The organism is Acinetobacter sp. MD2(2019) (genome assembly GCF_035615615.1).
Taxonomy (GTDB): Bacteria; Pseudomonadota; Gammaproteobacteria; order Pseudomonadales; family Moraxellaceae; genus Acinetobacter.
On sequence record NZ_VTDU01000012.1, the window covers coordinates 1 to 93,260 of the forward strand.

Sequence of the window (93,260 nt, forward strand, 5' to 3'; positions counted from 1 at the left end):
ACAGTACGTTATGAGTGTTTAAATCAGCAGTTATTTCGAGATATTGAAGACGTTCAGAACTATACAACAGCATGGCAATACTTCTATAATCATGAACGACCACATATGTCAGTTGATGGTAGACCACCTAATTTTAAACAATAATAAAGGCTTAGGATATTCTACTTATAGATTCGATTAATAATGGGGGTATTACCATTTCATCATCAACAAATGATTACCCGTTATCCTATGCGGCTCGGTTTTAATCCGATTGGACACAAAGTTCAAGAAGGTGATGGCAAAACGCCTGAAGGACGTTATGACATTGATTGGCGCAATCCTAAAAGTGCATTTTATAAATCGATGCATATTTCGTATCCGAACACAGCCGACACCTTAGCAGCACAGGCGCTTAAGCGTTCGCCCGGTGGAAATATCATGATTCATGGTTCTGCCACAAAGCAACAATTAGCACGCTGGTCTGCACTTTATAGCTATTTGCCCCGTGCAGATTGGACATGGGGCTGCATTGCCGTTTCAAATCGGGATATTGATGAAATTTGGCAATTGCTGCGCGATGGCACGGTGATTGAAATTTATCCCTAAAAAGAGAACATATATGCATGCTGTAGACATTCAAGCTTTAGCGATAAAAATCGCACTGATGCGACCTGAAAGCCATGTATCACAACCTTTTGGCCCACAATGTGATGTGGTTAAAGTGTTTGATAAAATGTTTTTGCTCACCGGCGAAGTGCAGCAACAGAAATTTATCAATTTGAAAATAAACCCAGATCAAATGGATGAGCTTAAAGCACTCTACCCTTCAATTAAAGCCGGTTATCATATGAATAAAAAACACTGGATCTCAATTTTTGAAGGGCCAAAGATAGATGCGGCTCTGATTGAAGATTTGGTCACAGCATCTTATCAGTTAGTGGTTGATAAGTTAAATAAAACACAAAAAATGCGTTTGCAGCTCTTGGCAAGCATTCGCTGCAATGCACAGAAATTGCATGAGGAATAGTGAATAAATTAGCCTTTATTCTTCAGGATATTCAAAACGATAACCCACGCCATACACCGCTTGAATCCATTCATGATGTGAAGAACCTTCCACCGTTTCAATAATTTTACGGCGCAAATTTTTAATGTGGCTGTCAATCACCCGATCGGCAACATCAAAACTGTCAGGATTAATATGGTCTAATAATTGCGTGCGAGAATAGACCTGTCCCAAATGTTCTAAAAATAACTCAAGCAATCGAAACTCGGTTGGGGTTAAGTTTAAGGCTTTTTGCTTATACCAAATGCGTTGCTGGGCTTTATCGATACGAAACGCACCGGTTTCTTGTTCTGGGTCAGCTTTACGTTCTAATCGGCGTAACACTGCTTGCACGCGCGCCACCAATTCTTTTGGGCTAAATGGCTTACAAACATAATCATCAGCCCCCATATTTAAGCCCAAAACACGGTCGATTTCTTCGGTACGTGCGGTAACCATAATAATTGGGACATCCGACTGTTCACGGACTTTGCGGCAAATGGTTAAACCATCCATACGCGGCACCATTAAGTCTAAAATCATTAAACTGGGTTTGCGTTGTAAAAAATAATTATAGGCTTCTTGACCATCATGAAACATACTGACTTCATAGCCGGCTGCATCTAAATAGTCTTTGACCAAGCCTGCCAATTCAACTTCATCTTCCACTAAAATAATATGTTTCATGTGTTATTTCCTGAGCGTTTTGGAAAAGTTAATACAGCACGTAAGCCACCAAGCGGTGAATGCTCAAAACTTAATGTTCCACCTAATATTTTGGCAATTTTCACTGAAAGTGCCAAGCCTAATCCTGTACCACCAGTACTGCGTGTTCTAGAATCATCAACTCGATAAAACCGTTCACCCAAATGTGCGAGCTGCTCATCGCTTAAAGCGAATGGGCTGTCATCGACATATACTGTCCAATGCTGGTCATCCTGTACGGTATGAATATGCACTTTGCCATTGGGTTCGGTATAACGAATGCTATTACCAATCAGATTCACCATAATTTGTTTAAACCGATCGATATCGAGCGATAAAAGCGTACTTTCACCCGATAAACTAACGCTTAAAGGGGCTTGTGCAAATTTCTCCTGAAAGTTTTCGACTTCTTGCACAATCACCAACCACGGATCAATTTCAGTAAAATAACAACTGAGTTGCTCTGCTTCAACCTGTGCTAAATCGGCTAAATCTTGAGTGAGTTTTTTCAAACTACTAATTTGTCGCATCATTGCGCTTAAATGCTCAGGTGTTGGCTTACGAATGCCATCTTGCATCGCTTCAATTTGCGCCTGCAATACGGCAAGTGGAGTTTTTAATTCATGCGATGTATCGGCCACCCACTGACGGCGTGATTGCTCATGCTGATACAAAATTCTTGCCAATTGGTTAATTTGTTTGGCTAAATCGCCCAACTCATCGTTCCGCTTATCTTTCACCTGATACTGATAATTACCTTGAGTCAGCTCTAAACTGGCTTGAACTAAGCGATGAATCGGCTTTTTAAAATAATGCGCCAACAATAAAGCCAAAATTAAACTGGCCAAAATGGTTACGGCATAAATCAAAATTAAGGCGCGTTGTTGATTACTAAAAAAATTAATACTGAGCACATCTTGTTCATCGACCACCGGTTTTAGCCCCAAATAGCCCACAATTTGATGATTCACTTCAATTGGACGAAACGAAAGCCCACTGACGGGTGCCGAACCAACAATAAAATGTTTTTGTGCATCATAAAGTGATAAGCGATCACTCAAACCCAATTTGTCCGGAAGTGGGATAAATCTTTTTTTATGCTGCGAGTTCGGGTCTTGCTCTTTATTGTTTTTATTTGAACCGCCAAACAGGCCTTCACGATTACTGCTTAATGGAAACGACAGCCCTTCAAATGGTTGATATTCAGAAGGTAAGTTTTGTTGTACTAATTCAATTTCTCGTTCGCTTAAGCCTTCTTTTTTAATTCTGCTCTGTTTTTCAACCCCAGTGGGCACATTCACAAGGGTATTTTCTTTAAAATATCGTTGCTGCAAAGCAATATCGTATTGACGGCGCAACCACATATGCGACAAATGATCAAAATCGTTCGGGTCTGGCGTGCCTTCAATTTGCAACATTTGCGCTTGAATGGCATTGCCCCAATCATGATAAATACTATACACCCCAGCCAAATTTTCACTTAAATGGTCGAGCTTTTGCATTTCTACATCTGCGACATATTTTGAAAAATTCTCTTTCATGACCCATTGGAACACGCCGAGACTAATAGTAATAATCACGATACCAGTAAACAGTACCGTTAAAAATAAGCGTAAGGCAATCGGAAAGCGATGTCGGTTCAAAATAAAATCTCAAAGATGGATTTTCATCCCTATTGTAATCAACATCTGCTCAAAAAACTCTTCATTGTTCCTCCATGTTGGTTAGTTAAAGTTAACCAACAGATGATTCATAATGTAAAAATAAGGAAAAATGATGAAAAAACTCAATACACTGGCGCTCGCGACAGCAACTTTAATTGGTTTAGGGGCACTCACTGGATGTCAATCTGGACCAATTCATCCTAAACCACCCAAACCTAATTTGCATAGCCAGCCTGCCCCACCACTAAGCGCACAGCAACAAGAACAACGCCGTGCCAATCTTGAAAAAATCAAACAAGCGTGTGTGGGTAAAAATGCAGGAGATACCACTCAAGTAACTATTCAAGATCAGCGCATCGCTGGAACATGTGAAATTCATTTTCATCCGCTTCCACCAGCAGGAAAACCAGTGCTAGCAGGCAATGCCGCAATGCCAGCAGCACCACAAGATGGACAACTTCCACCACCGCCACCACAAAATGCAACGGACGCAACTGCAAATAATCCACAGCCGATGCCAATGCCGCCAAAACATCGCCCCATGAAAAAACATCACGAGAAAATTTTCAAAAATGCATGTAATGGACAACCCATTGGGCAAGAAATTAAAGTCAGCGTAAAAAATCAAAGTGTAGTGGGTATGTGTGAATTGCATTTTCACCCAGACCGCCCATTTATGCCAAGTCACCAATTACCACCACAGGCTGCTGCCAATGCACCTGCAGCACCATAATTGCTTTAAGTTCATCAACCATCATGGCCGACATGGTCATGGTGGTTTACTTGGGTGTGTTTCACTAAAAAATAGGCGCATTGGCCTAAATATTTTTATTAGTTAACAAAAACACCATATCTATTAAATATTTAAAAAACAGTTCTTTATCTTCTTTGACTTTGCAGTCACACACAAAGCAGCACTTCACTCTTGTTCATGACCCATTCTTGTAGCACGATGTTTATATAAAGTTGTGTATAAAGATAAATACACACGCTGAATTTTTAGGATATTTAACTGGTAAAAAAACCAGAGCAAGAGGAAGTGAACATGCCACAATATAAAGCACCCTTACGCGATATGCAGTTTGTTCTCCACGAATTATTAAATGCAGAGCAACATTATTCTCAGCTGCCCGCATTTCAAGACAGCGTAAGTCGTGAATTAATTGACCAATATTTAGAAGCGGCCGCTGACTTTTGTGAAAATGAATTATCGCCATTAAATGCCATTGGCGACCGTGAAGGCTGTAAATGGGACAATGGTGTTGTAACCACCCCTACGGGTTTTAAAGAAGCGTATCAAAAATATATTGAACTCGGTTTCCCTTCTTTAGCGGCAGAAGAACAATATGGTGGTCAAGCCTTGCCGAATTCTTTAGCGACTGTTATTTCTGAAATGGTCGGCAGTGCCAACTGGGCATGGGGCATGTATCCGGGTTTGTCTCACGGTGCAGTACGTACTATTGAGCATCATGGCTCAGATCAGCAAAAAGACGTTTATTTACCTAAATTGGTTTCGGGTGAATGGACAGGCACAATGTGTTTAACCGAGTCTCATGCAGGTTCAGACTTAGGCATTATTCGCTCTAAAGCCGAGCCGAATGCCGATGGTAGCTATGCCATTTCGGGCGAGAAAATTTTTATCTCGGCGGGCGAACACGATATGGCAGAGAATATTATCCATATTGTATTGGCTCGTTTACCGGGTGCGCCTAAAGGCACCAAAGGAATTTCACTGTTTATTGTGCCAAAATTTTTAGTCAATGCCGATGGTTCTTTAGGCGAGCGTAATGCGGTTCACTGTGGATCTATTGAGCATAAAATGGGCATTCATGGTAATGCCACTTGCGTACTCAATTTTGATCGAGCACAAGGTTATTTAATTGGGCCTGAAAACCGCGGCTTAAACTGTATGTTTACCTTTATGAACACGGCGCGTATTGGCACGGCCGTACAAGGTTTGGCTGCATCTGAATCATCCTTCCAAGGTGCGCTTAGCTATGCCAAAGATCGTTTAGCGATGCGTTCACTATCTGGCGTGAAAAATCCAGAAAAAGATGCCGATCCAATTATTGTGCATCCTGCGGTTCGTAATTTATTACTCACCCAAAAAGCCTTTGCTGAAGGTGGGCGTGCATTGGTGTATTGGTTGTCTTTTTATGCCGACAGCGTTGAACGTGCAGCAACCGAAGCGGAACAACATAGTGCCGATAACATGCTGTCACTGCTTACGCCAATTGCCAAAGCCTTCTTAACTGAAACAGGTTATGAAGCGGCCAATAAAGGCGTGCAAGTGTTTGGTGGACATGGCTTTATTTCAGAGCATGGCATGGAGCAAATTGTTCGCGATACCCGTATTGCTTGTTTATATGAAGGCACCACAGAAATTCAAGCACTGGATTTACTTGGCCGTAAGATTTTGCAAAGCAAGGGCGAGCTGCTTAAAGATTTTAGCAAAGTCATGATGGCATTTATTCAAGAAAATGCAACGCATCCTGAATTGAGTTTCTACAGCAACACATTGGGGCAATACCTCAAACAATGGGGCGACTTAACCCAAAAAATTGCCGAACGTGCACAAAGTAATCCAGATGAAGTCGGTGCCGCTGCCGTCGATTATTTATTCGTTGCAGGTTACGTTACTTTGGCTTATTTATGGGCGCGGATGGCCGAAGTTGCTACACAAAAATTGGCTGAAGGCACAACCGAAACTGCGTTCTACCAAGCGAAACTTAAAACTGCCGAGTTTTATTTCAAAAAAATCTTGCCAAGAACTCATTCACATGCAGAAGTCATTGCGGGTGGTTTAGCACCATTAATGCAACTTGATGCCGAAGATTTTGTATTCTAAAACAAACTTCCTTTAAGTTTGCCACTAGAGCAAGCTTAAGGGCGTTATAGCCAACAATAGACGTCAGTCACAACAGTACTTTAAAGCTTCACGGACAGATAATAAAAGGTGACCTTCCATGCCAATCTACAATGCCCCACTCAAAGATATGCGCTTCATTTTAAATGAAGTTTTTAACGCAGAACCCTTTTGGCAAAGCCATCCACAATTGCAGCATATTGATGCAGCAACGGCTGAGGCAATTTTAGAGGAAATGGCAAAATTTGCGAAGAATGTCACCCTTCCAATTAATCGTTCAGGCGATGAAGAAGGCGCACGTTTTGCCGATGGCAAGGTCACAACACCCGCAGGTTATAAACAAGCATTTAATCAATATGCAGAAGGCGGTTGGATTGGTTTAGGTGCAGATGAGCGTTGGGGTGGACAAAATATGCCGAAAATGCTCACGGTTCTGGCCGATGAAATGATTTTTGCAACCAGTCCTGCTTTTATGCTGTATCCCCTGCTTTCGGTGGGTGCAGGTATGGCACTTAACAGCTATGCCTCTGAAGAACAAAAACAAACCTATTTACCTAAAATTTATTCGGGTGAATGGACTGGCACCATGTGTTTAACTGAACCACATGCAGGAACTGACTTAGGCATTATTAAAACCAAAGCAGAACCGAATGATGATGGCAGTTACAACATTACAGGGACTAAAATCTTTATTACTGGTGGCGAACACGATTTATCGGAAAACATCATCCATTTAGTCCTTGCCAAAACCCCAAATGCGCCCGCAGGCTCGCGTGGTATTTCACTGTTTATTGTGCCTAAATTTTTAGTGAATGCAGATGGTTCATTGGGCGAGCGCAATCCTGTCAGCGCAGGCTCAATTGAACACAAAATGGGCATTAAAGCCTCTGCAACCTGTGTACTTAACTTTGATGGTGCAAAAGGTTTCTTGGTAGGGAAAGAAAATGAAGGCCTTGCTGCAATGTTTGTAATGATGAATTACGAGCGTTTATCTATGGGTATTCAAGGATTAGGTGCGTCTGAATTTGCCTACCAAAATGCTGCACAATATGCCACAGACCGTTTGCAAGGTCGCAGTGCAGCAGGCGTACAACAGCCCGAAAAACCTGCCGACAGCATTTTAGTACATGGCGATGTGCGCCGTATGTTACTCAATGCCCGTGCCAACAATGAAGCTTCACGTGCATTTGCGGTTTATGTTGGACAACAGCTCGACATCACCAAATTTGTAGATGATGCCGAAATGGTGAAAAAAGCCAATCATCGTGTCGCGCTCCTCACTCCCGTTGCCAAAGCCTTTTTAACCGATACCGCTTTTAATGCGGTAATTGATGCACAAATGTGCTTTGGTGGACATGGTTATATTGCCGAATGGGGCATGGAACAATGTGTGCGTGATTTACGCATTGCACAAATTTACGAAGGCACCAACGGCGTACAATCGCAAGACTTAATTGGCCGTAAAGTCATTAAAGATAAAGGCGTCGCGTTATTTGAATATACTGCCGAAATTCGTGAATTTGCGCAAAACCTCGGGGTTGAACTGGAATATCTCAAAGATTGCACTTTAGATGCCTGTACTGAAGTTGAAGCCATCACACAATTTATTTTAGAACAAGCACAAGACGATCCTGACTTTGCCAATGGCGTAGCGGTGGATTACTTACATGCGGTTGGCCTACTCAGCTTTGCCTATATGTTTAGCCGCATTGCCAAAGCCGCACACGAGCAAAGTGGTGAATTTTATGAAAATAAAATTCATTTGGCTCACTATTATTGCGAGAAAGTTTTGCCAGAATTAATGCTGCGCTTTACCCGCATCCGTGCCGGTTCAGACACCATTATGCAATTTAGCGCCGATTACTTCACCACACAAAACTAACGCGCTGACTTCAAATCAAGGCTGAATCGTCTAGAGTGATTCGGCCTTTTTTTATTTTTGCTTTTATTCTGCTCTAACTTTACATTGTCGTAATTTTTCAGGCATGATAACAACTTAACCATTGCCACACGAGCTTATAGCAAATGTCTGGTTCTAAAGATAAAACGCAAAAAATACAGCAAAACTTAGACCGTTTCGGGAATTTGGCCGTAGAGGCTTTTCATTATCTGGCCTTATTTATTATCGGTTGTATGATTGCATGGTCTGCCGTGCATACCACCTTTGATATTTTTACCGAAAAAAACTATGCCAGCATTGACGATATTTTGCTGCTGTTCATTTACTTAGAACTCGGTGCAATGGTGGGTATTTATTTTAAAACCAACCACATGCCTGTACGTTTTTTAATTTATGTTGCCATTACCGCACTGACACGCCTGCTTATTTCTGTTATTCAACACGACCATAAAGCTTCGCTGGATTTATTAATTGTGACCGGTTCAATCTTAATTTTAGCACTGGCGATTTTTATTGTGCGCTATGCTTCTTGGCATTATCCATCCGCCATTAAAGAAAAGAACGAAGCATCCAATAAAAAACTACAACCTCAAGATGATGAACTGGCCTAATTAAAAGCGGAACAAAGACGGCGCCGAGTTTTCCAAATTCAGCAAATTTGCATTAGACTATGCTCAGATCAATGATGCAATTTGCAAGGAAAACTGGATGTCTGAACTGAGCTTTGAACGCCTATCTGCATTTTTTAGCAACGTTCCAAGCGTTCAATCGCAGGGTATTGTGGCACATGGCAGCGATAGTAAACATGCGTGGTGGTTTAAATTTCATATCAATACCGAACACGCTTTGGCATGGCAAACGGTGCAAGAACTCGGGCATGTACTGAATTACTTATCGACCAATGAACGCTTACCGACGCAATTTTTTCCGGTATCTCCCCCACCGTATATGAACGGCGGCCCACAAGAATTTTTAGCATGGGTCATTCAATGTAATCATGCCGATTTTTCACCCGATGTGGTCTGCGATTGGTTAGAGGCACGTTTGCCGAATCCTGTTTCCGATGAAGCACAGTGGAAAATTCAAACCGATTTAACCGAATTAGATCAGTTAGATGATAAAGCCTTGGATCAACTGATTTCGCCTGATCGTTAAACACGAATAGCTCAAACCCGTGCTTGTCATTCACAAGGTTTGAGCTTTTTATCTGCTTCAACGTTTGCCTGATTATTTTAAACAACGCTGCAGGCACCATCACTTTTTAGAATAAGAATAAAATTAATCACGCCATAGCATGGCAATCTTGTGCTTACATACAGCGCATATGTGTATTAAAACCACGCGGCCTTTTTTCTTCGTACTATCTGTTTTAACGGCATGAACAGAATGTAAGACACATCTTGCAACACCGAATCCAAACATGATTAATCATAAAGATTGGCATACTCTTGTGGCGATTCCGAATAAGGCAACAACAGGTAATCTTGTGAGCAGATGAGTTGTTTAAATGCTGCGTACTCGGCTGTATTAAAGGGATAAATGCTGCTTAAGCCTTGCATGACCGCCTCACAATTGTTGGCATCTAAATGACATTTGTCCGTTTTTATAAACCCAAGCAGCGCCGCACCTAAACCGATAAAATCAAAACCAAAACTGTGCATGAATTGAATAATGGTAAAATTTTCAAAAGGATCGAAATCGCAACTAAAATAACCATTTGGCAACATGGCCAATTTTAATGGCTCACTCGGAACATCGGCAATTTTCACATCAAGGTCTGTGTCCAAACACGGCAAAGGATTTTTATTGATCAACATTAAGGTTTCAAAATCTGCACGATCATAATGTTGCATTTTTTGGCCAAAATCGGACAAATGCTGTTGATGTTCAGCCGCTAAAAACTGCTGAATATAATAATGCAAGGCGAGTGCCGAGTACTCTTGTTCATTTTCATCATCTGAAAGCTGCTCCGAGATGTGTTCTGGGATATACAGCCGATCGTCGTGACACGCATGCATCGAGGTATATTCGGCCTGTGCTAAATCATCGAGAACCAAAAAGATTTTTTTCGGAAACAGCTGCTGTTTAAGTGTTTTATACAACGCCAAAACATCCACCCAATTTTTAATATCGGTGATGCAGCCATAATCTTCAACACAATTGAATTGGGTTGGATTTAAATTGATTGCATCATTGATGCGTATTTTTGCCATAGGATTCACCTGTTATTTTTAGTTCTACCTGTTAAAAAGTCGAAATCCCCGACCATTCCATCACACGATAGGTCCAATATTTAAATGTGGATTCATCGGCATATTTGGCATAATCCACACTCATTTGGCGACCATTTAAGTTCGACCATGCGGTATTAAAATATTGCGCTGCATCCCTAAAAACCGCGTCTGTGGATGCCCCCAGTACATGCACATCGGTTTCTAAATTATAATTTTTTAAATTACGCGCGGTAAAATTGGCAGAACCCAACAATAATTCACTGTTGGTTTTACCAATTTTAAGCAACATTTTACTGTGGCACTGCTCGCCTTGCGTGTCACACCAACGTAGATTCACCCCTGCTTTATGTAACTCCGATGCGACTTGGCGATTTGGAATACCATTTTTTTGCCGACCAAATGCATCTTTATTCGGGTCAAGCAGCACTTGAACCACAACACCGCGTTGTTTCGCCTGTTTTAGCGCATGAATAATGTTGCGTTCAGACAAATAAAACATGGCTAAATTGAGCTGATCGGACGGCTGCGCTTGTTCAATCATCTGTAAAGCTGTACGATAAATGGCTTGTTCTGTCAGCACTTGCGCTTGTGGCAGCGTTGGATTTGCAGGCGTATCGCCAACAATCACCGTTGGGAAATTATCGGCTTTAGACATGTTTGCCACAGGCTGTTCACTATTTAAAACATCCACTGCGGTTTGCCCTGAAATTAATAACGCCACGTTGTCATGTCGTGAGCTTCCATCGTGCGGATTCATCGATGAAACCAAGGCTTTCCAACCGTCATCGGTATCGACCACCAAGGTTTTACGATGATTGGCCTTAAAATTAAGCAGCGCCAAATAGCTGCGCAAGGTGACTTTGCCTTGCCCAACCGGATTCGGTAACCATCCTGCAGCCGAATTATTTTTAATGTCCTGACAACACAAGTACCAAAGCCCCGACCAAACAGGATTCGATGCGCGTAACGGCAATAAATTGGTTTCAATGATATTCACGCCAGCCTGACGCAATTGCCGATAGTGTTCTGGTGCCATGCCACCATAAGCTGAGTTAATTGGATCGGTAATAAAATCGATTTGGATATTTGGGTTTTGCAGACGTTTTTGCACTAAGGCATCGACCAATTGCTGCATTAAGGCACGGTGCTGTTGTTTAGAATCGCCCACTTCGGCATTAAATAAAAATTGATCTAATACAATGGTTTGTTTGGCTTGCTGAATTAACGATAACATGGCATCAAAAATATGATGATCTAACTGCTGTTTGCCCTGTGCATCTACATAGGTTTGATCACTGATCAATTGCACCTGCGTTGGGCGCAATTTCCCTGCAAAATCTAAGCCGTGTGGCAAAGGTTTCACTGTTTGATACACCGCCGAGCACAGATAACCCACCATCAACGCACCGACAATCAATCCGATATAACGGCGTTTTGACCAATTTAATTTTTGATGTAATCGTTGAAACATAGAAAATAAAAAACCTAACCGAATCAACTCAGGCTAGGTTTTCTATCACATTTTTGCAAGCTGAATTTGGTGAATACGCGCTTGCGTCTATCTAAAGCAATGCGATTAAAATTTAAAATCGACACCTACAGTAAAGTTACGTCCGATTTGTGGCACGTTGGCTAAGAACGATTCATGTTGATAAACTTTGGCATCGAGCAAGTTATTAGCCTTTAAATAAAGGTTATATCCCGTTTTTGCATTAATCGTTCCGTTGTATCCAAAACCTAAATTAAGCATGTTATAGCCTTGAGTCACCGTTTCATAATCGGCAATATCTGCCTGATTAAACACATGCGAATATTCAGCATTTAGATTATAACCATCGGCAAAGTTGGCATTAATGCGTGTTCCAACACGACCACCCGGCACACGCGGTGCATTGCCGTTACCCTCTAATTTTCCACGAACATAATCGCCAAACACACCGACATTCCACACTGGCGTAAATTGGTAACTCACATCGGCATCTGCACCATAAAAACGCGCCGCAGTTTGTTGATAATACACCGAACGGAAATCACCTTTTTGATCGATTGTGTTGGCGTAAATAAAGTTATCAAACCAATTATGGTAAATGCTTAGGTTATAATGCAGCGCATCTTGATCGCCATGAACCCCTAAACTGACGTTATTCGATTTTTCTGCGCTAAGCGAATCGTTACCAAATTCGAAACTTTTGGTCGGGCCATGTAAACCACCATTAGAGTAGAGTTCTTGCGCCAAAGGTAAGCGTTCTTGATGCGATACATCAAAGGTCAGTTTATGATTCGGCACAAATTCCCAAGCCAATTCACCCGCAGCAGAATACGCTGTACCGTTAAAGTTCTTCTGGTCTGAATCGACAGTGATTTCTTGATGATCGATACGTGTCGAAACTTTTGCCGTGACATCGCCAAATTGTTTTTGCTGTAAGCCAAACAGACTATAACGCTTGCTATGGGTTGCTGCCATTAAGGCTTCTTCACCGTCAATGCTTAATGCCTGACTGGTATATTGCAATCCGAACTGCCCATTCCAGCCTGCCCACGGATTATTGTCGAGGACAATACGGGCATCTGTGCCAGTACTATGAAAGAGTGTTGCAGGTGTATCGCCATCCATTTCTGCATGTTGATAGATTGTGCGATTGGCCTGTGCGGTTATGCGGCTAAACCCTGCAAATGGATTATCCAATTGGGTTTTAAAATCATAACGTTTTTGCTTTAAATTAATCCAAGATGAACTTTCAGCTTCATCGTCATCCAGTTGCACAGGAAGACTTAACTTCATCTGATCATCCGGTTCCCAAGCAGAATCGACATCCCCCGGAATACCGTATTGATCGTGGCGTTGGCTAAACGAAATCCCCGTAAAACCACGGTCGTAAATCCATGACAGCCCCGCATGATAATCTTTAGAGTCGGCAAAGGTACTGTTTTCACGACGTGAGTCTGTTTGTTGTAAATCGCGCGGCAAAATGTAGTCGTTTGCATCTCGTTTTAAACCACCTACATTTAATGCAACTTGGCTACCTAAACCAATGGTGGTGTCGCCTGAATAAATCAAACCATCATCGCCCGTGTTATAACGCACGCCAACACGCCCTTCATAACCGTTATCTGGCATTTTGGTCGGGATTTTATGATCATCCACATTCACCAAGCCACCCACAGAACCTGCACCATACATTAAGGTTTCAGGGCCAGTCAGCACTTCAATTTTGTCTGCAGAATTTGGATCGACCGTGACTGCATGATCTGGCGAAACCGATGAAACATCGAGTGCATCGCCGCCGTTTTGGGTGATTTTAACGCGCGCACCATCTTGCCCACGCATGACAGGACGGCTGACACCGCCAGTATATTGTGCAGAGTAAATGCCGGCTAAACCATTTAATGCATTTCCAATCGTACTGCCACCTTGAAGCAATTGTTGCTGTGTCAAAATCTGTGTCGACTCAGGCTTTGCTGCAACCACATGAAAAGATAAAGTCGGCAAGTTCACCGTATCAGTAGAATCTACTTGCGCAGCCATAACTTGCTGAACCGAACATGCCAGTAAGGAAAGAACCCAATATTGCTTCAAATTTGCCATCGGCATATACTCAAGAAAACCAATAGTAATAATATAACATAACAATACAAATACAAGAACTTTCGTCATGACTCCAACATGAATCATGCAATTAAAATCCGTTTTAACCGTCCCATTTCATTGCAAGCAAAGGCAACCTTCAAAAGTACAATTACTAATGAAAGCGAACGGTCGGCTTTTATTGAGTTTTTTGAACTAATCCTTGAGCCAGTAGTCTGAAAAAGGCATAATCTGCGATTCACTTGCGGTACGCTGTTTACGTATACGCCCTTACAGCCAATATAGTTTGGATTTTAAAATTATGATGCGAACTCATTACTGCGGCTCTTTAACAGAAGCCCAAATTGACCAAACCGTAACACTTTGCGGATGGGTACACCGTCGCCGTGACCACGGCGGTGTGATTTTCTTGGATATGCGCGACCGTGATGGTCTCGTCCAAGTCGTGATCGACCCAGATACTCCAGAAGCATTTGCAACTGCTGATAAAGCCCGTTCAGAATTTGTTTTAAAAATTACTGGTCGTGTTCGTCGTCGCTATGAAGGCACCGAAAATGCCAATATGGTCAGTGGTCAAATTGAGGTTTTAGGCAAAGAAATTGAAGTTCTCGCACAATCTGAAACGCCGCCATTCCCATTAAATGACGACAACATTAATGTTTCTGAAGAACACCGTTTAAAATTCCGTTTCTTGGATATTCGCCGTCCAGAAATGTTAGAGCGTTTACGTTTACGTTCTAAAGCGACCACGTTAATCCGCAACTATTTAGACGATAACGGCTTCTTAGACGTTGAAACACCAATTTTGACCCGTGCAACACCTGAAGGTGCGCGTGACTATTTAGTCCCAAGCCGTGTTCAAAATGGTAGTTTTTACGCACTTCCACAATCACCACAATTATTCAAACAATTGTTGATGGTGGGTGGTATTGACCGTTATTACCAAATTGCAAAATGTTTCCGTGACGAAGACTTACGTGCAGATCGTCAACCTGAATTTACCCAAATCGACATTGAAACATCATTCTTAAACGATGATGACATTATGGATTTGATGGAAGGCATGACCGTTAAGTTATTTAATGACTTATTAGGCGTTAAATTCGATAAATTCGAACGTATGACCTATAACGATGCGATGCGCGACTATGCGTCTGATAAACCAGACATGCGTATTCCATTAAAATTGGTTGATGTTGCAGACTTGATGCAAGACGTTGAATTTAAAGTCTTCGCTGGACCTGCAAAAGACCCTAAAGGTCGTATTGTGGCACTTCGTGTACCGGGCGCAGGTTCATTACCACGTTCTGCAATTGACGAATATACCAAATTTGTTGGCATCTATGGTGCAAAAGGCTTGGCGTACATTAAAGTCAACGAGCTTGAAAAAGGCATTGAAGGCTTACAGTCTCCAATCGTAAAATTCATCGAACCAATCGTGCTTGATTTGTTAAAACGTGTTGGTGCTGAAAATGGCGATATCGTGTTCTTTGGTGCAGATAAAGCCAAAGTGGTTAACGATGCGATGGGTGCGCTACGTGTTAAAATCGGTCACGATTTAAACCTTGCAACCTGTGAATGGGCGCCGCTTTGGGTGGTTGACTTCCCAATGTTTGAAGAAACTGACGATGGTAAATGGACATCGGTTCATCATCCATTCACTTTACCAAAGTCTTCAGTTGAAGAAGTCAAATCAAATCCAGGGGAAGCACTTTCTGTCGCTTACGACATGGTCTTAAATGGTACTGAAATTGGTGGTGGTTCATTACGTATTTATACTTTAGAAATGCAAAAAGCTATTTTTGAAGCTTTGGGTATTTCTGAAGAAGAAGCAGAAGAAAAATTCAGCTTCTTACTCAATGCTTTACGTTATGGTGCTCCTCCGCACGGTGGTTTGGCCTTTGGTTTAGACCGTTTAGTGATGTTAATGACAGGTGCTGCATCTATTCGTGATGTGATTGCATTCCCGAAAACTAAGACTGCTGAATGTCCTCTGACTCAAGCCCCTGCACCGGTTGAAGCCAATCAACTGCGTGATTTAGGTATTCGTGTGCGTGAACAAGCGAAAAAAGAAGCTGAATAAGTTTATACTTTGCTAAGCACTTAGCTCGACTTCGGTCGGGCTATTTTTTTGTTCATTGAGATTAAATTTTAAAAATGGCATAATAATTGGCTTGTTTGATAATAGGTAAATGATGATGGCAATGCGCCCTGAAGTCCGCCGACGCTCTTTAGTTGTAATTGTATTTTCATTGGTGCAATGGGGCATTATGAACTACATTATTCATAATGAACTGCTTAACATTACCACTTATCAACGTATTTTGTATTTCTGTGTGAGTAGTTTATCTGCTGCACTCTTTATTTTCTGTGCCTTAATTTATATGGTGACTAAGGGTAATCCGGATAACTCATAGTTTAGCCATGCATTTTTGCGATCATCTAACTTTGGCCAGAATAAATCATATGAATACAAAATTACTCGAAAAAACAGAATTCCACTCATTCCACTGGGATAATTTTAGTCCAGAAATACTGCAAGCACATAAAAAAGTGATGTCGTACTTCGGATTAAATGTCAAATATACGCAAAAAAATATTCCACATGGCCAATGGCTTGATGAAATAATGGCATCTGCATCTGCTGATGTCATCGCAATTATCGAGCCAGATTTAATTCCGCTGAATCTTGAGATTGTATTAAATGCAATTGAATATGTGACTAAAAATGATACCTTTTTAGGATGCGCTCAAGTATCTAATCATATTGGAACAGGTGCACATATTTTTGCATCGCCGTCATTTTTCTTTATTACTAAAAACTGTTACGAAAAGCTAGGGCGACCATCTTTTATGCCAAACAAACAAGGTGATGTAGCAGAAATACTTTCTTATACGGCTGAATCTAAAGGTATAACTTATCGAACCCTTTTCCCAACCCGCTTTGAAAAAGCACCAAGCGAAGGCTGTTGGGCTTTGGGCAGTTATGGGTATTACGGCATAGGAACTGTATTTGCAGACCAAGTTTATCATTTGTTTCAAAGTCGCCACGCGAAAAACATAGAATTATTCGTGAAACGTTGTAATGAATTGCTAAATAATCAACTTGATATTTCGTCATTTACTCTCTGTACAGATTTTCAAACTCCAGAAAATATCTATAAGTCAGAGAAAAAATCTAATTGGTACACAAAACTATTAAAGAAAATAAAGGCATTTTAGATAGAAGTATGTATTAGATCATTTTATTTAGTCATACTCTCTACACATTTAATCTTCTCTCAGGTAATAGCTACACTTAGGTTAATATATGCTGAATCCTTACTCAGAACAAAAAGACTCTCTTATTTATTTTATATCTTATGTTTTGTTAAATATTATTTTTTTCTATTTACTCTATAGAGCTGTGTTAGAAAAAAATACTATTGATGGATTAGCTATTTTATTAACAAGCAGTTTATTCACAATTATTTTATATATTAAAACAAAAAAACCAATTATATTTAAATATAGTCTATTTTTAATCATTACGCCCTTAATTATTATACCACTACAATACTATATTCATTCAATCCCTCAAGAGGTTCTTGTACCAAACAATGTTATTACTATAAAACAAATTTTCTACATGTATGTCTTTAACTACAGTTACGGTATACCATTTTTGTTCGTACCATACCTAATCCACAATACAAAATATGATTATAAATCATTTTTTAATACAATCACAGCTTTCGTTATAATATATATATTGTACAACATATATATTGGAGAAAAGATCTCTTTTAATAGAGATAATCTAGCCACTTATTTTAAAACACTTCTAACATATGACAGTATTGGTATAACATTAATAGGAGTTGTTTATTTTTATAGTTTATACTTTTATACAACGAATAAAAATAAGTGGTTAGGTTCTCTTTTATTTATTATATTTTTGATCTCTTTACTTCTAAACATTACTCATGGAACACGTGGTACATGGTTAGTTATTCCTATATTTATTATTCTAACTATAATCAACTATAGAAATTTCTTAAAAAAAATTTCTTTTTCACATATCGCCATCTTTATTTCTCTGATTGCTTTTGCCTTACTATCAAAAATCGACCAGATTACAACGAGATTTACTGCAGCATATAGTGACATCGTTTTACTCCAATCCCACTCTAACCAAGCAACTAGTATTGGTTCCAGAATAATTATGTGGGAACATGCTATAAAAGATTTTCAAAGCTCACCATTGATAGGAATTAGCACATTTAATGTTGCTGAACAGGTGTATCAATTAAATCAACAAGGCTTGTTAGCAGGCAGGGCCTTGACACATATGCACAGCATTTACTTTCAAGAACTTGCTAGCCATGGCATGATTGGGTTGTTTGCTTTACTTTTTTCATTTTTATCGCCTCTTTATTTCTTTTTCAAATTTAAAACAAAAAACTCACGAGAAGTTTTAATCAAAACTACAGGTATTTATGTTGTCATTTGTACTATGATTTGTGGAGCCACTGATTTTTATTTTATTACGGCTGTCTCTGCTGCTGTTTACTATGCTTTAACCGTAACGCTATTAGCTTTGCTCTATAAAAAAAATTAATACCATTTATCCAATAAAAAGCATTTTATTTTTTTTATAAATTTAGAATGCTTTTTAATTATCTGCGTATTATTTAGTAAGAGTCTATCTTGTTCTAAATGACTATGCTGTTCCAAATTTCCTGCATTCAAAATAGGATGTTCAAATAAAAAAGTCGCATAAAAATTCACATTATCACTAATATTAAAACTTCCCCAGTGATCATATATTCTCGGAGGCTGATGATAGGATAACAATTTATCTGCCATTTTTCTATCAACAACATAGGCATAAGCATAAGCCAACCTATCTAAAAAATATGAATCAACTTTTAATATTTTTTGCTGAAATAACACTTGAGACAAAAGCTCACCTCGTACTCGATTACAAATTTTCATTTGAATTCCACCGAGACTTAAAAAGAAACTTTCGTCTAAATTAAGTGTTTCGATGTGCTGAGCTAATTCATTAAGATCAATTTCAAAGCGTTCAATAACATCATCTTCAAAAATCATTGCGTATTTTTCATTGGATGCAAGAAAATCTTTAAGCGCGTCTAAATGAGATAGCGTACAACCCAATTCACCAGGCGTCATAGGTTTATTTTTACCAGCAACCCCCAACTGAAAATACTCAGCAGCACTTAAGTGTTTACCAATAATACCAAATTGCTTAAAATCGCTTTTATATTTATTAAACGTTGGGTAAGCGAAGAATCCCTGTAGTCTTTGACTATCCTCAGATTCAATACTAATTAAATATTTTTTCATCTTAACCCAATGCTAATATAGAACGTATATAGTCTAGCGAATTAAGGCCATTCTGAGTATAAAATTTAATGTTAAAACGTGAAATCCTGAAAAAATGGTACAAATACCACCAAAAAAAACAGCAAAAAAGTTTTAATTCACATTGGTATATGCGTTTTGGCTGGTTAGATCAACCTTTTTCCAGTTTAGATCAGTTAAATGATTTATTTGAAATCCACTCACCGCAAAAATTCACTTTTGCCGATAGCTTTTATGCAGAAGAAAGTGGTCGACACTTTATTTTTTTCGAAGAAGTGGATGATCAGCATCCCGTTGGATTTTTATCTGTCCTTGAAGTCTTTAAAGACGGGACTTACACCCAGCCTCAAACTATTTTAAAACTGAATTATCATTTGTCTTATCCATGTGTATTTAAAATCGAAAAAGATTGGTATCTGATTCCAGAAACTTCGGCGAATAAGACCATAGAACTTTGGAAATGTATCGATTTCCCTCTCAAATGGGAAAAACACTCCAATTTGATAGAAAATATCGAAGCGGTAGATAGCACACCCTTTTATCATGAAGGAATGTGGTACTTATTTACCTCAACCCGGCGCAACTGCAAAAAATTTGGTGATCGTTTAGATCTATTCTTTACCGAAGATATTTTAAATCCTGATTGGAAAGAACATCCGCAAAATCCAGTATGTAAAGGTAGCCAACAATTTCGCATGGCAGGGAAACCATTCTTTTATAAAGGACAGCTGGTTCGACCAAGTCAGGATTCACTCAAACGCTATGGTGGAAATATTGAGTTAAAAGCAATAATAGAGTTGAGCCCGACCAGTTATCAGGAACAATGCTTAGAGGTGATTTTGCCAGACTGGAATTCTATGGATGATGGTTGTCATACCATAAATTATGAAGATGGCTTTGTGGTCTTGGATTCCATTCGTCTAACCCCCAAAAAACCTTAATTTTCTAGCAGATGTTGGTAAACTGACAACGTCTGCTGTGCCATTGCAGTCACCGTTAATTCGGCCTTCGCTTTTTTGAAAAGCAGCTCAAATTCAGCTTTTGCCTGCGGCTGTAAAGCATGCTTAATAGCAATAGTTAATGCTTGATGGTCGCCAATATCCGCCAAATAATTGTCTTCTAACCATTCCACCACACCATTCACTTTGGTTGAAGCCATAACCTTATCAGCTTGTAAGGCCTCAACCATCACCAATGGGAAACCTTCTCTGTCTGATGACAACGCCACAACATCTGCTAGTTGAATCAGGTCTCTAGCATCCGTTCTAAATCCTAGAAAAGCCACTTTATTTTGCAGCCCTAGTATTTCCACCTGTTTTTCTAAAGTTGCTTTAAGCGATCCATCCCCGACAATCCATAAATTCGCATCAATGTTTTGTATCGATTGAATGAGCAAGCTAATATTCTTAACGGGTTCTAATCGTCCAATACACATGACTATTTTTTTTGTTGGGTCAAGTCTAGGAAAATTTGCTTGAATGGTATTAATTAACGTATGTTTCTGCTCTACCTTTAATGCAGGCTGAGGATAAACTCCATTATAAATCACATGCACTTTATCTTTTGGAATGTTCTGAGCCAAAGCCTGACTCACCGCAATTACTGCATCTCCAGCTAAATAAGCCGATTTATTTTTTTTAGTCCCGTGAATCGTAGTAACCAGTTTTATACTTGGCAACAAAGAGCGAATACGTGCGATTAATCCCGCGGCTTTACCTGCCTGCGCGTGAACAATGTCGGGCTGAATCCGTTGAATCAGCGATTTTAATTGCCACAGTAAAAAAATATTCCAACGACTACGGGCAAAATTTAAACCATGAAAAATTACGTTTGCGCTAAATTTTTCAGCATAGCAAGGATGTGCAATCACATGCACTTCTTGGCTTAATGCCAATTCATTACTCAAATTAAAAGTATGTTGCTCTAACCCACCTAAGCCACCACTGGTTGCTAAAACTTGAACAATTCTCATACCTGACCTATTAATTACTTGTTATCTCTATTCATGTGTTGCTCAAACAATTTAGCTTCTTTTAAAAAGGCATAAAAAGCATTGATCATACTGTTTACAAAGCCGCGCCAACCATTGAAACAACTACGACGGATAAAATAAGATTTAACAAACGTCATTGGCATCACCAACACCAATTTTGCCACACTAGGCGATTTGCCTTTTTGGAACTTTTCAGCCGCTTTTAGGTTTGAATACTGATTATTTTTTTCAACTTTGACAAAGATGCTCGATTCACCATAGTGGTAAATGTCATGTTCGGCACGGCGTGATTCACCCGTAACCACAACATTTTCATGCACTTTATTAGCAAGGTCATATTGCCCTTTCGACTTGCGAAAGAAACGCACTTTGGCATGTTTTTTCGTATGCTTACTGTTCGGCACCCCCAAAAATACATCATTAATTGGGGTAATTAATGCATCCAATTGATCTTGTTGAATAACCTGCACAATCTCTTGTTGCAGCTCTTCAGACAACACCTCATCACCATCTAAATTCAGCACCCAGTCGTTGCGACACTGTGCCAATGCTAAACTCTTTTGTGCCGCATACCCGAGCCAATCTTGATGAGCAATTTTTACATTTTCAAATTGATGCGCGATTTCATAGGTATGGTCTGTACTACCAGAGTCGAGAATAATCACTTCATCAAACTGCTGAACACTTTGCAATGTTTTTTGCAACCAAGCCTCGCAGTTGAGCGTCACAATATAAACGCTACATGCAATTTTACTCATAGTTTATAACGTCCTTTGGCAAGGGCGATACGCATTTGCACCGCATTCATTGCCCCGTGTGTACTTACTCTTGGAATATTAAATGGCTGATCAAGATTGTATGCTTCAATTTTTTTGCGCGTCGAAACCGCATTTTTAAAGCCAATTTCACGTGCCATCTGTTGGTGCTTTTCATTAAAACGTCCAAATGGATAAGCAAAACTTGGGCATTTCCCCACCATTTCTTCAACATCTAATTTCGATTGCTGCATTTCTTGAAAAGCAGTCTGATCATCTAGTTTGAGTAAATTGACATGATGCTGAGTATGCGCCCCAAATTCAATCCATCCAGATTGTGCCATTTCATGAATTTGCTCAATATCGAGCTTTTCAATACCTTCAATTTGCGTGGCTAAATAAATAGTGGCTTTGGCGTGGTATTTTTTTAATAACGGATAAGCATATAAATAGTTATCCATAAAGCCATCATCGAAACTCAGTGCAACCACATTTTTTTGACCTTGATAATCTTCAAGCTCTGACACAAAACAAAAAATCGATTTTTTTCGCACCAACAATTGAAGCAGTTGCTCAAATTTTTCAGGAGGCATATTCATCCCTGAAGCATCGCTATGCGGTGTCACCTGATGCAGCATGACGATACGTGGCAATTTTGCTGAACGGAATGGCAACCAAAAGGTATAATTACCCAACAAATACAACAGTCCTGCAAAAATCAGCAAGCCTATGACGGTGTACAACATCCACATCATAAGTAGACCTCATGTGACCATTCATAGTTTTCAGAAAGTGGCTGTTTAAAGCTGACTTCTAACATATATTGAGTAATCCGCTTGGCGTTAAATGATTGACGTGTTTTTTGCCATCCTGCTTGTGCAATATCTTTGGCTTGCTCGGGATGCTGATCATAAAATTGAATTTTTCGAGCCAAATCAAATTGATCATCGAAATAAACCACTTCTTGCTCATTATAAAGTTTTTCAAATCCAGGAATCCTTGGGCTAAAAGTTAATAAACCATTACCTGTCAGCTGTACGATTCGATCTGAACTATATAAACAGACATCGTTACGGCGCGAATAATTCAAGCCCATTTTCGACTCAGCAAGCACTTTATAATAGGCTTTACCATAAACGCCTGCCTGCTCAAAACAACCATAATAGCGATAATTTACCTGTGATTGCGTTAAAGCATTGGCTAAATCTTTTAAGAAGGTTTCACGTTCAGGTTCTTTGTAAACGACACCACAAAAAACAAAGGTTTTGTCGGTATTATTATTCTCAAATTGGATTAAAGTTTCCACATTGCGATGCCCAATATTTGGCATATAGCCAACACTTAAATGTGGTTGTTTGAGCTTGGATAAGTATTCACCTGCGGTGGTACAAAAGATCGCATCTAAATATGGCGAAAAGGCTTTGATAAAACCCAGTTTATGTTCTAAGTAGAGTGGATCGACATACCAAAAAGCAATTTTTGTTTTCGGAAAAGATTGTTTAATGTGTTTAAGTACATCTGGACTCATTAAATCACTGTGTCCAATTAGCACCAAATCAGGTTCAATATTCGCAACAATTTTGAGAATTTCTTTATTAGCCCAGTTCGCACCCAGTTTTTTGGTTTTGAAAACAGTACCCATACGTGCCATATCACGAAAACTGAAGTCATAAACAAAATGACCATTTTCAATCAATCCCGCCGAAATTTTACGGTCAGTACAATAAAAATGAGCGCCTTGTTTATTAAATCCGAAGTTTGCAATATGTAAAATTTTCATTCTAAACCCAATATCTTGTCACCGCTATTTAAGGTGAATTGCTACATCATAACATGACTGTTTTTCAGTAGACACTTTTGTCAAAATATAGCATGATCTTTCCATTTTTAAATGCAGTACTATGGGTATGGTTTCTTCCTCTAAAGTAGGCAAACTCTGGTTTTTCGCCTACTGTTTTATGCTCCTTATCCCTTCACTGATCATTTCAGGTGATGGTTTTTTTAAGGCCTTATATCCATTAATCTTTTTCGTTTTTTTGGTTTATCATTATCGACGTTTTTTTTGGTTAAGCCTCCCCATTTACGCCCTCGCTCCCTTCGCGCTGTACTATGAAATCACCTATAATGCCCCCACAGAAATTTCTGTTTGGTTGACCATTTTAGGCAGTTCAAGCACCGAAGCAAAAGTCTATCTTTCAACAATTGACTTCAAATTAGCCGCTGCGTTACTTATTGCATACATTATTCCTTTGTTCTTTTTTTACCGCTTTATTCCAAAACAAAAACTGCAAACACCTTTTTGGTTACGTTTAATCGCGCTTTGTCTAATTATTTCCCCGATCCAACGCTACGTCAAAGCACCCGATCATAGCCAAGGCTTTTTGAATGTTTATCGACATTTCAAACAATCCTATCCTTTAAACTTATTGCTTGGTTTGCCTGCGGCAAGTTTAGAAGTCAGTCGTGTAAAAAGTTTTATTGCAACACAAAATCAAATCGAATGTACCAAAATCAAAGAAACGCCACCAAATGTCACCGTACTTGTGATTGGTGAAAGTGCTCGTCGTGATCGTTTAAGCTTGTTTGGTTATAGCAAAAACAATACCACGCCTTATTTAAGTCAATTTAAACAAGATTTATGGCTATTTAATAACGCCATTTCTGGTTCATATATGACCAGCAAATCTGTTCCAAGCTTACTCACAGGTCGACTCAACAGTACCGATCACTTAAGCCCTTCTGTCGTGAATGCATTTAATTCTGCAGGCTATAAAACCTATTGGTTTAGTGCACAATCACAGTATGGTGAATATGATTCGTTAGTTTCGGCTTATGCTTCTTCTGCACAGGAAAAAAGTTTCCTCACCCAGCACTCATATTCAGCCTCACTTGAAACACATTACGATGGTGAATTATTAAGCTCATTTGACCGTGCGCTGGCAGAAAAAACACCACATAAGTTTATTGTTTTACATTTATATGGTTCTCATGCGGACTTTACTAAACGCTACCCAGCAGAATTTAATAAGTTTCAGGATAAGTATGACAATACCGTTTTGTATACCGACTATTTACTCAATGAAGTCATCCAAAAGTTAAAAGCTAAACATGTCGATGCTAATTTAATTTATACCTCTGACCATGGTCTCAATCTTGGACAATGCCCACAAAACTCTTCACTACATCTAGATATGAAAAGTGATTTTAATGTACCACTGATCATGTGGGCATCGGATTCATGGAAACAGCACCATGCTCAATTGGCAGATACGTTAACGAAGGAACAAAATAGCGCTGTCAGTTCAGTGAATATCTTGCCAACTTTATTAGATATGACGAGCATTCAATGTAAAGCCATCCCTATGGAAAAATCTTTATTTAATTCAAAATATCAGAGTTATCCACGCGAAGTACTGACGTCATCAGATATGATCAATTACGATACTGGCCATGATGACGATCAATGTCATTTGGTTAATTGATCAACAACCAACTTAGCTTCCTGCAAGGTCTTTGCCTCAGGAAGCTGCGTAATCTGAACAGCGGTTGCAATCCATTGTTGCAATAACCGATCTACCGACTGAGTAATTCGATCTTCTCTTAAACGATCAATCAAAATTACTCCGACCCGACATCCAGCGGTTAACGCTTCATAAATCATAGAAACACTGTCTTCTGTGACCCACACCGCTTCGGCCAATTGCATTTGCTCATAAATCCAGCCTCGCGGTGTTTCCTCTACAGGAAAGAGCTCTAGCTTTGCGGCAACATCCTGCTTCATTAAAGCTGCTAAAAAGTTCGCAGGTGTTCTTCGTGAAGTTGTTAAAATAATCTGATAATCGGGATGATTCGCAGCAATCTGTTGAATGCTGGTTAATACTTTTTCATCATTCCATTGATGACGCTTAGATGAGCCGCCCAGAGTAATTAAAATCCGTTTTGGCTGATGCCGATGCTCATTCCGCATTGGATTTAAAGCACCTTTGGTTACAATGACCCGATCAGAAACTGCAACCCCATCATGCTCAGGAATAATCGAATAATTAAACCAATGTATGGGCAAGCTTGGTTTCATTAAAATAATAGTTTTGGCTTGAGGGTAAATTTTCCCCAGTAACCAAACCCGTAAATGTGTCTGCTGGCCCACTCCGACAATCCAATCGGGAATATTCTCGACTATCGATAATTCTTTAGTGAAAACCGCTTTAAATATAGAAGCGAAAGGTAAATCTTGAACTAAAATTTCTTGTACATTGGTCTGTGGCTTTTTTGCTTGAATGGCATGAAACAATCCTAATGCTTGTGAACGATGCCCTGCTTTGCCATCACTAATATAGACCATCTGCATTCAGTATTCTCCATAAAAAAAGCGCAACCTAAGTTGCGCCTTCATATTAACTGATTTTGCTTACTTCACGTAAGTCAACCAGTGTGCATATTTGTCATTACGACCTTGCACAATATCAAAATAAGTTTTTTGAATTAAAGTGGTAATTGGGCCACGGCAACCTTCGCCAATTTGACGATCGTCATATTCACGAATTGGCGTCACTTCTGCGGCTGTACCGGTAAAGAAGGCTTCATCGGCAATGTAAAATTCATCACGGGTGATACGGCGTTCAACCACGTCGTAGCCTAAATCTTTAGCAATAGTGATAATGGTTTGACGAGTAATACCGTCTAATGCACCACCTGAAATATCAGGAGTATGTAACACGCCATCTTTAATTAAGAAAACGTTTTCGCCTGAACCTTGACACACATAACCTTGAGGGTCCATTAACATCGCTTCATCATAGCCTGAATGTGCCACTTCCTGATGTGCCAAAATAGACAAGGTATAGTTACCTGAAGCTTTTGCCTTACACATAGTCACGTTTGGATGATGATGAGTAAATGATGAAGTTTTCACGCGAATGCCTTTCGCCATCGCTTCATCACCTAAGTAAGCACCCCAACCCCAAGCTGCAACCGCAGCATGAATAGTGTTTGATGTTGCAGCAATACCCAGTTTTTCAGAACCAATCCAGATCAGTGGACGCAAATAGCAAGACGCGAGTTTATTTGCACGCACCACATCAATTTGTGCTTGTTCAAGTGTTGCTTGATCATAAGGGACATTCATTTGATAAATTTTGGCAGAATTTAGCAAACGTTTTGTATGTTCTTTCAAACGGAAAATTGCGGTGCCATTCGGTGTTTCGTAAGCACGAACCCCTTCAAACACGCCCATACTATAATGTAGTGTATGGGTTAAGACGTGGATTTTTGCATCACGCCAGTCAACTAATTGTCTATCTTGCCAAATAAAACCATCACGATCAGCCAAGTTCATGGCGCACACTCCAAATTTTCACATTATTATTACTGTCCAAGCACCATTGCACTTGGATCAATTAGCTTTTGCCATAACTTGCAAACGATCTCGCGGGTGTCTTGCCACTTTGCAGCTTGAACTTGCATATTGTGGTTTGCAAGTGCTAAACGGTGGCTCTCGGCTCGTTCACTGAGATAAGCTTGAATCAATGCTTGCGCATCGGTGCTGGATAAGCAACCGAGGCGCGCCGCATCCTCGAGGATACGAACATTGTCAGAGAAATGGGCGAGATCAGGCTTCGCGCCACTCCATGCGAGTACGATATACTGTGCCATAAATTCGATGTCAACGATACCACCTGCATCCTGTTTTAAATGAAAAATTCCATCTTTTTGCTGCTGTTTATTCGAGCCAAGATGGTCTTTCATCTTCTGACGCATGTCGATCACCTCGGTTCGAACCACTTGTTCATCTCGAGGTTGACTCACCACTTGGCAACGGATATGTTCAAATTGCTCACGTAACTGGGCATCACCTGCAACCGAACGCGCCCGCACAAGGGCTTGATGCTCCCAAAGCCATGCGCTTTTCATTTGATATAACTCGTATGCTTTTAAGCTCGTGACTAATACCCCTGCCTCGCCCGATGGTCGTAAGCGGGTATCAATTTCATAAGCACGACCATCTAAAGTTTGCGTGGTCATTAACGACATAAATTTTTGGGCGACGCGTAGCGCAAACTCAAACCCACTAATGATTTTGCCACCATCGGTATCGGCCTGTTCATCAAGGCTATGGATAAAGACTAAATCGAGGTCGGAACTATAGCCCAGTTCAATACCACCTAATTTGCCATAGCCAATCACGGCAAAACCTTGTGCATCAATTGAACAGCGCTTGCCGTCTAAACGCAGAGGATAGCCATGCCGTTTGGCCACCATTTGATAGGCCAAATTCAGCGTGGCTTGTACACAAACTTCGGCAATGTCGGTTAAGGCATCAGAGACTTTCATTAATGGACTTTCTGCCAACACATCACTGGCTGCGGCGGCCAAAACATGGCTTTTTTTGAATAACCTTAATACACGCATTAAATCTTCAACTTGATCTAATTCAATACGCAACAGTTGATGGCGCATACTGGCTTCTAAATCTGCCCGATTCGGCAATTCAAAATCCATCGATAAAAATTCATCCAGTAACACCGGATACTGCGTCAACTCTTCGCAAATCCACGGGCTAACATCCGCCATTTTTACCAAACGTTGCAATGCACCTTTGCTTTCCACCAGCATGACCAAATATACGCTACGGCGCATAATTGACTCAATCAGTGGCATTAACCGCAACAACGCCACTTGCGGATGTTCAGCCAATAAAATGGCTTCAATCAGTGGTGGCCACAACGTTTTTAAGCGCTCCACCGCTTTGGCTGGCAATTTTTTAATTGCTTGCCCCGACCAAAAAGCATCTACCGTTTTTTGCGCATCTTCATCTAGCACTTGCTGTAGTCGTGGTTCTAAATCAGAAAAATTATCTAGGGCCGTCTGAATATCTTTTTCTTTAATCACATTTTTAAATTGCTGACTGACTTTGTCGCGTTTTTGGTTTAATTCGATTAAAAAATCATCCCATGAATTAAAACCTAAAGTGCTTGTCATGCGCTGACGCAGTTCAGGATCGTGTGGTAAAGCTTGGGTTTGTTGATCATTTAAGGCCTGAATGGCATGCTCCACACGGCGCAAAAATAAATAGGCATCTTTTAAGTCTGCAACGGCTTGGGTATCTAATAAACCGACATCACCAATATGTTGCAGGCTCACTAAACACTGGCGATCTTGCAATTCTCGTTTTGAACCACCATAAATTAACTGAAAAACTTGCACAATAAATTCAATTTCACGAATACCACCTGCGCCGAGTTTGATATCCTCATAAATATTGCGCCGAGCAACCTCGCGTTCAATCATCACCTTCATTTCACGCATGGCTTCAAAAGCGGAATAGTCGACATAACGGCGAAACACAAATGGCCGTGTCATCTCCATTAAGCTCTCACCTTTATCGCCGGTAATCATGCGGGCTTTAATCCACGCGTAGCGTTCCCATTCACGCCCGTGCTGCATTAAATATTTTTCTAAGGCGACATGGCTAATTGCTAAAGCCGAACCATCTCCCCACGGACGCAGGCGCATATCCACGCGAAATACAAAGCCTTCAGCGGTGATATGATCGAGCAAATAAATTAGTTTTTGCCCCCACAAAATACAGAATTTCTGCACATCAATCGACTTACGACCATTGGTTTCGCCTTGTTCGTCAAAGGCAAAAATAAGGTCGATATCACTGGATAAATTCAGTTCTTGTGCACCCAGTTTGCCCATGCCAATCACCATTAAATCTTGTGGTTGACCATCGTAGCCAATCGGCTCTCCATGTTTGGCAAGCAACGCCTCTTTGGCATACGCTTTGGCGGCAATAATACAAAGATCGGCAAAGTCGGACAGTTCTCGGGTTAAGCTCACCACATCGGTAAGTTGATTGGCATCTTGCCAAATCCAACGGAACATTAAACGCGCACGTAAAATGCGTAAAGCCCGCATCCATTGTGACTCATCGCGAATATCTAACAGGCTTTGTTCAACATATGCCTGAATATCTTCTCGGCTAAGGTGCTCTGAAAATGGCCGATTCTGAGCATCCTGCTCCAGTTCTGTGGGATAAAGTGCCAAAATTTGTTCTGCATATTGGCTGGCACCTAAGGTGATTTGAAGCTGCTCTGAATCCATGACTACACATGTGTATTTGCTATTTGCTTATTGTTATATCAGTTGCTTTCGCGCTTTAAAATGACTTTTTAGCAGTCGATACATTTTTTCTCGGCTACTGTGCTTTTTAAATGCACATGCGTATCATGCGCAAGCGGAATTTTAACCACAAAGGTGGTGCCTTGACCTTCTTTAGAATGTACGGAAATTTCACCTTGGTTTAAATCGACAAAGCGTTTACACAAAACCAAGCCCAAGCCTGTGCCTTTTTCACCCGCGGTGCCTTTCAGCGAAAGTTTCAAGCGGGGTTCAAATACTTGTTCGAGCTGTGCCTGCGTCATACCTAAACCGGTATCCACAATTGAAATAGCAACAAAGCCTGCATCTAAGCGTGCAGAAATACTGACTTTTCCCGAACCATCCACAGTAGTAAATTTTAAGGCATTCGAAGTTAAATTTTGTAAGATCGAAGTAAGCATATTCATATCGGCATAGACATAAATGTCGTCATCAACATCTTCAATTAATTCAATATTTTTTTGTTTTGCCAAACTAGTTAATACATTTTTAACAATTTGGGTGACTTGTTTTAGTTTAAAATTAATCGGGTGATAAACAAAACGCCCACCTTCTGCCATCGCCCAATTGAGTAAATTTTCTAATAATTGATAAGTCGATTTGGCTGTGTCATTTAAATAGCCCGCCATATGCTCAACTTCAGTTGAACTTAAAGTATCATGTTCTTCTGCCAAAACCTCAGAAAAACCGAGCAGACCATGAAATGGTGCACGTAAATCATGTGCAATCACTTGGAAAAATTTAGTTCGGCTAAAATTGAGTGCCGAAAGCTCTTCATAGGTTTCTTTGAGTTCTTGAAAATCAAATTTCAATTCGGCATAGAGCAGCATGCTTGTCAAAAGCTCTGCAACTAAGTCGAGATCTTCTTGTGCAAAAGGTGTTTCAATCTCGTCAAAAAAAATCACTTGCCCAATTTTCTGCTCATTCACAATTAAATAAAATACCGCCACCCGCTGGTGATCACAGCCCAATTGGGTTAAAGCGCTTGAAAAAAGTGGATAATCTGGATGGGTAGCATCTGCATAAGTGAAAGCATCGCACGAAAATAAAAAATCCGCCTGCGCGATCATGGGAATAACACAAGGTTCAAACTGATTTTTATCTGCAAACCACGCATAAGGTTCATGAAAAAACCTCCAAATACATTGCTTGACCGCCAAAATTTTTCGTGCAAATTTCAAGCAATTGCCAATTTGATTACGCGGACCTTTCACGCCCAAAGCCAATGAGAATCGGCATTCACTTAAACGTTCTGTCTGACTAAACGTCAGTCGTTGTAATCTTTCCATACCCGCCTCACGATTCATTATAGTTATGTTATGTTACGGACAGAAAACATTTTTTACATTACCTCTTTATAAATAACAACATCTCAAAACAAAAGCAACTGAATATTTTTTAATTCAAAATACGCACCTATTTTGAATCAAAAAAAATCCTCTACATCTATGTTTAAATATGCAGAAGCCCCTCAAAGATTTCATGCAATATTTTCATGACAATTCAGAATGATGCGATATCAATGCACGCATATTCAAAAATTTAACGCAATGACGGCCAATTTCAATGTGAAAAAACAAATTGGCGACTATGAAAAATAAGAACACTTATTTTAGCACAGCTTCAGCTTGGTCTACCGTATTATAAAAATTGTAGAAACAATGACATATCTTTTTTATTGGATTGCTTTACTCGTTTTCAGACAATTTTGTAAGCTTTAGCGTACAAAAGTCGAGGATATTGTCAGCTATTCGACAAGGTCAGATTTTTATATGATGCAGATATAGGAACAGGAAGTCCCTTGGAAATAAAAAAGCGGGAAGCAAATCGGAAATAGGACATTTCCACTCGGTGAAGAATTCAAAAAACCCTTAACAGGACGTTAAGGGTTTTTTGTTATCTAAAATATTAGTATTTAGCTGATGGCAATCGCATCACTGATTGCTTCAACCAATTGCTGCGCAATTTCATTTTTAGACGCTTTATCTAAATCGCGTTTTGGTAAATGATATTGCTGTGCAAAAAATACTGTCATGGCATTTTGATCTGAAGCAAAACCAATATCGGCCCGAGAGACATCATTACAAGCAATCATATCCAGTTTTTTAGCCACTAATTTGCCTGTGGCATAACTTTCTACATTTTGCGTTTCAGCAGCAAAACCGACCATAAATGGACGTTTTTCTTGTTCGGCAATGGTTGCAACAATGTCTGGATTTTTAATTAGTGCAACCTGCAATTCATCGCCAGCTTTTTTAATTTTATGCTCGGCCACTTGCGCCACGCGATAATCGGCAACGGCTGCGGTGGCAATAAAAATGTCGCAGCCGTGCTCTAGCGCAGCTAAACTGTGTTCGAGCATTTGCACCGCAGAAGCCACGTTTTGACGCTTCACGCCATTGGGCGTATTTAGGCTGACAGGACCTGCAATTAAAGTTACCTCGGCACCGGCAGCATAACAGGCACTGGCCAAAGCAAAGCCCATTTTACCGGTGCTGTGATTAGAAATATAACGAACAGGGTCAATGGCTTCTCGGGTTGGGCCTGCCGTAATAACCACGCGTTTACCTGCAAGCAAACCAAATTTTTCCGCCAACGCGCGCTGTGCTTGTAAAAAGAACAAACTGACCTGTTCGGCTAAAATTTCAGGTTCAGGCATACGGCCTAACCCAACATCACCACAGGCTTGCTCACCCGATGCCGGCATAATTACATGTACGCCATCGTCAACTAAAATTTTTAAATTACGTTGTGTGGCTTTGGCCGCCCACATTTGTTGATTCATGGCCGGTGCAACCCAAACAGGCGCTTTGCTGGCTAACAATAACGTGCTCAGTAAATCATCAGCCAAACCATGCGCAAATTTGGCTAGGCTGTCGCAGCTTGCAGGAGCCACCAAAATTAAATCGGCCCAACGCGCCAATTCGATATGTCCCATGCCGGCTTCGGCTTCGGGGTCAAGTAAGGCGGTATGCACGGGATTGCCAGATAAAGCCTGAAATGTGAGTGGCGTAACGAACGCTTGTGCGCCTGCCGTCATGACCACGCGTACATTGAAACCATAATCTTTTAAACGGCGTACTAAAATTGCACTTTTATAGGCGGCAATGCCACCTGTAACCGCGACGATAATATTTTTATTTGAACAAACACTTACATCAAAGCTCACAGATGGCTACCTTTGTATTGCAGTGAGGCTCACAATAGCATTAAATAACATAATCCCCAAGCGGGAGAAAATAAAAACAACTTTAGAAAGAATGAATTAGACTATGCAGCAATCTATTAAATTTTGGCCAGAACAAGAACGCCCTCGTGAACGCTTGCTTCAACAAGGCGCAGCCAGTTTATCGGATGCCGAACTATTGGCAATTTTCTTACGTTCGGGGTCACAGCAGCATTCTGCGGTTGAATTAGCACGACTGTTAATTCAACATTTTGGCGGGCTCAATCCAATTTTTGATGCATCCTTGGCCGATATATCGATGTTTCATGGCATTGGTCCAAATAAGTACGCGCAACTGATGGCCGTCAAAGAATTGGGACGGCGTTATATTCAACAGCAATATGCTCAAGTCACCCAGTCCTTTCAACACTCCGAAAATGTGCTTAATTATTTGCGCTTTGAGTTGTTGGGTGAAAAACAAGAAGTGTTCGCGGTGCTCTGTTTAGATACCGAATTACGCAAACTGCATTTTAAAAAACTGTTTTTTGGATCCATCCAGCATTGCAGTGTTTCAATCAACCAAGTCATGCGTTATGCCATTGCTCAACACGCCACCCATATTGTGATTGCGCATAATCATCCTTTTGGCGAAGCCACACCATCCTCCGCCGACTTAACACTGACCGAACAAATCTTCCACGCGTGTCAGTTGCTTGAAATCAAACTGGTCGATCATTGCATTATTGCCCCAACAGGTTCATGCTCTTTGGCTGAATTAGGGCATCTCCCTATTGGTTAATCGTCGATTCCTTGTGGTTCTTGCATATGATTATTCGCGAAAAAAGTAATATTTTTAAACTGCTCTTTGCATGGAAAGGCACGATATTACCCAAAGTTATGCCATCACTTGCGGTACTTACGTTAATTTCAACAGTGATTGCAATCCTGACTTATCATAATTTGGTGCATGTGCCGACCGTTCCTGTCATCGGCTTTACTATTTTCGGGGTGATTCTGTCTATTTTTTTAGGCTTTCGAAACAATGCCTGTTATGACCGTTGGTGGGAAGGTCGCAAACTTTGGGGAACCTTAATTGCAACCGCGCGGCATCTTGACCGAGATTCTCAGATTTTAAGTCCAGCTCGGCGTGAACGCGTTATTCATCATGTGATTGTCTTTGCCAATATGCTGCGCGATCGACTGCGTCATCAAACTGCACATCCTGAGCAATTGATCGCCATGACCCAGCTCGATTCCGCTGCAATTCAGCAACTCAATCAGCATTTAAATGCACCGCAATACACCTTAAGCCAACTGCAAATGGAACTGATGCAAGCACTTAAAAGTGCTGAAATTAGCGATATTTTATATAGCCAATTAAATCAACATATTATTGAAATGGGCAAAGTACAAGCCGGATGCGACCGCATTGCCAGCACGCCATTACCATTTGCATATTCCGTTTTACTGAACCGCACCGTGTATTGCTTTTGCTTTATTTTGCCTTTTAGTTTGGGTTCAATTTTAGGCTTATGGACGCCGGTTTTAATGGGTTTAATCGCTTATTTATTTTTAGGTTTAGACAGTTTAAGTGCAGAATTAGAAGAACCGTTTGGCACGCAAGACAATGACTTGCCGCTCGATTCAATCGTGCGCCTGATTGAGCGAGAATTACTAGATTCTTTAGGAAAATCCACCCCAGCACCCATCCAAGCGGAAGCCTACAAATTGCTGTAATATTGCTTGAATCGACATTGCATATTTAGCAGTAAAATAAGGACAATAAGATGCTAAAAATACTCGGCCGCCCCGATTCCATTAACGTGCGCAAATTGCTTTGGCTGTGCGATGAACTGAACTTAGCATACGCACGTGAAGATTGGGGACGCGGTTTTCGCTCGCCCAAAGACGCCGAATTTGTCAGCATGAATCCCAATTCAACCATTCCCATTTTAATCGATGGCGAGTTTACGCTTTGGCAATCCAATTCAATTATTCGATATTTAGCAAACGCATATCATGGTGAAGCGCTTTATCCAACTCAGCCCAAACAACGCGCAATCATAGACCAATGGATTGATTGGCAAGGCATCGAACTAAATAACAGTTGGTCGTATGCGCTGATGCACATTATTCGACAATCACCTGAGCATCAAGATTTAAACCAAGTCAGCGCCAGTATTGCCTCTTGGAATGAAATGATGCAAATATTAGATCGGCAACTGGCAAAAACACAGGCCTATGTTGCAGGTAACGAGTTTTCTCTTGCCGATATTGCGATGGGACTTTCGGTACAACGCTGGTATTTGACCCCATTTGAAAAGCCTGAGTGCGCTCAGGTCAAACGCTATTACAATTTACTTAGCCAACGTCCTGCCTTTTTACGCTGGGGCAATAATGGACAAAACTAAAAAATCTAAATAAAACGCTCCCAAATGCCCGATTGTTCAGCTTTGGGCTGTGGCGTTTTACCCAGTTTTAGCCATGGCATATGTTCGCCATGAAAATCGCTGCCAATCGAAACGGATAAATCATGCTCGGCAATCATACGATTGACCATTTGCCGTGTCGCCGGTGGATCATTTTCGGGGGCAAGCTCGACTGCATCGCCACCTAACTGTGCAAATAATTCAATTAAATAACGAATATTTGTGGCAGATAAATCGTATCGGGTCGGATGTGCCAATACCGCAAAGCCTTGTGCTTGGTGAATAATCTGAATGGTGTCTTGTAAAGATAAACCATCAAAAGCCACATAAGCCGGTTTGCCTTCTTTTAAAAAACGGTCAAACGCTTGCTGTAAGCGTGTCACCACATTCCGAGCTTGCAGGGCTTGAGCAATATGGCTGCGTGTCACACGGTCTAAATGACCACCGGCCAATGCCAATGCGTCAGGTAAAAAATCATGTTTTAAAATTTTGGCTAACTTTTCACAAATCAGCACGGCGCGCTCGGCACGAATATTTTTTTGTTGCTCTAAGGCCCAAAGTAACGGTTCAGGGTGCTGCATATTCAGTGCAACCACATGCACGCCATAGCTTTTTTTGGTATTGGGTCTGGACCATTGGCTAGAAATTTCGACCCCTAAAATAATTTGCATGTCATGGGCTAAGGCCGCTTGTTGCGCACGCGCAATGCCATCCATAGAATCGTGATCGGTCAGTGCCAATTGATGAATTCCCGCAGCAGCTGCGGCAGACACCAATTGCTCTGGTGACAAATGACCATCAGAAATATTGCTATGTGTATGTAAATCTATGCCCTGCATCTTTATACTATGTCATTCACCAAAACTGGATTCGATACTCTAACATGAAAGCGCTTTTAGACTTTGTGCCGCTGATCATTTTCTTTTATTTATATAAAACCGTTGATCCAAGCAACAACCATCATCCCCTACTCACTTTAATTGGCTCGGCTGGGGGTGTAGATAACAATAATATTTTGGTTGCGACCACAGGCTTAATTATTTCAATGTTAGTGGTTTACGGCGCGTTGTTTGTTTTTCAAAAATTCCGCTTAGACAAACAGCAATGGATTGTGCTTTTTATGACGGTAATTTTTGGTGGTATTACCCTCATGTTAAGTGACGATTTTTATATCCGTTTAAAAGCGGCCTTATTAAACTTAGTCTTTGCGGGTGCCTTTGCGCTGTCGCCTTTTGTCACTAAAGATCGTAGTCCATTAATTAAACGCATGTTTGGCCCGGTTTTAGATTTAACTGAGCAGGGTTGGAAAAAGCTAAATTATGCTTGGGCGGCCATGTTTGTGGTGATGTCAGGCTTACATATCTTTTTTGCCTTCTTATTTGCGCACGGAAAATATTGGGGTGAATTCACAGCATTTGGTGATATGCTCGTGATGTTTTCTTTTATCATTATCCAATTCGTGGTATTGCGTAAACATTTTAAAACAACTGACGAATAATTTAGCGAGAACGGATCATGGCTTTATTTGTGATTACTTGTACCGACAAAGAAGGTACGCTGGCACAGCGCTTAGCAACACGCCCAGAACATTTAGCCCGATTAGAAGCTTTGCATGCTGAAGGACGTGTCATTATTGCAGGGCCAATGCCAAAACAGCCGGGACACATTGAAGCAGGCTTTTATGGTAGCCTTTTAATTGTTGATTTCGACAGCCGTGAAGCGCTCGACCAATGGCTCGCCGATGAACCCTATCTTAAAGCTGGGGTGTATAGCCATGTTGATGTTAAACCATTTATTCAAGTTTTTCCTAAAGGATAAAATCATGCGCGTTGTTGCTTCATGTTTCTTCAGTTTAAGTCTTTTGTGTTTAACGGCACATGCTGAAGAAACCACAACTCCAACACCAACAACCGCCCAACCGCAAGTGCAGGCACAAGCTTCAGCAACACCTAAGCCGGCAGCCAACACCAAACCTGCAACCAATGTTGCACCTGCTAAACCTGTGTCAAATTCAGGGCCAGCTCCGCTTGTAGAAATGACGGCGGCACAAATTGCACAAAAAAAAGCGGATGAAGATTTAAAAATCAAAGCTTTGGTTAAAGACCAAACCAATCGATTACAACAACTTGAAAAAGCCAATTTAGATGCTTTAGCGCAAAACCAAGCATTACAACTGAAAAATGACAATTTGGGCGTGCAAGTCCAGGTGTTACAAAGCGAAAGTACGGCGCAACTATTTATGTACGGCGCAGCAACGCTTGGTGTGGGCGTACTGATTGGCTTTATGCTCGCCGGTTATATTTATACCAAACGACGTAGACAATGGTAAGTGTTGCCATAACCATCTTTCGAGATGGTTATTTTTTTCATCTCGGGCCTGTGTGCCCCTTTTTTAGCCCTAGGACAAGCCTGTGTTTAGCCGCATTGAAACTGCCGAATTAGATTGGCAATGCATTGATGGAATTGAAGTTCCAATTTCCAAACAATTTGGCGATGTATATTTTTCTAAAGACAATGGCTTGCTTGAAACGCGGCACGTTTTTTTAAACGGCAACGACTTAGCCGAACGCTTAAGTGCACTTCAGCCGTTTGAATATTTTTGTGTGGGCGAAACTGGTTTTGGTACAGGCTTAAATATTTTGGCCTTATGGCAACTTTGGCAACAGGTCAGACCCGATAATCACAGCCATTTACATGCCATTAGCGTTGAAAAATATCCATTAAGTCAGGCCGATTTAATTCGCGCCCTACAAGCATGGCCGGAGTTATCTGAATTTTCAACGCAACTGATTGAGCAATATCCGCTGGCGATTCCGGGCTGCCATCGCTTAAACTTTGCCAAACAACGATTTAGCATTGATTTATGGTTGGGCGATGCATCCGATATTTTCCCGATTATCCCCAAAACACATACGGTCAATGCGTGGTTCTTAGATGGCTTTGCCCCGTCATGCAACCCTGAACTGTGGCAACAACAGGTTCTCGACCATATTGTGCGATTGTCAGATGCAGGAACGACCTTTGCTTCATTTAGTGTGGCTGGCGTATTAAAACGGGGTTTAAGTGCGCATGGCATTCAAATTAGCCGTCCACGCGGTTTTAAACATAAACGTGAAATGCTCAAAGCAATTTGGCCCAATCATGATTCAACAGCACAGACTTCTCCCATCCAACAACAAAAAATTGCCATTATTGGCGCTGGTATTGCCGGACTAACCACTGCATGGGCCTTTGCCGAGCGTGGTCATATCGTCACGCTATTTGATGCCAACGGGGTCATTTCTGGCGGATCGGGCAATCCTTTAGCATTGCTAAACCCAAAACTCAGCCCCATTCAGCAAAGCCATGAACATCTTATGACCTCATGCTGGCAATATGCCATGCGCCACTATGCACAATTTAAAGCATTTCGGGCTTTAACTGTCGAACAATTCGACCTCAAGCAAAGTGGTGAATTACAGCAATTGATTGACCAATATCCACGCGAAGTTTTAAGCGCTGCAATCAACGCTGAAGATACAACAATTGCCTCGCAGCCAATGAATGTCGTTTTAAATATCGCAGGTGCAGTCACTCCAAAAATCTTAAGCGAAGAAATTTTAGCACATCCCAACATTCAGTTTATTCAAGCCAAAATTAGCCAGCTTGCTGAACAAGAGCAACAGGTTGCCATTTATGCTGAAGATTCTAAATGTCTGATGCATGCCGACCATGTGGTGGTCTGTGCCGCAAAAGACAGCGCTGCACTGTTTCAGAATTATCCACCATTAAAACCTATTCGTGGACAAGTCAGTTGGATGACAACCAGCACAAAACTGCCGACCCACCGCGCATATAGTTATGGTGGCTATTGCACGCAATTAGATGTATCACAGCTTATTTTGGGTGCCTCTTTTCATCCCAATCGCGAAGATACCGCGGTAACAGAGGATGATCATCAACATAATTTAGACTTACTCCGCGCAATTGCTCCAGAATGCGCAGCAACATTGCCAGAGATTCGCACATGGCAAGGACGTGCTTCTATTCGTGCGCAAACTGCCGATTATTTGCCGCTATTAGGACAATTAGAGTCACATAGCCGTATTTATAGTTTTGCAGGCTTAGGCTCAAAAGGATATTTATTTGCGCCGCTGTGTGGTGAAGTATTGGTCGCGCAAATTTTACAACAGGCTTGCCCAATACCACTCAGCTTATATGAGAAGTTGCAACCGCAACGTTTGATGAAAAAAATAAAGGCCAAAAAGCCTTATTTTTCGAAATGATTTGAACTCAATTGGTTATAGCAATCACGCTGACATATTCTAAATAGAGAATATGTCAGCGCTCAACTTACTCGATTGGTAAACCTGCAACTTTTGCTGCACGCGTCCCGCCCATTAACACGACATATTCACGAGACTGATCGAATTCTTCTAATTTTTCTGCTGCGCGCGGTGCTTTACTGCCGCCCCCACATAAAATATAAATCGGTTGACCCGCGTCCACTTGAGTTAAAAGCGCTTGGCTAATGTCATTAATCGGCTGATTAATTGCGCCTTTGAGATGACCTTCGGCATACGCACTTGGGTCACGGACATCCCAGATTACTGCATTTTCTGGGAACTCAAATGTTGTAATTTCTTGTTTACGGATCATTGTGCACTCCTTTTCTATAAACAACACTTGGCAAATGGTGAAAACCCTCTTAGCATCTCAAATATTTCATCCATTTGCAAAGGTCTATACTATGCCATCGTTCGATATTGTATCTGAATTAGAGTTATTTGAAGTAAATCATGCCGTTCAAAACACGCAAAAAGAGATTGCGACCCGTTTTGACTTTCGCGGTCAAGATGTCACCATTGAGATTAATGAAAAAGCCAAAGAAATTAAGATTAGCACCGAAAGCGATTTCCAATGCGAACAAGTTTATAGCATGTTAGAAAATCATTTTTATAAACGTAAGATTGATGTACAAGCCTTAGACCCACAAAAAGCAACTGCTTCAGGCAAAAATGTGGTGCAAGTGGTCAAACTCAAAGATGGGCTTGATTCGGACACTGCGAAAAAAATTAACAAAGCTATTAAAGAAAGTGGCATTAAAGCGCAGTCGTCTATTCAAGGCGATAAAATCCGCGTCACCGATAAAAAGCGTGATACCTTGCAACAAATTATGAATTTTTTACGTGAACAACAATTTGGTGTTCCATTACAATTTAACAACTTTAAAGACTAAATCTGCCCCGATTAAATCTTTAAATCAAGCCACCCGCATAGCTGTGTTGGTGGCTTGATCTGTTTAAACCCAATAATCATCAATCCCGTGACAAAATCAAAGACTGACTTTGTGAAAAACACAAAAATTTAGTGACCCAGTTTTTGCTTCAATTCTTCAGAAATCATCCGTTTATTGCCCTGTGCATCCACAGCAACAAAGGTAAATACGCCTTCTGTGACCCGTTTTGGCGCACGAGAATCATCGTGACTATCCCAAACCTCAATTTGCATTTGAATTGACGTATTACCAACTTTCAAAATTTTGGTGTAGCAACTAATCACATCACCCACTTTTACTGGCACTAAAAAGGTCATTTGATTAATTGAGATGGTGGCGCAGCGGCCTTTACTAAAACGCTCGGCATGAATTGCACCGGCCAAATCCATTTGTGAGACAATCCAACCACCAAACACGTCGCCGCTCCAATTGGTATCGGCAGGCATCGCTATGGTTTGCAGCGACAAAGTCCCTTCTGGGGAAATATAATTATCCACGGTATTAACTCCAAAATTAAGCGTCAAGATGCTGATCTAACCATTGCTGTAATTCAGCAGAGCGAAGAGCGCCACTAATTCTAGCAATTTCATTGGTTTTATTCATTAAAACCAAGGTTGGAATGCTGCGAACATGAAAAGCTTGGCTTAATTGAGGCGACGTTTCAGTATTAATTTTGGCAAAAATCACCTGAGGATTTTGCGCGGCCACTTGGGCAAAATGCGGTGCCATCATTTTGCATGGTCCGCACCAATCGGCCCATAAATCAATAAAAATCGGCAAATCGCTATTACGAATAAAATGACTAAAATTTTGTTCATTTAATTCAATCGGTTCGGCAGGTAACAAGGCCGCATGGCACTGTCCACACTGTGGCGAGGCCGCTAATTTTTCTTCTGGCACGCGATTTTTGGCACTGCAAGATGGGCAAACGACAATCATTGTTTTCTCAGTTTAATCCGCAATTTTGAATATCTTCTAGTGTATGCGTAAATTTAAAGGCACTCATAGACATTTTACTTTTGCATGCGATATTTTTTTGCATCACAACGAGATAAGCAAAATCAGTTGTATCCTCAAGATAAAATAAATAAGCTCATGCTATGATATCGGCATCTACGCCCATTCTATTTATGGAGAAAAAAATGAGTGAACAAGTCGGCTTCGCAGGACAAATTTATCCTGAACAACTCAGCCAAGTGGTCGAAAAAGGTTTTAAATCGGTCATTAATAATCGACCAGACCAAGAAGGCGGCGCAGAGCAACCAACCAGTGCACAAATTGAAGAAGCAGCACGTCAGGCAGGTTTAGATTACGTGCATCAACCAGTGATTGGCGGTCAAATTACTGAACTCGATGTTCGCACTTTTGCCAATCATTTTAATGAATTACCTAAACCAATTTTAATGTTTTGCCGTACAGGAAATCGTTCCAACAACTTGTACCAACTGGCCAAACAAATGGATTTATTAGACGATGAATAATCCACAAAGATTCTACGCACATGTAGAATCTTTGTCTTTACAGATTGACTGCACTCGCGCGCTACGCAATTGAAATGAGATCTGTTATGTTCATTTTTTTAGATTGAATTGATTTTTATGCGCACAATTTTATTTCTTTGCAGCTTATGTAGCGCGCTATTTCTGTTATCTGCGTGTAGCAGTTTATCGGTTAAGCCAACCGCCAGTGTAATTGTTGGCGGTATTTAAACCCTCCGAAATGTTAAAATTTGAAAATTTAGCTATTTTTTAACCAATTATTGGTTATAGTCAATTGATCCCTCCAAACGAATAATTCGCATGGTTTACGATCTGATTATTGTAGGTGCAGGCACAGCCGGTATCAGTGCATATAAAACAGCGGTTAAGAAAACACAAAATATTTTAATTGTGAATGATGGTCCGTGGGATACCACCTGTGCCCGTGTTGGCTGCATGCCAAGTAAAGTGCTCATTTCAAGCGCCAATCGTTTGTTTGAGGCGCAAAATCTACAACAGGTTGGCATGACTGCAACGCTTAGCGCAGATACAACGCAGGTTATGCAACATGTGCAACAACTGCGTCAGCGTTTTACCGATGCAACCTTAAAAGAGGTTGCCCAATGGCCTGATGAACATAAACTAAGTGGACGGGCCAGTTTTGTAAATGCCAACACCATTGAGGTGAATGGACAACGCTATCAAGCCAAGCGCTTCATTTTAGCGGTCGGCTCTCGTCCCAATATCAATACAGAATGGCAAAGCCAAATTGCTGATAAACAACTCACCTCTGACCAAATCTTTGAATTAGAGCAGTTACCTGAATCGATTGCGGTAATTGGCAGTGGCGTCATTGCCATCGAGCTTGCGCAAGCCTTACATCGTCTAGGCGTCCATACGACAATTTTTGCACGTAGCCAAAAAGTAGGAAGTTTAACCAGCCCCGAGTTACAGCATCTGGCCAAACAGCAATTACAAACTGAACTGAATATTTTATTTGAAGTGCTGCCCGAACAGGTGTCCTTACAGCAAAACCAAGTCAAAATTGACTACCGCCAAAATGCTGAGTTACATAGTATTGAAGTCGATTATATCTTGAATGCAACTGGCCGAAGCTCATTATTATCTAGCTTAAAATTAGAACAGATTGATCCAAGTTTTAGCGAGTTAAAAACTTTACCTGTCAACCCAGACACCAAACAACTGGCCAACTACCCTATTTTTATTGCGGGTGATGCATTTAGTCATCATCCGATTCAGCATGAAGCAGCCAACGATGGCCGCATCGCTGTGCATAACGCATTAAATTATCCACAGATTCAGCCCATCCAACCCCGCCCTGCGCTCGCAATTGTCTTTTCATCACCAGAAATGGCGATTGTCGGCGTAAGTTATCAAAGCCTCATTCAACAAAAAATTGATTTTGTGGTGGGTGCACAATCTTTTGAACGCCAAGGTCGAGCCACCGTATTGGGCAAAAATACAGGTGCAGTTGAAATTTATGTCGATCAGCACTCGCGGAAAATTTTAGGGGCAGAGCTGTTTGTTGAAGCGGCAGAACATTTCGCGCATTTATTAAATTGGATGATTGGCGAGCAATGCACCGTTGATGATCTGCTCCAGAAACCGTTTTATCATCCAACCTTAGAAGAAGGTTTAAGAAGTGCATTTAAAAAGGCAAAATCAAAGCTAGATCAAACAATTACTCCAAATAAGGTATAAATTTTATTGCAGATAAACTGGAATGTTTTTTGTATTTTCACTTATATTAATCATCTTAACTTTCATTTCCTTGTGAAGAATGTGCTATGCGTTTATTAAAACTCTCTTTATTACTCGGCGCTGTAGGCTTAACTGCAGGTTTAGTGGGTTGTGCAACCACAACAACGCTACAAAAATCAACCGCACCCAAACTAAACCAAGACGTTTTAACAGATGCAACGCCTCGCCTCGCGATTATTGCAGCATTCGGACAAGAAGCCGATTTACTGATTCAATCGACTCAAGACAAACACGAATATATGATTAATGGTCGTAAATTCGTGACAGGCCAGCTTGAAAATACCCCTGTGGTCATTACCCTAAGTGGTATTAGTATGACCAATGCCGCCATGACCACACAAATGATTGCGGATCATTTTAAATTAAAAGGTATTGTTTTTAGTGGCATCGCAGGCAGCTTAAATCCAAACTACCACGTTGGGGATGTAGTAATTGCCAAAAACTGGATTGCACCTAACGAAGTTTATTTTAATAATAACAGCACCTTACCCAATGCATGTGGTAAAGCTGGCGACATTTCTTGCTTAGGCATTAAATTGGCTGACAATGTTCCTGCATGGAAAAATCAATTTTTACGCGAAACCAATGTTATGAATGCAACAAACTATAAAAATGTTGCATTAACCAGTCGTTTTGGCGATACCGATGTGCCTATGGCTTATGGTGAAATGCGTGTTGATTTCCCTGTAGATAGCAAAATGTTGAATATCGTCAATAAAGTACAAGCAGACACCCAGACTCAACTTGAAGCAATTTGCGCTGGCGCGAACTGTTACAATCCAAAAATTGTGATTGGCAACCGTGGCGTTTCTGGTGGCGCGTTCTTAGCCAATGCCGAATATCGTGATTATTTAAATAAAAATTTAAAAGGCGATTGTGTGGATATGGAAACCGCAGCAGTGGCGCAAGTTGCCTATTCAAACAATATTCCATTTATTGCATTCCGCAGTTTATCTGACCTTGCCGGTGCAGACCACGACCCGAATGTAGCTGCGTTCTTTGGTTCAGGCATTGCACAGCGTAATGCCGCAAAGTTAACCATGGCATTTATTAAAGAGTGGAATGCAGAGCAATAAATAAACCTGAGGTCTTCGCAGTCTGAACAGTGTCGCGAAGGCCTCTTTTTTGGGATTAATTCTGGCAAATATAAGCCAGATTTTTAAGCATGTTATGTCTTTAAACTCAAATATTGGCCAATGATTGTTGTTTTTTACAGGCAACAAAAAAGGCTCAATTCCTTAAGAATTAAGCCTTTATGTAGTATCCAACTGTGCCTTTTTTTGCATAGTTGGTGCGGAAGGGGGGACTTAAATAAATCACATAAATACATGTTTTAATTAATTTTATTAAAGTGTTTATTTTTATTAACCTCCCATTTAACCTCCTAATATATGTTGACTAAATTAGATCGGTGCTTTCTTTGCATGAAAGTATGGCAGCAAGGCTGTGGCTGCTTCAATCCTTGTACAGAGGTCAAAACGTGGATCTGTCATTATTTCTATCAACAAGTCTTTCGGGTTGTCAGCAGTCAGAATAATTTGCTCAATATCCTGAATCATTATTTTTTCTTTTTTAATTGGTTGGCCATTAACATCACAGTTATTTCCATTCGCCTGGTAACCTCTACTATTCAAATTATGCAAAACCTGTCGATCTGATAATAAATGATGTGCAGATTGTCTTGGGAATTTGTAGCCAGCAGATTTAGCAGCATCATTTGGCTTTAATCCATCCAGTAAACCATTTATGAATAGCCTTTTTTTCTTCGTTAATTTCTGCATTATGGCTGCCTTCAAAACGTAGTATTCAAAGAAAAGGGAAATTTTTTTATAAATGGGATAGGGTGCGGTGTCCGGCAGTGATTTGGTTTAAAAATTTGGATACCCCCCCGATCATCAACCAGTTTTGTCGAGGAGGGAGCTTGGTGAAAATACTCATAATGTGATTTGCATACATCACCAATAATCCTAAAGTGTTTTCCACACACCATAAGCAGCCTTAACTTTTAGATCCTTTCGATTAGCTTTCAAGTAATCATCAAAATCATTTTTGTAAATATGATATTGCATTGCTATCTTAATCAGGTTCAATGCCTGCGGTCGCTGCTCATACTTAACCAGCAGCAGCGCAACGGCGTTTAACTCCATACATTGAATAGAGGATATAAAATCCGTTTCCATTGCTGTCATAGCTCTATGGTTATACTTGAATACCTCAACTACACCATGCTGGCGACTAGTCTTGTGAGGTCGTATGGTTGTCATCATGCGAGTAAATAAAGGCAAGCTCATAGCTCACCTCTCAAGTCTTTAATAAACAACTTCATCGCCTCATACTTCTCACGACCATCTAGCAAACGCTTCTGATTTAAGTACGTGGCTTGCTGTTGATATGGTGCGTATGCCAGTCGGGATAGTGCTTGTTTCTCACTCAATGTTAATGAGCTGTGATAATCCGATGGTTCTAAGTCGGGTAGCTTCACACCACCGCTATTGAGTTTCACCGTCACATGCTCTGTTGCTTTTTTAGGTGCGTGGCTTGCTGCCTGTGATTTAATTGAGGTAATCGAGCAATCGGCATTCGCTGGAACAGTTACGGCGGATACTTCATATATCTCAATGCTGGTGTACTCAATACCTCCAGCACGATTAACATCATAGTCCAATGCTCGAAAGCCTATTGATAAGCCCCGAACAAGTCCGCTTTTAATCTCATTCCAAGCTGAATCAATACGATCCTTTAGCGTACCTTCTTCATCAATCTTGGCAATCTGTGCCGTAAGTTCTAGGCCATTACCTTTTTTAACCATGCTTGTAATTGTGCCGATAGGTTGGCTGTGGTCATGTTGTTTCAGTAATGGCATTGGTAGCTTGAACATGGCCCCATCAATGTTGATTGTGTCATTTACTCGGTCAGGACTAACAGTGGTTGCAATTCCTTTAATAATTCGCTGGTCATTATTAATGGATTTAACTTCGAGTGTAGAGAATAATTTATCCATAAATTACCCCTTAACCAAAGTAGCTTTATAACCGGTCATAAACTCATAACCTGTATAGCCCACAATTTTTATTGCTTTTTTATTCTCTTGGAATAAATAGACTGGCTGTCCTGTCATATCAACAACAAAGCTCTCCGCAGCCTGTTGAATAACAATACTAGGGTCTTGAGCCAGTACCAATTTCGATAAATCAAAAATTAGCTTTTCACCTTCTAAAATAGATTTATTGGTAATCGCCGGAATATCAAAATATACGCCACCATTTACGCCTAGCTTGTCGCTATTAATCGACTTGGCTAATTGCATAGCATCGGCTGGATTCATTGCAATTACAGCATTTTTAATCTCTTTAATTCCCTGTAATGCTGTGTCTAGGTTTGCAACTTCTACAGCATCAGTTTTCAAAGTATTAATGAGGTCGGTATTCTCTCCAGCAGCGTAACTGTTTGCTAAGGCTTGGTTAATCATCGGTTCGATTTTGTCGAATAGGTCAGAATTAAAATAACGGTCTGGAAAGATTGCAAAGCCACCTATTTTTTTACTTTCTAGCTTAAAGCCTATCTTTGAGCTTTCATTTAAAACGGCTGTTGGTTCACTTTGTAAAACTACTTGGCAATCCATCAAGTCAAAACTTGAAAGCATCGTATCTAATGGCAACTCAATATGTTTATTTAATGCTTTTAGCTGACCAACTAGGCTGATTGATTCAATAAGATTGATAAATTGCTGACTGGCGGTAATGTTGTTCCAGTCTTGTTGTGAAGGATTTGAGAATGATTTGTTTGCGAGTAGCTTTGTAACCGCAGATTGTTCGCCGAATGTTTTTTTAGCAATGTTCACCGCTTGGGTTGATTCATTACTATTGATCTGACAGTACAGTGATTTAACAAGGGTTGTTTCATTTAAACGCATTTTGTAACTCAACTATGAAATGTTAAGTACAATATACGGCTTTAATTTATAATTATATTATTGATAAATAACGGATTATAACGCCTTGTATCTGTCTTTTTTTTCTAAATATTCAGCCAAATCATACATGGTGTATCTGTAGGTATTTCCAATTAGCACACAATTTGGTGTTAATCGACCCTGTTTCCGTGCTACTCGGAAATAAGCTGGTGACTTACCCAGTAATCGAATAGCTTGTTGTTCGCATATCGTGCCGTTTTCAGTTGGTTTAATCCCTAAATCAATTGCTTTTAAATACAATTTATCGAGGTATTTTTGTCGATCTTCTGACTTTTCTGACATCAGATATTTACTTCTGTTTACCGCTTCTTTTATCGTGGCCCAATTGATGCCACACTCCTGTAAAACCTGTTCAAAAACTTCCGTAGTTACTAACATTATCAAAACCCTAAATCGTTATATCTCGTTAATAATTATAACATATTTATTAATTTAGTATGTAATATAAACAATATAGTTTTACAACAATGTGGGGATTTTAGGACAACGACTTTGAGTTAATTCTCAATGCTTAAAATCTCATTTTGCCACCGTCATGGGTGGCTTTTTTTATACTTAAATTTGCTTAAATGACATTTAACGATTACTATTTAACAACTATTCCAAGTCCTGTATTTCGGGCAATTAAGCATCTACATTTATTTTATAAGTAAGGTAAATGTTAAAAAAGCCATGTATTAGATTACGTGGCTTTTTTTATTGCTTAAATCATTATTCACAATGTTTTCCTCAAAAGAGAGGAATACAACGAAATATTCCGTTCAATGGTCGGATTTAGAATCCAGTCAATATATTGTTCATCCACCAATGGCGGTTGTACTTCCCCAAAGTTGGGGATGGTCACTAAGAAAGTGTAGTACGCTCCCATATTTTTGGGAACGTGACCAGTAGCTAAATATTTAGCACCATCTTTTACGACTTACTCGCAAAACTTACCGATGATAAATTTCCATAATCTGTGGGTATTGGTAAAAATTCTGATACCCAGTAAGCAAGTTGAATGCCTGCTCAATTTTGAGTAGGGATGTCCAGTTTTGGGCATGCCCTCAATTTGAGGGAGTTGTCTACCATGTCCGCTATTGGCGGTTAACTCAACATCATTAAGTTTTTTATCTGTTGCGATAATTCTAGGTTTTGCTTCATCAAAATAATTATTCACAGCCTCAAATGCTGTATTAATTTTATGATGGAAAACTGATACATAATTTAGTTGCGATAACCGAATAAATAGATTTAAATTATCAGTAGCAATAAAACATGGCGTGTTTAGATTGCTTATATTTGAAACAGGAATCCCAGTACCAACTTTAATTGGCTGGGATTTCTTTTTGCTATTTAATAACTGGTAGCCTGTAATCTCTTTATTTTCCACATTGTATAAAGGGATTGCTAAATAGCCTGAAATATCACTATCGTTATAAATTGTTTCATCAGATACGGTTCTAATTTTCCCCTTTTGCTGATTCTGAACCAAAACATTTAAATCAAAGTCTTGGATTGAGTAACTCTCGACTAACTTTTGTGTGTAGCTATGAACGTGTTTAAAAATCACATTCTTGGGTTTTGGGTCTACTGCTTCCAATAAGTCGCCTGTAGTATCCCATGAAGGTTTTACATTCATGCTTCACCCCCATTTTTTAAGCCTTTTTCTTGTTCCCACAATGCTTCGTATTTAGCCGATTCTTGCTTGTGGTAATGCTTACGATTGTCCGCAACGTACTCGTACATCTGCATGACTTTCTCTAAAACTTCAAAATGATATGGGGCATTGACGTTATAGGCAGTCATATCTTTTTTTAATTGGCGTAAACGGACGGATAAATCTTCAATAGCAATGCTCATCCAGTCCATATCTGCATGGGCTATATCAGCCATGTCGAGCATATCGCCAGCATCGTAACTTTTTGGGATTGATTTATTTTGAATAGGCATGATTAATGCGCTCCTATATTCTTAATTGGAGCTTCACACATCACTGTCAATTGATTGGTGCGAAGCTGGAAAGGGTTGACAGACTGGTGACATAGGAAACCAGCACATCCGAAGATGTCCCTCTCCAGCCCCACATAAATATGCGAGTGCATAGAGATTTTACGCAATAAAAAAGCCCGAAGCGGACTAATTGCGCCTATGTTGTCTTTATAGCCTGTCAAAGCTAACTTTGTGATTTTGCACAAAGCAAGGTAACTATAACTACACTTTTTGTGTAGTGCAATAGGGATATTTGACTTTCTCATGCTTCAAACTCCCCAGCTAAGAAGTAACGCTTGTGTCGTCCTTTGTTTAAAACATTAGATTCCCAAACATCAGCGATATTATGACCGGCTTGGCGTAGTCGGCTTATCGTTCCTGAAAGTGAATGACAGTGATACAAGTTACCTGCTTCAATAACGGTTATGCTATCGCCATTTTTAAGGTGATTAAGTATTTGGATTTCGTGGGTCATGGTTAGGCCTCCAATACTGCATTGGCTTTATTTTCTAACCATGCATCAACATCGGATTTACGCCATACAGTGACATTACTGGATAATTTAATTGGCGCTGGAAATTTTCCAGTTCTAGCCCACTCCCACAAGGTTTTTTGTGAAATTGGTAAAATACCCTCAATAGCTTCTTTAGCTCTTAGGATTCGCTTTTCACCTTTATTTTTTCCGCTTTTATAAACGTGGACTTTCTCACCAGTGGCGGAAGTTGATGCGATTTGATTCGCACGTAAATATTGCTGTTTTGTTTGCATACTACACCTGTGCATGTTGGTCTGCGTTATTGCATAGGTGTATTTTGATTTTTATTAAAAAACATTGGGTTATTGTGCTAGCACATTGGTTGTTATGCTAGCATTTTGGTAATTCTGCTAGCAGATTACTCACTTTTATTAGCATTCTTAAGATAGTCTTTTATCCACTGTTTGACAGTCGATTCCTTTAATAACTCATCTTCATTTATAATATTTTTATTGTGTTCCCAACAGAATCGCAAAGCGAAATTATTTCTGGTTTGCCCTTTTGGACGATTAACATACGTTTCTATTGCTTTTAATCTAATTGGTTCATCTGCTTGTTTTTTAATTTGATGCTGTCTTTTTGCATTACTTGATTTTTTATCACTATCCAAAATACTAAAAACCTTCTCAGACTGGAGTGAAATTAGAATTCCTGTATCTCTGCTAGCAGCATGTAAATGCTTCATGCAACCTAACCAATCTTCCTCATCCAAAGCATAATGAGCGAACATTAAGTCTGTAACAATATGAAGGTAACAAAGCTCGATCTGATTATTCTTTTTATTGAAGGTTTGCTTTAACAAAATTTTCTTCATTTTTTTTATATCAACGGTTCTATCCGCCATATCCTCCAAAATTCTTTGCTTCCAAAAAAAAGCTAAAAAACCTCCGGAACATTCATCTTCTTCACATCCTGAATTTTTATAAAATTCCTCAATTCTTCCTGAAATATCGAACAGTCTATTGTCAACAACCATCTTTAGCGCATTAATTGATAAATCTGAATTAACCATTTTTAGCCTGCTCACTTGAATTAATTTTATCTGCCAATTCTGTTGCTGTTGGATTGTAATAACGCATAAGCATTGATAAATCCCTATGCCCTGTTACCTTAGCTAAATCATGTACAGCTAATTTTTGAGCTAATCGAGTAGCAGCTTCGTGCCGTGTATCGTGAAAGCGTAAATCCTGAATTTTTAGCTCCCTCATTCGCTTGGTGAAGCCAGTAGACAAGGCATCCGATTTAATTGTCATTACTTGAATATCATCAATACCCCTCATAAGCTCCAGTAACTCTATAGCTCGCAACGATAGTGGCACTCGTCTTGCCGTTCCATTTTTTGTGTCAGGCAATAAAACATGGTCACTAAAAATATTCTTCCACAACAAACCTGTAATCTCACTTGCTCGCATTGCTGTTTCAATTGCAAACATAAGGGCCCATGCGGTTTGCTGTCTTTTGTTTATCGGTGTGTATGTGCAATCATAAGAATAAGATTCCAAAATTAGTTTTATTTCACCATCTGTAATACGTCTTTCACGGTGCGGATTATCTTTAGGTTTGTCCACATCAGTTAATGGGCTTGTTTTAATAATTCTAAGCTCACGTATGGCATATCTGAACACACCACCTAACAATTGCATCTCTCGATTAACCGATGAGCCTTGTACGTGCTTTAAACGCTCATTACGAAAGTAAATCATATCCGACTGGTCTAATGTATCGACTGGCTTAATCATCAATCTAGGAAAATCAGCAATAATTTTCTTTAATCGGATTTCTTCCCATCTTGCACCTTTATGTGTTGGCGTAACCTCTCGAATGTAGAGGTTAAGAAGTTCATTAAATGACATGCTCGAAAGTATTTTTAATTTTTCATCTTGCTTCTTTTGGCTCGGATTGATGCCATTGGAAAGCATCAATTTAATTTCATCTCGTTTTAATCGTGCTTCTTTAATGGATATGGTCGGATAACTACCCACTGTAGCAGTGCCCTTCTTGCCATTCAGAGTAAATAAGACTTTCCACACTTTTTTGCCGGTTGTGGGCGTAAAAATATAAAGCATGTCACCATCAGAGTGTTTTTGTAGTTTTCCAGTCGGCTTGATAGCATCAATCTGTTGTTTTGTAAGCACAATAGCCTCCAGTAATGACTTCATCGGAGGTTAAAAAGATACTTTCACAGAGGTTAAAAAAATTTAACCTCCCATTTAACCTCCCGATATGTTGTATTTCTAGGTTATTGCATGTTGTTCTTATAGGCAACAAAAAAGGCTCAATTCCTTTAGAATTAAGCCTTTATGTATTCTCCAACTGTGCATGTTTTTGCATAGTTGGTGCGGAAGGGGGGACTTGAACCCCCACGCCCGAAAGCACTACCACCTCAAGGTAGCGTGTCTACCAATTCCACCACCACCGCATTTCCACGCATTTTATGCGCTTCACTGTAAAAAGAAAAGGTTTAAATTAAATTAATTTGCGCTTTTCGGTGTAGTTGATGAAGTTTCAGTCGAATTCACCGGTGCTGAAGTTGCAGTTTTAGTCTGCGCTTGAGTTGTTGCAGGTGTAGCTGCACCTAAACTATACGCATCTGCAGTTTGTTGCTTGGCAAACACTGCAAGTGTCATGCTGGTTACAAAAAACAATGCCGTTAAAATTGCAGTCATACGGGTTAAAAAGTTTGCTGAACCTGATGCACCAAAAACAGTTGCAGCACCACCGCCGCCAAAAGATGCACCGGCTTCAGCACCTTTGCCTTGCTGAACTAAAATTAATAAAATCATTAATACAGCAAGAATAATATGAACAACCAGCACAAAAGTATGCATGCTGAAAACTCCTTAAAACTTTATTGCGCAAAAGCATCGGCAATTTGATAAAACGAGTGTGCATTTAATGATGCACCACCCACTAATGCGCCATTAATATCGGCACATGCGGCAAGCTCTTTTGCATTTTCAGGTTTGACACTACCACCATATAAAATTGCAATGTTTGCACCATGGGCTGTTAATTGTAACAAGCCTGCACGTATTTTTTCATGCATTGATTGTGCATCTTGAGCAGAGGCGGTTTTGCCCGTGCCAATCGCCCAAATCGGTTCATATGCAATAATCATCTGGGTTTGCCATTGATGGTCTTCAACCACTGCAGCGATATCGCAAATTTGCTGCAACACAACCGCATCAGCGATGCCTTGCTCGCGTTGTTCCAAGCTTTCACCCACGCAATAAATCACGGTTAAGCCCGCTTTTAAAGCCAAACGAAGTTTATCAGCTAACACTGGTGCGTGGTCGCCCAACAATTCACGGCGCTCGGAATGACCGATGAGCACATATTGAATACCGTAATCTGTCAATAAATCGGCACTGATCTCGCCCGTATACGCGCCCGTTGCTGCAAAGCGCGAAACATCCTGCGCGACAATATTTACAGGAGATGCGCTATCTTGTAATTGACTATTAATCTCTGATAATGCGATGAAAATAGGTGCAATAGCCAAACGACATTTGGTTTCTTTAATGGATGTTTGCTGTAAAATTTTTTTAAATTCTTGAGTCCATTGCTCGGAAGCTGCCCGTGTTGGGTTCATTTTCCAATTACCAATCACCCAAGGCACAATTGTCGAACCCGACATACAATAAACCTTTGTGTTGAAATGGGCTTATTTTACACAGTTTTTTAAGCTTTGAATTTTTTTTTACTTTTATACAAAAGACTTTACCAATTTATTTCCTATTTTTATCAAAAATAAAGAAAATTCTTCTTTCTCGTTAAAACAAGCACGTTTTTTTCATTTTTCTGATGTTTTTTTTACATACAAACGTATAATTCACGACATACCAAATAAGTCACACTGCTCAATCAAGCGAAATTTATGATGACGAATCTACCTACAATACGCTTAACAGGTTTTACTCGGCGTTTAGTCGAGCAAGGGGAAATATCAGAAGATTCAATGAGACAAGCTTTAGACAGTATAGAAAAGTCTAAACAAGATCTTGTTGAATACCTCATTGAGTACAATAGAATCTCACCCTTAGCCATTGCTTCAGCAATTGCGAATGAATTTGGCTATCCATTATTTGACCTTTCGATTTACAACAAAGATCTTTTACCGCAAGGCATTGTGGATGAAAAGCATATCGTCAAGCATCGAATTGTGCCACTGCATCAACGTGGGCAAACCTTATATCTGGCAACAAGTAATCCAACCAATTTAGAAGCCATTGATGCGATTCGTTTTAATAGCCAACTCAATCCTGAAATGGTTATTGTTGAACATCATAAACTTGAAAAATTCATTGCAGATCATTTTACCAAAGAAGAACAATTTAACTTTGGTGATGAAGATTTAGACATTAATGTTGAGCAAGATGCAACAGAAGAAACTCCAGATGAAAATACGTCTGAAGATGAAGCGCCTATTGTTAAATATGTCAATAAATTACTGGTAGATGCCATTCGCATGGGTGCATCAGATTTACATTTTGAACCCTACGAAAAGCTCTATCGGGTACGTTACCGTGTCGATGGTGTGTTAAGACAAATTGTGAATCCCCCCTTACAATTAGCGAACCGCCTCACTGCGCGTATTAAAGTCATGTCACAAATGGACATTTCAGAAAAACGCCTTCCACAAGACGGACGAATTAAGCTCAAAATTTCAAAAACCAAAGCGATTGATTTTCGTGTTAACTCGCTACCGACGTTATTTGGCGAAAAAATCGTTTTACGTATTCTCGATCCCTCAAGTGCGATGCTCGGTATTGATGCCTTAGGGTATGAAGAAGATCAAAAAGCACTCTTTCTTGAGGCACTTAATCGACCACAAGGCATGGTGCTGATTACCGGACCAACGGGCTCTGGTAAAACCGTTTCGCTATATACGGGCTTAAATATTCTAAATACTGAAGATGCCAATATCTCAACGGCTGAAGATCCCGTAGAGATTAACTTAGAAGGGATTAATCAGGTCAATGTGAATCCCAAAGTTGGGCTGAGCTTTGCTACTGCCCTGCGCTCTTTTTTACGTCAAGATCCAGATATTATTATGGTCGGGGAGATTCGAGACTTAGAAACGGCAGAAATTGCAATTAAAGCCGCTCAAACTGGCCATATGGTACTTTCGACACTCCATACCAACAGTGCACCTGAAACATTAACCCGTTTACGCAATATGGGTGTGCCCTCGTTCAATCTGGCAACATCGGTGAACTTAGTGATTGCGCAGCGTCTCGCCCGTCGCTTATGTGCACATTGTAAAAAACCTGCCGATATTCCAACGGCTAGTTTGATAGAAATGGGATTTACACAACAAGATCTGGCGAATCCAGATTTTAAAATTTATCAACCCGTTGGATGTGCAGAATGTAGAGAGGGATATAAAGGCCGTGTGGGTGTCTATGAAGTGATGAAAATTACCCCTGAAATTTCTAAACTCATTATGGAAGATGGCAATGCAATTGAAATTGCAGAAACATCGGCAAAACAAGGTTTTGCAAATTTAAGACGTTCGGGGTTAAAAAAAGTAATGCAGGGTCTTACCTCATTACAGGAAATTAATAGAGTCACAAGTGATTAAATTGATTGGGGAAAACATACAAATCTTATTTAAGATTATATGTTATTAGCAGATATCCAAAGAATGTGAATATAAAAAGGATAGACCGATGGCAGTGAAAAAAGCAGAGCTGATGCCAACATTTACTTATACTGGGGTAGACCGTAAAGGTCTAAAGGTAAAAGGCGATTTGCCTGCACGCAATATGGCCTTAGCCAAAGTAACCTTAAGAAAACAAGGGATTACGGTCAAGGCCATTCGTGAAAAGCGTAAAAACCTTCTTGAAGGAATTTTAAAAAAGAAAGTTGGAACGCAGGACATTACCATTTTCACACGGCAGCTTGCGACCATGATGAAAGCAGGTGTGCCCTTGGTACAAAGTTTTGAAATTGTCGCCGAAGGTTTAGACAACCCTGCAATGCGTGAAGTGGTTTTAGGCATTAAGGGCGAAGTTGAAGGCGGAAATACCTTTACTGGTGCTTTACGCAAATATCCACAATACTTTGACCGCCTGTTTTGTTCACTGGTCGAATCTGGCGAACAATCTGGTTCTTTAGAAACCATGCTGGATCGAGTGGCGATCTATAAAGAAAAAAGCGAAGTATTGAAACAGAAAATCAAAAAAGCCATGAAATATCCAATCACCGTTGTGGTGGTGGCTATTATCGTCACAATTATCCTCATGGTTAAAGTTGTGCCTGTTTTCCAAGACCTGTTTAGCTCGTTTGGTGCAGAACTTCCAGCATTCACGCAAATGGTCGTCAACATGTCCAATTGGATGCAAAGCTATTGGTACATGCTCATTATTGGCTCGGTTATTGCCATTTTTTCGTTTATTGAAGCAAAAAAACGCAGTGTTAAATTTCGAGATTTCTTAGACAAGCTGGTGTTAAAACTGCCTATTTTTGGTGATCTGGTCTATAAAGCAATTATTGCACGCTATAGTCGCACCCTTGCTACAACCTTTGCCGCAGGTGTTCCGCTCATTGATGCACTTGAATCAACTGCAGGTGCAACCAACAATATTATCTATGAAAATGCAGTCATGAAAATTCGTAGTGATGTCGCTACAGGGCAACAACTGCAATTTGCCATGCGTGCAACCGAACGCTTCCCGTCTATGGCCATCCAAATGGTTGCTATTGGTGAAGAATCTGGTGCGCTCGACACCATGCTAGATAAAGTCGCCACATATTATGAAAGTGAAGTCGATAATGCTGTAGATGGTTTAACGGCAATGATGGAACCACTGATTATGGCGGTGCTTGGTGTGCTTGTGGGTGGCCTAGTGATTGCGATGTATCTCCCAATTTTCCAAATGGGCTCTGTGGTGTAATGTCTGATTTTATTTTATTTTTACATACCACGCCAATCGCACTTTATACGCTCATTGCGCTGCTTGGGCTCTGCGTCGGTAGTTTTTTAAATGTGGTAATCTACCGTACGCCAAAAATGATGCAGCAAGAATGGCAACAAGAATGTCAGCTCTTATTGCATCCTGAACAGGCGTTAATTGATCAAGACAAACTAAGCTTGAGCCATCCAGCATCGGCGTGTCCAAACTGTCAGCATCCAATTCGTTGGTATCAAAACATTCCTATTGTGAGTTGGTTATTGCTTAAAGGACAATGTGCCGCATGTAAACACCCGATTAGTATCCGTTATCCACTCATCGAACTGCTCAGCTGTATTTGTTCCATTATTGTGGTCTATCACTTTGGAAGCACATGGCAAATGCTTGCAGGGCTGATTTTTACATGGGTGTTAATTGCTTTAACGTTTATAGATTTTGATACCCAATTGTTGCCCGACCGCTTCACCTTTAGCTTATTGGGCTTAGGATTGGCGGTAAATAGCGTTTATCTTTTCACGACACCAATCCTTTCAATTTGGGGCAGTTTAATTGGATTTTTATGCCTTTGGTTGGTTTATATTGCCTTTAAATTGATTACGGGTAAAGAAGGCATGGGTTATGGCGACTTTAAGCTGCTGGCGGCTTTAGGCGCATGGCTTGGCCCACTGATGCTACCCTTAATTATTTTGCTCTCATCTGTAGTTGGGGCCATTGTTGGCATTGTTTTACTCAAAGTGCGTAAACAGAACCAAGCATTTGCTTTTGGGCCTTATTTAGCCATTGCCGGTTGGATTGCTTTTTTGTATGGTGAAAGCATCATGAAAATTTATTTAGGCAACTAACATGCAGCCTTATATTGTTGGTTTAACAGGCGGAATCGGCAGTGGTAAAACGGCTGCCAGCCAATGGTTTGAACAACAAGGAATTATTGTGGTCGATGCCGACATTGTTGCACGACAAATGGTTCAGGCAGGTCAGCCTGCCTTAGCAAAAATACGAGCTACCTTTGGCGCATGGGTATTGTTAGACAATGGTGAACTCAATCGTGCGGCGTTGCGTGAGTATATTTTTAGCCATGCTGATGCCAAAAAACAGCTTGAAGCCATTACTCACCCGCTTATTCGTGCAGAAATTGAAACTCAATTACAGCGTGCCAACAGCCCTTATGTGATTTTGGTTTCACCGTTGTTATTTGAAACCCAGCAAAACCGACTTACGCAACGTAATTTACTGATTGATACGCCTGAAGAGCTGCAATTGCAACGTGCAAGCCAACGCGACCAACAAGCAGTCAGCCAAATTCAATCGATTATTGCGGCACAAATGCCACGCCATCAAAAACAAGCGCTGGCTGATGATATTGTCTTAAACGATGCCGATTTAGCCCATTTATATGCACAATTACAGCCCTTACATACGCATTATTTACAATTGGCGCGGCTTAAACCATTATCTTAAGTTACTTTTGTAGCTGCTTTAATTTTTGTTTTTCTAATTGTGCTTGTAATGCATCTTTGCGGTGAAACCAGCGCCATGGCTGTAACGCACCAATCGCCATTCCAACTAAACCCATCACCACAGCACCACTCAATGGTTCATTTAATAAAGGAACTGCAACTACAGCGGCAATAAAAGGTGCCAAAGTGACAATACTGCCAGCTTTAAATGCACCTAAACGCTCAATGGCAGCGATATAACTTAAGGTCGCCACAATCACCACAAAAACGCCATGAAAAATGCCCTGAATCATTAAATGTGATAAGGTTGCTTCATGTAAATGTTTGGGTAAAAAACAAATATAAATGGGGATATAAATTAATGCCGACCAAATGGCAACCCCACTCATGGCTTGCCATGCAGATAATTTCCATTGCTTTAACAATACGGTAAAGCACCCCCACCAGATGGCAGCCAAGAAGAATAAACCATCCCCAAAACTAAAGGCGACATGGGTTTGCTCATACATCAAAACGCTCATGCCGACCAAAGCCGTCAGCATAATGATCAGACTAATCCAAATGTGTTTATCTAAGGGCTGTTTAAACAGCAAAAAACCTGCAACCGCGGTACATAATGGAATACAACCATTTAAAAAAATAGCGGCATGCGCTGCGGGAACATACATAAAGGCCGAATACGCCGTTAAACAATAAGCAACCCCGCCAAGTAAGCCTAAAATAAATGGCTCTTTTTTCCACAAAAAAGCGGTTTCACCGCGCACAATTAAGATCGGCATTAAAATACAAAACCCAATGCAAAATCGGAGCGCGGCAATATCCCATGCGCTAATGTGCCATTCTGCATTTAAACGAGACAGAATGGTAAAACTCCCCCAAATGCACATGGTAATTAGTACAAAGAGATAGCCTTGCATTCTTGAACTCATGAGATGCAGATTCCTTTTTTATTCGGTTATTTAGTTAAATTTTTTCTAGATTACCTGTTGTGCGTTAACGCCAACTTAAAATTGGTTATATAAAAATGCTGCGTTCATCGCAGCATTCCTATTCAATCGTTATTCATAACACAAAGCAAAATTAATCGTTTAAACGCTGACGACAGGCTTCATACAGTGCCATACCGGCAGCCACACTCACATTTAAACTTTGTAAATTGCCTGACATCGGAATATACACGGTTTGGTCACATTGACTTTGGGTAATTGGACGTAGTCCCGTATCTTCAGCACCCATTACAACAACCACCGCACCAGTAAAATCAAACTTATGAATCGGCAATGCTTTTTCATCTAGCATTGTACCCACTACGCGGCAAAAATGTTCTTCTTTTACATGTGCTAAGGTGCGCGCCAAGTTAGTCACTTGAATAAACGCAACTTTTTCGGCGCCACCCGCAGCCACTTTACGCGCTGTTGGGGTTAAGCTTGCCGAACGATCTCGCGGAACAATCACCGCTTCTACGCCCATGGCCGCAGCAGTACGAATACATGCCCCCAAGTTATGCGGATCTGTGACTTGATCTAGTGCCAATAACAAACTATCTGGTTTATTTTTTAAGAGTTGATCTAAATCTTTTTCATTTAATACTGGATGTGGACGCACAGCAGCCACCACACCTTGATGAAACGGCAGTCCAGCTAATTTTTCTAAGCTATCGCGACTGGCTTGTTGCACGCTGATGCCAAAAGGTTCAGCCAACGCCAAAACACGCTGTAAGCGCTGATCATCGCGGCCTTTTAAGGTAAATAAGGTCAAAACCCGTTCTGGCTCAAGCTCTAATAGAGATTCTACCGAATGCACGCCATAATAATATTCTGGTTTTGCCATGAACAATTCACCTTAAAATTTGCACCAAAAGAAAAATCCTGCAAAGTCAACTTTACAGGATTGAACAGCACTATAGTTTAACGGATTTTTAAGCGCTTTGCTTAACCTTCTAAATGGCAAACGTAATCAAGCACGTCATCGGTTTCAATTTTGAATTTGCTGTTGCCTGGCACAAAAAATGATTGTCCTGCACGGAACAATTCGCTTTCTTCGCTATCTGCAATTTGAACGCGGCATTCACCGGCAACAATTTCCATACGCTCAGGCACATGTGTTTCAAAAGTAAGGGGTTCTTCGGTCGGTAAGATCACCCCTAATGTTTTCTTCGTTCCATCTTCGAACTGTACTGTGTGGCTAATACATAACCCCCCAAAGTAAACATTCGATTTTTTTAGCACTGAAACATGATCAAATTGAACTGACATGTGTATCTCCAAATCATGCGTATTTATATAAATAATCAACGTAGTGTAATAAGGCTTCGCAAATGAATCAATCACTAGATTCAATCAATTCAAGCAGCAATTTTTATGCCTAAACTCAATGCATTACCCTTCGATTATACCGATCTTTGTTTGCGATTTTATTGCATGCACAGTAAGCTTGCATCTGTATTTTAAAAATAATATTCATCAATGAAGGTCAATGGCACTCGACAGACAAAATAGGAATTGCAGTATGACCCTGTTTTGTATAATCATTCCGGAATATGGAATGGTTATGACGCTTTTAAACATTGTTAAGGTATGACTCCCTTTTTAGGATGCGTAATTTATGCTGACTCATTTAACGCTAATTAATTTTGCTTTAGCAGATCATTTAGCTATTGATATCGATGCTGGCTTTAATGTGCTGACAGGCGAAACAGGAGCAGGAAAATCGCTGTTGCTCGATGCCCTCTCTGCCTGTTTAGGTGAACGCACCGATAGTCACAGCGTCCGATATGGAGCAGATAAAGCCGATGTTACCGCTGTATTTACCTACCAAGAACATTCTCCAGAAGCCATTTGGCTTGCAAACCACGAATTAGATGATGAGTCAGGCGAAATTCACTTACGCCGTGTCATTTTTGCAACCGGACGCAGCAAAGCATGGATTAACGGCCGCCCAAGCAGCCTAACCGAACTTAAAGACTTAGGTCGTCTTTTGGTACAACTGTATAGCCAACATAGCCAACAACAATTGCTTGAACCGCCGTATCCCAAACAATGGATTGATCGTTATAGTAGTTTTGAAGTTCCCGCTCAAACGGTACGTGATGCTTATGCTACATGGCAAAAAACCATTCGCCAACATGAACATGCATTGCTGGCACAGACCACGCGCTTACAACGCATTCAAATTCTTGAACAACAGCTTGAAGAAGTTGAAGAAATTATTGATCGCAATTATGTCGACATTGAACAAGAGTTTGATCGCTTAAGCCACCACGAACATATTATGCAAGACTGTGCGTATAGCTTAAATGTGCTAGATGAAGCCGATCAAAATTTAAGCCAAGAAATTTCAGGCTTAATTCGCCGCCTTGAAAATCATAGCGGACGTGGCGATCAGCTCGCGAGTATTCATCAAGCCTTAGTTAATGCGCAAAGTGAAGTCGATGATGCAACGGCGCATTTACGCCAATTTATTGATCGACAAAGTTTCGACCCTGAACGCATGGAACAATTAAACCGCGATTTAGAGGTTTTCCATCGTTTAGCACGAAAATATCGGACTCAGCCAGAGCAACTCAAGCAAGAATATGCGTTGTGGCAACAGGAATTAGCGCAGTTACAACAACTTGAAGACCCTGAAACTTTGGCGGAATTGGTACAACAAAGCCAGCAATATTTCTTAGAACACGCGCAACAGCTTGATCAAATGCGCAAGCAAGCAGCACAACCTTTGGCACAGCAACTCACAGAACAAGTCAAACCACTTGCGCTTCCTGAAGCCTTTTTTGAGTTTAAATTTGAGCCTTTAGAACAGCCAAGTGCAGAAGGTTTAAGTGCCATTCAATTGTTATTTACCGCCAATAAAGGCATTCCTGCGCAGCCTTTGGCGCGTGTGGCATCGGGTGGTGAATTGTCACGTATTGCCTTGGTGATGCAAGTCATGAATGCAGAAAAAACCGATGCAGAAGTGTTGGTGTTTGACGAAATTGATGTGGGTATTAGTGGTGGTACCGCAGAAATTGTAGGTCGCTTATTGTCTGGTTTAGCCAAGCATGTGCAAATTATTTGTATCACTCATCAGGCACAAGTTGCGGCATATTCAGACCAACATTTATTGGTGCAAAAACAACAAAGTGACCCTGCAAGCAGCACTATTTTTAGTTTAAATGAACCACAACGCATTGATGAACTGGCACGAATGACCGGTGGTGTTGAAATTAACGACACCACTTTGCAACATGCAAAACAATTAAGACAACTCAAATTCCAAAATCAAAGCAAAGCATAATTTTGCTTTGGCTTAATCACAGCTTGCTTGTTCGTGCATAAACGCCTTATTTACAGAAAAATATTGGCGAATTCCCTACGGTCTTGTATGTTGTCAATATACGCTGAATTTATTCATTCAAGGAGAATCGCCTAGGTGGCTAAACAATATCTCACGCATCGCTGCTTAATCGCCCCGCCCACCATGTCGGATGACTTTTTTGCCCATACCGTCATTTATTTAGCGCGGCATGATGCAGATGGTGCACAAGGGATTATTATTAATCGGCCAACAGAAATTCAGGTCAAAGAATTACTCAATGACCTCGATATTGATGCCGACCATGTGCAACCGCATGCGGTGTTACAAGGCGGACCACTCCGCCCAGAAGCAGGTTTTGTCTTACATACTGGACAACCTGTCTGGCACTCATCCATTGCCGTGGGTGAAAACGTATGTATTACCACCAGTAAAGATATTTTAGATGCCATTGCACACAATGAAGGCGTGGGGCGTTACCAAATTGCCTTGGGTTATGCCAGTTGGGACAAAAACCAATTAGAACAAGAAATTGCCAATGGCGATTGGCTCATTTGCGATGTCGATATGGACTTGATTTTTAACTTACCTTATGGCGAGCGTTGGGATGCGGCCTATAAAAAACTGGGCATTGACCGGTCATGGTTAGCCTCGGAGATTGGTCATGCCTGATTCACAAAGCGCACAAATGATTATGGCCTTCGACTTTGGTACACAAAAAATGGGCATTGCTGTGGGGCAAAGTGCCATTCAATCGAGCAATCCTTTGGCGTTATTTCCCATGAAAGATGGTATTCCCGATTGGACGGCGTTACTCAAAATTGTTGCAGAGTGGCAACCCCAAATTTTTTTGGTGGGTTTACCGTTAAACATGGATGATTCAGAATCTGAATTATCGTTACGTGCACGAAAATTTGCCCGCCGCTTACGCCATCAAACTAATATTGAAACGTGGATGGTCGATGAACGCCTGACCACCCGTGAAGCGCGTGAAGAATTACAAAGCTTTCAGCGCAAGGGGCAAGCCAAGCATCTATCTGCCGACAGCTTGGCCGCCAAACTGATGATTGAAAGTTGGTATTATCACCCGCAAGGGATTCAACCTTAAGTGCAATAGGCAAAGTAATTTGCCTATTTTTTTGCCTCTTTTGCTGCGGGTAAAATATGAATGGTGGCTGTGCGACCCGCCACAAAGGCCAATTGATTTTTAGGCACTTCATCTAAAACAATTTTTACAGGAACGCGCTGCGCTAAGCGTACCCAAGTAAACGTTGGATTCACATTGGCCAACAAGCTTGAACTACTTGAACGTTCGCGGTCATCAATGCCCGATGCAATGCCTTGCACATGACCTTGAATTTTTTGCGAATCGCCCATCAACTGTACACTGGCACGGTCGCCCAAATGAATTTTATCTAATTTGGTTTCTTCAAAATAGCCGACCACATACAATTGTGTGCGATCAATCAGCGCGGCCACGTTATCGCCCGTTTTAATATAACTGCCACTGCGTAAACTAAAATTCACCAAGGTGCCATCTGCAGGGGCTAATACTTCTGAACGCTGTAAATTTAATTCGGCCAAATGCACATTACTTTGCGCAACATCAACCAATGCTTGTTGCTGCTGAATATTGGCTTTGGCTTGTTCAATGGCGGCTTGTAACTGACCTAAATCGGCGTGTGATTGATCTCGCGTTGCAAACATTTGGTCTTGTTCTTGTTTGGAAATGGCTCCATCCATTAAATTGGTATAGCGATTGGCATTTTTTTCCGCCAGTTGGGTTGTGGTTTTGCCTTTGACTAAATTGGCTTTGGCTTGAATTAAGTTGGCTTCTGCTTGGGTTTTGGCGGCATTGGCTTTACTTAAATCGGCTTTGGCTTGTTCGACATCAAGTTTTTGTCGTGCGGTATCAATGCTGAATAAGACCTGCCCTTTTTTCACGCTTTGGTTATCTTGTACAAAGACGTCAGACACTAAACCTGAAACATCCGATGAGACTTGAATGACGTCTCCACGTACCCGTCCATCGCGTGTCCACGGCTCGGCATTATAATAGTTCCATAAATGCACCACGACATACACCGCAATGATCAACATTAGCAGCGTGACCACTGGTCGAACGACTTTGCGTGTATCAAACGAATTCATTAGTTTCAATCCTCATGTATTTCAGCCACGCCAGATTAATAAGCAAATGCAAGAAAGATCCCATGCACCACAAATAAACAGACAAAATAAAAACTTAAATTAAATAATCCAGCAAATCCGATCCACCCTTTTTGGATGAGTCGATCCGTCCAGCGGCCTAAAAAAGAAAACAACAGATAGGCCAAAATAGCTTGTACTAAAAAGCTCGGCACATACACGCCATATAGATTAAATTCACCCATGTCTAAGCTCCAGCCGACTGCGATGTAATGGATGTTTCACCGAGCGTGAATGGCTGATGCAATACACTGCTTTGAATATTATTCAGGCTCATCATGACGCGCTCTGCAATTTCTGGGTCGGCTTCGGTTTGTGCAATCGCACTCAAGTGTTGAATGTGCAACAACAATTCTTTTTCTAAGGCTTGCGGCAGCGCACGCTTTTTTTCTTGTTCGCGAAAAATATCATCTAAACGGTCAAGGAAAACGCTTAACTGCTGTTTCAAGTTTTGTGATGTTTGCGGTCGCCCTGCCAATTCATTTAAACGCACTAAATCGACCACGGCACTGGTTTCAATCAGTGCCAAATTCATTGCATTTTTAAGCTGATAGGACTGAACCATTTTGCTATTTAATACGCCAACCCGATCTAACATACTGCGTAAATGCACCCGAAAGCCGGCACCATAGGGCAAATATAAGGCTTCGCGCATGGCTTTATAATGGGCTGCCAATAACCGCGATGCACTTTCTTCTGGAGAAATAGCGCGAATAAAATACAGCGATAACGCCGCAATGGTTGGCCCAAGCACACTGCCCAAACAGGCATCAAACAGCATAACCGCATCGGTTCTATAATGATTTTGCAGGTTTAAACTCATAATAAACGACACCATAGTCGGCAAAGCCAAACCATTTAATGGCGGATGTGGGTAAAGCATGACCACGTAAATTAAGCACGGTGCCAGCACCAAGGCCAATTGCCAAAATTCTTTGACCTCAGGCATAATCCCAAAGGCATAAATAATGACCAACAGACTTGCATACAAACTACCGCGAATAAATAACTTCAATGCAGGCACGGGGTTATCTAATGCAGTCAAAATACATACCGAAACGGCGGTCAACTGCGCCATCATATAACCTGCGCGCCAGCCACTATAAATCCACAATAAAAAAGCCACCATAATAGCGACAACCGCAGCAATTGAACTGCGCAGGGCCATGCCATGGTCGCGATGTAAACTCGGATACGTCGTGGTTAATGGCGCAATTTCTGTAGGAATATTTTTGTCACCTTTTTGAATCAGTTGCCACAAAAATTTTACCGTAGTGACATTTTGAATCAGATGGCGAATATCCATCTGCAAGCTATCTAAAATAATGGCTTGTTGCGCTGTAGCGTGTTGTTTAATCTGTGAAAAATTGGCATCTAATGCCGCAGGTAAAATATTTAATTGTTGAACTTGAAGATCTTGTTGTTGCTGCAAAAAATCATTGAGCTGCCGATGTAATTGAATAAATTCTTCCCGATAGGACGCACCCATCGACTCCAACTGCGCCAAACGTTCAGACATCGCCGTCAGGTTAGAAATAACCATACTTAACTGATGCAATAATTCTTGTAATGGCTTGGTCATGCCTTTAAGTTCGCCTTTTTCATAGGCCAAATGAACTGCTAAAGCATGAATATCGGCAATATCGCGAGCGATAATGCCCAGTAAATGCACATAATTTTTATCGTGCTGAGGATTGGTCAAAATTTCTTGAAAAATTTCACGGGTGTCGGTTAATGCTCGACTGACCCGCTGCTGAATTGCCGAGCCCAAATGCTGTGGCATCACCACAGAAAAGACTACCGCAGTACACACCACTGCCACAGAAATTTCAAGGACGCGGCCCAGTGCCATATCAAACACGCTAATGGTGTCTATATTATTCACCGCATTACACACAATCATGGCGGTGGTATAGCCTGCCAACATAAACACATAACTACGTGGCGTACGATCGAGCAATGAAATATATAAACAAAAGCCCACCCACAATGCGACCACCGCCGAAAAAATAATGGGGGTATCAATTAATTTTGGGGTTAATAAGATGGCAACAACCGCGCCCACCATGGTTCCGAATAAACGATAAACCGCTTTCGAGGACACCATGCCCGAATACGGATTGACAATAATAAAAACCGTACCAATCGCCCACATTGGATACGCTAAATCTAAGGAAAAGGCCACATAAAGGGCAAGCATGGCCGCCAAAAATGACTTTAACGCAAAGATAAAATCCATTTTTGAGGGTCGAAATGCCAATAGCTGTTTGTGAAGCAACATATGTGGTTCTCAGGTTAGATCACATGAATAACAAATAGATTTACTTTCGACAAAGAAGCGTAATGCGTGCACAACAGGCGAGCTTTTGCCATGTTTTTATAAAAAACAGAACAAATAAAGCTTAGGTAACATCAGACATATCGACAGCAAGGAACACTAAAATGAATGGTGCAGAAAAATATGAGTTAAATTTCTTCATTCGAAATTAGATTCGGCAATTTTTTCAAAAAAAAGCATTTTAGTCAACTTTAATATCCTTATATGATAATTGTTTAATAAAAATAATCTCCCCTATTTCACTGTAGATATGCTAAAACAATGCCTATTGATTTATTTTTTGCGTTTGACGCCTTTATTGTGGGAAGTTTATTGAACTATGGCAGTCACAAGCTTTGGTAAAATTTTAACCGTTTTGGATTTATTTTCGCTCTCGCGCCCTGTTATTAATGTCGACACCATCAGCCACGAACTTGGGTTGTCTCGCCCGACCAGTTACCGCTACTTAAAAGAATTGGTTTCTGCAGACTTGGTACAACGTATGAGTGGCACCTCAGGCGATTACACGCTTGGGCCTAAAATTGCAGTCTTAGATTATATTTCTCGAACCACAGATCCGTTGGTGCAGGTCAGCATTCCATATATGAAGGAAATGGTCGAACGCACTGAATTAAGCTGCTTACTCACCTTTTTAAATCATGATTACTGCATTGATTTACATGATGAATCGTTTAAAGGCACTTTGTTGATGTCTTATGGGCGAGGCAGTCCGCGTCCGGTGTATATTGGCTCGTCCCCTAAAATTATTGTGGCGCATTTAAACAAACAAGGCTTACATAATTTTTATGCACATCATGCAGCGCAATTGGCAGAAGTTGGCTTTGCACAAGATGAAGCAAACTTTCTTCAAAAGATGAAAAACATTAAAAAACAGGGCTATTATTTCTCCCAAGGTGAAGTGAATCCGCTGTATTCGGGCTTATCTGTGCCGATTAAATATTCAAGTAAAATGCCACCTATGGCACTCACGGTGGTCGGCTCTAAAAACCGGTTTGAATTTATTCATCTCGAAAAATTAATTCAAACCATGCAGCAACATGCCGAAGAAATTGAACGTAAATATTTTAATTTGGCTGAATTGGTCGAATCGTCACATCCGGTATCGACAGAAAACACCTCACGCCATACAGATTAAAACCGCCATTGAGAATAAGCAATGATTTTGCTCATTCTCTTATTTTGGAGGATTTAAACTGCAGCACGCGCTTTTTTTTTCAACAAATACAATTGAAAACTTGCTGTAAGCGCCAATTGTTCTTGCTGTTCTAAGGCCTGACGCATTTCAGGTCTGGCTTTATAGGCATACGGTGTCATTGCCAACAAATTTTGAATGTCTTGTTGTTTTAGCACAAATGGTGCATCGACCACCTGCGACTCAATCAATTCAAAATCATCGCTTAATTGGGTCACAAATTTTTCCGGCTCGTGTAAGCGCACTTCACCAAACAGCTGCTCGCGCAAATCATATAAATGCTGTGGCGCAGGAGTAACCACAAGGCACAAACCGTCTTGTTTTAAAACCCGTAAAATTTCTTGCTGTGGAATGGGACTAAATAAACTGGTGCAGATCTCCATCGACTGATCTAGCACTGGCAAAACCGCGCCCGTGCCCACCACCCAAGTCACTTTGGAGTTGGTTTTTGCTGCACGCTGTACCGCAGATTTGGCAATATCCACCCCAATGCAATCGGTGACGTGCTGTTGCATGGCTTGAGTGTAATAGCCTTCACCACAACCAATATCTAATAATGTTTTCGGCTGATACTTTGCTAAAAGCGCCTCAACCGCTTGGCGCAACGGCGCATAGAAGCCCGCCGATAAAAATGCACGGCGCGCATCTACTGCTTCTGGCGTATCGCCCGGTTGCTTGCTGTGTTTATGCTGTACCACATGCAAATTTACATAGCCTTGTTTTGCTAAATCAAAGCGGTGTCCTTGTGCACAGCCCCATGTTCTTTCGTTCAAACCTAAGTTTTCCCGACAAACAGGACACATTAACCATTGCATGTTGTTACTCTCTCATTGCTTTTGCGCAATAAAAAAGCTGGCACAGTGCCAGCTTTTTCACGCGTATTCTGACTTAACGTAATTTTAACGTCATTAAGCCTAAAACCACTAGAATAATTGTAATAATCCAAAAACGAATCACCACTTGGGTTTCTTTCCAACCTTGTTTTTCGTAATGATGATGCAACGGCGCCATTAGGAATACCCGTTTATTACGCATCCGCAATGAGCCAATTTGTAAGAAAACCGATACGGCTTCCATGACAAAAACACCGCCCATAATGGCAAAGACAAGCTCTTGGCGCACCATAACTGCAATGGTTCCAAGCATCGCACCTAAAGACAATGCCCCGACATCACCCATAAAAATTTGCGCAGGATGGGCGTTGTACCACAAAAATGCTAAACCTGCGCCAACCATTGCCGAGCAAATCACAATCAATTCTGATGAGTATTTGATATAAGGAATATGCAAATAATTTGCAAAACGAATATCCCCCGAAAGATAAGCAAATACACCCAATCCCGTGGCAACCAACACAACTGGCATAATGGCCAAGCCATCTAAACCATCGGTTAAGTTCACGGCATTCGATGCACCGTTAATCACCAAATAGGTAAAGGCAATAAAGGCCAAACCAAATGGAACAACCGACAACGGAATGCTCCAATTTTTTAAAAATGGAATCAGTAAATCGAGCATGTTATGCGTATGCACAGGGTTATGCTGTTGAATTGCGATCACATATAACCCAATGCCAGCGCCAAGCGAACCAATGGATGTCCAGAAAAACTTTTTCCGTGCCGGCAAACCTGCGTTGTCTTTATAACGGATTTTAATCCAGTCATCGGCCCAGCCAACTGCACCGAAAATAACCATCACCCCCAAGACAATCCACACATAAGGGTTGGATAAATCGGCCCAAAGCAAGGTGCTAATTGCAATCGACATGAGAACCAAAACACCGCCCATGGTGGGTGTTCCCATTTTTTGTGCATGGTTTTCAGGTGCAAATGAACTCACGGCCTGACCGTATTTTAAGGCGCGCAGTTTACGAATCATGACTGGGCCCAGTGCCAAACCAATGCCCAATGCAGTGAGTACACTTAATAAGGCGCGCAGAGTTAAGTAGCGCACCACACCGAAGGAACTGTCGTATCCTGCCAAATGTTCAAATAACCATAACAGCATTTAAAGTTTCTCCATCACATCGGCCATCAGAGTTTCCATATGGGTATATCGAGATCCCTTAAATAGGAAACTCATGGGCTGAGGTTGATGTTTTTGAATCAAGTCAATTAAAAAAGGAAGTGCATCTGCCTGTGTTGCAAAAGCATGCAAATGCGTTGAATGCGCTGCACCCGAAAGTGTATTTTTAGAAAATTCACCCACGGCAATAATATAATCGATGGCAAGCTGCGCAAGATCACGACCGAGCGCTTGGTGTTGCTCTTGGCTGCTGTCACCGAGTTCGCCAATATCGCCCATCAACATCACTTTAATGCCTTGTTGTTGTAATAATACTTCTGCCGCTGCCCGCATCGAAGATGGATTGGCATTATAAGTATCGTCAATAAACAAGTATTGCTGATGTTGAATAAAATTCAAACGTCCTTTGGCACCTTTTGCTTGCGCCAAACCCATCACAATGTCGTTTAAATTCACGCCAATCGCCAAAGCAAACGCAGCAGCAGCCAGTGCATTTTCAACATTATGCACGCCTGCAAAGGGTAACGTCACGTGTGCGGTGGCGCTGGGTGTATGTAAGTTAAAGCTAGACGATTGAGCCTGAAGCTGAATGTCTGTGGCGTAAATATCGCCGCCATCACCAAAGCTGAGTTGCGGGTAAGCTTGGGCACTTTTTGCAATTTGTTGCGCAAATGCATCGGCGGCCGGAATAATTGCCATGCCTGCCGGCTGAATATGTGCATAAATTTCTGACTTGGCTTGGCAGATGGCAGCACGGCCACCAAATTCGCCTAAATGCGCAGTACCAATATTTAAAATACCCGCCACCTGTGGCGCCACTAAATTTGAGGTGTAATCAATTTCACCAATGTGACTTGCACCTAACTCCATCACCGCGTATTGATGTTCTGGTCTGAGTTCCAACAACATCATCGGTACGCCCAAATCATTATTTAAGTTACCGCGAGTAATTAACGTGGGTGCTAAACGCGATAAAATACTGCCAAGCATTTCTTTGGTGGTGGTTTTCCCACTACTACCTGTTAACGCCAGTACTTTTAAATTCGGATATTGCTGACGGCGAAATTGCCCCAAATGCCCTAAGGCTAAACGTGTATCGGGAACCACCAATTGCGCCAAAGCCAGTTCTGCAACAGGTGACGATACAATCGCCACTTGGCAGCCTTGCTGTTCCACTTGGGCGATAAAATCATGCGCATCAAAACGTTCGCCTTTTAATGCTAAAAAGGCATCGCCTTGTTCGGCGTGGCGCGAATCGGTCAAAATTCGCTTAATGTCGCCTTGCGGTATACGATCTTGATACCAATAACCTTGGGTCGCTTGTTGTAATTGATCAGCTGTCCACGCCACTAGTGGCGAGGTACTGGTTGTAGAAGTATGCATAACTTAGTTTTCCAACGCAGAATGTGCGGTGATTTCGCCCTGATGATGAATGGCGGCATCAACCTCAACCACATCATCGAACCAGTGTCGAACACCGTCTATTTCTTGATAATTTTCATGCCCTTTGCCAGCAATCACCACAATATCACCCGCCTGTGCTTGTGCAACGGCAAAGCGAATCGCTGCGCGGCGATCATGAATTTCATACATATCGTGTGCAGAAAAATCGATATCTTTTTTCATATCTGCAAAAATCTGTTCGGGATTTTCGGTACGTGGATTATCAGACGTTAAAATCACCGGATTCGCATGTGCCAATGCTGCTAGGGTCATTAACGGACGTTTGCCCCGATCGCGGTCTCCACCACAACCAAACACAGCCCATAATCGCTGTTCAACATGGCGCTGTAGACTGGTCAATACTTGAATTAAGGCATCTGGAGTATGGGCATAATCGACCACAAACAGTTTATCTTGGTCACGTAACACCTGCATGCGGCCGGGTGCGCCTTGTAACTGAGGCACGCTTGCCACAAATGCAGCAAAATCAAAGCCTGCTGCAAATACAGCAATTAAACTGGCCACCAAGTTTTCTACGTTAAAGTGTCCAAGCAGTGGGCTTTGAACCGAAAAAACACCTTGTGGCGTATGTAAATTAAACCTTGCGCCTTGCAAACTGAACGACAGTTCACTCACATAAAAATCGGCCTGCTGATTTTCTAAAGCATAGGTCCAAATGGTTGGCTTCGCAGGATTATTCTGCGCCTGTGCCAGCATAATTTGAGCATAATCATCGTCTAAATTAATAATTGCGGTTTTTAAACTTGGAAAAGCAAATAATTGTGCTTTGGCTTCAGCGTAAGCTTCAATGGTTTTATGATAATCCAAATGGTCGCGACTTAAATTACTATAAACGGCAATTTCAATCTCAGCACCTTGCAAACGCCCTTGTTCTAAGCCATGTGAACTGGCTTCTAACGCTGCAAATTTTGCCCCTTGCTGCGCATATTGATGCAAGGCATTTTGCAGTTGAATGGCATCTAAAGTGGTGTGAGTCGAGGCTTCTAAATGGGGTAAAATACCATTGCCTGTAGTGCCCATAACGGCACAAGCTTGGCCTTGTAAACTGACTAATTCTGCAATTAAGCGTGAAATTGTAGTTTTACCATTGGTGCCAGTCACAGCAAAAAGATGCAGTGGATGGGTTGGTTGAGTCGCGTCTAAATAGCGTTTTTGCCATTTTCCCATCTCGAGGCGCGCCTGTGGGCAAACCCAACAGTTATCCACAGCAAGCGCAGTTTCGGCAATAATTCCGATGGCCCCTTTGGCTAGCGCTGCCTGTGCAAAAAGCAACGTTTTTTCTGGCTGACTATAACTATTTAATGCAATAAAAACCTGTCCAGATTCAACTTTTCGGCTATCTAAACAAAAGCCTTGAAAAGGCTGCGACATCCACGCAAGCGGTTGTGCTAAATCTAAAATATCTTGTACTGAAATATTCATGATCATTCTTCTCTTACACTGGCCGCTTTAGTCACTTGCAATGGTTTATCTAATGGTACGTTCAACAAACGTAAAGATTCTTGCATAATTTTTGCAAATACTGGCGCAGAAACTGTTCCGCCATAGTAAGAACCACGTGGGTTTTCTACCACCACAATCATTGCAATCCGTGGATTACTGACTGGTGCCACACCTGCAAATAAGGCACGGTATTCTGTTTTAGAATAACCACGGCGGTCTGCATTTAATTTATGCGCTGTCCCCGTTTTACCAGCCACACGATAACCCGGAATTTGTGCCTGCATTGCTGTTCCGCCCGGTTGCGTCACTTGCTCCATCATTAACAACACTTGGTTGGCAATTTTCGGATCAAGCACTTGCTCACCTTTAGGTGGTTGGCTCACTTTATATAACGACAACGGCATTTCTACGCCATGATTCGCCAACATGGCATAACCTTGTGCCAATTGCAGTACGGTCGCATTTAAACCATAACCATAGGCCATGGTACCAATTTCCGACACACCCCAATATTTAGAGGGCAAAATTAAACCCGCACTTTCACCGGGGAAATGCACAGCCGAACGCTGCCCAAAACCTACCCGTTTAAAGAAGGTTGGAATGGTTGGTGTCGGTAAAGACAATGCAATTTTTGCAGCCCCCACGTTAGATGATTTAATAATCACGCCGCCTAAGGTCAATTGACCATAGTTATGCGTATCTCGAATTAAATGCCCGCCAATGGTTAATGACCCCGGCGATGTGTTAATGACCGTATTCGGGGTATATTTACCACTTTCGAGTGCTGCTGAAATGGTAAATGGCTTCATGGTTGAACCTGGTTCAAACATGTCGACCGCACCACGGTTACGCATTGCATCTTTATTGGTTAAGCTGGCTTTATCATTTGGATTATACGATGGCCAACTGCTCATGGCTAAAATTTCGCCCGTTTTTACATCCACAGCAATGGCTGTAGCTGAACGGGCATTATTGGCAACGCCCGCTGCAGTTAATTCGCGGTACATAATATATTGCAAGCGTGAATCAATACTTAAAGTGAAGTTTTCACCCGCTTCAACTGGTTTAATCACCTCTGGGTCTTTAACGCGGTTGCCCGATTTATCGCGTACATTGGTTTGTAAACCATCTACCCCATTCAAGGCTTTATTCAGCTTCATTTCTAAGCCTTCAACGCCCACGCTGTCATTGTTGGTTAAACCAATAATTTGTGCGTTAGGTTGCGGCTGTGGGTAATAGCGTTTATACGATTTCTCGGTATAGACACCTTGGAAATTACGCGCCAAAATTAATTCCGCTTGCGGTGGTGGCACTTCTGTTTTTAGCACCAAATAACGCGAACGTGGATGTGCTTGCATCTGTTTTTTCAGCAGCGCTGCATCCATACCGACCATATTGGCCAATTCATCTAAATTAAAGTTTTTATCGGGTATTTTTTGTTTCGGTTTACGGCGCTCACCGGGTTTAATCGGAGCGGTCATTTCATCAAATAATTTTTTATTTTCAAAATAATCCCGTGGATCCATGACAATTTTCATAATTGGGGTGCTAATTGCTAAAGGCACACCATTACGATCGGTGATCATGCCACGCATGGCTCTGATTTTTTCATCACGTAAAATCAGTGCATTGGCTTTGGTTTGTAAAAAATCTTTATTAATAATTTGCACATAAAATGCACGAATCACCAAAACCACAAAACACAACAGCACAATGCCCCACAATAGGTTGAAGCGCCATTGATCGAATGTAATGTCTTTTTTTGCAGTGACTGCCGCAGCACGAGGCTTCACTTTACGTTGTTGATTCATTCGTTTTTCAGCCATGGAGCAGCCTTAATTCTTTTGCTCGGATGTAGGAAGAGAAATTACCACAGTATCAGATGCCGGCGGCGAGTACATTCTTAATTGCGTCACCGCGCGTGTTCCAATTTGTGCTGTTGCACCAAAGGTTTGTTGCTCAATAAGCAAACGCCCCCACTCGGCATTTAAGTCGTCCTGCTCGCGCAAGAAACCACTCATTTGCCGATAATCGTGGCGGTATTCGTAGACTTCAAAAACCACCATAATGGCACTAATAAAAACCAACGTGAACAGGAATGCATACGTCAAGGCCTTTTTAATTGGCTTTGAGGTCAAATCCTTTTTTTCTGTGGGTTCTGCAATAACTTCTGTTTTCATTATTCGCCTTTAATGACTTAAACGCTCTGCAACACGTAACCACGCACTACGTGAACGTGGGTTTTGTTTGACTTCTTGCTCACTGGCTTTCACCCGTGAAATTTTTTTCAAACGGCGCGTATCCAATTGCTGCTGTGGCATTCCCCAACCGTTATCTTCAGGCAGAGAAGATTCTTTTTGGATAAATTGCTTAATTAAGCGATCTTCTAAAGAATGAAAACTAATGACGGCCAAACGCCCTTCGGGTTTAAGTAAATCGACCGATTGTGGCAAAAAGCTTTCGATGTCGTCTAATTCTTTATTAATGGCAATTCGAATCGCTTGGAAAGTACGTGTGGCTGCATGTTTATTTTTTTCCCATTTCGGATGCGCAACTTTCACCACTTCCGCCAATTGTGCCGTAGTTGTCATTAAGCCCGCCTGTTTAATTGCTCGCGCAATCCGGCGACTATAGCGCTCTTCTCCATATTGGAAAATAATATTTGCCAATTGTTCTTCTTCAATTTGCATTAACCACTCACTTGCGGTCGGTCCTTGCGAATTGTCCATTCGCATATCGAGCGGGCCGGCATTCATAAAGCTAAAACCACGTTCGGCTTGGTCTAACTGCGGCGAAGAAACACCTAAATCGGCCATAATGCCATCGACATGCTCTAAACCACGTTCATGTAACTGCTGTGCAATATCGGCAAAACTTGAATGAATAATATGAAAACGTGAATCTTGTTGTGCTAATTCAGCAGCAACGGCCAACGCCTGCGGGTCTTTATCGAAGGCATAAACGCGACTGTTTGCATCCAATTTAGACAGCAATAAACGGCTATGCCCGCCTCGACCAAAGGTGGCATCGACATAAATTCCTGTATGCCGGTCAGCGAGCAACGCATCGATAGTTTCATGAAGCAATACAGAAATATGGGACATAAAATAGCAAAATCGAAATTAAAATTGTAATTGCATATTATCCATTTGTTTGTGCCAACTTCCAAACGTCTTTTTGTACGGAATTATTACTTTATGATTGTTATTTCCAATTTTTTACCAAATTTTCAACATTTTAAAAGATAGTCTCTCTTTTTATGCGGATATTTAGGTTTTTTTTGCACCAAAAACAATATTTTGCTGCAAATTCAACCACCATCTATTCGTATTTAAAAGCGCCTTTTATTTCCTTGTAAAAAGCAATTCAATTGCCAGCCTGCTGTTCACAGTTACGCCTCTTAAAAATGACATCAATAAAATTTAATTCATGTCACGTATTGGTCCGAGTTTCAATCTAAGTAAGCTCTAATACAGCATAGATAACCATTCGCCACGCCTTGCAAGCAGTGAAGCCATATTGCCATTGAAAGCATAAAAAATTTAGCGATGTGAAGATCATTTCCATTGTTTATCCTTAATCTGTTGTTATCTTTAATTTTCGAAACAACGATTTATATTTTTTCGTTCAATCGTGTATATTTTGTAATACAAAATTTGTGTTTATTTTTTACTTTCTGATATATTTAAATAAATTGCTTTAAAGATCAGACCACACTCACATAAGGAGGTTAATGTATGATTTTACGGACATTCTTGTTGGGTGCGCTGTGTCTATTTCAATTGAGTCAAACCCATGCACTTTCATCAACGGCATTAAAAAAAGCCATGCCTACAACGCTTGCCAAGCATAAAGTGAGCACGCATTCATCTGAATTACTCAGCAATGAATTAAATAAACAAAAAAAGAATGTGGCCGCCAGCGATACCGACCTCAGTGATATTAAATTGCTCACCAGCATTCGTGTGCAGCCAACACAAAGTTTCTTTGCTTATCAGCACGAGCGCTTTTCTCGTTTTTGGCAAACGCTATTCCCAACACCAAATTCTTGATGTAGCCGCAGCACATCAAGAAATTTTTAAATTAGAAAGAACAAGAAAAAATTGACTGAACAAGACGTTTAACGCCTCTGCAACTGTTTTGAAATTTCCAAAGCGGTTGACTTTTTCGCTATAATACTTTCATTAAAATATCGATTATTGAACTTACTATGAAAGTCCGTACGCGTATTGCGCCATCTCCTACTGGTTTCCCACACGTAGGCACTGCTTATATTGCTCTTTTCAACTTATGTTTTGCTCGCCAACATGGTGGAGAATTCATTTTACGTATTGAAGATACCGACCAAGTGCGTTCAACGCCTGAATCGGAAAAAATGATTTTAGATTCTTTACGTTGGTTAGGTTTAAATTGGTCTGAAGGGCCAGATGTGGGTGGCCCGCATGCACCGTATCGCCAATCTGAACGCATGGACATTTATAAAAAATATGCGTTGGAGTTGGTCGAAAAAGGGAATGCCTTTTATTGTTTTGCAAGTGCAGAAGAACTTGACCAAATGCGTGCAGAACAACAAGCACGTGGTGAAACCCCAAAATACGATGGTCGTGGTTTAAAGCTTAGTGCAGAAGAAGTACAACGTCGCTTAGCTGCGGGCGAACCCCATGTTATTCGTATGAAAGTGCCCGAAGAAGGCAACTGTATTGTTAATGACTTATTACGCGGGGAAGTCGATATTCCTTGGGCACAAGTCGATATGCAAGTGCTCCTTAAAACCGATGGTTTGCCAACCTATCATTTAGCCAATGTGGTCGATGACCATTTGATGGAAATCACCCACGTTTTCCGTGGCGAAGAATGGTTGCCATCTGCACCAAAACATCAACTATTATATAAATATTTTGGTTGGGATATGCCGCAGCTTTGCCACATGCCATTGCTACGCAACCCAGACAAATCAAAATTATCTAAACGTAAAAACCCAACGTCAATTAACTACTATAAAGATATTGGCGTGCTTCCTGAAGCATTGCTTAACTATTTAGGACGCATGGGTTGGTCAATGCCCGATGAGCGTGAAGTCTTTACTTTACAAGAGATGATTGATCATTTTGATATTCATCGTGTGTCTTTAGGTGGGCCAGTATTCGATGTAGATAAACTGAACTGGCTGAATGGTCAGTGGATTAAAGCCTTAACGCCTGCGCAATTGCTACAACGTATTTTAACCTGGCAAGGCAATGCTCAAAAACTTGAAGATATTGCAGCAGCCATTCAACCGCGTATTCACTTGTTGTCTGAAGCAGTCAATTGGGCAGGTTTTTATTTCAACCATATGCCAAATATTACCGCAGAAATGTTTGTCAGCAAAAAACTAAGCCCAGAACAAGTTCGCCAAAGCTTACAATTTGCCATTTGGCGTTTAGAAAAAACCTTTACTTGGAACAATGACACCGTTAGCCAAATTCTGATGGATTTGGCTAATCAAATGGAAATCAAACTGCGCGACTTTATGCCAGCGTTCTTTATTGCCATTGCCGGTTCAACCAGTTCAACGCCTGTGATGCAAGCGATGGTTACTCTTGGGCCAGATTTAAGCTATGCGCGTTTACGTCATGCTTTAGACATTGTGGGTGCACCTAGCAAAAAAGAGCTCAAAGTATGGGAAAAGCTCAATGAAAGCCTACAATTGCCGAAAAATGATACAACCGAATCAATAACTTAAACTTTTCTCTTGACGTGTGAGCGCTAGCCCCCTAATATAGCGCTCACACAGACTGGGGTCATAGCTCAGTTGGTAGAGCGCTACAATGGCATTGTAGAGGTCAGGAGTTCGATCCTCCTTGACTCCACCAATTTTTTAATTGCTTTACCTGTGTTGCCTCGATAAGTCCCTATCGTCTAGAGGCCTAGGACATCGCCCTTTCACGGCGGTAACCGGGGTTCGAATCCCCGTAGGGACGCCAAATTCTAAAAAGCCACTGAAATATTCAGTGGCTTTTTTCTTGTCAATACTTTTTGATTCCTCTTAAAATTCGTTAAAATAAACACAAAATAGATTTGGAGTTTCCATGCAATACCGTTGCCCTAAATGCCAAAGTGCAAAAATTATTCCTGTCAACCAAGGCGCAAACTCCCCTCGCCCAGAAGTACCTAAAAGCCTAATTATTTTAGTGTTCTCTATTTTTTTATTACTTCTTTTGGTTGTCGCAAGCATTGTGTTATGGATTTTTAGCAATGGCGCAGGCACCACTTTGCAAATCGCAACCGTTGTGGTCTTTGTCGTAACTGCAATTTCAGCATTTTTATTTTGGCGTGATTTACCCAACTTCAAAATTTCTATGCAAAACTTTATGCAAGCACAAAAAATTTGGAAATGCCGAGATTGTCATCACGAATGGCAAAAATAATTTGAGTTCAACGGAACATCCCGCCTTAACAACACTTAAAGCGGGATGTTCCGAATGAATTGATAGCTATTAAAACGGCATCAACAGTTGATTGCATTGATCCATTGAATGCTTTTAGCATTGAACATGATTGTTAAAATATCAGGCTAAATCGTCATCGAGAAAATCCGCATATTCGGTTTATTGCGTTTAAGCCTTAAATCGAATGCCATACAAATATTGCGAATAAATGGCTTGCCCTGTTCGGTAATTTGAATCTGATTCACTGTAATCTGCAATAAACCATCGCGCTGCATTTCCTTGAGCTCATTCAATACATCGGGCAATTGGGAAAAAGACATCGAAGCATCCTCCCACGAGGTGTGAAAACGGCACATTAAATTAAGAATATGCTGACGAATGATTAAATCTTCAGTCGTTAAAAGATGTCCTTTCACAATGGGCAGTTCATTGGCGTCTAAGCGTGCGTAATATTGTGCTAAATCTTTTTCATTCTGCGCAAAGCCATACCAACTATCGCCAATCGATGATAAACCCAAACCAATCATGACTTGGGTTTTCGATGCGCTATAACCCATAAAATTTCGATGTAATTGCCCCGACTCAAACGCTGTAAATAAACCATCTTCTTTTAAGGCAAAATGATCCATCCCAATTTCGACATAGTCATGTTGTAACAGTTTTTGCTTGCCCATTTCATACAATTCACGCTTTTGTTCGTCTTTGGGAACATCCTCATCTTTAAAACCGCGTTGTCCGTTGCCTTTAATCCACGGCACATGCGCATAACTATAAAATGCGAGGCGGTCGGGTTTGAGTTGTTGGGTCTGCTCAATGGTGTATAAAACATCTTGCAAGTTCTGAAAAGGCAGTCCAAAAACCAAATCGTGCGAAATGGAATCGTAGCCAATTTCGCGTGCCCATTGTGTCACTTGCGCAACATGTTCAAAGGGTTGAATGCGATGAATGGCCTTTTGCACCAATGGATTATAATCTTGCACACCAAAACTGACACGGCGAAAACCTAAATCGTATAATGCCTGCAAATGGGCATGACTGGTATTATTCGGATGCCCTTCAAAGCTAAATTCATGCCCTGCGGCAATGTCGGCATGAGATAAAATTCCCTGAATTAATTCGCTTAAATGCTGCGCTGAAAAAAAGGTCGGCGTACCGCCACCTAAATGGATTTCTTTAATTTTCGGACGCTGTTTAAATAATGCAACATACAATTGCCATTCTTTTAACACCGCCTGAATATACGGTTGTTCGACATCGTGGCGTTTGGTCACGCGTTTATGGCAACCGCAAAATGTGCATAAACTTTCGCAAAACGGCAAGTGAATATATAAACTGATACCTTCGGTTTGGTTCGACTCATCGAATGATTTTTTCAACACCTGCAGCCATTCCTGCATAGAAAATGTCGTTTCATCCCAATACGGTACGGTTGGATAACTGGTGTAACGCGGCCCAGGCACATTATATTTTTGAATTAAAGAGCAGCCCATACCATGTTTACTTTCATGTTTAAATTAAAACCATAATAAAAGTATGTCTATAAAATGCAACTGTATTCTGCAATTCATGCCCACAATTAAATTAAGAAAAATCTTAAACTTTGCTTATTTTTATGTTTTGATGTGGGCTGTTCTTTCTGCTGTCTGAGATTGCCATGCAAGATCATATTTCCGCCGACATCCAACGTGTTCGAGATTTTCTTTTAAACTTACAAGCGCGTATTTGCGACCAATTTGAACAACAAGAACGTGCTGGCGGTGGCACAGCACAATTTATTATTGATGATTGGACGCGTGCCGAAGGGGGTGGCGGTCGTTCACGTGTTTTGCAAGATGGAAATGTCATTGAAAAAGGTGGGGTGATGTTTTCCCACATTCAAATTAAACAGCTTCCAGCTTCAGCCACAGCACGCCATCCCGAAATTGCAGGTGCGAAAGCACAAGCATTAGGCGTGTCGTTAGTCATTCATCCTAAAAATCCACATCTTCCAACCTCACACGCCAACATTCGACTTTTTGTTGCACAACCTGAAGGTCAAGCACCAATTTGGTGGTTTGGTGGTGGATTCGATTTAACCCCTTTTTATCCAGACGATGCCGACATAAAAGCTTGGCACCAAGCCGCAGCCGATTTATGCCAACCGTTTGGGGACAATGTTTATGCCGAACATAAACAATGGTGTGATGATTATTTCTATTTAAAACATCGCGATGAACAGCGTGGTATTGGCGGTTTATTTTTTGACGATTTAAATTGCTGGGATTTTGAAACCTGTTTTCAATATATTCAGGCGGTCGGTAATGGTTATTTAAATGCCATTATTCCGATTTTTGAAAAGCATCGTCACACGCCATATACACAAGCCCAGCGAGATTTTCAGCTCTATCGCCGCGGGCGTTATGTCGAATTTAATTTGGTCTACGACCGAGGCACGCTCTTTGGTTTACAAACCGGAGGACGCATTGAATCCATTTTGGTGAGTTTACCCAATTTAGTGGCGTGGTCTTATCGTCCAGAATGGGATGCCGATTCGCCAGAAAAACGCTTAACCGACTATTATCTTAAACCCAAAGACTGGTTAAATATTTTGTAAAACTCGCCGCTCACCTTATCACGCAATGGTGAGCGACCTGCGCGATCTGTATTTGAATGTGATGCCTGATTTGACATATAGTTGGGTGTCATCACTTTATCTAAATTGCCCCATCCCATGAGTAAATCTTTTGCAGTTGTTGGCCATCCTATCGAGCATTCTCGCTCGCCCGAATTACACCATGCATTTGCGCAAAAAACAGGGCTAGATATAGATTATCAAAAACGCCTTGCGCCTTTAGATGGTTTTGCATCCAACATTAAAAGCTTTTTTGCTTCAGGCGGTTGTGGACTGAATGTTACAGTGCCGTTTAAAGAACAAGCCTTCGAATTATGTGATGTATTAACCGAACGTGCCAAAATTGCCAAAGCGGTCAATACCCTATGGATGGAAAATGGACTATTACATGGCGACAATACCGATGGACAAGGCTTAGTTAATGCCATTCAAAGCCTCGGTTGGTCACTCAAAAACAGTAAAATTTTAATTTTAGGCGCAGGCGGAGCAACGCGCGGTGTGATTTATCCCTTAGTGCAAGCAGGTGCCACGCACATTAGCATTGCCAACCGCACTATCGAACGCGCGCAACAATTGGTCAATGACTTAAAAGCACATGTAACACAAGCAGAATTAAGCGTACTGCCGTTAAATGACTTAAACGGCGACTTTAATATTATTATTAATGCAACCTCAGCCAGCTTGTCTGGTGAAGCACTTTGCCTACCCAAAACTGTTCACTTTGAATACGCCTATGAAATGGCATATGGCAAAGTATCGAGCTTTTTGCAGCAAGCAGAACAGCGCCAAGTGCCTACGAGCGATGGTTTTGGCATGTTGGTCGGACAAGCCATTGAAGCATTTTACATTTGGAATGGCGTAAAACCTGAACTGTCCGACTTTTTAACCCTCGCACCAAGCCATTAATTAATTTTGATAAAACCCTGTGAAATGACCATATTCACAGGGTGTACAACTCAACGACTTATTGCGACAAATCTAGCATTTTTAAATACGTGTCTTTAAATACACCTGATTCTAAATATTCTAAATCGTCCTCAGTTAAAGATTTAAACGCCTCTGGATCGATTTTTTGCTGCTTCGATGCCACATAAAACTTGGCTAACTGCTCTGCAACGCGTTGTAAATGTGCATTAGACTGACTTAAACCATATTTATCTTGATATTCAAAAATATAGCCTTTGGCAAAACGCTGCGTAACAGACGAATTATTTTTTATGATTTGCTGCCATTGGCGTATGCTGTCGCCATGGTCTTTGGCATCCATCACAATCGTTGCAGCAGCACTTTGTAATAAACGACTTTCTCCAATCGGATACTGTCGCTCTAAGTGTTTCCACTGCGCTTTTTCTTGTGCGGTTAACTTCGTTGCACCTTCTTCAGCCAAAGAACGATATGCCATTAAGGTTGCTAAATTCTGAACCTCTTGTGCACTAAATTTCTTCATCGCTTCAGGATAGCTTTCTGCAAATAATGCACCATAAACCATTTGGTAGGTTTTCAAATATGAGCGATTCTCTGCATAACGCGTTACTGCGAGTTGCTTTAATTCTGCCTCAAAGCCCTCATCATTCGATGCCGATTTCACTTTAGACAACAAACTTGAAAATCTGCTGTCTTCTATCACCTCAGCAACTGGTTTGGCTTTTTGCATGCCAGCACGGTCAATCGCTTTAGGCTTGCCATAATTGGAAATTTGCATTTGTGCTTTTAACTGAAGCGGTCGCTGTTCTGAGCCAACCGTTTTCAGTATTTGCATATCATATTCAGTTTGGACTAAGCGGCCTTGACGATCTAAAACCATGTCCATGTTGAGTGGATGACGCTCTGAGGCTTTCGGTAAAATGGCATCAACCTGCGTCTGCTTTTCGTTCCACATAGTTTTAAATTGATCGGCTGTGGTCAATTTTTTAGCATCGTTGGATTTAAACAGCTCAGCCACTTTCATCACTTTGGTCGCGGCCTTCGTAATCTCTGAATCCTTGGCTTTAACCGGTTCAGACAACACATTAATATCGTAGTTATCTAAGCAAAACGCATAGTTAGCTAAAGAAGGCTTGGCATTGTCCACATCGCTACACTGTTCTGGTGTAGGCTCTGAATCATTTGCACCATCACGGCTAAGCGCGGTTTCGTCATCTTCACGCCCCTCTGCGGCAGCCGCAATTTCTTCAGAGGCTTCTAAAGCAGCGGCAGTCGCCTCTGCTGCTGCGGAATCCATTGTCTCATCACTATATTCGTGCTCTGGCGCTTCCACCACTTTTTCAAGTTGTTCCGTTGCCCAATCGGCCTGTTCTTGATGGCTCATTTTATTAAAGTCGACTGTAGACGCGGTATCTGCAGCATCAGCTACGCCATTTTTTGGCTTCACGATATGTTGTGACAAATACTCCTGATTCACACGCGCATACGCCAAAAGCTGTGCGCTCAGCGCTTCTAAGTCGGTATTGAAACGAATTTTTTCAACACCGCCCGCTTTTTTGTCGGCCTCCGATAATGCAATTTGACTGAGCTGGTCTTGTTTTGCCAGCATAAATGGCACCGCGGTGGACTGTTTAATATAATCGACCAAGTTGGCTAAATCGACTTTATCGAGCTGTGAGCGATACTTAGCAAAATCGAGATAAGTTAATTGATTTCTATTTTCTGCACTGACCATAAACGGTGCTAATGATGAAAAATCTGTATAAAACTTTGTGTTTTGCAGATCTAAAATCATTGGATATTTGGCTTGAATCAGTAACCCTTTGGTGTCGTAACGGGCACTTAAATTTAAAGCCAATAATTTTGCACGATAATCTACACCGCCATCATAAGAAAAAGTTAAATCTTGCAATAAACGATCGACAATTTGTACGCGGCTATCTGATTTATCTAAGCCCAGTAAAGCACGTTCTTTTTGTAAGCTTTGCTCTAAGCTTTTAAATTGTTCCGACTCGGTTGCAATGCCTTGCAAACGCATATAATTCTTAAAATCTAAGCCGAGTTTGTCATCCAAAACAAGTTGTTGTTTAATTTTGGCTTTGGTTTGTTCAGGCATTTCAAAACGCATCTGACCTTGATAATCAAACCCTGAAGTATTATAGATCGACTGCATGGCTTGTGCCGAACGCTGCTCAAGCGATGCTTTTTCTACAGGTTGCAAAAAGTGCTGACTGCATCCAGAAATACTGAGCGCGCATAAACAATAAACTAAATAACGTGGTTTCATGAACCGACTCCATCCTTTTTGTATCATCTTAAAAATAAATTTTTAATGTTTTTAATCACTTAGTTGAATCTGTGATTTTAATGCCACCATTTTATCTTAATTTAAATTTTTCCGACATCACAAATGTAACGCAACTTAAAATCAGTTGATTCGCGTCAAAGATTTGCTTTAAAGTTGACCTAATTGACATCAGATTTCTGCAATTCCATCAATGTTTTTTTATCTATAAGCACCAATAATGAATAGAAATGGAAAATAGACAAGGATCGCGACTATGACAACCTATAAAGCACCATTACGTGATATTAATTTCCTCATTAATGAAGTCTTCGATTACCAAGCCCACTACCAAACGCTCAGTAATGGTGAAAATGCCGATACCGACACCATCAATATGATTTTAGAAAGCGCAGCAGATTATTGTGAAAATGTGCTTTCGCCTTTGAACCAATCTGGTGATGCAGAAGGTTGTCATTTTAACGATGGTGAAGTGACCACGCCTAAAGGCTTTAAAGAAGCTTACGATCAATTTGTCATGAATGGCTGGCAAGGACTGTCTTATCCTGAAGAATTTGGCGGACAAAATCTGCCAATGTCGTTAAATATTATTAAATCGGAAATGATGGGCACCGCCAACTGGGCCTTTACCATGTATCCTGGTTTAAGCATGGGCTGCATGAATACCATTTTGCAATATGGTACCGAACAGCAAAAAAACCTATATATGCCACCGTTGGTTGCAGGAACCTGGAGCGGCACCATGTGCTTAACCGAACCGCAATGTGGCACCGACTTAGGTCAAGTTAAAACCAAAGCCGAACCGCGTGAAAATGGCAGTTATGCCATTACTGGAACCAAAATTTTTATTTCAGCGGGCGAACATGACCTGACCGAAAATATTGTGCACATTGTTTTAGCAAGACTGCCAAATGCACCTCAAGGCACCAAAGGTATTTCATTATTTATTGTGCCGAAATTCTTAGCCCATGAAGATGGCTCATTAAGCGAGCGTAATCCAGTTCATTGTGGTTCGATCGAACATAAAATGGGGATTCGCGCCTCTGCAACAGCGGTACTCAATTTTGACCAAGCCACAGGTTTTTTAATTGGCGAACCGAATAAAGGCTTACAAGCCATGTTCACCTTCATGAATACCGCGCGTTTAGGTACGGCTGTTCAAGGTATTGCGCATGCTGAATTGTCTTATCAAGGTGCTTTGCCTTATGCCAAAACTCGCCTGTCAATGCGAGCACTGTCGGGCAAAAAGAATCCTGACCAAGTGGCGGATGCCATTATTCACCATGCCGATGTCCGCCGCATGTTGCTTACCCAAAAGGCAGTCGCTGAAGGCGGTCGAGCAATGATTTATTATGTTGCCCAAATTGCCGACAAAATGACCGATGCCCTACACCGTGGCGATCAAGCCGCCTATGAAGCCTACGATGATAAATTGGGCTTTTTTACCCCAATTTTAAAAGGTTTCTTAACTGAATTGGGTTTAGAAGCTGCCAACCAAGGCATGCAAGTGTTTGGTGGGCATGGTTATATTCAAGAATGGGGAATGGAGCAAATTGTGCGTGATGCGCGCATCTCAACCCTTTACGAAGGTACGACAGGTGTTCAAGCGCTCGACTTAATTGGTCGTAAAGTTTTACTGGCGTCTAAAGGTAAAGTCATTCGTGACTATACTGGCGAGATTTTAAAATTCTGTGGTCGACATGCTCGCAATAAATATCTACGTCGTTTCGTTTGGGATTTAACCAAATTGTGCGCGCAGTGGAATGCCATGACCGTACGCATTTTATTGGCAGCACGTAAAGACCGCGATGTAGTTGCATCGGCCTCTTTCGACTTCTTAATGTTCTCAGGCTATGTGGTCATGGCTTATTTTTGGGCGCAACAAGCGGCAGTGGCTTCCGAAAAAATTGAACAAGGCAATGGCGCGGAAACCATCGAGTTTTATAAAGCCAAAATTAAACTGGCAGACTTCTATTTTGACCGCTTGCTTCCACGTGCACAAAGTCATGCGGAATCGGCAGTTACACCATCTAAAGCGCTCATCAGCCTTCCAGTTGATCATTTTAGTTTTGATTATTAATTGATACTTTAAATAACGATGATCTTAAAGCCAATCAGTCCTACTGGTTGGCTTTTTTATATGAGATACCTATATCTGCAATCTCAGGGCAATCATAAGCACATAAAAGTGATGGCTATTGATCATTCACAGATAAATATCTATATCGAGCATGCTATTAAATATGTTTTATAAAAAATGATCTAACACCGAATTTAAATACAAGTGCCCTTGCTCAGTACAAGCCAAACGGATTTCATCTTCAACCAATAGTTTTTGCTGACGTAATTTATTTAAAATCGCATCTAAGGCGTCCAAACGCTGCCCCGTTCGCTTTAAATACTCCACAGCAGGCACACCTTCATTTAAACGCAGCGCATTCATCATAAATTCAAATGGCATATCATCAGCTGCAATTTGCTGCCAATTCACCATCGGTGCTGGGGTTTTCGCTAAATAATCTTTCGGTAAGCGAGTTTTTTGGAACCGATAAACGCCTTCTGGCAAAGTCACTTTACCGTGCGCACCCGCTCCAATCGCCAAGTAATCACCAAATTGCCAATAATTTAAATTATGTGCCGAAGGTTGCTCTTTGCGCCATGCAGAAACTTCATAATTTTCGAAACCTTGAGCACGTAAATAAGCTTCACCTTGTAACTGAATTTGTTCTAAAACTTCTTCATCGGGTAAGGTTGGTTGGGTGCGGAAAAAAACCGTATTCGGCTCAATGGTGAGTTGATACCATGAAATATGCGTTGCGCCATTTTCAACAGCCAAACGTAAATCAAGCAATGCTTGCTCAATGCTTTGTTGCGGTAATCCATGCATTAAGTCGACATTCACACGCTTAAAGCCCGCCTGTTTGGCTTGAATAATGGCATCGACCGCATTATTTGCACTGTGTATTCGCCCCAAGCGTTGCAAATGTGCTTCATCAAAACTTTGCACACCTAAGGATAAACGATTAATCCCCGCCACTAAGTAATCGGCAAAAGGTTGATGTTCTAATGTGCCCGGATTGGCCTCTAAGGTAATTTCACAGCCATCTTCAAAAGCTAAATGCTGTTGTAATTGGCGAAATAACCATTGATATCCTTGGGCTGAGATTAAAGAGGGCGTGCCACCACCAATAAAAATACTGTGAATATTACGCCCTTGTGCATAGTCTAATTGCGTCACAAAATCGGCCAGCAATGCATTCAAATACTGTTGTTCGAGCTCAATCGAAAGTTCGCCATCGGGTACCGCATGTGAATTAAAATCACAATATGGACATTTACGCACACACCAAGGCATGTGAATATATAACGACAATGGAATATTTTGCGGATCAAACTGGCTCAAGAATACGGCTCATCAAAAACATCAACAGAATCGCTTATTTTAACATGAGTCCATCTTAGATCGCGCATCTTCTTCATGCATTCAAGCCATCATTGCTAATGCAGACAAACCGATAACCATTTATACTGCATCCATCTTATTTGCTAAAGTCAGTGCATGCTGAATTTTTAGCGTGTATTTCGCAACATAACAACATTATCTACGCAGTTTAAGACGCTATGCCTCATTTAACCTCTAAAAAATACGAACTTAAACGCTTATTAAGTCTGATGCTTCCGATATTAATTACGCAGTTTTCCCAAGCAGGATTAGGCTTAATTGATACCATTATGGCAGGACATTTGTCTGCTTCAGACTTGGCTGCAATTGCTGTAGGTGTCGGTATTTGGATGCCGATTATGTTGTTTTTTGTTGGAATTATTCTCGCCACAACGCCACTGGTTGCAGAGGCTGTGGGTGCCAAAGCGCAAGCGAAAATTCCGCATTTGGTGCGTCAATCGATGTGGATGGCCTTCGGTTTAGGCTTAATTGCCCTTGTATTATTACAGTTTATGCCGTTTTTGCTTGAACTTTTTAAAGTTCCGGTCGATTTACGCCCCAAAGCCAGCCTGTTTTTACATGCCATTGGTTTTGGCATGCCTGCGGTCACGCTATATACCAGTTTGCGCTGTTATTCCGAAGCCATTGGCAATCCACAACCTGTAACGGTAATTAGTTTATTGTCATTATTGGTGCTTATTCCACTCAACTATTTATTCATGCATGGGTTTGGCCCTCTTCCGGCTTTAGGCAGTGCAGGATGTGGCTTTGCAACCGCCATTTTGCAGTGGATGATGCTGATCACCTTGGCAACTTACATTCATAAAGCCAAGATTTATCAACAGCATAAAATTTTTGCAAGCATCGAAAAACCGAATTTAGCCTTAGCCACAACAATTTTTAAATTAGGTGCTCCAATTGGTTTAGCGGTTTTTTTTGAGGTCAGTATTTTCTCCACTGCGGCAATTATTATCAGCCCATTGGGCGATATCACCATTGCCGCTCATCAAATTGCCATTTCCGTGACATCTCAACTATTTATGTTACCAATGTCTTTAGCGATTGCCCTAACCATTCGTGTTGGCACATATTTTGGTGAAAGAAACTGGGCGGCCATGCGTAAAGTACAGTTAGTCGGCTTGATGACTGCCACCACTATGGCCTGTTTTACCATGTTACTGATTGCCTTTGGTCGCAACGAAATTATTCAACTCTATACACGCGATCCGCATGTTGCAGAAATGGCCGTATATTTACTGCATTTTTGCATAGCTTATCAAATGATGGATGGCTGGCAAGTCAGCGCAGCAGGCTGTTTGCGTGGAATGCAAGATACTCAAGCCCCCATGTGGATTACCTTAATTGCCTACTGGTGTATTTCTTTGCCCTTAAGTATTTATTGGATTCGCTATCAACACATGGGCGCACAAGGCATTTGGATTAGCCTAATTATCGGATTAGCGGTGGCATGTATTTTGTTATTAAGACGCTTATATAAAATGAATCAGCGATTAAAAATGACCTAATACACGAAGGGATTGATCTAAAAACATATCTGGTGACTTTAAAATAGTCATGTTTATGTTCTGATCAATCCGATACCTAGTAAATGCATAAAATATAGACTCAAATTTATGCTATACATCGATTGATTTATACCTATGCAATAAAGTAAAAACGATTCAAATAATGATTAAAAAATCTATATATCAGCAAATTATATTATTTATTCTATGCCTTGTAGTGCATGTTACAAGTTATGCAATATCACCTGAACTTCTAGCACAATTAAAATTTGAAAATATTGTAGATACCACAAATACTTTAACAGCAGCACAAATTAAAAATCTCAAAGCAGAAAACTCCCTTATTTATAAAAAAAGAAATATTGATCTAAAAATTTTGTTAATCTCAAGCTTGAATAAAGAACCCATTGAATTTACAACGATTAAAATTTTTGATGCGCTTAAAATAGGAAATAAAGATTTAGATAATGGCGTGCTGTTATTGATTGCTAAAGATGACCATAAAATGCGGATTGAGGTCGGCTATGGCTTAGAAGGAAATCTAACCGACCTAGAAGCAAACCATATTATCCGTGATGATTTAGCACCAAATTTTAAAAATAATGACTACTATACAGGAATACTAAAAGCGCAGCACCGTATTGGACTCGCAGATGATTTTTCAAAATCCCGCATATTAGAGAAAAAGAAAGATCAGAATGAGATAATACTTGATGAGCCATCAAAACACTTTATTAATTATTTTGTTGTTTTCATCTGGAATCTTTCAATCTCTATACTTCTTGTGGTTTATTTCTCTCCAATTTATCAAAAACTTAAACAACCAGAAAATAAAATATATCCATTTGTATTACCTGCTATTGTTTTTTTCCCAATTCATCATTTATTTTCTATGATCGTTACAGGACTTAATTTTTTTGTATTGCTCACTTTATATCCTTTTCTTATTTATTGCATAGCCAAAGTCAATAAGCATATCAACTTGTTTTATTTACTAAAAATTGAACATTTCCCTAAAAAATTACCCAAAAAATTTATGATATTTCTTACCATATTTACTTTACCAGTAGGTTTTATCGCACATCAACTTATTCCAATTTTATTTTTTATCGCCTTTGCACCCAATATATTTTTTACTATTTATAAACTCGTCGATACGATTGCACAATATTATAAAGCATATTACCCGCCAGAATATCAAGCATGGCTTTCTATCAAAGTTGAACATTTTGTATCATATACAACAGATAATCACAGAACATATTATGCAGAAGATACAGATAGAAACCATACTTCAAGTGAAACTTATAGCAATTACACTTCAAGCTCAATAGAGGAAAGAGATTCTGGTGGCAGTTCAGGCGGTGGTGGCGCATCAGGTTCTTGGTAACAGAATCTCTTGAAATAGCAAATGATTCAATTTGGGATGCTCTTGGAGGATGATCGTATCTCATCCACAGGGATCTATCATTTTTAAATCAAATTAAAAAACATTCAAACGGATTACCTTCTTAAAGGAGTATAGATATCTTCGTATAAAATTGTGTTTGTTATCCAGACTAAAAGAGATATACCTTCAAGACCGATCCATCTAGATTTATTTTTTACTTTTCATTTTAATTTATTTTATTACGTTAAGCATAAAAAAACACCCTCTGCTTTATTAAGCGGAGGGTGTTTGAATAATGAGCTGGCGATGACTTACTCTCACATGGGTAACCCCACACTACCATCAGCGCTAAGAGGTTTCACTTCTGAGTTCGGGAAGGGATCAGGTGGTTCACTCTTGCTATTGTCGCCAGCACAACTTGGATGCTTACTCGTTAGGTCTTATTG

The 93,260-nt window shown here is 40.8% G+C and carries 88 protein-coding genes, 3 tRNA genes, 1 rRNA gene and 1 pseudogene; 43 read left to right on the top strand and 50 right to left on the bottom strand.

Annotation, left to right across the window (positions count from 1 at the left end; all coding sequences use genetic code 11):
• The 3 genes and pseudogenes from I2F62_RS07880 to I2F62_RS07890 form a co-directional block, all read left to right on the top strand.
• A partial coding sequence (locus I2F62_RS07880; protein ID WP_324625736.1) for an integrase core domain-containing protein occupies positions 1 to 144 on the top strand: 144 nt, incomplete at its 5' end.
• A 57-nt stretch (positions 145 to 201) separates the two neighbouring features.
• Positions 202 to 588, top strand: a pseudogene (locus I2F62_RS07885) (L,D-transpeptidase family protein); the annotation flags it as partial.
• On the top strand, positions 572 to 1,009 hold the full coding sequence (locus I2F62_RS07890; protein WP_420713746.1) for an MmcQ/YjbR family DNA-binding protein: 438 nt from the start codon (positions 572 to 574) through the stop codon (positions 1,007 to 1,009). The pseudogene I2F62_RS07885 and the gene I2F62_RS07890, both read left to right, overlap by 17 nt.
• 15 nt (positions 1,010 to 1,024) lie before the next feature.
• Here the strand turns inward: I2F62_RS07890 and I2F62_RS07895 are convergent, their stop codons facing one another.
• Both I2F62_RS07895 and baeS read right to left on the bottom strand, forming a co-directional pair.
• A complete protein-coding gene (locus I2F62_RS07895; RefSeq protein ID WP_324626475.1) occupies positions 1,025 to 1,714 on the bottom strand; it encodes a response regulator in 690 nt (229 codons plus the stop codon).
• Complete coding sequence (gene baeS / locus I2F62_RS07900) at positions 1,711 to 3,375, bottom strand: sensor histidine kinase efflux regulator BaeS (protein WP_324626476.1); 1,665 nt, start codon at positions 3,373 to 3,375, stop codon at positions 1,711 to 1,713. The genes I2F62_RS07895 and baeS overlap by 4 nt, the downstream gene beginning before the upstream one ends.
• Positions 3,376 to 3,508: 133 nt before the next feature.
• On the opposite strand from baeS, the gene I2F62_RS07905 reads away from it, so the two are divergent.
• From I2F62_RS07905 to I2F62_RS07925, 5 genes are all read left to right on the top strand, one after another.
• A complete protein-coding gene (locus tag I2F62_RS07905) occupies positions 3,509 to 4,129 on the top strand; it encodes a hypothetical protein (RefSeq protein WP_324626477.1) in 621 nt (206 codons plus the stop codon).
• A 312-nt stretch (positions 4,130 to 4,441) separates the two neighbouring features.
• On the top strand, positions 4,442 to 6,244 hold the full coding sequence (locus tag I2F62_RS07910) for an acyl-CoA dehydrogenase C-terminal domain-containing protein (RefSeq protein ID WP_324626478.1): 1,803 nt from the start codon (positions 4,442 to 4,444) through the stop codon (positions 6,242 to 6,244).
• A 118-nt stretch (positions 6,245 to 6,362) separates the two neighbouring features.
• The gene (locus I2F62_RS07915; protein ID WP_324626479.1) at positions 6,363 to 8,144 is read left to right on the top strand and encodes an acyl-CoA dehydrogenase C-terminal domain-containing protein; all 1,782 of its coding nucleotides are present in this window, start codon (positions 6,363 to 6,365) and stop codon (positions 8,142 to 8,144) included.
• A gap of 143 nt (positions 8,145 to 8,287) precedes the next feature.
• Positions 8,288 to 8,773, top strand: coding sequence for a phosphate-starvation-inducible protein PsiE (locus I2F62_RS07920; RefSeq protein WP_324626480.1), 486 nt, complete (start codon positions 8,288 to 8,290; stop codon positions 8,771 to 8,773).
• Positions 8,774 to 8,870: 97 nt separating this feature from the next.
• Positions 8,871 to 9,317: a hypothetical protein gene (locus I2F62_RS07925; RefSeq protein ID WP_324626481.1), complete on the top strand. Its 447-nt coding sequence runs from the start codon at positions 8,871 to 8,873 to the stop codon at positions 9,315 to 9,317.
• Between the two features lie 269 nt (positions 9,318 to 9,586).
• On the opposite strand, the gene I2F62_RS07930 is transcribed toward I2F62_RS07925, so the two are convergent.
• The 3 genes from I2F62_RS07930 to I2F62_RS07940 form a co-directional block, all read right to left on the bottom strand.
• Complete coding sequence (locus I2F62_RS07930; protein ID WP_324626482.1) at positions 9,587 to 10,375, bottom strand: hypothetical protein; 789 nt, start codon at positions 10,373 to 10,375, stop codon at positions 9,587 to 9,589.
• A 31-nt stretch (positions 10,376 to 10,406) separates the two neighbouring features.
• Positions 10,407 to 11,867, bottom strand: a complete 1,461-nt coding sequence (locus tag I2F62_RS07935; RefSeq protein WP_324626483.1) for a phospholipase D-like domain-containing protein — start codon at positions 11,865 to 11,867, stop codon at positions 10,407 to 10,409.
• 105 nt (positions 11,868 to 11,972) lie between these two features.
• Positions 11,973 to 13,982 (bottom strand): TonB-dependent receptor domain-containing protein, encoded by a 2,010-nt coding sequence (locus I2F62_RS07940; protein WP_324626559.1) that lies wholly within the window; start codon positions 13,980 to 13,982, stop codon positions 11,973 to 11,975.
• 301 nt (positions 13,983 to 14,283) lie between these two features.
• Here I2F62_RS07940 and aspS point away from each other — a divergent pair, with 301 nt between their 5' ends.
• From aspS to I2F62_RS07960, 4 genes are all read left to right on the top strand, one after another.
• Positions 14,284 to 16,065, top strand: coding sequence for an aspartate--tRNA ligase (gene aspS, locus I2F62_RS07945; protein ID WP_324626484.1), 1,782 nt, complete (start codon positions 14,284 to 14,286; stop codon positions 16,063 to 16,065).
• A gap of 115 nt (positions 16,066 to 16,180) precedes the next feature.
• Positions 16,181 to 16,399 carry a hypothetical protein gene (locus I2F62_RS07950; RefSeq protein ID WP_324626560.1) on the top strand — a complete coding sequence of 73 codons (219 nt, stop codon included), beginning with the start codon at positions 16,181 to 16,183 and terminating at the stop codon, positions 16,397 to 16,399.
• A gap of 49 nt (positions 16,400 to 16,448) precedes the next feature.
• Positions 16,449 to 17,204: a hypothetical protein gene (locus I2F62_RS07955; protein ID WP_324626485.1), complete on the top strand. Its 756-nt coding sequence runs from the start codon at positions 16,449 to 16,451 to the stop codon at positions 17,202 to 17,204.
• Between the two features lie 88 nt (positions 17,205 to 17,292).
• Positions 17,293 to 18,582, top strand: coding sequence for an O-antigen ligase family protein (locus I2F62_RS07960; protein ID WP_324626486.1), 1,290 nt, complete (start codon positions 17,293 to 17,295; stop codon positions 18,580 to 18,582).
• On the opposite strand, the gene I2F62_RS07965 is transcribed toward I2F62_RS07960, so the two are convergent.
• Positions 18,579 to 19,331 (bottom strand): glycosyltransferase family 25 protein, encoded by a 753-nt coding sequence (locus I2F62_RS07965; protein ID WP_324626487.1) that lies wholly within the window; start codon positions 19,329 to 19,331, stop codon positions 18,579 to 18,581. The two genes, I2F62_RS07960 and I2F62_RS07965, sit on opposite strands and share 4 nt — an antisense overlap.
• 68 nt (positions 19,332 to 19,399) lie before the next feature.
• Between I2F62_RS07965 and I2F62_RS07970 the strand changes: the two genes are divergently transcribed.
• The gene (locus I2F62_RS07970) at positions 19,400 to 20,290 is read left to right on the top strand and encodes a hypothetical protein (RefSeq protein ID WP_324626488.1); all 891 of its coding nucleotides are present in this window, start codon (positions 19,400 to 19,402) and stop codon (positions 20,288 to 20,290) included.
• Here I2F62_RS07970 and I2F62_RS07975 read toward each other — a convergent pair.
• From I2F62_RS07975 to I2F62_RS07990, 4 genes are read right to left on the bottom strand one after another with little or no spacing between them, the layout of a single operon-like run.
• Positions 20,287 to 21,321, bottom strand: coding sequence for a glycosyltransferase (locus tag I2F62_RS07975; protein ID WP_324626489.1), 1,035 nt, complete (start codon positions 21,319 to 21,321; stop codon positions 20,287 to 20,289). The two genes, I2F62_RS07970 and I2F62_RS07975, sit on opposite strands and share 4 nt — an antisense overlap.
• 14 nt (positions 21,322 to 21,335) lie before the next feature.
• A complete protein-coding gene (locus tag I2F62_RS07980; protein ID WP_324626490.1) occupies positions 21,336 to 22,100 on the bottom strand; it encodes a glycosyltransferase family 2 protein in 765 nt (254 codons plus the stop codon).
• Entirely contained in the window at positions 22,097 to 22,852 is a 756-nt protein-coding gene (locus tag I2F62_RS07985) for a polysaccharide deacetylase family protein (RefSeq protein WP_324626491.1), read from the bottom strand. The genes I2F62_RS07980 and I2F62_RS07985 overlap by 4 nt, the downstream gene beginning before the upstream one ends.
• Complete coding sequence (locus I2F62_RS07990; protein WP_324626492.1) at positions 22,849 to 23,877, bottom strand: glycosyltransferase; 1,029 nt, start codon at positions 23,875 to 23,877, stop codon at positions 22,849 to 22,851. The genes I2F62_RS07985 and I2F62_RS07990 overlap by 4 nt, the downstream gene beginning before the upstream one ends.
• 121 nt (positions 23,878 to 23,998) lie before the next feature.
• On the opposite strand from I2F62_RS07990, the gene I2F62_RS07995 reads away from it, so the two are divergent.
• Positions 23,999 to 25,579, top strand: coding sequence for a phosphoethanolamine transferase (locus I2F62_RS07995; RefSeq protein ID WP_324626493.1), 1,581 nt, complete (start codon positions 23,999 to 24,001; stop codon positions 25,577 to 25,579).
• Here I2F62_RS07995 and I2F62_RS08000 read toward each other — a convergent pair.
• From I2F62_RS08000 to coaBC, 5 genes are all read right to left on the bottom strand, one after another.
• Positions 25,564 to 26,445 (bottom strand): ELM1/GtrOC1 family putative glycosyltransferase, encoded by an 882-nt coding sequence (locus I2F62_RS08000; RefSeq protein WP_324626494.1) that lies wholly within the window; start codon positions 26,443 to 26,445, stop codon positions 25,564 to 25,566. The two genes, I2F62_RS07995 and I2F62_RS08000, sit on opposite strands and share 16 nt — an antisense overlap.
• Before the next feature lie 60 nt (positions 26,446 to 26,505).
• A complete protein-coding gene (locus I2F62_RS08005; protein ID WP_324626495.1) occupies positions 26,506 to 27,432 on the bottom strand; it encodes a branched-chain amino acid transaminase in 927 nt (308 codons plus the stop codon).
• A 29-nt stretch (positions 27,433 to 27,461) separates the two neighbouring features.
• Positions 27,462 to 30,203 carry a bifunctional [glutamate--ammonia ligase]-adenylyl-L-tyrosine phosphorylase/[glutamate--ammonia-ligase] adenylyltransferase gene (glnE, locus tag I2F62_RS08010; protein WP_324626496.1) on the bottom strand — a complete coding sequence of 914 codons (2,742 nt, stop codon included), beginning with the start codon at positions 30,201 to 30,203 and terminating at the stop codon, positions 27,462 to 27,464.
• Between the two features lie 68 nt (positions 30,204 to 30,271).
• Positions 30,272 to 31,549: a HAMP domain-containing sensor histidine kinase gene (locus I2F62_RS08015; RefSeq protein ID WP_324626497.1), complete on the bottom strand. Its 1,278-nt coding sequence runs from the start codon at positions 31,547 to 31,549 to the stop codon at positions 30,272 to 30,274.
• 626 nt (positions 31,550 to 32,175) lie between these two features.
• Entirely contained in the window at positions 32,176 to 33,429 is a 1,254-nt protein-coding gene (coaBC, locus tag I2F62_RS08020) for a bifunctional phosphopantothenoylcysteine decarboxylase/phosphopantothenate--cysteine ligase CoaBC (RefSeq protein WP_324626498.1), read from the bottom strand.
• A 103-nt stretch (positions 33,430 to 33,532) separates the two neighbouring features.
• Between coaBC and radC the strand changes: the two genes are divergently transcribed.
• The 3 genes from radC to I2F62_RS08035 are packed head-to-tail and all read left to right on the top strand — an operon-like array spanning position 33,533 to position 35,837.
• Positions 33,533 to 34,225 carry a RadC family protein gene (radC, locus tag I2F62_RS08025; RefSeq protein WP_324626499.1) on the top strand — a complete coding sequence of 231 codons (693 nt, stop codon included), beginning with the start codon at positions 33,533 to 33,535 and terminating at the stop codon, positions 34,223 to 34,225.
• A 26-nt stretch (positions 34,226 to 34,251) separates the two neighbouring features.
• Positions 34,252 to 35,163: a bestrophin family protein gene (locus I2F62_RS08030; protein ID WP_324626500.1), complete on the top strand. Its 912-nt coding sequence runs from the start codon at positions 34,252 to 34,254 to the stop codon at positions 35,161 to 35,163.
• Positions 35,164 to 35,213: 50 nt separating this feature from the next.
• Positions 35,214 to 35,837: a glutathione S-transferase gene (locus I2F62_RS08035; protein WP_324626501.1), complete on the top strand. Its 624-nt coding sequence runs from the start codon at positions 35,214 to 35,216 to the stop codon at positions 35,835 to 35,837.
• 5 nt (positions 35,838 to 35,842) lie between these two features.
• Here I2F62_RS08035 and I2F62_RS08040 read toward each other — a convergent pair whose 3' ends face one another.
• On the bottom strand, positions 35,843 to 36,694 hold the full coding sequence (locus tag I2F62_RS08040; RefSeq protein ID WP_324626502.1) for a PHP domain-containing protein: 852 nt from the start codon (positions 36,692 to 36,694) through the stop codon (positions 35,843 to 35,845).
• Positions 36,695 to 36,738: 44 nt separating this feature from the next.
• On the opposite strand from I2F62_RS08040, the gene I2F62_RS08045 reads away from it, so the two are divergent.
• From I2F62_RS08045 to mnmC, 4 genes are all read left to right on the top strand, one after another.
• Positions 36,739 to 37,353: a septation protein IspZ gene (locus I2F62_RS08045; RefSeq protein ID WP_324626503.1), complete on the top strand. Its 615-nt coding sequence runs from the start codon at positions 36,739 to 36,741 to the stop codon at positions 37,351 to 37,353.
• 17 nt (positions 37,354 to 37,370) lie between these two features.
• Complete coding sequence (locus I2F62_RS08050) at positions 37,371 to 37,673, top strand: YciI family protein (RefSeq protein WP_324626504.1); 303 nt, start codon at positions 37,371 to 37,373, stop codon at positions 37,671 to 37,673.
• A gap of 4 nt (positions 37,674 to 37,677) precedes the next feature.
• The gene (locus I2F62_RS08055) at positions 37,678 to 38,184 is read left to right on the top strand and encodes a hypothetical protein (RefSeq protein WP_324626505.1); all 507 of its coding nucleotides are present in this window, start codon (positions 37,678 to 37,680) and stop codon (positions 38,182 to 38,184) included.
• A gap of 82 nt (positions 38,185 to 38,266) precedes the next feature.
• Entirely contained in the window at positions 38,267 to 40,120 is a 1,854-nt protein-coding gene (gene mnmC / locus I2F62_RS08060) for an FAD-dependent 5-carboxymethylaminomethyl-2-thiouridine(34) oxidoreductase MnmC (RefSeq protein ID WP_324626506.1), read from the top strand.
• Positions 40,121 to 40,187: 67 nt separating this feature from the next.
• On the opposite strand, the gene I2F62_RS08065 is transcribed toward mnmC, so the two are convergent.
• The gene (locus I2F62_RS08065; protein ID WP_324626507.1) at positions 40,188 to 40,493 is read right to left on the bottom strand and encodes a rhodanese-like domain-containing protein; all 306 of its coding nucleotides are present in this window, start codon (positions 40,491 to 40,493) and stop codon (positions 40,188 to 40,190) included.
• Positions 40,494 to 40,584: 91 nt separating this feature from the next.
• Between I2F62_RS08065 and I2F62_RS08070 the strand changes: the two genes are divergently transcribed.
• Complete coding sequence (locus I2F62_RS08070) at positions 40,585 to 41,073, top strand: YajQ family cyclic di-GMP-binding protein (protein ID WP_324626508.1); 489 nt, start codon at positions 40,585 to 40,587, stop codon at positions 41,071 to 41,073.
• A gap of 128 nt (positions 41,074 to 41,201) precedes the next feature.
• Here I2F62_RS08070 and I2F62_RS08075 read toward each other — a convergent pair whose 3' ends face one another.
• Positions 41,202 to 41,558 carry an acyl-CoA thioesterase gene (locus I2F62_RS08075; protein ID WP_324626561.1) on the bottom strand — a complete coding sequence of 119 codons (357 nt, stop codon included), beginning with the start codon at positions 41,556 to 41,558 and terminating at the stop codon, positions 41,202 to 41,204.
• A 67-nt stretch (positions 41,559 to 41,625) separates the two neighbouring features.
• The gene (gene trxC / locus I2F62_RS08080) at positions 41,626 to 42,051 is read right to left on the bottom strand and encodes a thioredoxin TrxC (protein ID WP_324626509.1); all 426 of its coding nucleotides are present in this window, start codon (positions 42,049 to 42,051) and stop codon (positions 41,626 to 41,628) included.
• A 203-nt stretch (positions 42,052 to 42,254) separates the two neighbouring features.
• Here trxC and I2F62_RS08085 point away from each other — a divergent pair, with 203 nt between their 5' ends.
• The 3 genes from I2F62_RS08085 (at position 42,255) to I2F62_RS08095 (ending at position 45,448) form a co-directional block, all read left to right on the top strand.
• On the top strand, positions 42,255 to 42,593 hold the full coding sequence (locus tag I2F62_RS08085) for a TIGR01244 family sulfur transferase (RefSeq protein ID WP_324626510.1): 339 nt from the start codon (positions 42,255 to 42,257) through the stop codon (positions 42,591 to 42,593).
• Between the two features lie 318 nt (positions 42,594 to 42,911).
• The gene (locus tag I2F62_RS08090) at positions 42,912 to 44,312 is read left to right on the top strand and encodes a dihydrolipoyl dehydrogenase (protein WP_324626511.1); all 1,401 of its coding nucleotides are present in this window, start codon (positions 42,912 to 42,914) and stop codon (positions 44,310 to 44,312) included.
• Positions 44,313 to 44,398: 86 nt separating this feature from the next.
• Positions 44,399 to 45,448: a 5'-methylthioadenosine/S-adenosylhomocysteine nucleosidase gene (locus tag I2F62_RS08095; RefSeq protein WP_324626512.1), complete on the top strand. Its 1,050-nt coding sequence runs from the start codon at positions 44,399 to 44,401 to the stop codon at positions 45,446 to 45,448.
• Between the two features lie 327 nt (positions 45,449 to 45,775).
• Here the strand turns inward: I2F62_RS08095 and I2F62_RS08100 are convergent, their stop codons facing one another.
• The 14 genes from I2F62_RS08100 to tpiA all read right to left on the bottom strand — a co-directional run bounded on the left by I2F62_RS08100 (position 45,776) and on the right by tpiA (position 54,488).
• The gene (locus I2F62_RS08100) at positions 45,776 to 46,153 is read right to left on the bottom strand and encodes a hypothetical protein (protein WP_324626513.1); all 378 of its coding nucleotides are present in this window, start codon (positions 46,151 to 46,153) and stop codon (positions 45,776 to 45,778) included.
• A gap of 186 nt (positions 46,154 to 46,339) precedes the next feature.
• Entirely contained in the window at positions 46,340 to 46,663 is a 324-nt protein-coding gene (locus I2F62_RS08105) for a hypothetical protein (RefSeq protein ID WP_324626514.1), read from the bottom strand.
• Entirely contained in the window at positions 46,660 to 47,373 is a 714-nt protein-coding gene (locus I2F62_RS08110) for an HK97 family phage prohead protease (protein WP_324626515.1), read from the bottom strand. Before I2F62_RS08110 ends, I2F62_RS08105 begins: the two co-directional genes overlap by 4 nt.
• Before the next feature lie 3 nt (positions 47,374 to 47,376).
• On the bottom strand, positions 47,377 to 48,285 hold the full coding sequence (locus tag I2F62_RS08115; RefSeq protein ID WP_324626516.1) for a hypothetical protein: 909 nt from the start codon (positions 48,283 to 48,285) through the stop codon (positions 47,377 to 47,379).
• 75 nt (positions 48,286 to 48,360) lie between these two features.
• A complete protein-coding gene (locus I2F62_RS08120) occupies positions 48,361 to 48,723 on the bottom strand; it encodes a hypothetical protein (protein WP_324626517.1) in 363 nt (120 codons plus the stop codon).
• Between the two features lie 541 nt (positions 48,724 to 49,264).
• Positions 49,265 to 49,966, bottom strand: coding sequence for a hypothetical protein (locus I2F62_RS08125; RefSeq protein ID WP_324626518.1), 702 nt, complete (start codon positions 49,964 to 49,966; stop codon positions 49,265 to 49,267).
• A complete protein-coding gene (locus tag I2F62_RS08130; RefSeq protein ID WP_324626519.1) occupies positions 49,963 to 50,277 on the bottom strand; it encodes a hypothetical protein in 315 nt (104 codons plus the stop codon). Before I2F62_RS08130 ends, I2F62_RS08125 begins: the two co-directional genes overlap by 4 nt.
• A gap of 301 nt (positions 50,278 to 50,578) precedes the next feature.
• The gene (locus I2F62_RS08140; RefSeq protein WP_324626521.1) at positions 50,579 to 50,791 is read right to left on the bottom strand and encodes a helix-turn-helix domain-containing protein; all 213 of its coding nucleotides are present in this window, start codon (positions 50,789 to 50,791) and stop codon (positions 50,579 to 50,581) included.
• Between the two features lie 2 nt (positions 50,792 to 50,793).
• The gene (locus tag I2F62_RS08145; protein ID WP_324626522.1) at positions 50,794 to 51,084 is read right to left on the bottom strand and encodes a helix-turn-helix transcriptional regulator; all 291 of its coding nucleotides are present in this window, start codon (positions 51,082 to 51,084) and stop codon (positions 50,794 to 50,796) included.
• A 125-nt stretch (positions 51,085 to 51,209) separates the two neighbouring features.
• The gene (locus tag I2F62_RS08150; protein ID WP_324626523.1) at positions 51,210 to 51,863 is read right to left on the bottom strand and encodes a hypothetical protein; all 654 of its coding nucleotides are present in this window, start codon (positions 51,861 to 51,863) and stop codon (positions 51,210 to 51,212) included.
• Positions 51,856 to 52,986 carry a site-specific integrase gene (locus I2F62_RS08155; RefSeq protein ID WP_324626524.1) on the bottom strand — a complete coding sequence of 377 codons (1,131 nt, stop codon included), beginning with the start codon at positions 52,984 to 52,986 and terminating at the stop codon, positions 51,856 to 51,858. Before I2F62_RS08155 ends, I2F62_RS08150 begins: the two co-directional genes overlap by 8 nt.
• Before the next feature lie 199 nt (positions 52,987 to 53,185).
• A tRNA-Leu gene (locus tag I2F62_RS08160) sits at positions 53,186 to 53,270 on the bottom strand.
• Between the two features lie 52 nt (positions 53,271 to 53,322).
• Complete coding sequence (secG, locus tag I2F62_RS08165) at positions 53,323 to 53,679, bottom strand: preprotein translocase subunit SecG (protein ID WP_324626525.1); 357 nt, start codon at positions 53,677 to 53,679, stop codon at positions 53,323 to 53,325.
• Positions 53,680 to 53,699: 20 nt separating this feature from the next.
• Positions 53,700 to 54,488 carry a triose-phosphate isomerase gene (tpiA, locus tag I2F62_RS08170; RefSeq protein ID WP_324626526.1) on the bottom strand — a complete coding sequence of 263 codons (789 nt, stop codon included), beginning with the start codon at positions 54,486 to 54,488 and terminating at the stop codon, positions 53,700 to 53,702.
• Positions 54,489 to 54,728: 240 nt separating this feature from the next.
• On the opposite strand from tpiA, the gene pilB reads away from it, so the two are divergent.
• From pilB to coaE, 4 genes are all read left to right on the top strand, one after another.
• Positions 54,729 to 56,435 (top strand): type IV-A pilus assembly ATPase PilB, encoded by a 1,707-nt coding sequence (gene pilB / locus I2F62_RS08175; protein WP_420713747.1) that lies wholly within the window; start codon positions 54,729 to 54,731, stop codon positions 56,433 to 56,435.
• 88 nt (positions 56,436 to 56,523) lie between these two features.
• Positions 56,524 to 57,750, top strand: coding sequence for a type II secretion system F family protein (locus I2F62_RS08180; protein ID WP_324626527.1), 1,227 nt, complete (start codon positions 56,524 to 56,526; stop codon positions 57,748 to 57,750).
• Positions 57,750 to 58,610 (top strand): A24 family peptidase, encoded by an 861-nt coding sequence (locus I2F62_RS08185; RefSeq protein WP_324626528.1) that lies wholly within the window; start codon positions 57,750 to 57,752, stop codon positions 58,608 to 58,610. The genes I2F62_RS08180 and I2F62_RS08185 overlap by 1 nt, the downstream gene beginning before the upstream one ends.
• A gap of 1 nt (position 58,611) precedes the next feature.
• Positions 58,612 to 59,226, top strand: coding sequence for a dephospho-CoA kinase (gene coaE, locus I2F62_RS08190; RefSeq protein ID WP_324626529.1), 615 nt, complete (start codon positions 58,612 to 58,614; stop codon positions 59,224 to 59,226).
• A 1-nt stretch (position 59,227) separates the two neighbouring features.
• Here coaE and I2F62_RS08195 read toward each other — a convergent pair whose 3' ends face one another.
• The 3 genes from I2F62_RS08195 to I2F62_RS08205 form a co-directional block, all read right to left on the bottom strand.
• A complete protein-coding gene (locus tag I2F62_RS08195) occupies positions 59,228 to 60,154 on the bottom strand; it encodes a DMT family transporter (RefSeq protein ID WP_324626530.1) in 927 nt (308 codons plus the stop codon).
• Between the two features lie 151 nt (positions 60,155 to 60,305).
• The gene (rlmB, locus tag I2F62_RS08200) at positions 60,306 to 61,055 is read right to left on the bottom strand and encodes a 23S rRNA (guanosine(2251)-2'-O)-methyltransferase RlmB (protein WP_324626531.1); all 750 of its coding nucleotides are present in this window, start codon (positions 61,053 to 61,055) and stop codon (positions 60,306 to 60,308) included.
• 101 nt (positions 61,056 to 61,156) lie between these two features.
• The gene (locus tag I2F62_RS08205) at positions 61,157 to 61,480 is read right to left on the bottom strand and encodes a pyrimidine/purine nucleoside phosphorylase (protein WP_324626532.1); all 324 of its coding nucleotides are present in this window, start codon (positions 61,478 to 61,480) and stop codon (positions 61,157 to 61,159) included.
• Between the two features lie 349 nt (positions 61,481 to 61,829).
• Here I2F62_RS08205 and recN point away from each other — a divergent pair, with 349 nt between their 5' ends.
• The 3 genes from recN to ruvX all read left to right on the top strand — a co-directional run bounded on the left by recN (position 61,830) and on the right by ruvX (position 64,626).
• On the top strand, positions 61,830 to 63,500 hold the full coding sequence (gene recN, locus I2F62_RS08210; protein ID WP_324626533.1) for a DNA repair protein RecN: 1,671 nt from the start codon (positions 61,830 to 61,832) through the stop codon (positions 63,498 to 63,500).
• Between the two features lie 135 nt (positions 63,501 to 63,635).
• Positions 63,636 to 64,190, top strand: coding sequence for a YqgE/AlgH family protein (locus tag I2F62_RS08215; protein WP_324626534.1), 555 nt, complete (start codon positions 63,636 to 63,638; stop codon positions 64,188 to 64,190).
• Entirely contained in the window at positions 64,183 to 64,626 is a 444-nt protein-coding gene (ruvX, locus tag I2F62_RS08220) for a Holliday junction resolvase RuvX (RefSeq protein ID WP_324626535.1), read from the top strand. Before I2F62_RS08215 ends, ruvX begins: the two co-directional genes overlap by 8 nt.
• A 23-nt stretch (positions 64,627 to 64,649) precedes the next feature.
• Here the strand turns inward: ruvX and I2F62_RS08225 are convergent, their stop codons facing one another.
• From I2F62_RS08225 to I2F62_RS08235, 3 genes are read right to left on the bottom strand one after another with little or no spacing between them, the layout of a single operon-like run.
• Entirely contained in the window at positions 64,650 to 65,669 is a 1,020-nt protein-coding gene (locus tag I2F62_RS08225) for an HlyD family secretion protein (RefSeq protein ID WP_324626536.1), read from the bottom strand.
• Positions 65,670 to 65,704: 35 nt separating this feature from the next.
• Positions 65,705 to 65,911, bottom strand: a complete 207-nt coding sequence (locus I2F62_RS08230; RefSeq protein WP_324626537.1) for a DUF1656 domain-containing protein — start codon at positions 65,909 to 65,911, stop codon at positions 65,705 to 65,707.
• A 2-nt stretch (positions 65,912 to 65,913) separates the two neighbouring features.
• Positions 65,914 to 68,007: an FUSC family protein gene (locus tag I2F62_RS08235; protein WP_324626538.1), complete on the bottom strand. Its 2,094-nt coding sequence runs from the start codon at positions 68,005 to 68,007 to the stop codon at positions 65,914 to 65,916.
• 376 nt (positions 68,008 to 68,383) lie between these two features.
• Here I2F62_RS08235 and I2F62_RS08240 point away from each other — a divergent pair, with 376 nt between their 5' ends.
• A complete protein-coding gene (locus I2F62_RS08240; RefSeq protein WP_324626539.1) occupies positions 68,384 to 69,199 on the top strand; it encodes an IclR family transcriptional regulator in 816 nt (271 codons plus the stop codon).
• A 53-nt stretch (positions 69,200 to 69,252) separates the two neighbouring features.
• Here I2F62_RS08240 and I2F62_RS08245 read toward each other — a convergent pair whose 3' ends face one another.
• The 7 genes from I2F62_RS08245 to rsmH form a co-directional block, all read right to left on the bottom strand.
• A complete protein-coding gene (locus I2F62_RS08245; RefSeq protein WP_324626540.1) occupies positions 69,253 to 70,071 on the bottom strand; it encodes a putative RNA methyltransferase in 819 nt (272 codons plus the stop codon).
• Positions 70,072 to 70,144: 73 nt separating this feature from the next.
• On the bottom strand, positions 70,145 to 71,263 hold the full coding sequence (mraY, locus tag I2F62_RS08250; protein ID WP_324626541.1) for a phospho-N-acetylmuramoyl-pentapeptide-transferase: 1,119 nt from the start codon (positions 71,261 to 71,263) through the stop codon (positions 70,145 to 70,147).
• On the bottom strand, positions 71,264 to 72,664 hold the full coding sequence (locus I2F62_RS08255) for a UDP-N-acetylmuramoyl-tripeptide--D-alanyl-D-alanine ligase (protein WP_324626542.1): 1,401 nt from the start codon (positions 72,662 to 72,664) through the stop codon (positions 71,264 to 71,266).
• 3 nt (positions 72,665 to 72,667) lie between these two features.
• Positions 72,668 to 74,167 carry a UDP-N-acetylmuramoyl-L-alanyl-D-glutamate--2,6-diaminopimelate ligase gene (locus I2F62_RS08260; RefSeq protein ID WP_324626543.1) on the bottom strand — a complete coding sequence of 500 codons (1,500 nt, stop codon included), beginning with the start codon at positions 74,165 to 74,167 and terminating at the stop codon, positions 72,668 to 72,670.
• A 2-nt stretch (positions 74,168 to 74,169) separates the two neighbouring features.
• The gene (gene ftsI / locus I2F62_RS08265) at positions 74,170 to 76,014 is read right to left on the bottom strand and encodes a penicillin-binding protein PBP3 (RefSeq protein ID WP_324626544.1); all 1,845 of its coding nucleotides are present in this window, start codon (positions 76,012 to 76,014) and stop codon (positions 74,170 to 74,172) included.
• 9 nt (positions 76,015 to 76,023) lie between these two features.
• Entirely contained in the window at positions 76,024 to 76,368 is a 345-nt protein-coding gene (gene ftsL, locus I2F62_RS08270; RefSeq protein ID WP_324626545.1) for a cell division protein FtsL, read from the bottom strand.
• Positions 76,369 to 76,377: 9 nt separating this feature from the next.
• On the bottom strand, positions 76,378 to 77,292 hold the full coding sequence (gene rsmH / locus I2F62_RS08275; RefSeq protein WP_324626546.1) for a 16S rRNA (cytosine(1402)-N(4))-methyltransferase RsmH: 915 nt from the start codon (positions 77,290 to 77,292) through the stop codon (positions 76,378 to 76,380).
• A 633-nt stretch (positions 77,293 to 77,925) separates the two neighbouring features.
• Between rsmH and I2F62_RS08280 the strand changes: the two genes are divergently transcribed.
• From I2F62_RS08280 to I2F62_RS08300, 5 genes are all read left to right on the top strand, one after another.
• Positions 77,926 to 78,240 carry a DUF4179 domain-containing protein gene (locus I2F62_RS08280; RefSeq protein WP_324626547.1) on the top strand — a complete coding sequence of 105 codons (315 nt, stop codon included), beginning with the start codon at positions 77,926 to 77,928 and terminating at the stop codon, positions 78,238 to 78,240.
• A gap of 158 nt (positions 78,241 to 78,398) precedes the next feature.
• The gene (gene gltX, locus I2F62_RS08285; RefSeq protein ID WP_324626548.1) at positions 78,399 to 79,910 is read left to right on the top strand and encodes a glutamate--tRNA ligase; all 1,512 of its coding nucleotides are present in this window, start codon (positions 78,399 to 78,401) and stop codon (positions 79,908 to 79,910) included.
• Positions 79,911 to 79,964: 54 nt separating this feature from the next.
• Positions 79,965 to 80,040 (top strand) — tRNA-Ala (locus I2F62_RS08290).
• 35 nt (positions 80,041 to 80,075) lie between these two features.
• Positions 80,076 to 80,151, top strand: a tRNA-Glu gene (locus tag I2F62_RS08295).
• A 105-nt stretch (positions 80,152 to 80,256) separates the two neighbouring features.
• Complete coding sequence (locus tag I2F62_RS08300; RefSeq protein WP_324626549.1) at positions 80,257 to 80,595, top strand: hypothetical protein; 339 nt, start codon at positions 80,257 to 80,259, stop codon at positions 80,593 to 80,595.
• A gap of 146 nt (positions 80,596 to 80,741) precedes the next feature.
• On the opposite strand, the gene hemN is transcribed toward I2F62_RS08300, so the two are convergent.
• The gene (hemN, locus tag I2F62_RS08305) at positions 80,742 to 82,106 is read right to left on the bottom strand and encodes an oxygen-independent coproporphyrinogen III oxidase (protein ID WP_324626550.1); all 1,365 of its coding nucleotides are present in this window, start codon (positions 82,104 to 82,106) and stop codon (positions 80,742 to 80,744) included.
• Positions 82,107 to 82,270: 164 nt separating this feature from the next.
• Between hemN and hemF the strand changes: the two genes are divergently transcribed.
• Together hemF and aroE are read left to right on the top strand one after the other, a co-directional pair.
• A complete protein-coding gene (gene hemF / locus I2F62_RS08310; protein WP_324626551.1) occupies positions 82,271 to 83,209 on the top strand; it encodes an oxygen-dependent coproporphyrinogen oxidase in 939 nt (312 codons plus the stop codon).
• 117 nt (positions 83,210 to 83,326) lie between these two features.
• On the top strand, positions 83,327 to 84,133 hold the full coding sequence (gene aroE, locus I2F62_RS08315; protein WP_324626552.1) for a shikimate dehydrogenase: 807 nt from the start codon (positions 83,327 to 83,329) through the stop codon (positions 84,131 to 84,133).
• 58 nt (positions 84,134 to 84,191) lie between these two features.
• Here aroE and I2F62_RS08320 read toward each other — a convergent pair whose 3' ends face one another.
• Positions 84,192 to 86,438, bottom strand: coding sequence for a hypothetical protein (locus I2F62_RS08320; RefSeq protein ID WP_324626553.1), 2,247 nt, complete (start codon positions 86,436 to 86,438; stop codon positions 84,192 to 84,194).
• 274 nt (positions 86,439 to 86,712) lie between these two features.
• Here I2F62_RS08320 and I2F62_RS08325 point away from each other — a divergent pair, with 274 nt between their 5' ends.
• Complete coding sequence (locus tag I2F62_RS08325) at positions 86,713 to 88,536, top strand: acyl-CoA dehydrogenase C-terminal domain-containing protein (protein WP_324626554.1); 1,824 nt, start codon at positions 86,713 to 86,715, stop codon at positions 88,534 to 88,536.
• A 168-nt stretch (positions 88,537 to 88,704) separates the two neighbouring features.
• On the opposite strand, the gene hemW is transcribed toward I2F62_RS08325, so the two are convergent.
• A complete protein-coding gene (hemW, locus tag I2F62_RS08330; RefSeq protein ID WP_324626555.1) occupies positions 88,705 to 89,859 on the bottom strand; it encodes a radical SAM family heme chaperone HemW in 1,155 nt (384 codons plus the stop codon).
• 218 nt (positions 89,860 to 90,077) lie between these two features.
• Here hemW and I2F62_RS08335 point away from each other — a divergent pair, with 218 nt between their 5' ends.
• On the top strand, positions 90,078 to 91,424 hold the full coding sequence (locus tag I2F62_RS08335; RefSeq protein WP_324626556.1) for an MATE family efflux transporter: 1,347 nt from the start codon (positions 90,078 to 90,080) through the stop codon (positions 91,422 to 91,424).
• A gap of 163 nt (positions 91,425 to 91,587) precedes the next feature.
• Complete coding sequence (locus I2F62_RS08340; protein ID WP_324626557.1) at positions 91,588 to 92,814, top strand: TPM domain-containing protein; 1,227 nt, start codon at positions 91,588 to 91,590, stop codon at positions 92,812 to 92,814.
• Positions 92,815 to 93,112: 298 nt separating this feature from the next.
• Here the strand turns inward: I2F62_RS08340 and rrf are convergent.
• A 5S ribosomal RNA gene (rrf, locus tag I2F62_RS08345) occupies positions 93,113 to 93,227 on the bottom strand.
• Positions 93,228 to 93,260: the final 33 nt, after the last annotated feature.

Bases quoted from the DNA above. Each gene is read 5' to 3' on its own strand.
- I2F62_RS07895 (WP_324626475.1), bottom strand. From the start codon at position 1,714: ATGAAACATATTATTTTAGTGGAAGATGAAGTTGAATTGGCAGGCTTG.
- I2F62_RS07905 (WP_324626477.1), top strand. From the start codon at position 3,509: ATGAAAAAACTCAATACACTGGCGCTCGCGACAGCAACTTTAATTGGT.
- I2F62_RS07910 (WP_324626478.1), top strand. From the start codon at position 4,442: ATGCCACAATATAAAGCACCCTTACGCGATATGCAGTTTGTTCTCCAC.
- I2F62_RS07915 (WP_324626479.1), top strand. From the start codon at position 6,363: ATGCCAATCTACAATGCCCCACTCAAAGATATGCGCTTCATTTTAAAT.
- I2F62_RS07920 (WP_324626480.1), top strand. From the start codon at position 8,288: ATGTCTGGTTCTAAAGATAAAACGCAAAAAATACAGCAAAACTTAGAC.
- I2F62_RS07925 (WP_324626481.1), top strand. From the start codon at position 8,871: ATGTCTGAACTGAGCTTTGAACGCCTATCTGCATTTTTTAGCAACGTT.
- I2F62_RS07930 (WP_324626482.1), bottom strand. From the start codon at position 10,375: ATGGCAAAAATACGCATCAATGATGCAATCAATTTAAATCCAACCCAA.
- I2F62_RS07935 (WP_324626483.1), bottom strand. From the start codon at position 11,867: ATGTTTCAACGATTACATCAAAAATTAAATTGGTCAAAACGCCGTTAT.
- I2F62_RS07940 (WP_324626559.1), bottom strand. From the start codon at position 13,982: ATGGCAAATTTGAAGCAATATTGGGTTCTTTCCTTACTGGCATGTTCG.
- aspS (WP_324626484.1), top strand. From the start codon at position 14,284: ATGATGCGAACTCATTACTGCGGCTCTTTAACAGAAGCCCAAATTGAC.
- I2F62_RS07950 (WP_324626560.1), top strand. From the start codon at position 16,181: ATGGCAATGCGCCCTGAAGTCCGCCGACGCTCTTTAGTTGTAATTGTA.
- I2F62_RS07955 (WP_324626485.1), top strand. From the start codon at position 16,449: ATGAATACAAAATTACTCGAAAAAACAGAATTCCACTCATTCCACTGG.
- I2F62_RS07960 (WP_324626486.1), top strand. From the start codon at position 17,293: ATGCTGAATCCTTACTCAGAACAAAAAGACTCTCTTATTTATTTTATA.
- I2F62_RS07965 (WP_324626487.1), bottom strand. From the start codon at position 19,331: ATGAAAAAATATTTAATTAGTATTGAATCTGAGGATAGTCAAAGACTA.
- I2F62_RS07970 (WP_324626488.1), top strand. From the start codon at position 19,400: ATGTTAAAACGTGAAATCCTGAAAAAATGGTACAAATACCACCAAAAA.
- I2F62_RS07975 (WP_324626489.1), bottom strand. From the start codon at position 21,321: ATGAGAATTGTTCAAGTTTTAGCAACCAGTGGTGGCTTAGGTGGGTTA.
- I2F62_RS07980 (WP_324626490.1), bottom strand. From the start codon at position 22,100: ATGAGTAAAATTGCATGTAGCGTTTATATTGTGACGCTCAACTGCGAG.
- I2F62_RS07985 (WP_324626491.1), bottom strand. From the start codon at position 22,852: ATGATGTGGATGTTGTACACCGTCATAGGCTTGCTGATTTTTGCAGGA.
- I2F62_RS07990 (WP_324626492.1), bottom strand. From the start codon at position 23,877: ATGAAAATTTTACATATTGCAAACTTCGGATTTAATAAACAAGGCGCT.
- I2F62_RS07995 (WP_324626493.1), top strand. From the start codon at position 23,999: ATGGGTATGGTTTCTTCCTCTAAAGTAGGCAAACTCTGGTTTTTCGCC.
- I2F62_RS08000 (WP_324626494.1), bottom strand. From the start codon at position 26,445: ATGCAGATGGTCTATATTAGTGATGGCAAAGCAGGGCATCGTTCACAA.
- I2F62_RS08005 (WP_324626495.1), bottom strand. From the start codon at position 27,432: ATGAACTTGGCTGATCGTGATGGTTTTATTTGGCAAGATAGACAATTA.
- glnE (WP_324626496.1), bottom strand. From the start codon at position 30,203: ATGGATTCAGAGCAGCTTCAAATCACCTTAGGTGCCAGCCAATATGCA.
- I2F62_RS08015 (WP_324626497.1), bottom strand. From the start codon at position 31,549: ATGGAAAGATTACAACGACTGACGTTTAGTCAGACAGAACGTTTAAGT.
- radC (WP_324626499.1), top strand. From the start codon at position 33,533: ATGCAGCAATCTATTAAATTTTGGCCAGAACAAGAACGCCCTCGTGAA.
- I2F62_RS08030 (WP_324626500.1), top strand. From the start codon at position 34,252: ATGATTATTCGCGAAAAAAGTAATATTTTTAAACTGCTCTTTGCATGG.
- I2F62_RS08035 (WP_324626501.1), top strand. From the start codon at position 35,214: ATGCTAAAAATACTCGGCCGCCCCGATTCCATTAACGTGCGCAAATTG.
- I2F62_RS08040 (WP_324626502.1), bottom strand. From the start codon at position 36,694: ATGCAGGGCATAGATTTACATACACATAGCAATATTTCTGATGGTCAT.
- I2F62_RS08045 (WP_324626503.1), top strand. From the start codon at position 36,739: ATGAAAGCGCTTTTAGACTTTGTGCCGCTGATCATTTTCTTTTATTTA.
- I2F62_RS08050 (WP_324626504.1), top strand. From the start codon at position 37,371: ATGGCTTTATTTGTGATTACTTGTACCGACAAAGAAGGTACGCTGGCA.
- I2F62_RS08055 (WP_324626505.1), top strand. From the start codon at position 37,678: ATGCGCGTTGTTGCTTCATGTTTCTTCAGTTTAAGTCTTTTGTGTTTA.
- I2F62_RS08065 (WP_324626507.1), bottom strand. From the start codon at position 40,493: ATGATCCGTAAACAAGAAATTACAACATTTGAGTTCCCAGAAAATGCA.
- I2F62_RS08070 (WP_324626508.1), top strand. From the start codon at position 40,585: ATGCCATCGTTCGATATTGTATCTGAATTAGAGTTATTTGAAGTAAAT.
- I2F62_RS08075 (WP_324626561.1), bottom strand. From the start codon at position 41,558: ATGCCTGCCGATACCAATTGGAGCGGCGACGTGTTTGGTGGTTGGATT.
- trxC (WP_324626509.1), bottom strand. From the start codon at position 42,051: ATGATTGTCGTTTGCCCATCTTGCAGTGCCAAAAATCGCGTGCCAGAA.
- I2F62_RS08085 (WP_324626510.1), top strand. From the start codon at position 42,255: ATGAGTGAACAAGTCGGCTTCGCAGGACAAATTTATCCTGAACAACTC.
- I2F62_RS08090 (WP_324626511.1), top strand. From the start codon at position 42,912: ATGGTTTACGATCTGATTATTGTAGGTGCAGGCACAGCCGGTATCAGT.
- I2F62_RS08095 (WP_324626512.1), top strand. From the start codon at position 44,399: ATGCGTTTATTAAAACTCTCTTTATTACTCGGCGCTGTAGGCTTAACT.
- I2F62_RS08100 (WP_324626513.1), bottom strand. From the start codon at position 46,153: ATGCAGAAATTAACGAAGAAAAAAAGGCTATTCATAAATGGTTTACTG.
- I2F62_RS08105 (WP_324626514.1), bottom strand. From the start codon at position 46,663: ATGAGCTTGCCTTTATTTACTCGCATGATGACAACCATACGACCTCAC.
- I2F62_RS08110 (WP_324626515.1), bottom strand. From the start codon at position 47,373: ATGGATAAATTATTCTCTACACTCGAAGTTAAATCCATTAATAATGAC.
- I2F62_RS08115 (WP_324626516.1), bottom strand. From the start codon at position 48,285: ATGCGTTTAAATGAAACAACCCTTGTTAAATCACTGTACTGTCAGATC.
- I2F62_RS08120 (WP_324626517.1), bottom strand. From the start codon at position 48,723: ATGTTAGTAACTACGGAAGTTTTTGAACAGGTTTTACAGGAGTGTGGC.
- I2F62_RS08125 (WP_324626518.1), bottom strand. From the start codon at position 49,966: ATGAATGTAAAACCTTCATGGGATACTACAGGCGACTTATTGGAAGCA.
- I2F62_RS08130 (WP_324626519.1), bottom strand. From the start codon at position 50,277: ATGCCTATTCAAAATAAATCAATCCCAAAAAGTTACGATGCTGGCGAT.
- I2F62_RS08140 (WP_324626521.1), bottom strand. From the start codon at position 50,791: ATGACCCACGAAATCCAAATACTTAATCACCTTAAAAATGGCGATAGC.
- I2F62_RS08145 (WP_324626522.1), bottom strand. From the start codon at position 51,084: ATGCAAACAAAACAGCAATATTTACGTGCGAATCAAATCGCATCAACT.
- I2F62_RS08150 (WP_324626523.1), bottom strand. From the start codon at position 51,863: ATGGTTAATTCAGATTTATCAATTAATGCGCTAAAGATGGTTGTTGAC.
- secG (WP_324626525.1), bottom strand. From the start codon at position 53,679: ATGCATACTTTTGTGCTGGTTGTTCATATTATTCTTGCTGTATTAATG.
- tpiA (WP_324626526.1), bottom strand. From the start codon at position 54,488: ATGTCGGGTTCGACAATTGTGCCTTGGGTGATTGGTAATTGGAAAATG.
- pilB (WP_420713747.1), top strand. From the start codon at position 54,729: ATGATGACGAATCTACCTACAATACGCTTAACAGGTTTTACTCGGCGT.
- I2F62_RS08180 (WP_324626527.1), top strand. From the start codon at position 56,524: ATGGCAGTGAAAAAAGCAGAGCTGATGCCAACATTTACTTATACTGGG.
- I2F62_RS08185 (WP_324626528.1), top strand. From the start codon at position 57,750: ATGTCTGATTTTATTTTATTTTTACATACCACGCCAATCGCACTTTAT.
- coaE (WP_324626529.1), top strand. From the start codon at position 58,612: ATGCAGCCTTATATTGTTGGTTTAACAGGCGGAATCGGCAGTGGTAAA.
- I2F62_RS08195 (WP_324626530.1), bottom strand. From the start codon at position 60,154: ATGAGTTCAAGAATGCAAGGCTATCTCTTTGTACTAATTACCATGTGC.
- rlmB (WP_324626531.1), bottom strand. From the start codon at position 61,055: ATGGCAAAACCAGAATATTATTATGGCGTGCATTCGGTAGAATCTCTA.
- I2F62_RS08205 (WP_324626532.1), bottom strand. From the start codon at position 61,480: ATGTCAGTTCAATTTGATCATGTTTCAGTGCTAAAAAAATCGAATGTT.
- recN (WP_324626533.1), top strand. From the start codon at position 61,830: ATGCTGACTCATTTAACGCTAATTAATTTTGCTTTAGCAGATCATTTA.
- ruvX (WP_324626535.1), top strand. From the start codon at position 64,183: ATGCCTGATTCACAAAGCGCACAAATGATTATGGCCTTCGACTTTGGT.
- I2F62_RS08225 (WP_324626536.1), bottom strand. From the start codon at position 65,669: ATGAATTCGTTTGATACACGCAAAGTCGTTCGACCAGTGGTCACGCTG.
- I2F62_RS08230 (WP_324626537.1), bottom strand. From the start codon at position 65,911: ATGGGTGAATTTAATCTATATGGCGTGTATGTGCCGAGCTTTTTAGTA.
- I2F62_RS08235 (WP_324626538.1), bottom strand. From the start codon at position 68,007: ATGTTGCTTCACAAACAGCTATTGGCATTTCGACCCTCAAAAATGGAT.
- I2F62_RS08240 (WP_324626539.1), top strand. From the start codon at position 68,384: ATGGCAGTCACAAGCTTTGGTAAAATTTTAACCGTTTTGGATTTATTT.
- I2F62_RS08245 (WP_324626540.1), bottom strand. From the start codon at position 70,071: ATGCAATGGTTAATGTGTCCTGTTTGTCGGGAAAACTTAGGTTTGAAC.
- mraY (WP_324626541.1), bottom strand. From the start codon at position 71,263: ATGCTGTTATGGTTATTTGAACATTTGGCAGGATACGACAGTTCCTTC.
- I2F62_RS08255 (WP_324626542.1), bottom strand. From the start codon at position 72,664: ATGCATACTTCTACAACCAGTACCTCGCCACTAGTGGCGTGGACAGCT.
- I2F62_RS08260 (WP_324626543.1), bottom strand. From the start codon at position 74,167: ATGAATATTTCAGTACAAGATATTTTAGATTTAGCACAACCGCTTGCG.
- ftsI (WP_324626544.1), bottom strand. From the start codon at position 76,014: ATGGCTGAAAAACGAATGAATCAACAACGTAAAGTGAAGCCTCGTGCT.
- ftsL (WP_324626545.1), bottom strand. From the start codon at position 76,368: ATGAAAACAGAAGTTATTGCAGAACCCACAGAAAAAAAGGATTTGACC.
- rsmH (WP_324626546.1), bottom strand. From the start codon at position 77,292: ATGTCCCATATTTCTGTATTGCTTCATGAAACTATCGATGCGTTGCTC.
- I2F62_RS08280 (WP_324626547.1), top strand. From the start codon at position 77,926: ATGATTTTACGGACATTCTTGTTGGGTGCGCTGTGTCTATTTCAATTG.
- gltX (WP_324626548.1), top strand. From the start codon at position 78,399: ATGAAAGTCCGTACGCGTATTGCGCCATCTCCTACTGGTTTCCCACAC.
- I2F62_RS08300 (WP_324626549.1), top strand. From the start codon at position 80,257: ATGCAATACCGTTGCCCTAAATGCCAAAGTGCAAAAATTATTCCTGTC.
- hemN (WP_324626550.1), bottom strand. From the start codon at position 82,106: ATGGGCTGCTCTTTAATTCAAAAATATAATGTGCCTGGGCCGCGTTAC.
- hemF (WP_324626551.1), top strand. From the start codon at position 82,271: ATGCAAGATCATATTTCCGCCGACATCCAACGTGTTCGAGATTTTCTT.
- aroE (WP_324626552.1), top strand. From the start codon at position 83,327: ATGAGTAAATCTTTTGCAGTTGTTGGCCATCCTATCGAGCATTCTCGC.
- I2F62_RS08320 (WP_324626553.1), bottom strand. From the start codon at position 86,438: ATGAAACCACGTTATTTAGTTTATTGTTTATGCGCGCTCAGTATTTCT.
- I2F62_RS08325 (WP_324626554.1), top strand. From the start codon at position 86,713: ATGACAACCTATAAAGCACCATTACGTGATATTAATTTCCTCATTAAT.
- I2F62_RS08335 (WP_324626556.1), top strand. From the start codon at position 90,078: ATGCCTCATTTAACCTCTAAAAAATACGAACTTAAACGCTTATTAAGT.
- I2F62_RS08340 (WP_324626557.1), top strand. From the start codon at position 91,588: ATGATTAAAAAATCTATATATCAGCAAATTATATTATTTATTCTATGC.